General features: G+C 68.2%; 111 protein-coding genes and 3 tRNA genes (1 of these 114 cut by a window edge). 44 read left to right on the top strand and 70 right to left on the bottom strand.

What is annotated here, in order from left to right; translation table 11 throughout:
• Positions 1-803, top strand: partial view of a hypothetical protein gene (locus tag LMI96_RS10405; RefSeq protein WP_228361417.1) — the 3' portion only. Its footprint begins 334 nt before the window's first position; the window shows 803 of its 1,137 coding nt (coding positions 335-1,137); the start codon falls outside the window, past its left edge; it ends in the stop codon at positions 801-803.
• A gap of 156 nt (positions 804-959) precedes the next feature.
• A complete protein-coding gene (locus LMI96_RS10400) occupies positions 960-1,427 on the top strand; it encodes a hypothetical protein (RefSeq protein ID WP_223721994.1) in 468 nt (155 codons plus the stop codon).
• Between the two features lie 87 nt (positions 1,428-1,514).
• Here the strand turns inward: LMI96_RS10400 and LMI96_RS10395 are convergent, their stop codons facing one another.
• From LMI96_RS10395 to LMI96_RS10375, 5 genes are all read right to left on the bottom strand, one after another.
• Positions 1,515-3,188 (bottom strand): ABC transporter ATP-binding protein, encoded by a 1,674-nt coding sequence (locus LMI96_RS10395; RefSeq protein ID WP_223721995.1) that lies wholly within the window; start codon positions 3,186-3,188, stop codon positions 1,515-1,517.
• The gene (locus LMI96_RS10390) at positions 3,185-4,186 is read right to left on the bottom strand and encodes an ABC transporter permease (RefSeq protein ID WP_223721996.1); all 1,002 of its coding nucleotides are present in this window, start codon (positions 4,184-4,186) and stop codon (positions 3,185-3,187) included. The genes LMI96_RS10395 and LMI96_RS10390 overlap by 4 nt, the downstream gene beginning before the upstream one ends.
• Positions 4,186-5,259 carry an ABC transporter permease gene (locus LMI96_RS10385; protein ID WP_223721997.1) on the bottom strand — a complete coding sequence of 358 codons (1,074 nt, stop codon included), beginning with the start codon at positions 5,257-5,259 and terminating at the stop codon, positions 4,186-4,188. Before LMI96_RS10385 ends, LMI96_RS10390 begins: the two co-directional genes overlap by 1 nt.
• Positions 5,260-5,328: 69 nt before the next feature.
• Positions 5,329-6,960 (bottom strand): ABC transporter substrate-binding protein, encoded by a 1,632-nt coding sequence (locus LMI96_RS10380; RefSeq protein WP_228361416.1) that lies wholly within the window; start codon positions 6,958-6,960, stop codon positions 5,329-5,331.
• Between the two features lie 163 nt (positions 6,961-7,123).
• A complete protein-coding gene (locus LMI96_RS10375; RefSeq protein ID WP_223721999.1) occupies positions 7,124-7,462 on the bottom strand; it encodes a helix-turn-helix domain-containing protein in 339 nt (112 codons plus the stop codon).
• Between the two features lie 77 nt (positions 7,463-7,539).
• On the opposite strand from LMI96_RS10375, the gene LMI96_RS10370 reads away from it, so the two are divergent.
• On the top strand, positions 7,540-8,196 hold the full coding sequence (locus LMI96_RS10370; RefSeq protein ID WP_223722000.1) for an FMN-dependent NADH-azoreductase: 657 nt from the start codon (positions 7,540-7,542) through the stop codon (positions 8,194-8,196).
• A 337-nt stretch (positions 8,197-8,533) separates the two neighbouring features.
• On the opposite strand, the gene LMI96_RS10365 is transcribed toward LMI96_RS10370, so the two are convergent.
• Complete coding sequence (locus LMI96_RS10365) at positions 8,534-9,961, bottom strand: CCA tRNA nucleotidyltransferase (RefSeq protein ID WP_228361415.1); 1,428 nt, start codon at positions 9,959-9,961, stop codon at positions 8,534-8,536.
• Between the two features lie 10 nt (positions 9,962-9,971).
• Complete coding sequence (locus LMI96_RS10360) at positions 9,972-11,450, bottom strand: methyltransferase (protein ID WP_228361414.1); 1,479 nt, start codon at positions 11,448-11,450, stop codon at positions 9,972-9,974.
• A gap of 120 nt (positions 11,451-11,570) precedes the next feature.
• Between LMI96_RS10360 and LMI96_RS10355 the strand changes: the two genes are divergently transcribed.
• The 4 genes from LMI96_RS10355 (at position 11,571) to trxA (ending at position 16,821) form a co-directional block, all read left to right on the top strand.
• Positions 11,571-13,760: a DUF6049 family protein gene (locus LMI96_RS10355; protein WP_228361413.1), complete on the top strand. Its 2,190-nt coding sequence runs from the start codon at positions 11,571-11,573 to the stop codon at positions 13,758-13,760.
• Complete coding sequence (gene murJ, locus LMI96_RS10350; protein ID WP_228361412.1) at positions 13,757-15,358, top strand: murein biosynthesis integral membrane protein MurJ; 1,602 nt, start codon at positions 13,757-13,759, stop codon at positions 15,356-15,358. The genes LMI96_RS10355 and murJ overlap by 4 nt, the downstream gene beginning before the upstream one ends.
• A 99-nt stretch (positions 15,359-15,457) precedes the next feature.
• A complete protein-coding gene (gene trxB, locus LMI96_RS10345) occupies positions 15,458-16,435 on the top strand; it encodes a thioredoxin-disulfide reductase (RefSeq protein WP_223722539.1) in 978 nt (325 codons plus the stop codon).
• Between the two features lie 62 nt (positions 16,436-16,497).
• On the top strand, positions 16,498-16,821 hold the full coding sequence (gene trxA / locus LMI96_RS10340; RefSeq protein ID WP_223722005.1) for a thioredoxin: 324 nt from the start codon (positions 16,498-16,500) through the stop codon (positions 16,819-16,821).
• Positions 16,822-16,894: 73 nt separating this feature from the next.
• Here the strand turns inward: trxA and LMI96_RS10335 are convergent, their stop codons facing one another.
• The 9 genes from LMI96_RS10335 to rpmH form a co-directional block, all read right to left on the bottom strand.
• Entirely contained in the window at positions 16,895-17,236 is a 342-nt protein-coding gene (locus tag LMI96_RS10335) for a tryptophan synthase subunit alpha (protein ID WP_223722006.1), read from the bottom strand.
• A 52-nt stretch (positions 17,237-17,288) separates the two neighbouring features.
• Entirely contained in the window at positions 17,289-18,257 is a 969-nt protein-coding gene (locus tag LMI96_RS10330) for a ParB/RepB/Spo0J family partition protein (RefSeq protein WP_223722007.1), read from the bottom strand.
• Positions 18,257-19,210, bottom strand: coding sequence for a ParA family protein (locus LMI96_RS10325; protein WP_269216553.1), 954 nt, complete (start codon positions 19,208-19,210; stop codon positions 18,257-18,259). The genes LMI96_RS10330 and LMI96_RS10325 overlap by 1 nt, the downstream gene beginning before the upstream one ends.
• Before the next feature lie 90 nt (positions 19,211-19,300).
• Complete coding sequence (rsmG, locus tag LMI96_RS10320; RefSeq protein WP_223722008.1) at positions 19,301-19,927, bottom strand: 16S rRNA (guanine(527)-N(7))-methyltransferase RsmG; 627 nt, start codon at positions 19,925-19,927, stop codon at positions 19,301-19,303.
• 23 nt (positions 19,928-19,950) lie between these two features.
• Positions 19,951-20,451 carry a R3H domain-containing nucleic acid-binding protein gene (locus LMI96_RS10315; protein WP_223722009.1) on the bottom strand — a complete coding sequence of 167 codons (501 nt, stop codon included), beginning with the start codon at positions 20,449-20,451 and terminating at the stop codon, positions 19,951-19,953.
• Between the two features lie 18 nt (positions 20,452-20,469).
• Entirely contained in the window at positions 20,470-21,585 is a 1,116-nt protein-coding gene (yidC, locus tag LMI96_RS10310) for a membrane protein insertase YidC (RefSeq protein WP_223722010.1), read from the bottom strand.
• 5 nt (positions 21,586-21,590) lie between these two features.
• Positions 21,591-21,968, bottom strand: coding sequence for a membrane protein insertion efficiency factor YidD (gene yidD, locus LMI96_RS10305; RefSeq protein ID WP_223722011.1), 378 nt, complete (start codon positions 21,966-21,968; stop codon positions 21,591-21,593).
• Entirely contained in the window at positions 21,944-22,216 is a 273-nt protein-coding gene (gene rnpA / locus LMI96_RS10300) for a ribonuclease P protein component (protein ID WP_231341391.1), read from the bottom strand. Before rnpA ends, yidD begins: the two co-directional genes overlap by 25 nt.
• 71 nt (positions 22,217-22,287) lie before the next feature.
• Positions 22,288-22,425, bottom strand: coding sequence for a 50S ribosomal protein L34 (rpmH, locus tag LMI96_RS10295; protein ID WP_005054680.1), 138 nt, complete (start codon positions 22,423-22,425; stop codon positions 22,288-22,290).
• Between the two features lie 266 nt (positions 22,426-22,691).
• Here rpmH and dnaA point away from each other — a divergent pair, with 266 nt between their 5' ends.
• The 9 genes from dnaA to LMI96_RS10250 all read left to right on the top strand — a co-directional run bounded on the left by dnaA (position 22,692) and on the right by LMI96_RS10250 (position 32,809).
• Entirely contained in the window at positions 22,692-24,101 is a 1,410-nt protein-coding gene (gene dnaA, locus LMI96_RS10290) for a chromosomal replication initiator protein DnaA (protein WP_223722013.1), read from the top strand.
• Between the two features lie 450 nt (positions 24,102-24,551).
• Positions 24,552-25,700, top strand: coding sequence for a DNA polymerase III subunit beta (dnaN, locus tag LMI96_RS10285; RefSeq protein WP_223722014.1), 1,149 nt, complete (start codon positions 24,552-24,554; stop codon positions 25,698-25,700).
• A 46-nt stretch (positions 25,701-25,746) separates the two neighbouring features.
• Positions 25,747-26,907: a DNA replication/repair protein RecF gene (gene recF, locus LMI96_RS10280; RefSeq protein ID WP_223722015.1), complete on the top strand. Its 1,161-nt coding sequence runs from the start codon at positions 25,747-25,749 to the stop codon at positions 26,905-26,907.
• Positions 26,894-27,379 (top strand): DUF721 domain-containing protein, encoded by a 486-nt coding sequence (locus tag LMI96_RS10275; protein ID WP_223722016.1) that lies wholly within the window; start codon positions 26,894-26,896, stop codon positions 27,377-27,379. The genes recF and LMI96_RS10275 overlap by 14 nt, the downstream gene beginning before the upstream one ends.
• A gap of 121 nt (positions 27,380-27,500) precedes the next feature.
• A complete protein-coding gene (gene gyrB, locus LMI96_RS10270) occupies positions 27,501-29,534 on the top strand; it encodes a DNA topoisomerase (ATP-hydrolyzing) subunit B (RefSeq protein WP_228361411.1) in 2,034 nt (677 codons plus the stop codon).
• A gap of 91 nt (positions 29,535-29,625) precedes the next feature.
• On the top strand, positions 29,626-32,178 hold the full coding sequence (gyrA, locus tag LMI96_RS10265) for a DNA gyrase subunit A (protein ID WP_223722018.1): 2,553 nt from the start codon (positions 29,626-29,628) through the stop codon (positions 32,176-32,178).
• Positions 32,175-32,579, top strand: coding sequence for a DUF3566 domain-containing protein (locus tag LMI96_RS10260; protein WP_223722019.1), 405 nt, complete (start codon positions 32,175-32,177; stop codon positions 32,577-32,579). The genes gyrA and LMI96_RS10260 overlap by 4 nt, the downstream gene beginning before the upstream one ends.
• Before the next feature lie 71 nt (positions 32,580-32,650).
• A tRNA-Ile gene (locus LMI96_RS10255) sits at positions 32,651-32,727 on the top strand.
• A gap of 9 nt (positions 32,728-32,736) precedes the next feature.
• Positions 32,737-32,809, top strand: a tRNA-Ala gene (locus tag LMI96_RS10250).
• A gap of 118 nt (positions 32,810-32,927) precedes the next feature.
• Here LMI96_RS10250 and LMI96_RS10245 read toward each other — a convergent pair.
• The 3 genes from LMI96_RS10245 to LMI96_RS10235 are packed head-to-tail and all read right to left on the bottom strand — an operon-like array spanning position 32,928 to position 34,884.
• Positions 32,928-34,175: a hypothetical protein gene (locus tag LMI96_RS10245; RefSeq protein ID WP_223722020.1), complete on the bottom strand. Its 1,248-nt coding sequence runs from the start codon at positions 34,173-34,175 to the stop codon at positions 32,928-32,930.
• On the bottom strand, positions 34,172-34,492 hold the full coding sequence (locus tag LMI96_RS10240; protein WP_223722021.1) for a hypothetical protein: 321 nt from the start codon (positions 34,490-34,492) through the stop codon (positions 34,172-34,174). Before LMI96_RS10240 ends, LMI96_RS10245 begins: the two co-directional genes overlap by 4 nt.
• A 20-nt stretch (positions 34,493-34,512) precedes the next feature.
• The gene (locus tag LMI96_RS10235) at positions 34,513-34,884 is read right to left on the bottom strand and encodes a hypothetical protein (protein WP_223722022.1); all 372 of its coding nucleotides are present in this window, start codon (positions 34,882-34,884) and stop codon (positions 34,513-34,515) included.
• An 80-nt stretch (positions 34,885-34,964) separates the two neighbouring features.
• Here LMI96_RS10235 and LMI96_RS10230 point away from each other — a divergent pair, with 80 nt between their 5' ends.
• Positions 34,965-35,390 (top strand): NUDIX hydrolase, encoded by a 426-nt coding sequence (locus tag LMI96_RS10230; RefSeq protein ID WP_223722023.1) that lies wholly within the window; start codon positions 34,965-34,967, stop codon positions 35,388-35,390.
• Positions 35,391-35,408: 18 nt separating this feature from the next.
• Here LMI96_RS10230 and LMI96_RS10225 read toward each other — a convergent pair whose 3' ends face one another.
• A complete protein-coding gene (locus tag LMI96_RS10225) occupies positions 35,409-35,894 on the bottom strand; it encodes an aminoacyl-tRNA deacylase (RefSeq protein ID WP_223722024.1) in 486 nt (161 codons plus the stop codon).
• Entirely contained in the window at positions 35,891-36,472 is a 582-nt protein-coding gene (locus LMI96_RS10220) for a DNA helicase (RefSeq protein WP_223722025.1), read from the bottom strand. Before LMI96_RS10220 ends, LMI96_RS10225 begins: the two co-directional genes overlap by 4 nt.
• 98 nt (positions 36,473-36,570) lie before the next feature.
• On the opposite strand from LMI96_RS10220, the gene LMI96_RS10215 reads away from it, so the two are divergent.
• Complete coding sequence (locus LMI96_RS10215; RefSeq protein WP_228361410.1) at positions 36,571-37,128, top strand: peptidylprolyl isomerase; 558 nt, start codon at positions 36,571-36,573, stop codon at positions 37,126-37,128.
• Positions 37,129-37,141: 13 nt separating this feature from the next.
• A complete protein-coding gene (locus tag LMI96_RS10210; protein WP_228361409.1) occupies positions 37,142-38,017 on the top strand; it encodes a rhomboid family intramembrane serine protease in 876 nt (291 codons plus the stop codon).
• 67 nt (positions 38,018-38,084) lie between these two features.
• Here LMI96_RS10210 and LMI96_RS10205 read toward each other — a convergent pair whose 3' ends face one another.
• On the bottom strand, positions 38,085-38,321 hold the full coding sequence (locus tag LMI96_RS10205; protein ID WP_223722028.1) for a cell division protein CrgA: 237 nt from the start codon (positions 38,319-38,321) through the stop codon (positions 38,085-38,087).
• 81 nt (positions 38,322-38,402) lie between these two features.
• On the opposite strand from LMI96_RS10205, the gene LMI96_RS10200 reads away from it, so the two are divergent.
• From LMI96_RS10200 to LMI96_RS10190, 3 genes are read left to right on the top strand one after another with little or no spacing between them, the layout of a single operon-like run.
• Positions 38,403-39,212, top strand: coding sequence for a class E sortase (locus tag LMI96_RS10200; protein ID WP_223722029.1), 810 nt, complete (start codon positions 38,403-38,405; stop codon positions 39,210-39,212).
• Positions 39,212-39,367: a hypothetical protein gene (locus LMI96_RS10195; protein WP_223722030.1), complete on the top strand. Its 156-nt coding sequence runs from the start codon at positions 39,212-39,214 to the stop codon at positions 39,365-39,367. Before LMI96_RS10200 ends, LMI96_RS10195 begins: the two co-directional genes overlap by 1 nt.
• A complete protein-coding gene (locus tag LMI96_RS10190) occupies positions 39,364-40,041 on the top strand; it encodes a gamma-glutamyl-gamma-aminobutyrate hydrolase family protein (RefSeq protein WP_228361408.1) in 678 nt (225 codons plus the stop codon). Before LMI96_RS10195 ends, LMI96_RS10190 begins: the two co-directional genes overlap by 4 nt.
• Here the strand turns inward: LMI96_RS10190 and pknB are convergent.
• From pknB to LMI96_RS10155, 7 genes are all read right to left on the bottom strand, one after another.
• Complete coding sequence (gene pknB, locus LMI96_RS10185; RefSeq protein ID WP_228361407.1) at positions 40,022-41,728, bottom strand: Stk1 family PASTA domain-containing Ser/Thr kinase; 1,707 nt, start codon at positions 41,726-41,728, stop codon at positions 40,022-40,024. The genes LMI96_RS10190 and pknB overlap by 20 nt on opposite strands.
• Before the next feature lie 80 nt (positions 41,729-41,808).
• Complete coding sequence (locus LMI96_RS10180) at positions 41,809-43,584, bottom strand: protein kinase (RefSeq protein WP_228361406.1); 1,776 nt, start codon at positions 43,582-43,584, stop codon at positions 41,809-41,811.
• Complete coding sequence (locus LMI96_RS10175) at positions 43,581-45,038, bottom strand: penicillin-binding protein 2 (RefSeq protein ID WP_228361405.1); 1,458 nt, start codon at positions 45,036-45,038, stop codon at positions 43,581-43,583. The genes LMI96_RS10180 and LMI96_RS10175 overlap by 4 nt, the downstream gene beginning before the upstream one ends.
• A gap of 1 nt (position 45,039) precedes the next feature.
• Positions 45,040-46,425 (bottom strand): FtsW/RodA/SpoVE family cell cycle protein, encoded by a 1,386-nt coding sequence (locus LMI96_RS10170; protein WP_223722035.1) that lies wholly within the window; start codon positions 46,423-46,425, stop codon positions 45,040-45,042.
• Positions 46,422-47,657 carry a Stp1/IreP family PP2C-type Ser/Thr phosphatase gene (locus LMI96_RS10165; protein ID WP_223722036.1) on the bottom strand — a complete coding sequence of 412 codons (1,236 nt, stop codon included), beginning with the start codon at positions 47,655-47,657 and terminating at the stop codon, positions 46,422-46,424. The genes LMI96_RS10170 and LMI96_RS10165 overlap by 4 nt, the downstream gene beginning before the upstream one ends.
• Before the next feature lie 9 nt (positions 47,658-47,666).
• Positions 47,667-48,191 (bottom strand): FHA domain-containing protein, encoded by a 525-nt coding sequence (locus LMI96_RS10160; RefSeq protein WP_223722037.1) that lies wholly within the window; start codon positions 48,189-48,191, stop codon positions 47,667-47,669.
• Positions 48,188-48,940, bottom strand: a complete 753-nt coding sequence (locus tag LMI96_RS10155) for a DUF3662 and FHA domain-containing protein (protein WP_223722038.1) — start codon at positions 48,938-48,940, stop codon at positions 48,188-48,190. Before LMI96_RS10155 ends, LMI96_RS10160 begins: the two co-directional genes overlap by 4 nt.
• Before the next feature lie 175 nt (positions 48,941-49,115).
• Here LMI96_RS10155 and LMI96_RS10150 point away from each other — a divergent pair.
• Positions 49,116-49,198: transfer RNA gene (locus tag LMI96_RS10150), tRNA-Leu, on the top strand.
• Between the two features lie 330 nt (positions 49,199-49,528).
• On the opposite strand, the gene LMI96_RS10145 is transcribed toward LMI96_RS10150, so the two are convergent.
• Positions 49,529-49,786: a hypothetical protein gene (locus tag LMI96_RS10145; protein WP_223722039.1), complete on the bottom strand. Its 258-nt coding sequence runs from the start codon at positions 49,784-49,786 to the stop codon at positions 49,529-49,531.
• 496 nt (positions 49,787-50,282) lie between these two features.
• On the opposite strand from LMI96_RS10145, the gene LMI96_RS10140 reads away from it, so the two are divergent.
• Entirely contained in the window at positions 50,283-50,489 is a 207-nt protein-coding gene (locus LMI96_RS10140; protein WP_223722040.1) for a cold-shock protein, read from the top strand.
• 60 nt (positions 50,490-50,549) lie between these two features.
• On the opposite strand, the gene LMI96_RS10135 is transcribed toward LMI96_RS10140, so the two are convergent.
• The 10 genes from LMI96_RS10135 to LMI96_RS10090 form a co-directional block, all read right to left on the bottom strand.
• Entirely contained in the window at positions 50,550-51,224 is a 675-nt protein-coding gene (locus tag LMI96_RS10135) for an HAD hydrolase-like protein (protein WP_223722041.1), read from the bottom strand.
• 19 nt (positions 51,225-51,243) lie between these two features.
• Positions 51,244-51,936, bottom strand: coding sequence for an endonuclease NucS (nucS, locus tag LMI96_RS10130; protein WP_223722042.1), 693 nt, complete (start codon positions 51,934-51,936; stop codon positions 51,244-51,246).
• Between the two features lie 88 nt (positions 51,937-52,024).
• Positions 52,025-52,594, bottom strand: a complete 570-nt coding sequence (locus tag LMI96_RS10125; RefSeq protein WP_223722043.1) for an NADPH-dependent FMN reductase — start codon at positions 52,592-52,594, stop codon at positions 52,025-52,027.
• The gene (locus LMI96_RS10120; protein WP_223722044.1) at positions 52,591-54,078 is read right to left on the bottom strand and encodes an amidohydrolase family protein; all 1,488 of its coding nucleotides are present in this window, start codon (positions 54,076-54,078) and stop codon (positions 52,591-52,593) included. Before LMI96_RS10120 ends, LMI96_RS10125 begins: the two co-directional genes overlap by 4 nt.
• 56 nt (positions 54,079-54,134) lie before the next feature.
• Positions 54,135-54,509 (bottom strand): hypothetical protein, encoded by a 375-nt coding sequence (locus tag LMI96_RS10115; protein WP_223722045.1) that lies wholly within the window; start codon positions 54,507-54,509, stop codon positions 54,135-54,137.
• Positions 54,506-55,366 (bottom strand): hypothetical protein, encoded by an 861-nt coding sequence (locus tag LMI96_RS10110; protein WP_223722046.1) that lies wholly within the window; start codon positions 55,364-55,366, stop codon positions 54,506-54,508. Before LMI96_RS10110 ends, LMI96_RS10115 begins: the two co-directional genes overlap by 4 nt.
• A 2-nt stretch (positions 55,367-55,368) precedes the next feature.
• A complete protein-coding gene (locus tag LMI96_RS10105) occupies positions 55,369-56,193 on the bottom strand; it encodes a citryl-CoA lyase (protein WP_223722047.1) in 825 nt (274 codons plus the stop codon).
• Positions 56,190-57,356: a CaiB/BaiF CoA-transferase family protein gene (locus tag LMI96_RS10100; protein WP_223722048.1), complete on the bottom strand. Its 1,167-nt coding sequence runs from the start codon at positions 57,354-57,356 to the stop codon at positions 56,190-56,192. Before LMI96_RS10100 ends, LMI96_RS10105 begins: the two co-directional genes overlap by 4 nt.
• A 103-nt stretch (positions 57,357-57,459) precedes the next feature.
• A complete protein-coding gene (locus LMI96_RS10095; RefSeq protein ID WP_223722049.1) occupies positions 57,460-58,263 on the bottom strand; it encodes an IclR family transcriptional regulator C-terminal domain-containing protein in 804 nt (267 codons plus the stop codon).
• A 79-nt stretch (positions 58,264-58,342) separates the two neighbouring features.
• Positions 58,343-59,572, bottom strand: coding sequence for an MFS transporter (locus LMI96_RS10090; RefSeq protein ID WP_228361471.1), 1,230 nt, complete (start codon positions 59,570-59,572; stop codon positions 58,343-58,345).
• Between the two features lie 60 nt (positions 59,573-59,632).
• Between LMI96_RS10090 and LMI96_RS10085 the strand changes: the two genes are divergently transcribed.
• From LMI96_RS10085 to mnhG, 7 genes are all read left to right on the top strand, one after another.
• On the top strand, positions 59,633-60,706 hold the full coding sequence (locus LMI96_RS10085) for a LacI family DNA-binding transcriptional regulator (RefSeq protein WP_223722051.1): 1,074 nt from the start codon (positions 59,633-59,635) through the stop codon (positions 60,704-60,706).
• Positions 60,707-60,778: 72 nt separating this feature from the next.
• Positions 60,779-63,682, top strand: coding sequence for a Na+/H+ antiporter subunit A (locus tag LMI96_RS10080; RefSeq protein WP_223722052.1), 2,904 nt, complete (start codon positions 60,779-60,781; stop codon positions 63,680-63,682).
• Complete coding sequence (locus LMI96_RS10075) at positions 63,679-64,275, top strand: Na(+)/H(+) antiporter subunit C (RefSeq protein ID WP_223722053.1); 597 nt, start codon at positions 63,679-63,681, stop codon at positions 64,273-64,275. Before LMI96_RS10080 ends, LMI96_RS10075 begins: the two co-directional genes overlap by 4 nt.
• Positions 64,272-65,843 (top strand): Na+/H+ antiporter subunit D, encoded by a 1,572-nt coding sequence (locus LMI96_RS10070; protein ID WP_223722054.1) that lies wholly within the window; start codon positions 64,272-64,274, stop codon positions 65,841-65,843. The genes LMI96_RS10075 and LMI96_RS10070 overlap by 4 nt, the downstream gene beginning before the upstream one ends.
• Positions 65,840-66,400, top strand: coding sequence for a Na+/H+ antiporter subunit E (locus LMI96_RS10065; protein ID WP_223722055.1), 561 nt, complete (start codon positions 65,840-65,842; stop codon positions 66,398-66,400). The genes LMI96_RS10070 and LMI96_RS10065 overlap by 4 nt, the downstream gene beginning before the upstream one ends.
• A gap of 53 nt (positions 66,401-66,453) precedes the next feature.
• The gene (locus LMI96_RS10060; protein WP_263317573.1) at positions 66,454-66,666 is read left to right on the top strand and encodes a monovalent cation/H+ antiporter complex subunit F; all 213 of its coding nucleotides are present in this window, start codon (positions 66,454-66,456) and stop codon (positions 66,664-66,666) included.
• Positions 66,667-66,680: 14 nt separating this feature from the next.
• Entirely contained in the window at positions 66,681-67,079 is a 399-nt protein-coding gene (gene mnhG, locus LMI96_RS10055) for a monovalent cation/H(+) antiporter subunit G (protein WP_374197476.1), read from the top strand.
• 186 nt (positions 67,080-67,265) lie between these two features.
• Here mnhG and LMI96_RS10050 read toward each other — a convergent pair whose 3' ends face one another.
• On the bottom strand, positions 67,266-68,048 hold the full coding sequence (locus LMI96_RS10050; RefSeq protein WP_223722058.1) for a phospholipase: 783 nt from the start codon (positions 68,046-68,048) through the stop codon (positions 67,266-67,268).
• A gap of 269 nt (positions 68,049-68,317) precedes the next feature.
• Entirely contained in the window at positions 68,318-68,683 is a 366-nt protein-coding gene (locus LMI96_RS10045) for a helix-turn-helix domain-containing protein (protein WP_223722059.1), read from the bottom strand.
• Positions 68,684-68,777: 94 nt separating this feature from the next.
• Between LMI96_RS10045 and LMI96_RS10040 the strand changes: the two genes are divergently transcribed.
• Complete coding sequence (locus tag LMI96_RS10040) at positions 68,778-69,626, top strand: SDR family oxidoreductase (RefSeq protein ID WP_223722060.1); 849 nt, start codon at positions 68,778-68,780, stop codon at positions 69,624-69,626.
• Between the two features lie 197 nt (positions 69,627-69,823).
• Here the strand turns inward: LMI96_RS10040 and LMI96_RS10035 are convergent, their stop codons facing one another.
• The 8 genes from LMI96_RS10035 to LMI96_RS10000 all read right to left on the bottom strand — a co-directional run bounded on the left by LMI96_RS10035 (position 69,824) and on the right by LMI96_RS10000 (position 79,472).
• Complete coding sequence (locus tag LMI96_RS10035; protein ID WP_223722061.1) at positions 69,824-71,680, bottom strand: YhgE/Pip family protein; 1,857 nt, start codon at positions 71,678-71,680, stop codon at positions 69,824-69,826.
• Positions 71,677-72,450: a hypothetical protein gene (locus LMI96_RS10030; protein ID WP_228361404.1), complete on the bottom strand. Its 774-nt coding sequence runs from the start codon at positions 72,448-72,450 to the stop codon at positions 71,677-71,679. The genes LMI96_RS10035 and LMI96_RS10030 overlap by 4 nt, the downstream gene beginning before the upstream one ends.
• Positions 72,450-73,076: a TetR/AcrR family transcriptional regulator gene (locus LMI96_RS10025; protein ID WP_228361403.1), complete on the bottom strand. Its 627-nt coding sequence runs from the start codon at positions 73,074-73,076 to the stop codon at positions 72,450-72,452. Before LMI96_RS10025 ends, LMI96_RS10030 begins: the two co-directional genes overlap by 1 nt.
• 128 nt (positions 73,077-73,204) lie before the next feature.
• Positions 73,205-74,647: an argininosuccinate synthase gene (gene argG / locus LMI96_RS10020; RefSeq protein WP_223722064.1), complete on the bottom strand. Its 1,443-nt coding sequence runs from the start codon at positions 74,645-74,647 to the stop codon at positions 73,205-73,207.
• A 754-nt stretch (positions 74,648-75,401) separates the two neighbouring features.
• Entirely contained in the window at positions 75,402-76,202 is an 801-nt protein-coding gene (gene aqpZ / locus LMI96_RS10015) for an aquaporin Z (protein ID WP_228361402.1), read from the bottom strand.
• Between the two features lie 713 nt (positions 76,203-76,915).
• The gene (locus LMI96_RS10010; RefSeq protein ID WP_308015760.1) at positions 76,916-77,566 is read right to left on the bottom strand and encodes a peptidylprolyl isomerase; all 651 of its coding nucleotides are present in this window, start codon (positions 77,564-77,566) and stop codon (positions 76,916-76,918) included.
• Positions 77,567-77,764: 198 nt separating this feature from the next.
• Positions 77,765-78,430, bottom strand: a complete 666-nt coding sequence (locus LMI96_RS10005) for an SDR family oxidoreductase (protein ID WP_228361401.1) — start codon at positions 78,428-78,430, stop codon at positions 77,765-77,767.
• A 169-nt stretch (positions 78,431-78,599) separates the two neighbouring features.
• Complete coding sequence (locus tag LMI96_RS10000) at positions 78,600-79,472, bottom strand: EamA family transporter (RefSeq protein WP_228361400.1); 873 nt, start codon at positions 79,470-79,472, stop codon at positions 78,600-78,602.
• Between the two features lie 60 nt (positions 79,473-79,532).
• Between LMI96_RS10000 and LMI96_RS09995 the strand changes: the two genes are divergently transcribed.
• Complete coding sequence (locus LMI96_RS09995; protein WP_223722068.1) at positions 79,533-80,012, top strand: MarR family winged helix-turn-helix transcriptional regulator; 480 nt, start codon at positions 79,533-79,535, stop codon at positions 80,010-80,012.
• A 552-nt stretch (positions 80,013-80,564) separates the two neighbouring features.
• Here LMI96_RS09995 and LMI96_RS09990 read toward each other — a convergent pair.
• The 6 genes from LMI96_RS09990 to LMI96_RS09965 all read right to left on the bottom strand — a co-directional run bounded on the left by LMI96_RS09990 (position 80,565) and on the right by LMI96_RS09965 (position 86,544).
• Positions 80,565-81,350 carry an ABC transporter ATP-binding protein gene (locus tag LMI96_RS09990; protein WP_228361399.1) on the bottom strand — a complete coding sequence of 262 codons (786 nt, stop codon included), beginning with the start codon at positions 81,348-81,350 and terminating at the stop codon, positions 80,565-80,567.
• Positions 81,351-81,477: 127 nt separating this feature from the next.
• Positions 81,478-82,272, bottom strand: coding sequence for an ABC transporter ATP-binding protein (locus LMI96_RS09985; RefSeq protein ID WP_228361398.1), 795 nt, complete (start codon positions 82,270-82,272; stop codon positions 81,478-81,480).
• A complete protein-coding gene (locus LMI96_RS09980) occupies positions 82,269-83,273 on the bottom strand; it encodes an ABC transporter permease (RefSeq protein ID WP_228361397.1) in 1,005 nt (334 codons plus the stop codon). The genes LMI96_RS09985 and LMI96_RS09980 overlap by 4 nt, the downstream gene beginning before the upstream one ends.
• Positions 83,270-84,232: an ABC transporter permease gene (locus tag LMI96_RS09975; protein ID WP_228361470.1), complete on the bottom strand. Its 963-nt coding sequence runs from the start codon at positions 84,230-84,232 to the stop codon at positions 83,270-83,272. The genes LMI96_RS09980 and LMI96_RS09975 overlap by 4 nt, the downstream gene beginning before the upstream one ends.
• A gap of 64 nt (positions 84,233-84,296) precedes the next feature.
• Complete coding sequence (locus LMI96_RS09970; protein ID WP_228361396.1) at positions 84,297-85,799, bottom strand: ABC transporter substrate-binding protein; 1,503 nt, start codon at positions 85,797-85,799, stop codon at positions 84,297-84,299.
• A gap of 34 nt (positions 85,800-85,833) precedes the next feature.
• Positions 85,834-86,544, bottom strand: a complete 711-nt coding sequence (locus LMI96_RS09965; protein ID WP_223722074.1) for a DUF1684 domain-containing protein — start codon at positions 86,542-86,544, stop codon at positions 85,834-85,836.
• 159 nt (positions 86,545-86,703) lie between these two features.
• On the opposite strand from LMI96_RS09965, the gene LMI96_RS09960 reads away from it, so the two are divergent.
• Complete coding sequence (locus LMI96_RS09960) at positions 86,704-87,990, top strand: adenylosuccinate synthase (RefSeq protein ID WP_223722075.1); 1,287 nt, start codon at positions 86,704-86,706, stop codon at positions 87,988-87,990.
• Positions 87,990-89,297 (top strand): beta-propeller fold lactonase family protein, encoded by a 1,308-nt coding sequence (locus LMI96_RS09955; RefSeq protein ID WP_228361395.1) that lies wholly within the window; start codon positions 87,990-87,992, stop codon positions 89,295-89,297. The genes LMI96_RS09960 and LMI96_RS09955 overlap by 1 nt, the downstream gene beginning before the upstream one ends.
• A 31-nt stretch (positions 89,298-89,328) precedes the next feature.
• Here the strand turns inward: LMI96_RS09955 and LMI96_RS09950 are convergent, their stop codons facing one another.
• Positions 89,329-90,489, bottom strand: coding sequence for an AI-2E family transporter (locus tag LMI96_RS09950; RefSeq protein ID WP_228361394.1), 1,161 nt, complete (start codon positions 90,487-90,489; stop codon positions 89,329-89,331).
• A gap of 52 nt (positions 90,490-90,541) precedes the next feature.
• Here LMI96_RS09950 and LMI96_RS09945 point away from each other — a divergent pair, with 52 nt between their 5' ends.
• On the top strand, positions 90,542-90,871 hold the full coding sequence (locus tag LMI96_RS09945; protein WP_228361393.1) for a chorismate mutase: 330 nt from the start codon (positions 90,542-90,544) through the stop codon (positions 90,869-90,871).
• Positions 90,872-90,943: 72 nt separating this feature from the next.
• Here the strand turns inward: LMI96_RS09945 and LMI96_RS09940 are convergent, their stop codons facing one another.
• Genes LMI96_RS09940 through LMI96_RS09930 form a run of 3 tightly spaced genes read right to left on the bottom strand, consistent with a single transcriptional unit; the run spans position 90,944 to position 92,933 of the window.
• On the bottom strand, positions 90,944-91,639 hold the full coding sequence (locus tag LMI96_RS09940) for a hypothetical protein (protein ID WP_228361392.1): 696 nt from the start codon (positions 91,637-91,639) through the stop codon (positions 90,944-90,946).
• Positions 91,636-92,544: an ABC transporter ATP-binding protein gene (locus LMI96_RS09935; RefSeq protein WP_228361391.1), complete on the bottom strand. Its 909-nt coding sequence runs from the start codon at positions 92,542-92,544 to the stop codon at positions 91,636-91,638. The genes LMI96_RS09940 and LMI96_RS09935 overlap by 4 nt, the downstream gene beginning before the upstream one ends.
• Entirely contained in the window at positions 92,541-92,933 is a 393-nt protein-coding gene (locus tag LMI96_RS09930) for a GntR family transcriptional regulator (RefSeq protein ID WP_223722081.1), read from the bottom strand. The genes LMI96_RS09935 and LMI96_RS09930 overlap by 4 nt, the downstream gene beginning before the upstream one ends.
• Positions 92,934-93,365: 432 nt before the next feature.
• On the opposite strand from LMI96_RS09930, the gene LMI96_RS09925 reads away from it, so the two are divergent.
• Genes LMI96_RS09925 through LMI96_RS09915 form a run of 3 tightly spaced genes read left to right on the top strand, consistent with a single transcriptional unit; the run spans position 93,366 to position 96,540 of the window.
• Positions 93,366-94,682 carry a glycine betaine/L-proline ABC transporter ATP-binding protein gene (locus LMI96_RS09925; protein WP_228361390.1) on the top strand — a complete coding sequence of 439 codons (1,317 nt, stop codon included), beginning with the start codon at positions 93,366-93,368 and terminating at the stop codon, positions 94,680-94,682.
• A complete protein-coding gene (locus LMI96_RS09920; protein ID WP_228361389.1) occupies positions 94,679-95,638 on the top strand; it encodes a proline/glycine betaine ABC transporter permease in 960 nt (319 codons plus the stop codon). The genes LMI96_RS09925 and LMI96_RS09920 overlap by 4 nt, the downstream gene beginning before the upstream one ends.
• A gap of 11 nt (positions 95,639-95,649) precedes the next feature.
• Complete coding sequence (locus LMI96_RS09915) at positions 95,650-96,540, top strand: glycine betaine ABC transporter substrate-binding protein (RefSeq protein ID WP_228361388.1); 891 nt, start codon at positions 95,650-95,652, stop codon at positions 96,538-96,540.
• A gap of 81 nt (positions 96,541-96,621) precedes the next feature.
• On the opposite strand, the gene LMI96_RS09910 is transcribed toward LMI96_RS09915, so the two are convergent.
• The 8 genes from LMI96_RS09910 to LMI96_RS09875 all read right to left on the bottom strand — a co-directional run bounded on the left by LMI96_RS09910 (position 96,622) and on the right by LMI96_RS09875 (position 104,145).
• A complete protein-coding gene (locus tag LMI96_RS09910) occupies positions 96,622-97,353 on the bottom strand; it encodes a hypothetical protein (protein WP_228361387.1) in 732 nt (243 codons plus the stop codon).
• A 38-nt stretch (positions 97,354-97,391) separates the two neighbouring features.
• Entirely contained in the window at positions 97,392-98,270 is an 879-nt protein-coding gene (locus LMI96_RS09905; protein ID WP_228361386.1) for a hypothetical protein, read from the bottom strand.
• A gap of 21 nt (positions 98,271-98,291) precedes the next feature.
• Positions 98,292-98,456 carry a hypothetical protein gene (locus tag LMI96_RS09900; protein WP_223722087.1) on the bottom strand — a complete coding sequence of 55 codons (165 nt, stop codon included), beginning with the start codon at positions 98,454-98,456 and terminating at the stop codon, positions 98,292-98,294.
• A complete protein-coding gene (purL, locus tag LMI96_RS09895; RefSeq protein WP_228361385.1) occupies positions 98,453-100,801 on the bottom strand; it encodes a phosphoribosylformylglycinamidine synthase subunit PurL in 2,349 nt (782 codons plus the stop codon). The genes LMI96_RS09900 and purL overlap by 4 nt, the downstream gene beginning before the upstream one ends.
• Positions 100,802-101,189: 388 nt before the next feature.
• Positions 101,190-101,693, bottom strand: a complete 504-nt coding sequence (locus LMI96_RS09890; RefSeq protein ID WP_223722089.1) for a hypothetical protein — start codon at positions 101,691-101,693, stop codon at positions 101,190-101,192.
• Positions 101,690-102,496 (bottom strand): alpha/beta hydrolase, encoded by an 807-nt coding sequence (locus tag LMI96_RS09885; RefSeq protein WP_228361384.1) that lies wholly within the window; start codon positions 102,494-102,496, stop codon positions 101,690-101,692. The genes LMI96_RS09890 and LMI96_RS09885 overlap by 4 nt, the downstream gene beginning before the upstream one ends.
• A gap of 70 nt (positions 102,497-102,566) precedes the next feature.
• Entirely contained in the window at positions 102,567-102,902 is a 336-nt protein-coding gene (locus tag LMI96_RS09880) for a hypothetical protein (protein ID WP_223722091.1), read from the bottom strand.
• 1 nt (position 102,903) lies between these two features.
• Positions 102,904-104,145 (bottom strand): low temperature requirement protein A, encoded by a 1,242-nt coding sequence (locus tag LMI96_RS09875; RefSeq protein ID WP_223722092.1) that lies wholly within the window; start codon positions 104,143-104,145, stop codon positions 102,904-102,906.
• 303 nt (positions 104,146-104,448) lie between these two features.
• On the opposite strand from LMI96_RS09875, the gene LMI96_RS09870 reads away from it, so the two are divergent.
• The 4 genes from LMI96_RS09870 to LMI96_RS09855 all read left to right on the top strand — a co-directional run bounded on the left by LMI96_RS09870 (position 104,449) and on the right by LMI96_RS09855 (position 108,998).
• On the top strand, positions 104,449-107,316 hold the full coding sequence (locus LMI96_RS09870) for a BTAD domain-containing putative transcriptional regulator (RefSeq protein ID WP_228361383.1): 2,868 nt from the start codon (positions 104,449-104,451) through the stop codon (positions 107,314-107,316).
• Between the two features lie 81 nt (positions 107,317-107,397).
• Positions 107,398-107,655 (top strand): DUF4190 domain-containing protein, encoded by a 258-nt coding sequence (locus tag LMI96_RS09865; protein WP_228361382.1) that lies wholly within the window; start codon positions 107,398-107,400, stop codon positions 107,653-107,655.
• A 30-nt stretch (positions 107,656-107,685) separates the two neighbouring features.
• On the top strand, positions 107,686-108,009 hold the full coding sequence (locus LMI96_RS09860; RefSeq protein WP_228361381.1) for a DUF2834 domain-containing protein: 324 nt from the start codon (positions 107,686-107,688) through the stop codon (positions 108,007-108,009).
• Entirely contained in the window at positions 108,006-108,998 is a 993-nt protein-coding gene (locus tag LMI96_RS09855; protein WP_228361380.1) for a hypothetical protein, read from the top strand. The genes LMI96_RS09860 and LMI96_RS09855 overlap by 4 nt, the downstream gene beginning before the upstream one ends.
• 169 nt (positions 108,999-109,167) lie before the next feature.
• Here LMI96_RS09855 and LMI96_RS09850 read toward each other — a convergent pair whose 3' ends face one another.
• Both LMI96_RS09850 and LMI96_RS09845 read right to left on the bottom strand, forming a co-directional pair.
• On the bottom strand, positions 109,168-111,429 hold the full coding sequence (locus tag LMI96_RS09850; protein ID WP_228361379.1) for a hypothetical protein: 2,262 nt from the start codon (positions 111,427-111,429) through the stop codon (positions 109,168-109,170).
• A 98-nt stretch (positions 111,430-111,527) separates the two neighbouring features.
• Positions 111,528-111,878 (bottom strand): hypothetical protein, encoded by a 351-nt coding sequence (locus LMI96_RS09845; protein WP_228361378.1) that lies wholly within the window; start codon positions 111,876-111,878, stop codon positions 111,528-111,530.
• Positions 111,879-112,769: 891 nt separating this feature from the next.
• On the opposite strand from LMI96_RS09845, the gene LMI96_RS09840 reads away from it, so the two are divergent.
• On the top strand, positions 112,770-113,108 hold the full coding sequence (locus LMI96_RS09840) for a helix-turn-helix transcriptional regulator (RefSeq protein WP_223722099.1): 339 nt from the start codon (positions 112,770-112,772) through the stop codon (positions 113,106-113,108).
• Positions 113,109-113,110 lie beyond the last annotated feature (2 nt).

Here is a 113,110-nt window from a genome sequence, read left to right as displayed (position 1 = left end):
CGAACGGCATGTCGTACGCGGGCACCATCCCGAACCCGAAACTTCCCGGCATGATCTTCTCGCTCGGCTCGAGTCGTGAGGCCCGTGATGCCGTGCGCGGCGAGGTTCCCCGTTTCGTCGAGTTCGCGAACTACCGGTACACGACCGGGTCGGGCAAGAACCGCACGACGCATCGCTGGGGGTATGTCGCGATCAAGCTCGACGTGCCGCTGCCGCACATCGTGCTCGACGCGCTCGGCAACAACGGCCTCTTCGGGTCATCGAACCTGCCGACGAACTTCGACGCCGATCAACGCCTCAGCCTCGAGGGCGACTTCGACAGGTACTTCGCGCTGTCGTGCCCGGAAGGCTACGAACGCGATGCGCTCTACCTCTTCACCCCCGACATCATGGCGCGCTTCATCGACAACGCCGCCGCCCTCGACGTCGAGATCGTCGACGACTGGCTGTTCCTCTACGGAAAGCGGGACTTCTCCACGCTCGACGCCGCCACGTGGGCGTGGCTCTTCTCGGTCGTCGGCGCGCTCCTCGACAAGCTCACGCAGTGGTCACGCTGGCGTGACGACCACCTGGCCGCGGCGACGGATGCGACCCCGGATGCCGCCACCGCGGCGTCGGGATCGGTTGCCGCATCCGTGCCCTTCGACCCGCCCGCCGGGTCGCTCCGTCCGCCGCCCGGGGTCGCCGCCGGAGGCCGGCGGCTGAAGCGGAAGGTGCCGTGGTCGGCGATCGTTCTGCTCGTGATCGTCGGTCTGATGTGGGTGTTCTTCCAGAGCGGGATAATCGGGGCGCTCCTGCGTTAGACGCCAACGCGGCCCGACCCCGCCGCCGCGTCGACCGGGCTGCTACGGGTGAGAACACTCTCATGTCAATGGTGTCGGATGCATCCGCCCGCCCCCTCTAGCGTGGGTGGAGGGGGCGTGGATCGCGCCCGATTCACAGCTACCTAAGGAACGACCATGCGCAAACTCGCCACGATCGCTGTCTCCGCCATCGCTCTTCTCGCCCTCGCCGGTTGTGCCGGCGGCGGATCCTCCGACTCCGGCGGCGACGCGGCGGCCAGCGACCAGACCGTCGCCGAGGCGTGCGCCATCGCCAACGAGAAGCTCACCGCCGCGCAGGAGGGTCTCAACGAGTCGCTCACCGGCGTCTCCAGCGGCGACTACTCGGGCCTCACCGACGTCATCTCATCGTTCTCGGCCGGCTTCGACGAGGCGCTCGAAGAGATCACCAACGCCGAGGTCGAGGAGCCCCTGACCTCGATCGCCGCGGACTACAAGGAGATCGGTGCCGCACTCGAGCAGCTCGCCGAGGCGGGCAGCGACCCGGCCAAGATCGCCGAGCTGACCGATCTCTCCGACCAGATGACCGAGACCAGCAGCCGCCTGCAGGCGTCGTCGGCCGAGCTCCAGGAACTCTGCGCCTGAGCTGACTGCGGGGTCGAGCGCCCCGTGACGATGTGACGAAGGGCCCCGGTATCGAGGATTCCGGGGCCGTTCGTTCTGCGTCTCGACTCAGCGCGTGCGCTGCCATTCCGCCCGGCGCTCGGCCTGCAGCACCGGGTCGGGCACAGGCAGAGACGTGAGCAGCCGGCGGGTGTAGTCGTCGTGCGGATGCAGCAGCACCTGGGCCGTGGTGCCCTGCTCGCGGATCGTGCCCTCGCGGAGCACGATCACCCGGTCGGCGACCGCGTCGATGACCGCCAGGTCATGGCTGACGAACAGCGACGCGAACCCGAGATCACGCTGCAGATCGGCGAACAGCTCCAGCACCCGCGCCTGCACCGACACATCCAGCGCACTCGTAGGTTCGTCGGCGATCAGCAGCTTCGGATCGAGCGCGAGCGCACGCGCGAGCGACGCGCGCTGACGCTGACCGCCGCTCAACTCGTGCGGGTAGCGGTCACCGAACGCCGCCGGCAGCCGCACCGCATCCAGCAGCTCATCCACCCGGGCGCGTGCCGCACGCGCGCTCGAGGCGCGCTTGTGCACGATGAGCGGCTCGGCGATGCACTCGGCGATCGTCAGCAGCGGGTTGAAGCTCGTCGCCGGATCCTGGAACACGAACCCGACCTCGGGTCGGAGCGCCTTGAGCGCCGCCGGCTTCGCGCCGCGCATCTGCGTGCCGAGCACCTCGAGCGATCCCTCGACCACATCCGTGAGCCCGACGATCGCCCGACTGATCGTCGTCTTCCCCGATCCCGACTCTCCGACGAGGCCCACGACCTCACCCGGTCCGATCCAGAAGTCGACCCCGCGGACCGCCACAACACCCGTGCGCCCGAACCGACCCGGGTACGCGATGTGCATGTCGCGCGCCACGATGACGCTGTTCACCGGGGGTTCGGTCGGCGCGGGCGCGGCCGCATCCTGCACCGCGCTCTTGCCCCGACCGACGTGCGGCACGGCCGCGAGCAGTTCTCGCGTGTACGGCTCGCGCGGGGCGGCGAACAGTTCGCGCACGGGTGCCTGCTCGACGATCTCGCCCTTGTTCATCACAATCACCCGGTCGGCGAGGTCGGCGACCACGCCCATGTTGTGCGTGATCAGCACGATCGTCGCCCCGAACTCGTCGCGGCACGCCCGCAGCAACTCGAGGATCTCGGCCTGCACGGTCACATCGAGCGCGGTCGTCGGCTCGTCCGCGATGATGAGGCCCGCGTTCAGCACGAGCGCCATCGCGATCACGACGCGCTGCTTCTGCCCGCCCGAGAACTGGTGCGGGTAGTGGTCGACGCGCTGCTCCGGATCGGGGATCCCCACCTTGCGGAGGATCTCGACGGCCCGCTTCTTCGCCTCGGCCTTCGACAGCTTCTCGTGCGCGCGAAGACCCTGGGCGATCTGCCACCCCACCGTGAACACCGGGTTCAGCGCGGTCGACGGCTCCTGGAACACCATGGCGGCGTCGCGACCCCGCATCGTCCGGAGCTGCCCCGACGACGCGTGCACCACATCCGTCTCACCGCCATCCCGGCCCTGGATGACGATGGCCCCCGAGAGCGTCGCCGTCTCCGGCAGAAGCCCCAGCAGGGCATTCGCCGTCACGGTCTTGCCCGATCCGGATTCGCCGACGATCGCCAGCACCTCACGGGCGTGCGCCGCCAGCGAGATGCCGTCGACCGCGACGACGGGTTCGGCATCCGTGGCGAACGTGACGGTCAGCGCGTCGATGCGTGCGATGTCGGTCATGACTTTCCTCCCGCCCGGCGACGGGTCCGCAGCCGCGGGTCGCTCAGGTCGTTCAGGCTTTCGCCGACGAGGGTGATGCCGAGCACGACCAGCACGATCGCGATGCCGGGCGGCATGGCGGTCCACCAGATACCGCTCGTGACATCCGACACCGCGCGGTTCAGGTCGTACCCCCATTCCGCGGCCGCCGTCGCCTCGATGCCGAAGCCGAGGAACCCGAGACCGGCCAGCGTCAGCAGCGCTTCCGACGCGTTGAGGGTCACCACGACCGGCAGCGACCGCGTCGAGTTGCGGAGCACGTGACGCACCAGGATGCGGCCGATCGGTACCCCCGTGACTCGCGCCGACTCCACGAACGGCTCGGTCTTCACCCGCACGACCTCGGCGCGGATGACGCGGAAGTACTGCGGCACGAACACGACCGTGATCGCGATCGCGGAGGCGAGGATTCCACCCTCGAGCGTCGACTGGCCACGGCTGATGACGATCGACATGACGATCGCGAGCAGCAGCGAGGGGAACGAGTAGATCGCGTCGGCGAGAACCACGAGCAGCCGGTCGAGCCACCCGCCGAAGTAGCCGCCGACGAGCCCGAGGAACACACCGATGAAGATCGAGAACGCGATCGCGCAGATGATCGCGAGAAGCGCCGTCTGCGCGCCCCAGATCGTGCGTGAGAGCACATCGAACCCGCTGACGGTCGTGCCGAGCACGTTGGTCGCGTTCGGTGCCTGCAGTGTTCCGAAGTCGGTGCCGTCGACCGAACGCTGCGCGAACCCGTACGGCGCGATCCACTGCGCAAGGAGCGCGACCAGAACGAACAGCGTCGTCAGCACGACGCCGATCAGCAGCATCCCGCGCTGCAGACCGACGCTCCGACGCAGGTGCGAGAGCACCGGGATGCGGTCCGCGAGCGGCTTCTTGCGCGTGGTCACCGCGGCGAGCGCGGGCGCCGCATCCGGAATCCCGGACGGGCCGGAAGAGGTGTCCGGAGACATCAGTACCTCACTCGGGGGTCGATGAGGGCGGCCACGACATCGACGATGAAGTTCGTGATCGCCACGACGACGGCGATCATCACGACGATGCCCTGCACGGCGACGAAGTCGCGCGCCTTCAGGTACTCGGAGAGCATGAAGCCGATGCCGTTCCATTCGAAGGTGGTCTCGGTCAGCACGGCTCCCGCGAGCAGCATCGCGATCTGCAGGCCGATGACCGTGACGATCGGGATGAGCGCCGGGCGGTAGGCGTTCTTCGTGACGAGTCGGTACTCGCCGACGCCGCGCGAGCGCGCCGAGGTGACGTACTGCGCGCCGAGGGTGCCGATCACGTTCGTGCGCACGAGGCGCAGGAAGATGCCGGCGGTCAGGATGCCGAGGGCCAGCGCCGGCAGGATCGCGTGCAGCAGCACGTCGCCGACCGCCCCGGGGTCACCGATCCGGAAGGCGTCGATGAGGTAGATGCCGGTCGGATCATCGAGCGACTGCAGCTTGAGCTGCGTGCGCGTGCCCGCGCGGCCCGCGACCGGGAGGATGCCGAGGCCGACCGAGAAGATGAGCTTCAGCACCATCCCGAGGAAGAAGATCGGGGTGGCGTAGCCGAGGATCGCGGCGATCCGGAGTGCCGCATCCTGCCAGCGGTCGCGCTTGTACGCCGCGAGGAGTCCGAGCGGGATGCCGAGCACGAACGCGACGATCAGTGCGTAGAACGCCAGCTCGAGCGTCGCCGCGCCGTACTGCAGCAGGATGTCGACGACCGGGCGGCCGTCGGTCAGGGTGTTGCCGAAGTCACCGCGGAAGACGCCGCCGATGTACTCGAAGTACTGCACGTACAGCGGCCGGTCGTACCCGGCTTGCGCGATGCGCTCCGCGAGCTGGTCGGGGGGAAGTCTCCCGCCGAGAGCCGCCGTGATGGGGTCGCCCGTGACCCGCATCAGAAGGAAGACGACCGTCACCAGGATGAAGACGGTCGGAATGATGAGGATGAGTCGGATGAGGATGTAGCGCCACAATCCCCCGCGCTGCGGCGCGACGGGTTTTGCGACGGCGGCGGCGTCGACCGCTGTGACCATGGGGGGAACTTTCGTCGGACGACCGAGAGGGCCGGACGGTGCGAACACCGCCCGGCCCCGGGTCGTGGATTACTTGTGCAGCGGTGCGTAGCGGAACTTGAACGAACCGTCGAGGGTGGTGCCCTCCACGTCCGCGCCGACGACCGCGACCTGCGTGCCCTGCAGCAGCGGCAGCGTCGAGAGGTCTTCGGCCACGAGCTGCTGGATCTGTCCGATCTCATCGGCGCGGGTCGCCTCGTCGGTCTGCGACGCCTGCGTCGTGATGAGCTCCTGCACCTCGGCGTTCTCGTAGTGGTTCACGAGGAAGTTGTCTGCCGAGAAGAAGGGAGTCAGGTAGTTGTCGGCATCCGAGTAGTCCGGGAACCAACCCAGCTGGTACATCGGGTAGACGTCGGAGGTGCGGTCCTTGGAGTACTGCACCCACTCGGTCTGCGCGAGGTTGACGGTGAACAGGCCACCCTCCTCGAGCTGCGACTTCACCGCGGCGTACTCGTCACCCGACGAGGGGCCGTAGTGGTCGCCGTTGTACTGCAGGTTCAGCTGCACCGGCTCGGTGATGCCCGCGGCCTCGAGAGTCGACGCCGCCTTGTCGGCATCCGGACCGCCGTCGCCGTCGCCGTAGAGCTCCTTGAGCGGCTCGGTCGCGCCCGACAGGCCCTGCGGAACGAAGGAGTACAGGGGGGTGTAGGTGCCCTTATACACGTCTTCGGCGATGGCCTCTCGGTCGATCAGGTCGGCCATGGCCTGGCGGACGGCGAGGGACTTGGCCGCGTCGGCCTCGGCTGTTCCGGCGCCGAAGGGCATCGTGTCGAAGTTGAAGACGATGTAGCGCGTCTCGCCACCCGGGCCCTCGACGATCTTGACCGCATCGTCGCTCGAGAGGTCGTCGATGTCGGTGGCCGAGAGGCTGCGGAATGCGACATCGACCTCGCCGCTGGACACATCGAGCTTCAGGTTCGAGGCGTCGGTGTAGTAGCTGACCGTCACGCCGCCGTTCGCGGCCGCCGGCAGGGATCCGCCGTAGTCCGGGTTCGGTACGTAGGAGATGAGCTCGTTCGGGCTGTACGAGTCGATCACGTACTGGCCGGCGAACGCGTTCCCCGCCACGATGTCGTCGTCGGAGGTCACTGCGTCGGCGGAGAACACGTCCTCGTCGACGATCGGAGCCGCGGGGCTCGAGAGGATCTGCTCCCAGGTCTGGTCGTTGCCGTTCTTCAGCGTGAAGACGACGGTCGTGTCATCCGGTGCCGCAACGCTGTCGAGATTTCCGAGCAGCGACGACGGGCCGTTCTCATCGGCGATCGCGAGCTGGCGATCGAACGAGAACTTGACGTCGGATGCGGTCAACTCGTTGCCGTTGGCGAACGTGAGGCCGGGCTTGAGGGTGACGGTGTACTCCGTCGGCGACGTGAATTCGCCCGACTCGGCGATGTCGGGTGTGACGTCGGAGGTGCCGTAAGCGCTGTTGAAGAGGAACGGGTAGACCTGGTTCATCACGGCGAAGGAGCCGTTGTCGTACGAACCGGCCGGGTCGATCGAGGTGATCTTGTCGGTCGTGCCGATGATGAGCGGCTCATCCGACGAGCCGCCGGATGCGGAGTCGCCTCCGCCTCCCGCGCAGCCGGCCAGGAGGATCGCCGAGGCCCCGAGGGCTCCGACGGCGAGACCGAGACGGCCGCGCGTGCTGTGGTGCAGTGACATGTGTGAGTACCTTCGGTGTCCACGGTGATCGCCGCGCGAGAGCCGCGCGGCGCATGCCGTTCATCCTCACCCGTTCACAGCTTTCTCACAAGCAGTGCGGGCAGCCGTAACGAGACCGAAACCCGCGAGGGCCGAGACCGAGTGCCGCGGTGCGGCGCGCCGCTCAGTCGGCGGGCGTGAGGCTTCCGTCGGCCCATTCGCCGAGCTGACGCAGGAGCGGGATCAGCCGCTCGCCCGCGTCGGTGAGGTGGTAGCGGACGGAGACCGGGGGTCCGGCATCCACGATCCGCACGATGAGTCCGGCGTCGGCGAGCTCCGCGAGGCGGTCCGACAGCACGGCGTCGCTGATGCCGAGCACCGCGCGGCGGAGAGCGGCGAAGGAGGCGTCGTCGTCTTCGCCGAGGACCGCGAGGATCATGCCGTTCCAGCGTTTGCCGAGCACCGAGAACGCACGCGTGATCGCCGCGTCGCACTGCGGCAGTTCGTGTCGTCCCCCATCCATCCCCCCAGTCTACTCGTGCTACCTTTCCCAGAGTCGCTAATCTTTACATAGCGATTTCGATGATCGGAGAGTTCCCCATGACCCTGTTCCGTCTGGACGCCAGCATCCTGCCCGCCACCTCCGCCAGCCGCGCGCTCGGAGACATCGTCGAGAGCGAGTGGCTCGCCGAGTACCCCGACTCCCCGGTGGTCCGCCGGGATGCCGCGGCCGACCCCGTGCCCGCGACCTACTGGGCCGCGGCGGCCACCGCCGGCTTCACCCCCGAGGCCGATCGTTCCGAGCTGCAGCGTGCGGCGGTCGCCCACGCGAGCCACCTGGCCGACGAGCTCATCGACGCCGACGCCCTGCTCCTCACCGTTCCGCTCTACAACTACGGCGTCTCGCAGCACGTGAAGACCTGGTTCGACCTCGCGTACACCGACTCTCGCATCGACCCGCAGGGCACCGCGCTCCGCGGCAAGCCCGCCGTGCTGGTGACCGTTCTCGGCGGCAACTACGCCGAGGGCACCCCGAAGGCCGGCTGGGACCACTCGACCCAGTGGCTGCGTCGCGTGTTCGAAGACGTCTGGGGCCTCGACCTGCACGTGGTGGAGCGTCCGTTCACCCTCGTGGGCGTGAACCCCGCCCTCGACGCCTTCACGGACCTGGCCACCGAGCTGCGCGAAGAGGCCGAGCGCTCCGCCCGCGACGCGGGCCGCTCGATCGCCGCCGCGGTCGCCGCCACCCGGGTCTGATCCCCGGCGGGGGCTGAGCCAGGCCGGGTCGGGGTAGGGCCGAGGCGGTAGGGCCGAGTCGGCCCGAGCCCCCGCATCCGCTCGGCTCAGCCCGCATCCGCTCGGCTCGGCCCGCATCCGCTCGGCTCGGCTCAACCCGCATCCGCTCCGCTCTGCCCACTCCGAGTCGGCCTGAAGCGAGGAGATCTGCCGAACAGAGGACCAAAACCCCGGATGCGGTCCTCGCCCGGGCAGATCTCCTCGCTTCGGGCGCACACAGCGCCGCCGAACGCCACCCGGGAACGCATCGAACCTCAGCCCGGGCACACCCCCGGCCAGCGCGGGCACCACCGCGGCCTCAGCTGCGGGCGGCCCACCAGGCGCGCAGGCGCTGCTCGGCGGCATCCGGTCCGAGCACGCCCTCGTCGAGGCGCAGCTCCATCAAGAACCGGTACGCCTCGCCGACCTCGCGGCCGGGCGTGATCCCGAGGATCCGCTGGATGTCGTTCCCGTCCAGGTCGGGCCGGATCGCGTCGATCTCCTCCTGCTCGCGCAGAGTGTCGATGCGCGACTCGATGTCGTCGTACGCGCTCGCGAGCCGCGCGGCCTTCCGCTTGTTGCGGGTGGTCACGTCGGCGCGGGTCAGGATGTGGAGTCGATCGAGCTCCGGGCCGGCGTCGCGCACGTAGCGGCGCACGGCGGCATCCGTCCACGCACCCTCGGCGTAGCCGAAGAACCGCAGGTGCAGCTCGATCAGCCGGCTCACGCTCTCGATCGTCGCCGCGTCGAAGCGCAGGTCCTTCAGGCGCTTCCGCGCCATCCGTGACCCCTTCACATCGTGGTGGTGGAAGGTCACCCCACCGCCCGGCTCGAGCTTGCGGGTCGCCGGCTTGCCGATGTCGTGCAGCAGTGCCGCGAGGCGGAGCGCGACGTCCGGGGCTGCATCCGGATGCCGCACGCCCTCGAGCTCGATGGCCTGCCGGAGCACCGTCAGCGAGTGCTCGTAGACATCCTTGTGATGATGGTGCTCGTCGACCTCGAGGCGCAGCGCGGGAATCTCGGGCAGGAACTCCTCGATCAGCTCGGTTTCCACCAGCAGCCGCAGTCCACGCACCGGGTCGTCCGTCTGCAGGAGCCGCACGAGTTCGCCCTGGATGCGTTCCGGACTCACGATCCGCAGCGTCTCGCGCAGCTGCTCGATCGCCTTGACGGTCGCGGGGTCGACCTCGAACCCGAGTTGGGAGGAGAAGCGCGCGGCGCGCAGCATCCGGAGCGGATCGTCGCCGAAGCTGATGCGCGGGTCGGTCGGGGTGCGGAGCAGCCCGCGGAGCAGGTCCTCGACGCCGCCGTTCGGGTCGACGAGCGTCGGCCCGGGTACCCGCAGCGCCATGGCGTTCACCGTGAAGTCGCGTCGCACGAGGTCGTCCGCGAGGGTGTCGCCGAAGGCGACCGTCGGCTTGCGGGTGACGCCGTCGTAGCTGTCGGCGCGATAGGTCGTGATCTCGACCTGCTCGCCGGCGATCCGTGCGCCGATCGTGCCGAATGCGCGGCCGATGTCCCACTGCGCGGTGGAGATCGGCGTGACGATCCGCAGGATGTCGTCGGGCCGCGCATCCGTCGTGAAATCGAGGTCGTGGGTCGGTCGGCCGAGGATCGCATCGCGCACCGGACCGCCCACGATCGCCAGCTCGTGACCCGCGTCGGCGAACGCGCGTGCGACGGTCGACACGACCCGAGACTCCGCCAGCGCAGCGAGACGCGCCATCCCCTCGGCCATATTGAGCATGACTTCGAGCCTATCCGGCCGCCACGAGGAAGCCCGTGAACAGCAGCTCGCGCACCTGCGGCAACAGGTCGGCGCGCAGGTCCGCGGCATCGACCTCGAGCAGCTGGGCGATCGCGTCGATCAGTACGCCGACCGGCAGTTCGCCGTCGCACGCTCCGACCAGCGCCGCGAGGGACGGGTCGGCATCCACCGTGCGACCGAACGCCCCGCCCTGACGCAGCTCGATGACGCTCGGGGCGTCCGACCCGGGTACGTGATGGCGGGCCTCGGTCACATCGCCGGTCACCTGGAGAACGGATGCGGCGAGCGCCGCATCGTCGATCTCGCTCAGGGCGCCCGCTACGGTCAGCGCGCCGGCGACGTGCGCGCCGAGCCCGGTCGGGTCGACCTGCCGTCCGATGCGCTCGAACCGGTCGAGCCCGGGCGCGTTCTGCAGGATGACCCAGCCCATGCCGACGCCGTTGACATCGCGCGCGGCGAAGTCGTCGAGCCACGCGTCGAGCAGCGTCTCGTACTCGGGTGTTCCCGGCCGGGTGCCCCCGTCGCGCACCCAAAGCTGTGCGTAGCGGACCGGGTCGAGGTGCTCTCGTTCGATCACCCATGCACCGAGCCCGGTCGTCCAGGTGCGCACGCGGTCGAGGCCGTCCGCATCCGGTGCGTCCTCCCAGTTGCCGAGGAGCCGCACCGAACCGTCCGGCTCGAGGTGAGCGCGGGCACCGGTCACCACCTGCGCCATCAGGTCGTCGCCGCGCGCCCCGCCGTCGCGGTACTCGTAGTGGGGCACGGCATCGGTGCGCGGAGTGATGACGAACGGCGGATTCGAGGCGATCAGTGCGAATCGCTCGCCCGCCACCGGCTCGTAGAGGCTCCCGAGCCGCACCTCGATTCCGTCGAGTCCGTTCAGCGCGGCGTTCAGCCGCGTGAACCACAGCGCCCGCTCGGAGATGTCGGTCGCGACGACATCGAACCCCCGCCGCCGCAGATGCAGCGCGATGATCCCGCATCCGCAGCCGAGATCGAGGGCACGGCCGGTGCCCTCCGGGGGCAGCAGTGCCGCCAGCGTGCGCCCCGCGCCGCCGACGCCGAGCACGTGATCGGGCCGCAGCGGGAAGACGCCCGCCAGCTCATCGAGGTCGCTCGCGATCCAGCCGGCCTCGCCCGGTGCGAAGGCGTGCGGACGGATGGCGACGAGCGGCACGGCGCGTTCGCCCTCGACCCGCAGCACGCGGAGACCGACGGCCGCGTCGATGGTCGGGCGACCGAGGCTCGATGCCGCCGTGCCGAGGGGCACCGCATCCCCCAGCACGAACAGGCGCGCGAGCAGCGCGAGCGGATCGGTGGCGCCCCTCAGCGCGCGCCGCGCGGGGGTTCCGTCGCCCCGGTCGAGGGCGTCCGCGGCGGGTGCCCCCAGCCGAACGCGCAGCCCGTCATCGGTCAGACCCGCGTTCGCGAGGTCGGCAGCGAGCGTCCGGACGAGCGACTGATCCATGTGCTCTATTCAAACGGGTCGGGCAACGCACCGCGGATGCACACCCGATCCGAAGGGTCCGCCCCCGTAGAATCGCACTCGACCGTGCGGTCCTTTCATCGCACCGGACCCCTCTGACGCATGATCCCGACTTCGGCCCACGCGGGCATCACCGCGACGCGACGACGCTCGCGCATACTCTCGGCCCTGCTTGCCGTCCTCGTGCTGATCGGCATCGTCGTGGCCGCGCCGGCGCACGCGCAGACGACGCCGACCCCCTCGCCCACGGCGAGCGGCGAGGTCGAGTTCGCGGTCGCGCCGGCCAGCAACGGCGTGCTCACCTCCGGCGCTGCACTGACGGTGCAGTTCTCCGTGCAGAACGGCACCGCACTGCGAGTGCCGGCGGATGACGCCACCCTCCAGCTCGGAGATGCTCCACTCGGCGATCGCGCGGCTCTTGCGGCGTGGCTCGACGGCACCGCCACGGCCGATACGGGGCGCCAGGTCGGCGCCACCCGCATCGAAACCGTGATCGCGGGCGACACCGCGACCGGCAGCCTGCAGGTGCCCGCCGACGACGAGGCCCTCGTGGGGCGGCAGCCCGGTGTCTACCCGCTCCGGCTCGTGTTCGGCGGCCGGGAGGCCCGGTCGGTCATCGTGGTTCCCGGGTCGGCCGCGGCCCCCGTGGGCGTGATCGTGCCCGTCACCGCGGGTCCCCTCGAGCGCGGACTCCTCACCCGGGCGCAGCTCGAGACCCTCACCGGCACCGACGGCTCCCTGACCGCGATTCTGGATGCGGTCGAAGGAACCGCCGCGATCCTCGCGATCGATCCCGCCGTGCCCGCCGCCATCCGGGTGCTCGGCACGTCCGCCCCCGCGTCGGCGCAGGAGTGGCTCACGCGCCTCCTGCAGCTGCCGAACTCGCGGTTCGCCCTGCAGTTCGGCGACGCGGATGTGGCCACGCAGATCGATGCGGGGCTGGCGTCGCCGTGGCAACCGACCTCGCTGACCGCCTACGTCGACGCGAGCTCGGTGCCCGACCCGACGGCCACGCCCACGACGCCCGCCCCCGGCCAGACGGAGGGCGACGCCGACGCACCCGTGCTTCCCGATCTGGCGACGCTCCTCGACATCGGTAACCCGGCCGCCCCGAGGATCTACTGGCCCGTATCGGGCAGCGCCGGCCCGTCAGTCGTGTCGACGCTCGCCGCGAGCGTTCCCGGTGCCGTCACCGTGCTCGATTCCGCCGCCGTCACCCCCGCCGATTCGGGCGCATCGTCCGGCCGAGCCACGGCGGGCGACGCCGGGCTGCTCCTCACCGACCACGCCGTGTCGAGCACCCTCCTCTCGGCCTCGGTCGAAGGCGACGGGGCCACCCGACAGGCGCTGCTGGCCGCCGCATCCGCCGACCTCACGCTCGCGGCCGCCGCCTCCGGGGGTTCCGCGCTCCTGGTGACCGTCGACCGGGCGAACGACCGCACCCGTGCCGGCCTCCGGGGCGCGATCGACGCCGCGAGCGTCCCGGGCCTCACGGTCACCGGCCTCGACGGCATCCTCGGCGCCGAGGCGCGTGCCGTCACGGTCGCCGACGCTCCGAGCGATGCCGACCGTGTGTCCGCGATCGGTCCGCTGTCGGATGGCGCCGACCGCATCGCGCGGTTCGCCACCATCCTCGACGACCCGAACCTGCTCACCGGTCCCGAACGCGCCAGCATCCTGCAGCTGCTCGGGGCGGGATGGCAGAGCGGCGGCGCGGACTGGGCGACCGCCTACGCGAACCACCGCGCAGCGACCGAGGAGACCCTCGCCGCCGTCGGCATCCTGCCCTCGAGCCCTCTCAACCTGCTCACCGCCGGCACCGACCTGCGCTTCTGGGTGCACAACGACCTGCCTTACCCCGTGAACGTCGTCCTCGACGCCGATCCCAACGACCTCCGGCTCGAGATCGACCGCCAGACCGTGGTGCTCGCCGCGGCGTCCTCGAACACCCCGGTCGCCATCCCCGTGCGCGCGCGAATCGGAAACGGCGACGTGAAGATCGTGCTGAGCCTGCGCAGCCCGTCGTCCGAGCCGATCGGCTCCCCACAGACGGTCGATGTGAACGTTCGCGCCGACTGGGAGGCCTACGGCACCGCCATTCTGGCCACGCTCATCGTCGGCTTCCTCGTGCTCGGTGTCGTTCGCACGGTGCGCCGTAGACGTCGCGCGAGGGCGACCGGCACGGGCATCGACGCGACCGATGGTGCCGCGGATGCACCCGCGGCTGACGCGCCGGATGCGGTCACCGACGATGCCGCATCCGTCCCCGAGCCTCCGGAGGATCGATCGTGAGCGGACTCGGACGGGCGAGCGTGCTGCTCGGCGCGGGAACCATGGTCTCGCGGGTGAGCGGACTCATCCGCACGATCGTCCTGGTCGGGGTGATCGGGTCGATCGCCTCCCCCGCGGCCGACGCGTTCGCGCTGGCCAACCAGCTGCCGAACAACGTCTACGCGATCATCTCCGCGGGCGTTCTCACGGCGGTCATCGTGCCGCAGATCGTGCGCGAGAGCGCACGGTCGGACGGCGGACAGAGATTCATCTCCGCACTCTTCACGGCCGGAGTGGTCGTGCTTCTCGCGGTCACGGCGGTCGTCACGCTCGCCGCTCCGCTCCTGATCTCGCTCTACGCCGACAACTTCACCCCGGAACAGCAGGCCCTCGCGACGGCGTTCGCCTACTGGTGCCTGCCGCAGATCTTCTTCTACGGTCTGTACTCTCTGCTCGGCGAGACACTGAACGCCCGGCGCATCTTCGGCCCGTTCACCTGGGCACCGGTGGTCAATAATGTCGTGTCGATCGCGGGATTCCTCGCGATCGCCTTCGTGTTCGGCTCCGACCTCACCCGCGTCGACGACTGGACGCCCGGTATGGTCGCCCTCCTCGGCGGTACCGCCACGATCGGCATCGCTGTACAGGCGCTGATCCTGCTGATGTTCTGGCGGCGCACCGGGCTGCATCTCCGCCCCGACTTCCGGTGGCGGGGCCTCGGCTTCCGGAACATGGGCCGGCTCGCCGGCTGGACGGCAGCGATGGTCGTCGTCGGTCAGATCGCCGGCCTCGTGCAGACGCGCGTCGTCGCGGACGCGTCCGGCGTCGGGGCCTCCGTGGCCGCCACCGGCAACGCGTGGCTGATCTTCATGCTCCCGTACTCCGTCATCGTGCTCTCCATCGGCACCCCGTACTTCACGCAGATCAGCGAGCACGCGAGCGCGGGCCGCGACAGCGACGTGCGAACGGACGTGGCGCGCAGCATCCGCATCATCAGCCTGTTCATCGTCATCGCCGCAGCGGCCATCGCGGTCGCCGCGGTGCCGGCATCCCGCATCTTCACGAACAGCGAAGCGGATGCGGTGGCCGCCGCGCCCGTGCTCCTCGCCTATCTCGTGAGCCTGCTGCCGCTGTCGGTGCTGTTCATCGTGCAGCGCACGTTCTACGCCTACGACGACACCCGTACCCCGTTCGTCTTCACCGCCATCCAGGGCGTACTCGTGGTCGTCACGGCGGTCGTCGCCGGGTGGATCCTTCCGAACACCTGGCTCGCCGCGGGTGTCGCGCTCGGACAATCGCTCGCGATCACGGTGCAGGTGCTGCTGGCGACGTGGCTGCTCCGCCGCCAGCTCGGGCGCCTCGGCATCGCCTCGTGGATCACGGCGATCGTGCGATACGTCATCGCTGCCGTTCCCGCCGCGGCGGCCGGGTGGGGCGTGTATCTGCTGCTCGGCGGAGACGACGGGTGGACGACGACCGACAAGATCTTCGGCGCGTTGGGCACCGGCATCATCGGACTCACGAGTCTCGTCGCGTATTTCGCGGTGCTCGCCGCACTGCGCACGCCCGAGCTCGCCCCCGCGCTCGGGATGCTGCGCCGCATCCTGCCCGGTCGCTGAGGCGCCCGCATCCCCCCGCTCGCGGGAATGTCCCGCGGCTACCATGTGTTGACGACACCGAACGTCACGCAAGTCTCGATCCCCAAGGAGAACACGCACGTGCGCCAGCTCATCATCATCGGCTCCGGCCCGGCCGGATACACGGCCGCCATCTACGCCGCGCGTGCCAACCTGAAGCCTCTCGTGATCGCGAGTTCCGTCGAGGCGGGCGGTGAGCTCATGAACACCACCGAGGTGGAGAACTTCCCCGGGTTCCCGGAGGCCATTCAGGGCCCCGACCTGATGACCAAGATGCAGGAACAGGCCGAGAAGTTCGGTGCGGAGGTCGTCTACGACGACGTCACCTCGCTCGACCTCTCCGGAACCGTGAAGAAGGTCACCCTCGGCAGCGGACGGAGCGAAGAAGCCAGCGCGCTGATCTTCGCCACCGGTTCTGCGTACCGGAAGATCGGCATCGAGGGCGAAGAGCGCCTGTCGGGCCGCGGGGTGTCCTGGTGCGCCACGTGCGATGGCTTCTTCTTCCGCGAGCGCGAGATCGCCGTCGTCGGCGGTGGGGATTCCGCCATGGAGGAAGCCACCTTCCTCACCCGTTTCGCATCGAAGGTGCACGTCATCCACCGTCGCGATGAGCTGCGCGCGTCGAAGATCATGCAGGAGCGCGCGTTCGCGAACGAGAAGATCGAGTTCATCTGGAACAGTGCGGTCACCGACGTCCTCGGTGAGGATGCGGTCAACGGCCTCGAACTGACCTCGACCATCGACGGGTCCACCCGACAGCTGCCCGTGCAGGGCCTGTTCGTCGCGATCGGCAACGACCCGCGCACGCACCTGGTGCACGATCAGCTCGATCTCACCCCCGAGGGCACGATCTGGGTCGACGGCCGCTCCTCGCGGACGTCGGTGCCGGGTGTGTTCGCGGCCGGCGACGTCATCGACCCCACCTACCGCCAGGCGGTCACCGCGGCTGCCAGTGGCACCGTCGCGGCTCTCGACGCCGAGCACTTCCTCGCCGCACTCGACGAAGCGGGCGCTCCGGCGGCCGACGCCGACCAGATCGAGGGCCTGCCCGTCGTCTGACGGGAACATCGGACGCACGGTGTGCGTTCGCACGAGTAAGACTTTTATCCAAGGAGAAGACAATGACTGCGAAGGCGACGAGCTCGAACACGTGGGACCAGGACGTTCTCGAGGCCGAAGGCCCCGTTCTGGTCGACTTCTGGGCAGCCTGGTGCGGACCGTGTCGCATGGTCGCGCCGGTTCTCGATGAGATCCAGGCCGAGCACCCGGAGAAGATCACGGTTCTCAAGTTGAACGTCGACGAGAACCCCGATCTCGCGATGAAGTACCAGATCACCTCGATCCCGGCCATGAAGGTGTTCCAGGGCGGCGAAGTGAAGACGACGATCATCGGCGCCAAGCCGAAGTTCGCCCTCGAGAAGGACCTCGCGCCCTACATCGGCTGAGTTCCCCCGACGTGAGAAGGCCCGCAGCACTCGCTGCGGGCCTTCTTCGTGTTCGTTGTGCGACAACCGATGCTTAGGATGCTTCTCCACGAACCATCGGGTCCCATCGCCGAGACGTATTCGTGTCTCCGAGCAGGCGCCACACCGCCTCCGTGAGATCGGGGTAGTCCAGGGCGATCTGGCGGAGCACCCGATAGTGGCGGGCAGGACTCGGGCGACCCGACCCCGACTCCGCGATGTTGTCGGCGCGAAGGATGAACACGACCAATTCGTCGACCGATGGCAGATCCTCCATGAAATCCCACGGGTCTTCGCCGCCGCGCAGTCGCTCCTCCACGAGGACCGAGAGCTCATCCGCCGCCTCCGCGCGAAGCAGCTCGAGGCTGGCGCGGCGACGGAGGGACTCGGGATTCACCCCACAAGTTTATGCGGTGAATGCGCCGGACGGGCCCCCGCCCTCGCTTCGATCAGCGCGATCCGAGGGTGTCTTCGCCCAGTTCCGCGAGGATCCGGTTGAGATCCTGGATGGTGGCGAAATCGATCATGATCTGGCCTTTTCGCGCAGTGAGCGAGATCTTGACCCGGGTGTTCAACCGGTCTCCGAGGCGTTCCGCGACCTCGTCGAGGTGACCCCGTCGTGCCCCTGCCTTCGGCGCGGTCCGCGCGGACGAGACGCCCGTCTTCACGACCGCCTCGGCAGCGCGGACGGAGAGATCCTCGTTCACGATCTTGTCGGACAGCCGCTGCATCGCCTCGACATCGTCGAGCGCGAGAATGGCGCGGGCGTGGCCGGCGGTAAGCACACCCGCGGCGACGCGCTGCTGCACGGGCACCGGCAGACGGAGCAGGCGGATGGTGTTGGAGATCTGCGGGCGGGATCGTCCGATGCGGCCGGCGAGCTGCTCCTGCGTGATGCCGAAGTCTTCGAGAAGCTGCTGATAGGCGGATGCCTCTTCGAGTGGGTTCAGCTGTGAACGATGGAGGTTCTCCAGCAGAGCGTCACGCAGGAGATCTTCGTCCGCGGTCTCTCGGACGATCGCGGGCATGGTCTTCAGGCCAGCTTCGCGTGCGGCGCGCGTACGGCGCTCCCCCATGATGAGCTCGTAGGTGCCTTCGCCGGTGTCGCGGACGACGACCGGCTGAAGAACACCGAACTCCCGCACACTGTGTACCAGTTCGGCCAGGTCGTCGGCATCGAAGTGCGTGCGCGGCTGACGAGGGTTGGGGACGATGCTGTGGGGGTCGATCTGCACCAGACGCGCGCCCGGCACCTCGAGCAGCTGCGGCGCGGCCGCCTGCTGAGCGGCCTCGGCGGCCTGGGCCGCCGCCGATCCGGGCGCCCCGGGGAAGAAGACGTCCACCGGACGCGCCTCCGACGGCTCACTCGTCGGGATGAGTGCGCCGATGCCTCTTCCGAGACCGGTTCGCTTCGCCATCAGGATTCTCCTTCGATCGTCGGCTCGGCGGTGCCGGCCTGATTCTTCGTGCCGCGCGCCAGCAACTCCACCGCGGCTTCGCGGTAGGCGACGGCGCCCGCGGACTGGCCGTCGTAAGCGATGACGGTCTGTCCGAAGCTCGGGGCCTCGGAGACGCGCACGGAGCGCGGGATCACGGTGCGCATGACCTCTTCGGGAAAGTGCTCCCGCACTTCATCAGCGACCTGCTGCGCGAGTCGCGTGCGTCCGTCGTACATCGTCAGCAGGATCGTCGAGACGTGCAGGGGTGGATTCAGGTGCTTCTGGATCATCTGCACACTCCCGAGCAGCTGGCTCAGGCCCTCGAGCGCGTAATACTCGCACTGGATGGGGATGAGTACCTCGTTCGCGGCCGTGAAGGCGTTGATGGTCAGTAGTCCGAGCGAAGGCGGGCAGTCGATGATCACGACGTGCGGTGCTTCCGCGACGCTGGCGAGGTACTCGTCGAGAGACCGACGGAGCCGATGCTCGCGCGCGACCTGCGAAACCAGTTCGATCTCCGCGCCGGCGAGATGGATAGTACTCGGCGCGCAGGTGAGCAGAGGTGACTCGGGACTCGTCTGCACGATGTCGGCGAGGGGAAATTCATCGATGAGCACGTCGTACACGCTGGGAACGTCCGCCGTGTGCGGCACACCCAACGCGGTGGATGCGTTCCCCTGCGGGTCGAGGTCGATCACGAGCACGCGGGCACCCACACTCGCCAGCGCAGCGGCCAGATTCACGGCAGTCGTGGTCTTTCCCACTCCGCCCTTCTGGTTGGAGACCGTCAGCACCCGCGTGCGTGTGGGCAGTGCGACCTCGGTGGTCTCCAGCGCTCGGCGCCGGGCGCGGAGATCAGCGATCTCACGAGCGAGCGGGGTGTCGAGATCGAATGTCGTCACGGCGTCATCGGAATGTTTCACGTGAAACACTTGGCCTTTCGCATTCGGGGGGACCTGTCCACTTTAGCCGGGAGACCTGACACGACCCGATCAGATGTTTCACGTGAAACATCGACAATGTCAGCGACGGACGACCGCCCGGACCACGCGAGTCGGTTCGTCGAGAAGGTCCTTGCCGACCAGCTCGACGCGGACGTCAGCGAGGCGAAGGTGGCGGATCTGCTTCGCGGCCTTCTCGATCTCGGCGTCCGCGGAGACGCCCTTCATGAGGATGATCTCTCCACCGTTGCGCACGAGGGGCACGGTCAGTGGCAGCAGCGTACGAAGAGCGCTCACGGCGCGGGCCGTCACCGCATCCAGGGACGCACCTTCGGTCCAGTCCTCGGCACGACCGCGAACGACCTCGACGTTCGTCAGCCCGAGCTCATCGGCCTGCTCCTGCAGCCACGTCGTGCGTCGCTCCATCGGCTCGATGAGCACCCAGGTGACGTCGGGTCGCGCGATCGCCGCCACGAGTCCTGGCAGACCGGCACCGGATCCCACGTCGCCGACCCGGCCAGCGGAGAAAAGAGGCGCGATCACCGCGCTGTTCAGAATGTGGCGGGTCCACAGTCGAGGAACCTCGAGCGGACCGATAAGACCGCGGGTCTCACCCTCGGCTGCGAGATTGGCCGTGAACTGCCGGGCGAGATCGACGCGGTCACCGAAGATGGTCGCCGCAGATGCCGGCTCCTGCTCGAGGCTCATTGCCGATGTTTCACGTGAAACATTCACGCGCGACGCAGAACCGTGTGCCGGTCCGCACCGTCGCCGTACGACTCGGAAACGAGGCCGCGCTCGGCCGCGATGTCGTGCACCAGCTTTCGCTCGTAGCTCGACATGGCCGGAAGGGAGGCCTGCGAGGCGCCCTCATCCAGTCGATCTGCGGCGCGAGCCACCAGCGCGTCCAGCTGGCGGCGACGCGCATCCCGCGATCCGCTCACATCCAGGATCAAGCGGGAGAACCGACCCGTGCTGCTCTGAACCGCAAGGCGGGTGAGCTCCTGGAGCGCCGAAACCGTGTCGGGGTTAGCCAGGATCCGCAACGAGTCGTCGTCACCATCCGACTCGATGGACACGTAGGCACGCCCGTTGCGCACATCCATGGCCAAGTCGCCGTCGACGTCGACGATGTCGAGCAGGCCTTCCAGGAAGTCCGCCGCGGCGTCGCCCTCCTGCTCGAGCTGCTCGATCGACTCGGATTCGGGCGCGGTGTGCACAGTCTCAGTCATCTGCGGAGTCCTCGGGGATCAGGCGGACGGGGGAGTCGCGGGTGAATCGCCGGTACCCGCGCGCGGAGGCGTGGTGGTCGGCTTCGGACCCTGCTTCTTCGCGCGCTGCTTGCCCACGGGCTGCTGACGCTTCGGGGCAGCGGCGCGCTTGCGCTCTGCTTCCTCGAGAAGACGCGCCTGCTCGGCCTCGTACTTCTCCATCGTGATGACGCGACCCTTCGCGTCGAGCGCCTTGCCTCGACGCGCGAGTCGCTCTTCACGTGCCTTGGCTGCCTCGGACCCGGGGGTCGGCAGGTTACGGATGACGAGGAACTGCTGAACCATCGTCCACAGGTTGCTCACGAACCAGTACACGACGACGCCGAGCGGGAAGAACACACCGGAGAAGATGAAACCGAGCGGCAGGATGAAGAGCATGATGCGCTGCATCTGGTACGCCTGGCCGGTCTTGGCCTCGGGGGAGAGGTTCTTAGAGATGATCTGCAGCTGCGTGAAGAACTGCGACGAGATCATCAGCACCACGAGCACGATCAGGATGATGACCGTCGTCGTGCCGTCGGGCTTACCCCACGCCCCGACCAGAGTGTCGTGCAGAGACGCCACCCCGAACAGCCGAGCGTCGTAGAACTCCGAGGTCAGATCGGCGTTCAGGAGGCCGACGCCACCGATCCCCTGCGTGGCGTGCTTTGCGACGTCGTTGAGCACGCTGTACAGCGAGAAGAAGACCGGCATCTGCACCAGCAACGGCAGGCACCCCGAGATGGGGGTCGTCCCGTGCTTCTTATACAGGGCCATGGTTTCGCGGCTCATCGCCTCGCGGGAGAGCTGATCCTTCTTGCCGCGGTACTTCTCCTGAACTTTTCGCAGTTCAGGAGCGATTTCCATCATCTTTCGCTGGCTCTTGATCTGCTTCACGAACAGCGGGATCAGGGCGGCGCGGACGACGATGACGAGGCCGACGATCGACAGCACCCACGCGATACCGGAGTCCGGGGCGAGGCCCAGGAACGTCCAGACGGAGTGCCAGCCGACGAGAACGAGCTCCACGAGCCACTTCAGTGGCCAGAGGATCGTTCCGAGAAGATCGAATCCGCCGGACGACTGTTGCGCGGCAGAAGCAAGTACCAGATCCACGGGGATCAGTCCTTTCTGACAGGCACGACGAAACCGTGCCGGGTGAGAGCGTGCGAGAAGTGGGGGTGCGGCGAAGGGTCGTCGATGCCGCCCTCGGCCCACGGATGGCACCGCGCGATACGAGCAGCGGCCATCGCCGCGCCCTTGACTGCGCCGTGCTGCTGGACTGCACCGACCGCGTAGGCCGAACAGGAGGGGTAGTAGCGGCAGACGTCGCCGTACGTGTGGGAGATCGTGGCGCGATACCCGTGCAGAAGGGCGAGCGCGGCGTTCCGGGGAACGAGGGGGATGCTGGCGAGCCACCCGCCGGTCGGCAGATGCGCGGTCCCGACGGATGCGGCCGGCAGCGTCGACGTGCTCACGATGCGCTCCGGGCCAGGCATCTGTTCACGTGGGCGTCCAGCTCCTGGAAGCTCGCGTCGGCGGCCCCCGGAAGTGCACGCACGACAACGTCCGCGCCCCGACCGAGAGTCGGGAGCGCGGACGCGCAGATGGCCTTGAGTCGACGTCTGACCGTGTTGCGGACGACGGCGGAACCGACCTTCTTGCTCACGATGAAACCGAATCGTGCGGCTCGGTCCTCACCGGTCGCCACCACGTAGGTGACGGTGTGAGGCCCGGAACATCGCACGCCGCGACGGACGACAGCCTTGTACTCGGCGCCGTCGGTCAGTCGGTTCGGCCGCGAGAGCAACGCTCGGGTCAGGCCGAGAGCTCGGTGCGCCCCTTGGCGCGACGAGCCGAAAGGATCGAACGACCGGCGCGGGTGCGCATACGGGCGCGGAAGCCGTGCTTCTTGGCGCGGCGGCGGTTGTTGGGCTGGAACGTGCGCTTGCTCATGGAATCACTCCGGATGGGTTGTCACCGGAACGCTCTCACCGGGGACGGACGGGACTGCCTCGAGGGCATAAGTCAACCGACTAAGGCTACGTCGGCGGAGCCCAGAACTCAAACCGAACTCGGCAAGAGGGCATTATCCACAGCTTGGGGACAACTCCGACGACACGACACACCCCCGGAACTACAGTGGAGTTTGCTCTGCGACGCCACCGTAGCTAGCGTTGCTCCGGCACTTATCCACAGGGGCTGAAGCCGAGAAGGAGACCATGTCAGCGCAGGAGTCTCCCGACGTCCCCGTGTGGTCGGACGCACTACGCATCCTCTCGAAGGACGACCGCGTCTCGCCGCAGATGCACGGGTTCCTGGCCCTCGCGGTTCCGCAGGGGATCATGGCCGGCACCCTGTACCTCGACGTCCCGAACGACCTGACCGCCGCCCAGCTCAACAAGCGGCTAAGGTCGGTCATCCTCGAGGCTCTCGCCCAGGCATCCACCGGCGACGAGGTCAGCGCATTCCGCGTCGTCGTGAACCCCGAACTCATCGACGCCCACCTGTCTGCGCCCCTCGCCGTGCAGACGTCTCCGATCGAGACGGCGCCGGCGCCCGTAGAGGAACGTGTCGACATCGCCCCGAGCGGACGCGCCGACACGCGACTGAATCCCAAATACACCTTCGACCGCTTCGTCATCGGACAGTCGAACCGCTTCGCCCACGCCGCGGCGGTCGCCGTCGCAGAAGCACCGGCGAAGGCGTACAACCCGCTCTTCATCTACGGCGACTCCGGGCTCGGTAAGACGCACCTGTTACATGCGATCGGCGACTACGCGTTGACCATGTATCCGGGCATCAAGGTGCGTTACGTCTCCAGCGAAGAGTTCACGAACGACTTCATCAACTCGATCGCCAACAACCGCGGGTCGGCGTTCCAGGCCCGTTACCGCGATGTCGACATCCTGCTGATCGACGACATCCAGTTCCTGCAGGGTCGCGCCGAGACCCAGGAAGCCTTCTTCCACACCTTCAACACGCTGCACGATCACGACAAACAGGTCGTGATCACGAGCGATGTGCCCCCGAAGCACCTCACCGGCTTCGAAGATCGGATGCGGAGTCGCTTCGAGTGGGGCCTGATCACCGATGTGCAGGCGCCCGACCTCGAGACGCGCATCGCGATCCTTCGCAAGAAGGCCCAGAACGAGCGTCTCCAGATCCCCGACGAGGTGCTGGAGTACATCGCAACGGTCGTCTCGAGCAACATCCGCGAACTCGAGGGTGCGCTCATCCGCGTCTCCGCATTCGCGAGCTTGAACCGCTCGACCCTCGACATGTCCCTCGCGCAGCAGGTGCTCCGCGACATCATCGACCAGGACGACGCCAACGTCATCTCGCCGACCGACATCATCACCGCGACCGCCCAGTACTTCAAGCTCTCCGTCGACGACCTCTACGGGTCGAGCCGGTCGCAGGCGATTGCAACGGCACGCCAGATCGCGATGTATCTGTGCCGCGAGCGCACGAACCTGTCGCTGCCGAAGATCGGCCAACTGTTCGGCAACCGTGATCACACGACCGTCATGTACGCGTACAAGAAGATCAGCGACCTCATGAAAGAGCGTCGCTCGATCTACAACCAGGTCTCCGAGATCACCACCCAGCTGGGCCGCGTCGGTCGCTGAGCCCCTCGCCGTGCCTCGCGCGGATGCGGTCGACCTCGAACCGGGGGCCGTTCGGCGCGCCGTGACGGCCCGACTTGACAGCGCCCCGGGTCGTGCCGACAATCCGCTTTACACAGTGTGGAAAACCTGTGGATAACTGTGAGCCACGCCGCCCGGAATGTGAACTGCAGGTGGTCGACCTGTGGACAACGTTCGTGAGGGGGGTATCCGGTGAATGACACTTCGACAGCGGTTTCCTCAGGGATTCCACAACTCACACGCGTGTAGTTCCCGCTCGCCGACAGTCATCCACCGAGTTATCCACAGTTCCCACAGCTGTTAACAAGATGAATATCCCTTTCTCATTGAAAACCCTTCGATCACCTTTACAGCGGATCGATCGCCGGTCTTCGCGCCCCTCAACGGCGGCACTAGCATGGGAAGGCCCAGCCCGTCACCGAGGGAGCGTCCGTGAAGTTCCACGTCAATCGCGATGTATTCAGCGAAGCTGTGTCCTTCGTGGTCAAGCTCCTGCCCCAGCGGAACCCGCAGCCGATCCTGGCCGGTGTTCTGATCGAGGCATCGGCCGAGGGGCTTTCGCTCTCGGCCTTCGACTACGAGGCATCCGCCCGAACGACGATCGATGCCACGGTCGACGAACCCGGCACGATCCTGGTGCACGGCCGATTGCTCTCCGACATCGCGAGCCGCCTTCCGAACGCGCCGATTCAGATAACGGTCGACGATGACGGGATTCTGCTGACCTGCGGTTCCGCGCGATTCACTCTTGCGTCCATGCCGGTGCAGGAATATCCCGCGATTCCCGAGGTCAGCGGCGAGTCCGGCCTGGTTCCGGCCGATGACTTCGCCACCGCGATCGCTCAGGTCGCCTTCGCAGCGTCCCGAGATGACGTCACCCCGGTGCTCACGGGTGTTCAGCTCGAGGTCAGTGGCAACCAGCTCAGCCTCGTCGCCACCGACCGCTACCGCGTGGCGCTCCGCCAGATTCCGTGGGACGGCCCGGCCGTCGCCGAGGGCGAGACCACGACGGCCCTCGTGCCGGCGCGCACCCTGCAGGAGGTCGGAAAGACCTTCTCGCACGGCGAGAACATCTCGATCGCCTTCTCGGGGTCCGGAGATCGCGAGATCATCGCGTTCACCTCCGGCAACAAGACCGTCACCTCGCTGCTGATTAAGGGCAATTTCCCGCCCGTGCGCCGCTTGTTCCCCGAGCAGACCGACCACCACGCCGTGGTCAACACCGCCGAACTCGCCGAAGCCGTGCGTCGTGTGGCTCTCGTGCTCGACCGTTCCGCGCCATTGCGTTTCACGTTCGGCGCCGAGGGCGTGGCCATGGAGGCATCCGGCACCGAGCAGGCCCGCGCCTCTGAGTCGGTCGACTCGACGCTGACCGGCGAAGACGTCACGTTGGGCCTCAACCCGCAGTACCTGCTCGAGGCTCTGGCAGCCGTGCGCAGCGAGTTCACCCGCGTGACTTTCACGTCGAGCGACAACGCCAACAAGTTGAGCCCGATCCTCGTCACCCCCCAGACCTCGGTCGACAAGGGCGGCGAGGGCTCGTTCAAGTACCTGCTCCAGCCGAACCTGTTGCTCCGCTGATCGATCGGGCCAGGCCGGAGTCGGCGGCCCCGGGTAGTCTGACCCGGTGATCGTGGAGCAGCTGAGTCTTGTCGACTTCCGCAACTACGCACACGCTGAACTCGCTCTGGCGCCGGGTGCCAACCTGCTGGTCGGCCGCAACGGTCAAGGAAAGACGAACCTCGTCGAGGCCATCACCTACCTCGCGACTCTCGGGTCGCACCGGGTCTCGGCCGACGCCCCGCTCGTGCGTTCGGGGGCGGATGCGGCGATCGTTCGCACGCGACTCGCACACGGAGAGCGTCGTGTGATCCTCGAGATCCAGATCAACAAGCAGGGGTCGAACAAGGCGCGCGTCGGCGGCGCTCCGGTGCGCAGTTCCGAACTCCCCCGTTACGCGCAGGTCGTGCTCTTCGCTCCGGAAGACCTGCAGATCGTTCGTGGTGATCCCTCGGCCCGCCGCCGTTTCGCGGATCAGCTGCTCGTGCAGCGCGCCCCGCGCATGTCGGGGGTGCTCGGCGACTACGACCGGGTGCTCCGGCAACGCACCGCCCTGCTCAAATCGGCTCGCGCCCGCGGGCTCCGCGCCGAGGCGCTGCCGACCCTCGACGTGTGGGACGACAAGCTCATCGCGCTCGGTACCGAGATCATCGAGGCGCGGGCGCGCCTCGCTCGGGAACTGCATCCGCCGCTGGTCGAGGCGTACGCCGCCATCGCCGGCGCCGACCACTCCCCCGAGATCGAGTGGGCGACGTCCATCGCCGGTGCCGATCCCGAAGAAGACACGGCCGCGACGACCATTGTCGCGTCCGGTGACACGGCGGAGGCCTTCCGTGCCGCGCTGACGGCGAAGCGGTCGGCCGAGATCGAGCGCGGCGTCACGCTCGTCGGACCCCACCGCGACGATCTCGTGCTCCGCATCCGCTCGCTTCCGGTGAAGGGATACGCGTCGCACGGCGAATCGTGGTCGGTCGCGTTGGGCTTGCGCCTCGCCTCCGCGCAGCTTCTTCGCGCCGAGAGCTCGCTGGGCGACCCGATCGTGATCCTCGATGACGTGTTCGCCGAGCTCGACGCCGATCGGCGGATGCGCCTTGCGACGCTGGTCGGCGACTTCCAACAGGTGATCGTGACGGCGGCGGTCGAAGCAGACGTGCCGGCCGGTCTCCGCGGCCGCACCGTACGGATCGACGCCGGACAGATTCGGGAGGTCGACGATGACGGACGATGACATCCCCGAGACGATGGCGACCTACCTGCGGCTGCGTGGACTCGAACCGACGAGCCGGAAGGGTGCGCGGCGCAAGCGTCGCCTGCCGGGAGACGACAACGCACCCTTCACCCCCGGTCGCGATCCGCACGGACTCGGCGATGTGCTCGCGAAGTGGACCAAGCAGGCCGGCTGGGATCCGCTGCTCGCGCGAGAAGATCTCGTGCTGCAGTGGCGCGACGTCGCAGGAGATGAGACCGCTCAGCACACCCGGCCGGTGGGTCTGGATGCCGGTGTTCTCACGGTGCAGTGCGACTCCACGGCCTGGGCGCAGCAGCTTCGACTCATGCGCACGCACATCGTCACGCAGATCGCGCTGCGGTTCCCCGAAGCGGGGGTCGAGAACGTGCGCTTTGTCGGACCGGACGTCCCGTCCTGGAAATGGGGTCCCAGAGCCGTTCCAGGCCGGGGCCCTCGGGATACCTACGGATAACCCACGTACGGACGTACCTCTTCGCGTTTCGTGACGCTACACGGGCGTACACGCCCCGCGATCCGAGCCGACTTGATAGAATCAAGAGGCCCCCTCTACTGAACCGGAGCGCTCGACACATATGACGTCCCCTACACCCCCCAGCGTTTCCGACAGCGAAGCGAAAAAGCGCGAACAAAGCGGTGATGAGTACGGCGCCGACAACATTCAGGTGCTGGAGGGGCTCGAGGCGGTTCGCAAGCGCCCGGGCATGTACATCGGCTCGACCGGGCCGCGCGGACTCCATCACCTGGTCTACGAGATCGTCGACAACTCGGTCGATGAGGCCCTCGCCGGGTACTGCGACCGCATCGAGGTAACGATCCTCGCCGACGGTGCAGTGCGTGTCGTCGACAACGGCCGCGGCATCCCCGTCGACATCCACAAGGCCGAGGGAAAGTCGACCGTCGAGGTCGTGCTCACGGTTCTGCACGCCGGCGGCAAGTTCGGCGGCGGCGGATACGCGGTCTCGGGCGGACTGCACGGCGTCGGTTCCTCCGTTGTGAACGCGCTGTCCACGCGCCTCGATGTCGAGGTGCGTCGTCAGGGATCCGTCTGGCGTCAGTCGTACGCCGGGGGCGGCGTGCCGCAGGCACCGCTCGCGCAAGAAGAAGACAGCGTCGACACCGGCACGACGATCACGTTCTGGCCCGACCCGGAGATCTTCGAGTCGGTCGAGTTCGACTACGACACCCTCCGCACCCGCTTCCAGCAGATGGCGTTCCTGAACAAGGGCCTCGCGATCTCGCTGCGCGACGAGCGCACCGAGCACTCGGTCGATGACGAGGTCGACGGCCAGCGCGTGGCCACGCAGCCGCACGACGAGTTCCTCTACGAGCGGGGCCTCGTGGACTACGTCGAGTACCTGAACCGTGTGCGCAAGTCCGAGCCGGTCAACGACCAGATCATCGACTTCGAGACCGAAGACACCGAGCGCAAGATCGCGCTGGAGCTCGCGATGCAGTGGACGACGTCGTACACGGAGAACGTCTTCACCTACGCGAACACGATCAACACGCACGAGGGCGGTACGCACGAAGAGGGCTTCCGTGCCGCGCTGACCACGCTCGTGAACAAGTACGCGCGCGCGCAGAACATGCTCAAGGAGAAGGATGACAACCTCTCCGGCGACGATGTGCGCGAGGGGCTGACCGCGGTCATCTCGGTGAAGCTGTCGGAGCCGCAGTTCGAGGGCCAGACGAAGACCAAGCTCGGTAACACCGAGGCGAAGGCCTTCGTCCAGAAGGTCGTCGGCGATCAGCTCGGTGACTGGTTCGATCGCAACCCGCAGCAGGCGAAGAACATCGTCCGCAAGGCGATGGATGCGAACACCGCACGTCTCGCGGCCCGTAAAGCCCGCGAGACCGCGCGACGCAAGAGCGTCTTCGAGTCGGCATCCATGCCCGACAAGCTGAAGGACTGCACGAGCAAGGACGCGTCGATCAGTGAGATCTTCCTCGTCGAGGGTGACTCGGCCGGTGGCTCGGCGGTGCAGGGTCGCGACCCGCACACGCAGGCGATCCTGGCCCTTCGCGGCAAGATCCTGAACGTCGAGCGCGCACGCCTCGACCGTGCCCTCGGCAACAACGAGGTGCAGGCCATGATCCAGGCCTTCGGAACCGGCATCGGCGAGGACTTCTCGATCGAGAAGGCGCGCTATCACAAGATCGTCCTGATGGCGGATGCCGACGTCGACGGCCAGCACATCACGACGCTTCTGCTGACTCTCCTGTTCCGCTACATGCGCGGTCTCATCGAGGCCGGTTACGTCTACCTCGCGCAGCCGCCGCTGTACCGACTCAAGTGGTCGAACTCGCCCCACGAGTACGTCTACAGCGATGCCGAGCGCGACGCGCTGCTCGCCGCCGGTGTCGCGGGGAACAAGCGCATCCCGAAAGACAACGGCATCCAGCGTTACAAGGGTCTCGGTGAGATGAACGCGAAGGAGCTGTGGGAGACGACGATGAACCCCGCCACCCGCACGCTTCTGCAGGTCACGATCGACGATGCGGCCGCCGCGGACGAGATCTTCTCGACCCTGATGGGCGAGGACGTCGAGTCCCGTCGCACCTTCATCCAGCGCAACGCCAAGGACGTCCGCTTCCTCGACATCTGATACTTCGTCTCGGCGCTGTGCGCCTCGTTCAGCATCCGGTCCCTGAACGAGCGAAGCGAGACGAAGGGCCCACGGGAGAATAGACAGGTACATGACTGACGAAGAGCGCCCCAACGAGGCACCCGAGCACGACCACGGCAGGATCGACCAGGTCGACCTACAGTCGGAGATGCAGCGCAGCTACCTCGACTACGCGATGAGCGTCATCGTCGGACGCGCGCTGCCGCGCGTCGAAGACGGACTGAAGCCCGTTCACCGTCGCGTGATCTACGGCATGTACGACGGCGGATTCCGCCCCGACAAGTCGTTCTCGAAGTGCGCGCGCGTCGTCGGCGAGGTGATGGGTCAGTACCACCCGCACGGTGACTCGCCGATCTACGACGCCCTCGTGCGTCTCGTGCAGCCGTGGTCGCTGCGCTACCCGCTGGCCCTCGGTCAAGGAAACTTCGGTTCGCCGGGCAACCAGGGCGCCGCCGCCCCGCGGTACACCGAGACGAAGATGGCTCCGCTCGCGCTCGAGATGGTGCGCGACATCGAAGAGGACACCGTCGATTTCGTCGACAACTATGACGGTCAGACGCAGGAGCCGGTCGTTCTGCCGGCCCGATTCCCGAACCTGCTGGTCAACGGCTCGGTCGGCATCGCGGTCGGTATGGCCACCAACATCCCGCCGCACAACCTCCGCGAGGTGTCCGACGGTGTGCTGTGGGCCCTCGATCACCCCGAGGCCACGCACGAGGAGCTCCTCGAGGCCCTCATGCAGCGGATCAAGGGACCGGACTTTCCGACCTCCGCGCAGATCCTCGGTACCCGGGGAATCCAGGAGGCGTACCGCACGGGCCGCGGCTCGATCACGATGCGCGCCGTCGTCAACATCGAAGAGATCCAGGGCCGCACGTGCCTCGTGGTCACCGAGTTGCCGTACCAGGTGAACCCCGACAACGTGGCGGTGAAGATCCGCGATCTCGCCCGCGACGGCAAGATCACCGGAATCGCCGACATCCGCGACGAGTCGAGCGATCGCACGGGTCAGCGCCTGGTCGTCGTGCTCAAGCGCGACGCCGTCGCGAAGGTCGTGCTGAACAACCTGTACAAGCACACGCAGCTGCAAGACAACTTCGGCGCGAACATGCTCGCGATCGTCGACGGCGTGCCCCGCACGCTCTCGCTCGACGGGTTCGTGACGTACTGGATCGCTCACCAGATCGACGTCATCGTGCGCCGCACGGCGTACCGCCTGCGCAAAGCCGAAGAGCGCATGCACATCCTGCGCGGGTACCTCAAGGCGCTCGACGCGCTCGACGAGGTCATCGCGCTCATCCGCGCGTCGGCGACGGTCGACGACGCGCGCGGCGGACTGAAGAGACTGCTCGAGATCGATGACGTGCAGGCGGACGCGATCCTCGCGATGCAGCTGCGTCGCCTGGCGGCTCTCGAGCGCCAGAAGATCATCGACGAGGCCACCGAGCTTCAGACGCAGATCGCCGACTACCAGGACATCCTGCAGAGCCGCGAACGTCAGAATGCGATCGTCCGTGCCGAACTCACCGAGATCGTCGCGAAGTACGGCGACGAGCGGCGCACGCAGATCCTCTTCGGTTTCGACGGCGACATGTCGGTCGAAGACCTGATTCCCGAAGAGGAAATGGTCGTCACGATCACGCGCGCCGGGTACATCAAGCGCACCCGTAGCGACAACTACCGCTCGCAGCACCGCGGCGGCAAGGGCGTCAAGGGTGCGCAGCTGCGCGCGGACGACGTCGTGGAGCACTTCTTCGTCACGACCACGCACCACTGGTTGCTGTTCTTCACGACCAAGGGCCGCGTGTACCGCGCCAAGGCGTACGAGGTGCCGGAGGCCGGCCGCGACGCGAAGGGCCAGCACGTCGCGAACCTGCTCGCCCTGCAGCCGGACGAAGAGATCGCGCAGATCCTCGACATCCGCGACTACGCGGCTGCCTCCTATCTCGTGCTGGCCACTCGCGGCGGCCTCGTGAAGAAGACGCGCCTCACCGAGTACGACACGAACCGCCAGGGCGGCGTCATCGCGATCAAGCTGCGCGAGGACGACGAGCTCGTCAGTGCGCTGCTCGTCGACGAGACCGACGACATCCTGCTGGTCAGCCGTCACGGCATGTCGCTGCGCTTCACCGCCACCGATTCGTCGCTGCGCCCGATGGGCCGCTCGACCGAGGGCGTGAAGGGCATGTCGTTCCGCGACGTCGACAGCCTGCTGTCCGCATCCGTCGCAAGCCATGACGGCGACGTCTTCGTGGTGACCGAGGGCGGGTACGCGAAGCGCACAGATGTCGACCAGTACCGGGTGCAGAGCCGCGGCGGCCTGGGCATCAAGGTGGCCAAGTTGAACGACGATCGAGGGGTCCTCGCGGGCGCTCTGATCGTCGGTGACGACGACGAGGTCCTCGTGGTTCTTGCCAGCGGCAAGGTGGTACGCTCTGCCGTGGCCGAGGTGCCTGCCAAGGGTCGCGACACGATGGGTGTGGTCTTCGCTCGTCCCGACGACGATGACCGGATCATCGCGATCGCTCGGAACTCCGAGCGACGACTGGCCGCAGTCATCGACGAAGCCGCGGATGCAGCGGATGCGTCCTCCCCCGTCCCCGACGAAAGTACTGAGGCATGAGCACGGTAGCCGACAAGCTCGCCAAGAAATCGAGCAGCAAGACCAGCGCCAAGCAGGTTCGCCTTCGTCTCGTCTACGTCGACTTCTGGTCGGCCGTGAAGCTGTCGTTCCTCGCGGCGGTGTCGCTCGCGATCGTGACGGTGGTCTCGTTCTTCCTGGTCTACATGATCGTGCAGACCACGGGCCTGATCGGCAAGGCCGACGAGTTCTTCGCTTCGTTCTCCGACGGCTCGCTCTCGCTCAGCCAGTTCGTGGGCCTGCCCCAGGTGATGGCATTCGCGGCGGTCGTCGCGATCTTGAACCTGGTCGTCATCACCGTGCTCGGTGCGGTGGTGGCCGGCATCTACAACCTCGCGGTGAAGGTGACCGGCGGACTGCTCGTCGGGTTCACCTCGAACTGACCCGCGATTCGTGAAATCCCGTCGCGTCCGGTAAAGTCTTGGAGGTTGGCGGCGCGAGTCGGCAGCGATTCGGGGCTATAGCTCAGTTGGTTAGAGCGCTTCACTGATAATGAAGAGGTCCCAGGTTCAAATCCTGGTAGCCCCACCATCCAGCCCCGGGGCCTTAGCTCAGTTGGTAGAGCGCCTGCTTTGCAAGCAGGATGTCAGGAGTTCGAATCTCCTAGGCTCCACAGATGCGAGAAGGACCGGCCCGTCAGGGTCGGTCCTTCTCGCATTATTCGGGTTCTGTGATTGGAACCGTGAGCCTAGCGAACGGTCGATGGGCCCCCGCGCGTGTGGGTTGCGCGATCAGTCGGTCTCGTCGTCGTCAAAGGCTTCGAGCACGATTTCCAGGCGCGGGCGCCGCATACCGAGACCGCCGCTGCGCTGGCCGCCTTCGCGGGCGCCCGACATCGCTCCGGGCGGCATCATCATCCGGTTGCTCGCTCCGGCTCCGGACGCAGCACTGGCGGTCGTCGAGACCGCGGCCGCGGTCGCCATTCCGGTGATTCCGGACGTGTGCATACCGGTCCCCGCGACCGAACCCTGTCCGCCCAAGGCGGTGATCGAACCCCCGCCGCCGGCGTTGATGGACCCGGGCGTTCCCCCGGTGCCGGAGACGGTTCCTCCCGACATCGGGGCATCCGCGGTCAGATCCGCACCGATGCCGTCGATGCGGGTGACGCCGGACGGGCTGTAGTGCCAGGCATCCGCCGTCGAGTTCGCCCGAACCAGGTCGGCGTAGCCCGAGGCGCCGAGTCGCGTCGCGCCGGAGGCATCTGTGACCGTTCCGGCCGTGATCGACGCCGCCTGTGCGCTTCCGCCGAGGAGGGTCGACATCATCGCCCCCGTGTTGCCGAAGAGCGAACGGAGCTGGCCGACGAGCCCGGTGAGGGCCTTTACCGACTTCAGCACCTGCGTGAGTGGTCGCACGACCTTGTTCACGAGCTGGTTGACCTTGGTCACGACCCGCGCGATCGCGTACCCCATCCCCAGTCCCATGGAGGCGGCCACGACCGCCATCGCTTCGATCGCCACCGAGATCACCTGCGAGATCGCCTGCTTCACGATCCCCTGCATCCTCGTGACGAGCGTCGAGGCGCTGAGAAGACCGGTCGCCGCGGATTCCGCCCACTCGCCGGATGCGGCGAGGTGCCGCGAGGTGTCTTGCGCGAACCGGATGTACGTCGTCACCGTGTCGCCCGAAAGGCCCTCGAGATCGCGGAGTCGCGATGTGAGCACCGAGCCCGTCTCGCGCATCGTCGCGCCGGCGGACGTCCACTGCCGCGCGACCGACGCGACATTGGACTCGCTGCCGGCCAGCTGCTCGAGCCAGGTGCTGAGCGGCTTGATGTGGTTCATGACCCACCCGAGGCCGCAACTGGCGATCGTGCCGATCGGATCGCTGAGCGCCGCTCCGGCATTACCGAGCGTGTCGAGGAACGCGATCCCCCCGTCGAGCCAGTTGCCCTCGCGGACGGCGGACGACAGCGTGCGTCCGTCGTCGAGGAGCCGGCTGCCCGAGTACGGCGAGATGAAGGCGGCGCCGGTGCTCACAGGCCGAGTCCGTTCTCGAGGTCACGCAGTGTCGTCACGGTGTCGTCTTCGAACTGCTCCCACTGCGCCGCGGTGCCGCGGAGCTCCCCCGCCGTCCGCAGAAGCAGCGACTCGTCGGCGCCGAGAAGCCCGGATGCGGCCGCCGACATGGCCAGACTCGGCGGCACGAGGAACGCGCACAGGATGCCGAACGCACCGGACGCCAGGTCGCCGCCCTTCAGCACCGACAACGCGGATGTCACGTCGTTCGCCAGTGAATCCACGAACGCGGCGTGCTGGCGGAGCCGGTCGAAATCGAGGGCGATGTCTTCAGCCATGGAGGTCTCCTGATTGGTTTCTATGCGGTCGGGCCCGCAGAGCGGAGTTGGCGGGTGATCGGGTCGTCGGGTCCGAGAAGCTGCTCGACGGATTCGAGGGTCGCGCGACGGGAATCAGCTTCGGCCGCGCGGATGAGGCCCAGGATCTCGTGCGACAAGCGCTGGGCGCCTCGCCCCAGTGCGGGCTCCGAGATGCGCAGCGCCGTGACGCGCCCGGTCGAGTCGACCTCGAGCCGGATATCGCGACGCGGCGAAACGGCCTCGCCGCGTACCTGCGCGAGGGCTGCTTCGAACGCGGGCATCTTCGCGGCGCGCTCCTCACTGCGGCGGGCGTCGGCCTCGACCCGGGCGAGAACCTCATCGGGGTCCGCGTACACGTCATCAAAAGACACGTCGTCACCGTAAACCAGACCCGTGAACAGCGCGGAGAGTTATCCACAGGTCACACGGAGACGGTTATAGAGTCGCCCGCATGGATCTGCGCGTCGCGGCTTATGCGGTCATCACGGATGAGGATGACCGCATCCTGCTCGCCCACTGGATGGAGGGCCGCCACAGCGCCTGGACGCTCCCCGGCGGCGGCCTCGAAGCGGGCGAGGACCCCGAGCACGCGGCACGCCGCGAGATCCTGGAAGAGACCGGATACCGCGCGATGGTCGGACCGCTTCTCGGCATCCATTCGCGAGTGATCCCGGCGGGCCGGCGCATCGCCGAGTCCGAAGAGCCGTTGCACACGCTGCGGATCGTCTACCGGGGGCGGATCACCGGCGGCGAGCTCCGCGATGAGCTCGATGGATCGACCGACGAGGCACGGTGGTTCCCCGTGGCTGAGGTATCGGCGTTGCAGCGCGGAAAGCTCGTCGACATCGGCCTGCGGATGGCCGGGCTGCTCGACTGACCTCGCGGCGCGAGTGGTCTACGACGCGTCGGGAAGAGGCGCCGTGATGTCGGCAACCGTCGCCGACAGCGCAGCGATGAGCTCGTCTGCATCTGTGAACAGGCTGTACCCGTGGGCGCCCGCCCCCAGCGCGATGCGGCGACCCCGAATGCGCTCGTCCGCGAAAACAGGCCACGGATGCGTGCTCCCGAGCGGCACGATCGTGCCCCGCTCGTAGCCGGTCGCTGCCAGGGCGCGGTCCGCATCCGGCATGTGGAGCTTGTTCACCCCGACCACCGCGCGAAGCTTCGGCCACGAGATCGCCCGGTCACCGGGAACCAGGGCGAAAAGGTAGCTGCCGTCGCTTCTGCTGACGACCAGCGTCTTCACGATGTCGTCGGGCTCGAGGCCGAGAAGCGCCGCGGCTTCGGCGAGGCTGCCCGCTGCCGGGCGTTCGACGAGCTCGACGGAAAGACCGAGGGCGGATGCGGCCTGCCGCACCCGCCCCGTCGGATCTCCACTCACGCGTCAGGCGCGCGCAGCGGGTCGTCGGCGACCCAGAGCTCGTCGTCGGCGCGCAGCGTCTGCCAGGCGGCGTACAGCACGCCACCGGCGGCCACGACACCGAGGAGGATGGCGATGACGCCGCCCGCTCCGATGCCCTTCTTCTGCGGCTCGAGCGCCGACAGCTTGCCCGAGAGAGCCCGCGTCGCCTTCTTCGAGTACTTGGCGGCCTTCTTCTGGTACTTGGCCGTGTCGACCGAGATGCCCCGACCCGACGCGATGCGCGACCGCGTGTCGTTGGCGGCGTCCCACACCGACAGTGCGCCACCGACGAGCGCGCCGGCAGCCGGCACCACGTTCTCGGAGAGCACCTTGCGAGACACCTTCACGCCGCGGTCGACGTACGGAGCCGCGTAGCGGTCGTACCCGTCGTGCACGGCAGGCACGATCTGCTCGCGGTTGTAGTGGCCGATCTGTCGCCCGGCTTCGCGCGCGACGTCCGCGGCTTCACCGACGAGCACCTGCTGGGTTTCCCACACCTTCGTGGCGTGGTTCTGGAGCTTTCGAAGCTCCTTCTTCCGCTTGCGGCTGAGGCTCACGTGAGATCCCCCTATTCATGGGTTGTCGTCTGCTCATCCTGCCAGAGGAACCGGCCCGAGAAGGCGGGGCTTGCAGGGAACTCTGAGAGAATGTACCCATGGCCCAGCACACTGCCGTTGCAACGATCCACACCAACCACGGCGATATCGTCGTCAACCTGTTCGGCGATCACGCGCCGCGCACCGTCCAGAACTTCGTCGGACTCTCCGACGGGTCCCAGTCCTGGACCGACCCGGCCACCGGCAAGCCCGGTGAAGGAGCGCTCTACTCCGACGTCGTGTTCCACCGCATCATCCCGAACTTCATGATCCAGGGCGGCGACCCGCTCGGTCAGGGCACGGGCGGACCCGGCTACAACTTCAACGACGAGATCCACCCCGAGCTCACCTTCCAGCAGCCCTACATCCTCGCGATGGCGAACGCGGGTCTGCGCCGCAACGCGATCACGGGCAAGGCCGAGGGCACCAACGGTTCGCAGTTCTTCATCACGACCGACCCGACCCCGTGGCTGCAGGGCAAGCACTCGATTTTCGGCGAGGTCGCGGATGACGCGTCCCGCGCCGTCGTCGACGCGATCGCCGCGGTGCCGACCGGTGCCGGCGACCGCCCGGTCGAGCCCGTCGTCATCTCCACGATCGACATCGCCACGGTCTGATCACCCTTCATCCGTGACGAACCCCGGGTTCGCGGCGAACCGCGACAACTTCTGCTATCGGCATCCGGATCGGCAGAGCTTCGTGCTCTGCCAGCGCTGCCTGCGAACGATCTGCCCTGAGTGTCAGACGCAGGCGGCGGTCGGGGTCATCTGCCCCGAGTGCCTCGCGGAACAGCGTCGCGATCAGACGCCCGCGCAGAAGAAGGCGCAGCGCCGGTGGAGCCGCGGCTCGGGGTCCGTCGCCCTCTCAGGAGACAAGCCCGTCGTCACATACGCCATCATCGGCGTAACGGCGGCCATCTACGTTCTGCAGCTCCTCGTTCCGGGGTTGCAGAGTCTGCTCGCGTTCTACGCGGGCTCGCTCTATCCACAGCTCACCGGCGGACCCTTCGAGCCGTGGCGCTTGCTCACGGCGGCGCTCGTGCATTCGTCGTTCTGGCATTTCGGCCTGAACATGCTCGCGCTTCTCATGATCGGTCGGAGCCTCGAGCCCGCGCTCGGCCGCGCGCGCTTCTTCGCGCTCTACGTGATCGGAGCGCTCGGCGGCTCCGTCGCGGTCGCCCTCATCGCACCGAACCAGTTCGTAGTCGGGGCGTCGGGCGCGATCTTCGCTCTGTTCGGGGCTTTTGTCGTGGTAGCCCGGCATCTCGGCGCGGAGATCGGCGGCATCCTGATCGTGCTCGGGATCAACCTTGTGATCGGGTTCATCCCCGGAATGGGGATCTCCTGGCAGGCCCACGTCGGTGGGCTGATCACGGGCGCCGTGATCGGAATGATCTTCGCTCGTACCCGACAGCAGCGTCAGCGCGGACTGCAGATCGGCCTGCTCGTCGCGTGGACCGTCGTGCTGGTTCTGCTGCTGCTCGTGCCGCCGGTGCTGTACGGCTGAGTGGAGTTATCCACAGATTCATCCACACATGGGGATGAATCACACCGGTGTCATTCGGTCGGGCGGGTCAGCGCCAGCGCGTGGTCATCAGGAAGCCGACGAAGGCGATCCCGAAGCCGATGACGAGGTTCCACGCATCGATACCCGGGATCGGGAACTGCATTCCGCTCAGGTAGAACACCAGCACCCAGATGAGGCCGATGATCATCAGGCCGAGCATGATGGGTTTGAACCAGACGGGATTAGGTGCGGGCTCGCCGGACTGGGCGGGCGTGAGGTCCTCGTCGTTCTCCGGGCGTGCCATGAGGACATCTTAACCGGAGGGTCCCTATGGATCCGTGAACGCCCGGGGCTGATCGACATACGCGACGGTTAGAATCCCGGTGTGACCGACCAGCCAGCCGCGACCAGCCGCCGCGACCGCCGATCGACATCGCGCCGCCCGCGCCGCCGGGTGAGTGTGATCGGTGTCATCGGCGAACTGCTGATCACCGCGGGTGTCGTCGCTCTGCTCTACGTCTCGTGGCAGATGTGGATCGGAGACATCATCTACGGCGCCGAGCGGGCGGATGAAGCGCAGGCGCTGTCGCAGCAGTGGCAGCAGGAGTACGAGGAACAGGCCGCGGCATCCCCGGCGCCCACCGAGAGCTCCACGACAGAGCCCTCCTCGTCTGTGCCAACCGAGGTCGAACCGGTCGTGGCTCCGGAAGCCGCCGACGGAGAGACCTTCGGCACGATGTGGGTACCGCGATGGGGTCCGGACTACGCGATGAAGATCGCGGGAGGCACGTCCCGCGCTCGCACCCTCGACCCGATCGGCATCGGTCACTACCCGAGCACGCCCATGCCGGGAGCCGAGGGGAACGTCGCGCTCGCGGCGCACCGCACGACGTTCGGCAAACCGTTCAACCGGCTGGCGGATCTGCACGTCGGCGACGCGATCGTCATCGAGACGCAGGACGGCTGGTACACCTACCGCTTCCGGACGCTCGAATACGTCACGCCCGATCAGATCGAGGTGACCGCGCCCGTGCCGCAGCAGCCGGGGCTCGCCGCGAACGGCCGCTACCTGACCATGACGAGCTGCAGCCCCATGTATTCGCTCGCGGAGCGCATCATCGGCTACAGCGTGTTCGATTCCTTCACGCCGCGCTCGGCGGGCGCACCGGCATCTCTCACCGAGGCGGTCACCTGATGTACGCAGCGCTCTGGCGTGTTCTTCCCGGCCCGTGGTGGGTGCGGCTGTTCATCGTGCTGATTCTCGTCGCCGCGGTGCTCTACGGACTGTTCTTCTTCGTCTTCCCGTGGGCCGCCCCATTTCTCAACCCGCAAGAGGTCACCGTCGAGTGAGCGCGCCGGTGGCGCCGCATCCGATCCTCGTCGTCGACAACCACGACAGCTTCGTGCACACGTTGATCGGCTACTTCGAAGAGCTCGGTGCGACGTTGTCGGTGCGTGAAGCCGACGAGATCGATCCGGATGCGGCCGCGGCCGCCCTAAAGGGGTTCGCCGGTGTGGTGATCTCTCCCGGGCCGGGTGCCCCCGAGGACGCAGGCGCCTCGATTGCGGTGGTGCGGGCCGCAGCGGAGCGCGCGCTACCGCTTCTCGGTGTCTGCCTCGGCCACCAGGCGCTGGCCGTCGCCTACGGCGCGAGCGTGGCGCAGGCACCCGAACTCATGCACGGCATGACGTCGGCGGTGGAGCACGGCGGCACCGGGCTGTTCGCCGGCATCCCGTCGCCGTTCACGGGCGGGCGTTACCACTCGCTCTCGGTGCGCCCCGAGACGATCCCCGCCGATCTGGTCGTCACGGCGCGCACCGCCGAGGGCACGGTGATGGCGCTCGCGCATCGGACGCTGCCGCTCGTGGGCGTGCAGTTCCACCCCGAGAGCGTGCTGACCGAGCACGGATACCGCCTGTTGGGCGGCTGGCTCGAGTCGACCGGGCTGACGGATGCGGCGGCCCGTGGAGCGGAGATGTCTCCGCACCGGGGGCGCGCGGCGCTCAGCCCGAGCAGTGCGTGAGCGTGATCTCCGACTGGATCGGTACCTCGCCGGGCGCGAGCGACATGACCTTAACCGTGTTCGGGCTCGTCGCCGGGCACTCCGGGTCTTCTGCCTGAACGACGACGAGTCCGAGAGCTTCGATGTCGCGGGTGGCCGCGTCCAACGTGTAACCGGTGACGTCGTTCAGCACGACGCGTCCGCTCGCGACCCGCAGGTTGACGGTGGTGCCCACGGGAAGCTCGGTGCCCGCCGCGACTTCGCCGTCTGCCGTGAGTGCGGTCAAGACGATTCCGCCAGCGGTTTGCGGGTCGTTGACCGACGTGATGATGCCGACGGCGAGGCCGGAGCCGACCAGAGCATCCCGCGCGGCCTGCTCGTTGAGCCCGGTGACCGGTGGCAACGCCGCGGTCTCCCTCCCCGTCGAGACGTAGACCGTGACGGTTTGACCCGGCTGCACCGAGGTTCCTGACGCCGGGTCGGTGCGCACGACATTGCCCTCGGCGATCTGCTCGTCGGGGACAGCCTGGCGAACAGCGACGAGGTCGTCGCCTTCGAGTACGTCGACCGCGCGTTCGTACGTCATGGTCGACACGTCCGGCACGATCCGGGCACTGTCGGGCACGTTGTCGTTCGGTCGGATGGTGAGCACCCAGAAGAGCACGGAGATCAGGAGTACCGCGAGCACCGCGACGCCCGACCAGATCCACGCGACCGGCGGGCCCGCCTGCGTGCGGCGCATCGTCGTGTCGGTGGAGAGCTGGCGCAGCGATCGCGCCGTCTCGGCGGCCTGGCGGGGGTTCGCCCCGTACAGCTCGCTCGTCAGCGCGCCGACCTTGCGCTTGCTCGGCGCCCGTCCGGTGAGCCCCTCTTCGACCGCGGCACGGAACGTCGGTGCGTCCTGATACCGCTGGTACGGGTCCTTGGCGAGGGCGCGCAGCACCACGGCGTCGAGGCCGCGGGGGAGGTCGTCGACGATCTCGCTCGGCGGCGTCGGCGTCTCGCTGACGTGCTGGTACGCGACCGCGACCGGAGTCTCGCCGCGGAACGGCTGGCGCCCGGTCAGCATCTCGTACAGCACGACGCCGGTCGAGTAGAGGTCGGCGCGTGCGTCGACCGGCTCGCCCTTGGCCTGCTCGGGCGAGAAGTATGCGGCGGTGCCGAGGATCGTGGTGGTCTCGGCGACGGTGGAGGAGGAATCCGACACGGCGCGCGCGATACCGAAGTCCATGACCTTGACCTGGCCGGTCGGGGTCACCATCACGTTGCCGGGCTTGATGTCGCGGTGCACGACGCCGGCGCGGTGCGAGTACTCGAGAGCCTCGAGGATGCCATCGGTGTAGCGCACGGCATCCGCGGGAGACATGGGGCCCTCGGCGATGACGTCTTTCAGCAGTGCGCCGTGCACGAGTTCCATGACGATGAACGGAACCGGATGCACCGAGCCGTCGGGCGCGGTTTCGGTGCCCTCGCCGGCGTCGAAGACGCGGACGATCGCGGGATGCGCCATCCGCGACGCCGCCTGCGCCTCCAGACGGAAGCGAGTGCGGAACGCTGCATCTTCGGCGAGTTCGCCCTTCAGGATCTTGAGGGCCACCTCGCGGCCGAGGGTGACGTCGTACCCGCGGTACACGCTGGCCATGCCGCCGCGACCGATGAGCTCATCGACCCGGTACCGGCCCGCGAGCACAGGTGGTTCATCTGACACGGCGACTCCCTGGATGCAGCAACTATCAGCCTAACCGACCCGCCCTGGCGAAACCGTGGGCGGGTCGGTCAGGCGTGGCGTCAGGGGGCGACGGGCGCGGTGATGCCGTTGCCGGTGCCGGTGCTGGCACTCGGGCTCGGGCTGGCGGCGGCCTGCACCGTGGCCTGAGCCTGCGGCGACGCATCCGAGTCCCGCGTCGTTCCGTTACCCGAACCCGAGCAGGTGACCGTGTAGCTCACGATGAGGGCCTGGCTGGTGTTCGACCCGACCTCGAGCTCGATCGGGCGCTGGTTCGGTCCGGCTTGCGCGGTGGACTGCCCGGTGCTGGTGAAGATGCCGTTCACCGCCGTGAAGTTGTAGCTCACGACAGACCCGGTGCCCGAGGGGCAGGAGAACCCGTCCCAGTTGATCTGCACCGTCGAGCCCGGGCGCACCGTCTGCACGGTCGTTCCGTTCTCCTGGATGCGGGGCACGGTCGGTGCGCCGACGGCGGTCTGCTCGCCGTACACCGACAGGGTGACCGGGTCGCCCTTGGGGACGTTTCCGGACGGGTCGACCTCGTAGACGGTGCCCACCTGTTCGCTCGACGACGCCGGCGTACCGGTGTTGCACGTGACACTCGTGAGCCCGGCAGCCTCTGCGATCCCGCGCGCCTCGTCGCAGGTTCTGCCGACGAGTCCGAGCGTGCTGACATCGACGGTGGTGGCGCTCGGTGAGGGCGTTGCGCTCCGCGACGGGGTGGCTGCGGGCGTCGACTGGGACGTTGTCGGCGCGGGCTCCGCGCTCTGATTGCCGAACAGCGCCCAGACGGTGCCGACAAGCACGATCACGAGAAGAGCGATCAGCGCGATGAGCGGCCACGTCCAGGGGCTGCGCTTGCGCTTCTCGGGCTCGTCGGTCGTCGTCGAGTTGATCGACGTCCCGGCGGGCAGCATCTGCGTCGCGGCGGAGGTGTTGCCGACGCCGAGCAGCTGCGTCGCGTCGTCGCCGTTCAGCCCGGAGGCGACCGCGGGAACGGCAGCCGCGGCGGCGGCCACGTCACCGCGACGAAGGGCGCTGGCCGCACGGGCGACCGCGGCCGACGACGCGGGGCGCTCTTCGGGCTTCTTGGCGATCATCGCCATCACGAGGTTCTGCACCGGCTCGGCCACCGTCGGCGGCAAGGGCGGCGGCTGCTCGTTGATTTGCGCCATGGCGATCGCGACCTGCGATTCGCCCGTGAAGGGACGCTTTCCGGCGAGCGACTCGTACGCGACGATGCCCAGCGAGTAGGTATCGGTCGCGGGGGATGCGGAGTGACCCGACGCCTGTTCGGGCGAGAGGTACTGCACCGTTCCCATGACCTGCCCGGTCGCGGTGAGCGGAACCTGGTCGGCGATGCGGGCGATGCCGAAGTCCGTGATCTTGACGCGACCATCGGGCGTGATGAGCAGGTTTCCGGGCTTGATGTCGCGGTGCACGAGACCCGCGGCGTGCGCGGCCTGCAGAGCGGATGCGGTCTGCGCCACGATGTCGAGGGTCTTGTCGGTCGACAGCGACCCCTCGCGCTCGAGGATGGTCGAGAGGGCTTCGCCCGGAACGAGCTCCATGACGAGGAAGGCGGAGCCGTTCTCCTCACCGTAGTCGAAGACGCTCGCGATGCCCTCGTGGTTCACGAGAGCCGCGTGCCGGGCCTCCGCGCGGAAGCGCTCGAGGAACCCGGGGTCCCCCATGTACTCGTCCTTGAGGATCTTGATGGCGACGGTCCGGCCGATGACGTGGTCGGTCGCCTCCCACACCTCGCCCATGCCGCCGATGGCGACCCGAGAATCCAATTCATACCGGCCACCGAAAGTCGCACCCTGCGTCGGTCTCATCTGCCCAGCACCGCCTCCATGACCTGTTTTGCAATGGGAGCCGCGATGGAGCCACCGCTGCCCGACTGTCCTCGCCCGCCGCCGTCCTCGACGACGACCGCGACAGCGACCTGCGGATCGTCCGCGGGCGCGAACCCGGTGAACCAGAGCGAATACGGCTGTGTGTCACCGTTCTCCGCAGTACCGGTCTTACCCGCCACTTCTACTCCATCTATTCTTGCATTCGACGCCACGCCGGAACTGACGTTGGCCACCATCATGCGGTTGAGTTCTGCTGCCAGATCGGACTCGAGCGCCCGGCCGTACTCGGAATCCTCCGGTGCGCTCTGCACCGAGAGATCCGGTCCGATCACCTGATCGACCATGCGCGGGTTCATCACGACTCCGTCGTTGGCGATCCCGGCCGAGACCATCGCCATCTGCAGCGGTGTGGCGATGACCTGGCCCTGGCCGAAGCCGGTCAGGGCGGTCTGCGGTTCGTTGAGGCCCTCGGGGTAGCTCGACGCCGTCGAGGTGAGGGGCATGTCGAACGTGCTGTTGAACCCGTACTTCTCCGCCTCGGCGCGGATGGCCTCATCTCCGAGCTGCACGGCGAGTTCGGCCATCGGGATGTTGCAGCTGAGTCGCAGCGCGTCGGCGATCGTGACCGTCTCGCCGTCGCCGCAGGTGCCGCCGCCGGCGTTGCTGATCGACGTGCTCGTGCCGGGAAGGGTGTACGAGGCGACGTTCGGCATGGTCGAGTCGGGCGTGAACTGGCCCGACGCGAGGGCGGCCGACACGACCACGAGCTTGAAGGTCGATCCGGGCGGATTCAGGTTGCCGGCGATCGCGCGGTTCGACAGCGGATGCAGCGCATTGTTGTTGAGCTCGTCGTACGACGACTGCACCGCGTTCGTGTCGTGCGCCGCGAGCAGGTTCGTGTCGTAGCTCGGGCTCGTCACCATCGCGAGGATCCGGCCCGTGGACGGTTCGATCGCGACGACCGCGCCCTGCAGGTCGCCGAGGGCGTCGAAGGCCGCCTTCTGCACGTTCGCATCGAGCGAGAGCACGACGTTCGATCCCTGCGGCGATTGGCCGGTGAAGGTCTGCTCGATGCGACTGAAGAACTGGGCGCTGCCGGTGCCGCTGAGGTCCTGGTTCATCGCCTGCTCGATGCCGGTCGCCGATCCGAGTGCCGCGTTGATGTAACCGGTGACCGGAGCCCACATGGCCGCATCCGTGTACACGCGCTGCCAGCTGTAGACGTCGTTCGACGGTACCGAGGAGGCGATCGCGGTGCCGCTGGCGATGATCGAGCCGCGCTGCACCTCGTAGGAGTCGTACAGCGCGCGCTTGTTGTACCCGTTCTCGGCCAGCTCGCCGGCCTGCACGACCTGGATCCAGCTCGTCGAGCCGAAGAGCACGAGGAACATCGCGAGCATCACGAAGCTCAAGCGTCGGAGTTCTTTAGTCATGTCAGCCGATCACCACCCGGGGCTGGTTGCGGACCGCATCCGAGATCCGCAGGATCAACGCGACGATGATCCAGTTCGCCACGAGCGAGGATCCGCCGGCGGCGAGGAACGGGGTGGTCAGACCCGTGAGCGGGATCACCCGGGTCACGCCGCCGACCATGATGAACACCTGCAGCGCGATCGTGAACGACAGGCCGGTCGCGAGCAGCTTGCCGAAGTCGTCTTGACCGGCGACACCGACGCGCAAACCGCGGCTCGTGAACACCATGTACAGGCAGAGGATCGCGAAGACGCCGATCAGCCCGAGCTCTTCGCCGAGACTCGGGAAGATGTAGTCGCTCTGCGCGAGGGGCGTGAGCGACGGGCGTCCCTGGCCGAGGCCGGTGCCGAGCAGACCGCCGTGCGCGAGCCCGAACACACCCTGCACGAGCTGGAAACTGCCGCCGTCACGGTCGATGATCGCGGGGTTGAAGGCATCCAGCCAGTTGGCGAACCGCCAGCCGACGTACGTGAGCGCCTGGGATGCGGCCACCGCGCCGGCGACCGCCAGCCCGACGCCGAGGAGCACCCATCCGGTCTTGCCGGTCGCGACGTACAGCATCGCGACGAACATCCCGAAGATGAGGGTTCCGGTACCGAGGTCGCGCTGGAGCACGATGATGCCGAGCGACACGAGCCAGACGATCAGGATCGGGCCGAGGTCGCGCGCGCGGGGCCACGTGATGCCGAGGAAGCGGGTGCCGACCGACGTGAGGCTCTCGCGGGTGCGAACGAGGTACCCGGCGAAGAAGATCGCGAGGGCGATCTTTGCGAGCTCGCCCGGCTGGAACGAGAAGAACCCGAGCGACACCCAGACATCCGCGTTCTGGTTTGTGCCGAGACCCGGAACGAACGGCAGGAGCAGCAGGGCGATGCCGATGAAGCCCGAGACGTAGGTGTAGCGGAAGAGCACCCGGTAGTTGCGGAGGAACAGCACGACCGCGACGCCCGCGGCGATCGCGATGCCCGCCCAGGCCAGCTGGCGGGTGGATGCGGCATCCCACCCCACGCTGTCGATCTCGATGTCGATGCGGTAGATCATCGCGATGCCGAGCCCGGTCAGGATCGTCGCGATCGGCACGACGAACGGGTCGGCGTCGCGGGCCACGAAGCGCAGCACGATGTGCAGCGCGAGGGCGAGCGCGGCGAGCCCTCCGCAGAAGTACAGGAAGCTCGGGTCGATCGCGCCGAGCGCGCCGAGCTGCACGGCGGCGACGGCGGCGCCGTTCACGACGAACGCGAAGAGCAGCAGACCCAGTTCGCGGTTACGCTGCTTCTGCGGCATCCGGATGCGGCGAAGCGCCTTCATCACCGACGTGTCGGCGGAGACCTGAGGTTCGGCGGTCATCCGGCGTCCTCCGTCGGGGCGAGGCGCGCCACGATCTGCATGGCGTCGGAGAGGGAGCGCGCGGAGATGGTGCTCTCGACCTTCTCGCGATCGAAGTCGCTGAGGTTGGCGAGGGCGATGCCGGTGTCTTCGTAGGCGCTCGAGAGCGGGATGGGGCCGATGCTCTGCTGAACACCCTGGAAGATGACGACCGAATCGTCGTCGGCGCCGACGTAGTAACGGGTCTGCGTCCAGTTGTAGCCGATGAAGAGAGCGCCGGCGATGACGATGAGAACGAGGATGAACCCGACGAGCCATCCGGCACGGCGCCGGCGCGCGCGCCGGCGGTCCTCTTCGATGAGCTCCTCGAGGAACTCCGGTGCGGGTTCGAAGTGCGTGGGCTCGTTGGCCGCCTGGCGCCCGGGATGCAGCCAGGACGGGCGCCCGGGCCGGGCCGCGGGCACCTCGATGCCGGTCGGGTTCGAGGCGGAGCCGACGATCGCCGGGGTGCCGGAGAACACCGGATGCGCGCCGCCGATGTCGACGATGACGACCGTCACGTTGTCGGGGGCGCCGCCGTCGAGGGCCTGCTTCAGAAGCAGGTCGGCCGTGCGGGCCGGGGCCTGGCCGCTCGCGAGGGCCTTCTGGGTGTGCGCGTCGTCGACGACACCTGAGAGTCCGTCGGAGCACAGCAGCCAGCGGTCGCCCGGCCGCGTCGGCATGATGAACGTGTCGACCTCGGGGTCGGGGTCCATGTCGCCGAGCACGCGCATCAGCACCGATCGGCGCGGGTGGTAGCGGGCTTCTTCGAGGGTGATCCGACCGGAGTCGACGAGGCGCTGCACGAACGTGTGGTCGGTCGTGATCTGGGTGAGGGCGCCGTCGCGGAAGAGGTAGATGCGCGAGTCGCCGATGTGCGCGATCACCGCGTAGTCGTCGACCATGAGCAGGGCGCTGACCGTCGTGCCCATGCCGGAGAGTTCGGGGCGTACCTCGACCGTGTCGATGATGTCGGTCGCGGTCTCGGTGATCGCCTGCTGGAGGGCGTGTTCCGCATCCGTCGTCGTGTCGAAACCGTGGTCGAGTCGGGCGATGCGATTCACCGCGAGGCTCGACGCGACGTCACCGCCGGCGTGACCGCCCATGCCGTCGGCGACGACGAACAGGTTGGAGCCCGCGTACCCGGAGTCCTGGTTGTTCGAACGCACCTTGCCGGTGTGCGAGAGCGCCGCGCTCGACCCTTGGAAGACCATGTCTCGGGGTCAGCCCTGCAGCTCGAATGTCGTCGCGCCGACCTTGATGGGCGCGCCGATGATGACCGGAACGGGGTTCGCGACGCGCTCGCCGTTGTGCCAGGTGCCGTTGGTCGAGTCGAGGTCCTGGATCATCCACTGGTCGCCCCACAGCATGAGGCGCGCGTGGTGGCTCGACGTGTAGTCGTCGCGAACGACGAGCCCGGATTCGCTCGAGCGTCCGATCGTGAGCGGCTCGGTGCCGAGGGGAAGTTCCAGGCCGGTCTTCGGGCCGCTCGTGATGATGATCCGCGACACGGTCTCGGTCGTGGCCTTGCCACCCTTGGCGCGTGCGACGGGGGGCTTCGAGACGGCAGCGGTCGCGGCGGCCGGCGAGGAGACGGGCGCGGGAACGGATGCGGCGACGGCCTCCGGCATCTTGCGCACGCGCACGCCGAACAGATCGGCGCGGAGCGAATAGACGACCGCGAACACGAAGAACCAGAGCAGGACGAGGAACCCGATCTGGATCAGAAGGAGGGTCAGGGGACTCACGAGTGAGATTCTCCCCATTTTTCGGCCTCACCGAGGGAGAACGCCCGGGTCGCGTCATCGTGGCGCGACGGACGAGAGGGCCCGGAGGCCTGTGCGACGACCCGGAAGACGATGTCGGTGCGGCCGATCGTCACGGTCGCGTCGGGGGGGAGCGGGGCTTCGGAGACCTTCGAGCCGTTGAGCTTGGTGCCATTCGTGGATCCGAGGTCGCGCACCATGGCGCGCTCGCCGTCCCACAGGATCTCGACGTGCTTGCGGCTGGTTCCCGCATCCGAGATCGTGATGTCGGCGTCGCTGCCGCGACCGATGACGGTGCGCGCGGCAGTGAGCGGATGCCGTTTGCCCTCGACGTCGACGACCGCGGTCCAGCTCACCCGGCCGGCGGCGGTGGTCGATTCGACCCGCAGTTGCCCGGTGGACAGGCGCTCGTCGCGCGCCAGCGTGATCGAGAGAGCGCCGGCGAGCGAGTAGCCCTGCGCGCGGGCGTGCTTCTGCACCAGAGTGTCGAGCTCGTCGGTCAGCGTGCGGCCGATGGCGCGCATCTTCTCCGAGTCGGTCGGCGAGAGGTAGACCGTGAACGTGTTCGGCACGAGGATGCGCTCGCGGGAGACGATCGCGGCCTTCGTGTCGAGCTCGCTGCGGAGCGCCGACGCGATGTCGACGGGCTGGATGCCGCTGCGGAAGGTCTTGGCGAACGCACCATTAACGGCGCGTTCGAGACCTTTCTCGAAGCTGTCTAGTAGTCCCACACGACTCCTCAGGCAGGGCAGACGGGTCCAACCATCGTAGAGGCCCGGGGTGTGCTGCACATGGTGATGTGCTGCGAGCGGGGCGCCGACCCGGGTTTTCGCGGCCGATTCAGCCGCGATACATCCGCCGTGATACGCTCTGGAGGTTGAATTGGCGGTTCTCGGACCGTCATTCGCGCGAGTGGCGGAATGGTAGACGCGCTGGCTTCAGGTGCCAGTGCCCGCAAGGGCGTGGGGGTTCGAGTCCCCCCTCGCGCACAGGCAGGCCCTCTCGTTTTAGAGAGTCGACATGCCGAATGTGCGATACGAGCCGGTCGGAGCTGAGAAGCCCGACCGGCTTTCGCGTTCCCGGTGATACCCGCGGTGTCAGGGCACGTAGTTCCCGAAGTTCGGCTAAACCGGCCATGGTCGTCCCGGCGGCCAGCGCCTTGCCCTGATCCGACTGAGCCTCGGATTGCGCCATCCCGTACCAGACCCACGCGACGGCCAGGGTGGGATCGGACAGCACGCCCGCCACCCAGAACCCCACGCGGGGCAGTGCCGACCGCTTCGTGCGCACCGTGTCCGGTGCCGCAGCGGACACCAGGCTCAGACGGCGCCGACCGGGCGGGCCGACGTCTGCAGCGTGTAGTGCTTCGTGAGCTGCGGATAGACCCATGTTGTCTGGCAGCGCTTGTAGATGATGTAGCCGCTCGACGCGTAGCTGTTCATCCGTGCGACGCAGGTGTTGTAGTTGTCGAACTTGTACGAACGCGTCGCCGCGGCGTTCGCGGGTGTGGCGACGGAGAAGACCAGGACGAGGGCGGTGAGTGTGCTCGTGAGTGCAATACCGATGCGCTTGACCATGGGTGGGAACGTAACACCGGGCTGCCCGGGCTCGCCAGCGCCGCTGTCGGATGGGGAGAACCTGGGGATTCGGTATGCAGGGCCATCCCCGGCCGTCACCATACGAAGTGGCGGGTAAACTCGTCCGTGCCGCTCCCCACGATTCCCCCAATCGCGGAGCGTGCCGCCCCCTCCGCTCCCCCCAGCTGGAGGGGGCATCTCTTTGTGCACGTGACCACATCGCGGTGGATCTCGGTGTTCCGGTCGTAAACGCGTATCTTTCATACTCCTGAATCAGTAGAGTGAACTGTCGCGCTCAGCGCGGCATATCCGGGGGGATCCGTCGACGCCCGGGCCTGAGAGCTTTGCTCGGCCCGGGCGTCGTATGGTTAACGGCCCGAGTCGTGCATGCAACGTTTTCGTCACCTTCTGTCACCCTCTCGCAGGCGCGACAACACCCCGCTACGGTAAGCAGCACACCGGCGCACAGGGTGCCGGACAGCACAGAAGGCATTGCATGAGCACGCAGGGTACGGTCAAGTGGTTCAACTCGGAGAAGGGCTTCGGCTTCATCGCCCCGGATGAGGGCGGCGCCGACGTCTTCGCCCACTTCAGCGCGATCGAGGGCAACGGCTACCGGTCGCTGGAAGAGAACCAGCGGGTGGAGTTCGAGGTCGAGCAGGGTCCCAAGGGTTTGCAGGCAGCGAGCATTCGGGCTCTCTGATCTGCGAGAAGGGGCGGGATGCATCAGCATCCCGCCCCTTCTTCTCTGCGCAGACGCGGGTCAGTCGTCGACCAGCAGCAGCGTGCGCAGTTCGTCCACGGTGTCGACGGCGGCCTGCGCGCCCTCCGACTCGTGCGGCCAGCTGAATCCCCAGCGCACGAAGATGACGGGCACGCCCTGAGCGTTGCCGCCCTCGACATCGTGATGGCGGTCGCCGATCAACACCGGCCGTGACGTGTCGACGCCCGCGGCCTGCAGCCGCCGAAGCGCCTCGGCGACGATGTCGGCCTTCTTGGCGAGGGTCTTCTCGTCGAGCGTGGCGCCCGTGATCGTGGCGAGGTGCTCGGCGAGGCCGAAGTGCTCCATCAGCGCGACGACCTGAATCTCGGGCTTCGAGCTCGCGGTTCCCTGCGGAATACCGGCCGCCGCGATATCTGCGACGAGCTCGCCGACCCCGGGGTAGAGCTTCGCGCCGGTCGTGTAGCCGTCGGCGCGACCGAGCGTGCGGTAGAACGTGACCGCATCCATCGCACCCTCCGGCGTCATTCCGCCCTGCTCCTGGAAGGAGTCGTACAGCGGCGGACCGATCCAGTGCACGAGTTCCGGACGCGTCGGCGCGGGCTTGCCGAAGTGCTCGAGGGTGATCGACAGACGGCGCAGGATGCCGTCGGATGCGTCGACGAGCGTGCCGTCCACATCCCAGAGGATGCAGGAGAACGGGGAGCGGGCGGTCATGTCTCTACGCTAGCCGCGCTCAGAACAGGCGAGGAGCACCCGACTGGATGCCCTTCATGCCCTCGTAGTCGAGCGTCACGCAGCGGATGCCGCGGTCGGTCGCCAGAACGCGCGCCTGCGGCTTGATCTCTTGCGCGGCGAACACGCCCTTCACCGGCGCGAGATGAGGGTCTCGGCCGAGCAGCTCGAGATAGCGCGTCAGCTGCTCGACGCCGTCGATGTCACCGCGCCTCTTCACCTCGACGGCGATCGTGCCGCCGGCGGGATCGCGCAGCAGCAGATCGACCGGCCCGATCGCGGTGGGGAACTCGCGGCGAACGAGGGTCAGATCGTCGCCGATCACCTCGACCTGCTCGGCGAGCAGACGCTGCAGGTCGGCCTCGACGCCGTCCTTCTGGAGCCCGGGGTCGACACCGAGCTCATGCGAGGAATCGTGCAGAACCTCGTAGATCTTCACGACCAGGGCGTCACCCGTCTTGGCGTGCGTCACGCGCCACTGTTCGATGACGCCGACGCTCGCCGCATCCGGTTCGGGCTCCTCGAGAACCAGGCGGCACGGCGGGCTCATCCAGTTCAGCGGCGCGTGTTGGATGTCTCGGTGGAACGCCACCGTGCCGTCCGCCTTGATCATGATGAGACGGGTCGCGAGGGGGAGATGTGTGTTCAGTCGACCGGAGTAGTCGACGGAGCAGCGGGCAATGATGAGGCGCACGTACTCATTGTCTCAAGGCGCACGTTGTGTTGTCGTCGGCGGCGGTCAACCCATCACCGGCCGTCGCTGGCGCGACACGGCACCGCGTTTACGCGGGCCCGCGTGCACCCCGCAGAGCGACCAGCTCGTCGAGCAGGACTGCCAGCGCCCTGTCGTGCCGATCCGTTGCGGTGAACACGCCGTCGGCGACGTGCTCCGACACCCAGGCGATCTCGACGTTCGTGCTCAGGCACCGCATGCCGAGGTTCACCATGACAGGCTGCAGGGCGACGACCGCGCGAGTGCCGCCCGAAAGTCCGCCGTAGCTCACGACTCCTACGGGTTTCCCTGACCACTCCGCATGCAGGTAGTCGATGGCGTTCTTCAGCGGCGCCGAGAAGCTGTGGTTGTACTCGGGCATCACGAAGATCATCGCGTCGGCCGCCGCCACTTGTGCGCTCCATCGCTTTGCCGGTTCGCCGATGTAGTGCCCCAGCTTCGGATGGTGCGGCTCGTCGTGCAGCGGGAGCCGCAGTTCACGCAGGTCGACGAGATCGATGTCGAACGCCTCCGCCTCCGGATTCGGCGCGTGCGCTTGGGCCGCCGCGACCACCCAGTCGCCGACGGCGCGGCCCACCCGCGTCTCGCGGATGCTCGCGACGAGCACGAGGAGGCTCACAGCGCCACGTCTGCCCGCTCCGACTCCTTCTGATGAGTCGAGGCATCCTTGTACTCGGTGTACGTGTAGGGGTTGTCGAGCATCTTGGCCTCGGGGGCGTCGGGGTTCATGCCCTGCGTCCAGGCAGGTTCGCCGAGTTCACTCTGCAGGTAGTCGACGGTCGACTCGACGTCTCTCTTCACCGAGGCGAGGTCGTCGCCCAGTAGCCTGCCGTCGTACTTGGCGATCACGCCGTCGACCATCACCGTGTGCACGTCGCCACGGCCGGCTTGCAGCGCGATGTGCCCGTTCGGATTGAGGATCGGGTACATGGTCGGCGAGTGGTCGTTCTTGATGAGAACGATGTCGGCACGTTTGCCCACCTCGAGCGAACCGACCAGGTTCTGCATGCCGAGGCCCTCGGCCCCGCCCCGCGTCGCCCAGTCGACGACGTGCTCGGCGCGCAGATGCGAATGGGTGACGGTGTCGCCGTGCTCGTGGGCCTTGATGTGCTCCCATCCGCGATCCGCGCCGAGTGTCGACCGCATGGCCGAGAACAGGTCGCTCGAGAACCACACGCTGGTGTCGACCGACAGAGAGACCGGGATACCGTGCTGACGCAGGATCCACGACGGTGGATACCCCTGGCCGCAGCTCAGCTCGCTCTCCGTCGAGAGGGAGACCGATCCGCCGGTGGCGGCGATGCGCTGGTATGAGTCGTCGCTGAGCGTGGCGGCGTGCACGTAGACCGTCTCGGGTGCCATGAACCCGTTCTCGTGCATGAGTCGGACGCCGTCGTCGTTGGTCGCCCCCCAGACCCCGGCGTGGGTCGTGACGGGCAGCCCGAGCTCGCGGGCCGCCTCGAACGCCGCGCGCTCGGGAAACGCAGGGTCGCCGGTCACGTCGAACGCCAGCTGGAATCTCAGGTCGTCGGCGCCCGTGTTGTTCTTCGCGAGGAAGGCGAGGACGTCGGGGTCGGCGGACCACTCCCACGGGCCGGCAAAGATGTTGCCGTAGGCGAGCACGAATCGCCCGGTGGAGGCGCGGAGGGCGTCGAGGGCGGCCTCGCCATGGTCGATGGTGCGGAGTCCGTGCGACCAGTCGACGGTCGTCGTGACACCCGCATCGATCGCGTCGAGCGCCGACAGGCGGTTGCCCGCGTGCACGTCTTCGGGGCGGAAGCTCTTGCCGTGCTCGAGGTAGTACCAGACGAAGTACTGGGTGAGGGTCCAGTCGGCGCCGTACCCGCGCATGGCGGTCTGCCACATGTGCCGGTGGGTGTCGATCATGCCCGGCATCAGGATGCCGTCGGTCGCGTCGATCTCGAAGGTGCCGTCCGGCACGGCCAGCCGCTCGCCGATGGCTGCGACGCTGTTGCCGATGACGAGCACATCGGAGTTGTTCAGAACCCGTCGCCGATCGTCGACCGTCACGACCGTTCCGTTTCGGAAGACGACCGGCCTGCCGTCTGTGGGCGGCTCGGGGATCTTCGGGTTCTGCGACATGATTCGACTCCTTCGGCGATGTCTGTTCGGGACGCTGGATGGTGGTGCGGGAGGGCTCAGAGGGCGACCGTCGGGTAGTCCTTGCCGATCCAGTGGGCGAGCCTGACTGCGTACTCCCGCTGGAACGCCAGCGGACCGGACGCGGTCTCGTACTCGTCGTTGTAAAGGGCGATGAAGATCGTGAGCGTCAGGAAGAAGTGCGCGCCGAGCTCGAAGAGTCGCGTGTAGTCGTGCTCCACGAGCGCGCGGCGCTCCTCCTCGGTGAATGAGAGCCAGCTGGTCTTCTCGACTCGGTTCCCTGTGCCGAGCCACTGGCCGTACTCGGCCTCCCATCTCGTGACCAGGCCATCCGGATCGGCCTTGTATGCCGCCAGAAGCTCGGGGTCGCGGTCGACCTGGTACAGGAACTTGTTCACGTAGTACTTGCTCATCGCGGGTCACCGCCCGGGTACCAGGTCATGTACATCTCGCGGGTGTGGAAGAGGTCGAGCTCATCGACGTAGGAGGCGGGAATGGCGCCCGCGATGCCCATCATGAGAATGAGGTCCATGAAGCCGTGCGTGGCGTTGCCCGCGCCCGCCATCGACTCGTGCGTGACATTCTCGAGGATCGCGTCGATGTCGCCGGCGGCCAGCCAATCGATCGCCTTGCGGTCGAACTCGGGGTCGGGGCCGGTCTCGCCGAACTGCCTCGGTCCTCCGAGCTCGAGCGACAGGTGCCCGCTGCCGACGGCGGCGATGCGCAGGTCGCTGGGATACTCGTCGATGATGCTGCGGATGGCCCGGCCCAACTGCCAGAAACGCTTCGGGCTGGGCAGGGGCGGGGCGAAGATGTTCGTGTAGATCGGCACGACGGGCAGATCTGCGTCCGGCCGTGTCGTGATGATCGGGCAGATGATCGAGTGGTCGAGCTTCAGTTCGTGGCTGACGGAGAAGTCGAATCCCCGGTCGAGCAGGCCCTGCAGCATGTAGCCCGAGAGTTCCTCGTGGCCGTCGAGCACGTAGGGCGGGATGCCGAACTCACGTTCCTCGTTGTAGAAGATCGCGTCGTAGGTGGGCTGCTTGCCGATGAGGAAGGCGGGGTAGTTGTCGGAGAAGAACTGGTGGAAGTGGTCGGCTCCGACCATCACGAGGATGTCGGGCTTCGCGACGGTCAGCGTCTCGCGGTAGGCCTCGACCTTGCGCTTCCATTCGTCGGCCTGGGGCATCCGGCTTTCGGGCGGCGCGGTGGTGGCCTTGAGATAGAAGGGGTGGTGCGTGGTCGCTAGAACGGCGCTCAGTTCTGCCATCGTCAGGCTCCTTCGCCGGATGCGTCGGTTTCGCCCGATGCGGGGGCGGGTGGCACGTAGACCGCGTTCCGATCGACCGAATAGTAGACGTCGGGGCCGATCGGGCTGACCTGCTCCTCTCGGATGTGACCGAGCAACCCTGCCGTGCGGGCGAGCAGCGCGAAGCCGCGCAGCATCGTGACCGGCAGTCCGAGGTCTGCGAGGGCTGCGCCGGCGACTCCCGCGCCGTTCAGGGGCAGGTTCTTGCCGAGCACCTCGTGTTGCACCCGCCCGATGGCGGCGAACAGCCTCAGGTGCGGGCCCAGGGTGCCTTCCTTCGCGGCGATGCGCATGATCACGGGGGTGCGCGGATCGCCGTCCTTGTGCACCGGATGGCCGAGTCCGGGGATGCGCCGCTTTTCGGCCTTCGCGGACAGCAGTGCAGTGCGCGCCACCTGATCCCATTCGGCATCGCTGAAGGCCGCGGTGTCGCCAGTGAGGGACTGCACGATCGCGTCGAGGTAGAGGCCGGTGTCTTCGGTGACCCCCAGAAAGCGCGAGCCGCCGCCGAGCAGGCCGGCCGCGACGGCCCCCTGCAGCGAGTCCGGTGCGCTGTAATAGGTGAGCCGCGCGGCGATCGCGGTGGGCGTGAAGCCATGGTCCGCGAGCGACACGAGCACGGCTTCGAACACCCGACCCTCGGCCGCGGTCGGCGGTCTCTTGGCGACGAGCCAGAACGCAAGCTCGCCGAAAGTGACCTTGCCGAGAAGATCTGCGCTCAGATCCTGGCCCAGCAGTGAAATGCTCGACAGGTCGCTGGTTCCGATTCCGGTGGGGTAGTCGGTCATGATCTGAGCCAGTCCTTGATCTCGGTGTCGTCGGCGCCCAACGCGGGTGGGGCACTGCGGTAGGCGGGTGGAGTGAGTGAGAAGTCGATGGGATTTCTGATCATCGGCACTGCGCTCTCTCCCTCTCCCACGAGCACCACGGGATCGAGGCCGAGGCTCTCGGCGAGGGCCACGCCTCCGTCGATGGTGTTGATCGGCCCGCAGGCGACCCCCGCCCGGGTCAACGTCTCGAACCACTCGGCGACGGATGCGGTCGCCAGGGCCTCGAGGAGCAGGGGGCGCAGCGCCTCGCGGTTGCGGTTGCGCAGTTCGGTCTTCGCGAAGCGGTGGTCGTCGGCCAGTTCTGCGAGCCCCAATGCGGTGGCGAGCTTCACGAACTGGGCGTCGTTGGCGGCGACGATGACGATCTCACCGTCGGCCGCGGCGAGCGGTTCGTAGGGGAACAGACTCGGATGCGCGTTGCCCATGCGAAACGGAACCTGCCCGCCGGCGACGAAGGTTGAGCTGTGGTTGGCCATCGCCGAGAGCGCCGTCGACAGCAGATTCACCTCGACGTGCTGGCCCTCGCCCGTGTTGTTGCGGTGGTTCAGGGCGGCGAGGATGCCGATCGTGGCCTGCATCCCGGTCATGATGTCGAACACCGAGACGCCGCTGCGGTAGGCGGGTCCGTCGGATTCGCCGGTGAGGCTCATCAACCCGGATGCGGCCTGCACGATCAGGTCGTATCCCGGCAGCGACGCCCCGCCTTTCGAGCCGAATCCACTGATCGACGCGTAGATGACGGCGGGATTGAGAGCCGCGACGGAGTCGTAATCGAGCCCGAACTTGCTCAGGCCGCCGGGCCGGAAGTTCTCGATCACGATGTCGGCACGCGCGGCGAGCTCTTGCGCGAGTGCGCGGTCGGCGTGGTCGCCGAAGTCGAGCACCACATCACGCTTGTTGCGGTTGATGCCGAGGAAGTAGGTGGAGACACCGTCGCGCTCGGGTGGCACCCAGTCGCGGGTCTCGTCGCCCTTGGGACTCTCCACCTTGATGACGTTGGCGCCGAGGTCGGCCATCAGCTGCGTCGCATACGGGCCGGCGAGTACGCGGGAGAAGTCGGCGACCACGAGCCCCGCTAACGGGCCGGGTCGTGGGTTCGTGTGGGGGAATGGAGTCGTCATCGTCACCATATCTGCATTTGCGGACAAACGTCCGCCATGCGGACATGTGCTCAGTATGCGCCGCGAGGTGACGGTCGTCAATGGTGCAGGACGGACCTCCGGCTCACCGGCCGACGATCTCGCTGAACGGCCGACCCTCGAGCCTCGCCCAGTCAGCCGAGATGTGCGCAGCCGTCTCGAGAAGGGGGGCGAGGTGCCGCTCGATCAAGTCTGCTGTCGGCGTCTCTGCCGCATGCACCGTCACGTTGGCGGCTGCTCGAACCGTGCCCGATCCGTCGCGCACCGGGGCGGCGATGGAGCGCACGCCGGGCGCGAGCTCCTCGTCGGCCAGCGCCCAGCCGCGTTCGCGCACGAGGGACAGCTCACGGTCGAGGTCGGCGCGGTCTCGGGGTGCGATGACCACCCGCGACAGGCTGGGCTGGTCGAGGGCGAACTCGAGCGCATCCGGGGCCAGCCATGCCAGCAGCACCTTGCCCTGCGAGGTGACAACCGCGGGAAACCGAGTGCCGATCTCGACGCGCAGCGCAATGATCTTCGGCACCGCGACCCTGGCCGTGTAGACGATGTCACTGCCACTCAGTTGAGCCATCGACGACGACTCGCCGGTGAGGTGCACGAGGCCCTCGAGATGAGGCTTCGCCACCGTCCAGAGCCCCTGTGAGCTGACGAACGCGTAGCCCAGGTCGAGTACGCGGGGGGTGAGCTCGAATAGCGACGCGTCTTGGCGCACGTAGCCGAGCTCGATCAGGGTGGCGAGGAGCCGATGTGTCGTGGGCCGCGCGAGGTTCGTCTCGGCGGCGATCTCGGCCAGCGACATGCGGGGGCGGCCGTCGGAGAACGCTCCGATGATGTCGAAGCCGCGCGCGAGGGCTTCGACGAAGTTGGAGGATTCACTGCGGCCGGCCATGCGGTTCCTTTCGCGCGCTGTGCCGCCAGTATCGCTTACGCGGCGCGAGGCCCTTGTGGCCCGGGCGTCCCGGCCGCGCTCAGTGGCGCCCGGCCCCGACGTTCGCGCCGGGAAGGGGCTTCGCGGCACCCGAGGCGAAACCGGATGCGGCAACCAGCACGACGAGGATGAACAGCGTGTTCAGCAACCCGATGTGCTCGCTGACAAGGCCGAGGAGCGGGGGACCGGCGAGGAACGCGACGTAGCCGATCGTCGCCGCCGCGCTCACCCGGGCCGCGGCCCGGGCGGGATCGTCTCCGGCGGCCGACATACCGAGGGGGAACCCGAGCGACGCTCCGATTCCCCAGAGCGCCGCGCCCACGAAGACGAGCGGCAGGTTCGGCGCGAGGATGAAGAGGAGGAGCCCGGCGACCGCCGCGAGCGAGAGCACCCGGAGCACCAGAACCCGGCCGAATCGGTCGACCAGGGGCCCGCCGAACACGCGCACGACCGTCATGCTCACCGAGAAGACCGCGAGACCGAGCGCCCCGAGCTCCTGCTGGGCCTCGTGACCCTCCACGACGCCCAGCGCCAGCCAGTCGTTCGCGCCGCCCTCGGCGAACGACATGCCGAGCATGACCACACCGAGCGCGTAGGTGCGGGGCTCCCGCCACGCCGAAAGGGCGACGTCGATGCGTTCCCGCCAGCTCGAATGCGCAGGACTCTGCGCGGAGTCGCCGGTCTCGTTCCGCTTCGGCACGTTCGCGAAGCTGACGACAGCGACCAGGGCGAGCACGACGGCGATGACGCCCAGATGGGTGACCACGTTCCATCCGGCGCCGATGAAGACGACACCGAGCCCCGCACCCACGACCGTGCCGGCGCTGAAGAACGCGTGGAACAGGGGGAGGAGCGTGCGACTCGACTGCGCCTCGATCGCCGCGCCCTCGACGTTCATCATGACGTCAACGGATCCGTTGCCGAAGCCCCACAGCACGAGACCGGCGGTCACCAGCGGCACCGAGCCCGCCACATCCGTTCCCACACCGATCAACGCGATGCCGGTCGCGAAGACCAGGATGGCGCCGAGCATGCCGCCGCGTGCGCCGAACCTCGCCGTGATCAGCGACGAGAGCGAAAGCCCCACGATCGAGGCGATCCCGCCGATCAGGAGCATGATGCCGACCTGCACGTTGTCGATATCGAGGGTCTGCTTGATCGCGGGAACGCGCGACGCCCATGTCGCCACGCTCAGACCGCTCGCGAGGAAGATCGCGAAGATCGCCGTGCGCCATCGGACGAACTGGGAACGGGAGAGGACGAGTTCCATGTCGTCAGCGTACCGAATCGATTCGATGACCATGACCGCGTCGGTTACCATCGGAGCACCATGAACGCGCGTCGGGCAACGATCGCGGACGTCGCCCGGGTCGCCGGTGTCGCCGCCTCGACGGCGTCCGTCGTGTTCAGCGGCAAGACGCCGGTGTCGGAATCGACGCGGCAGCGCGTGCTCTCCGCCGCAGAAAACCTGGGGTACACCGGCCCCGACCCCCGGGCCGCATCGCTTCGACGCGGGCGCTCGGGCATCGTCGGCGTCGTCATGGGTGATCGCCTGCGCACCGCGTTCCGCGACCCGGTGACGACCGTCATGCTCGACGGCCTGGCCGAGGGAGTCGCCGCCCAGGGCGCGGGCCTGCTGCTGCTGCGCGAGGATGCCGAAGGCGGCGGTCCGAGCCTGCGGACGGCGCCCGCCGACGCCTTCGTGCTGGTCGGCTGCAACGGTCGCATGCGCGAGTCGCTCGACGCGATCCGCGGTCGCGGCATCCCGGTGGTCGTCATCGAGGGGGATGCGGGCGAGGGTGTGCCGCAGATCCTGCTCGACAACCGCGAGGCACAGGCCGAGATCGCCCGGCACGTGCGCGATCTCGGGCACGAGGACGTCGTGGTCGTCTCGCTCGCGGTGGCGGCCGCATCCGCACCCGGCTGGGTCGATCCGGACGCGCCGATCACCGTCGACGTCACGGCCGATCGCCTCCGGGGCGCGCGCGATGTGTTCCCGGATGCCCGGGTGTACTCCGCGAGCCGCAGCTCGATCGACGACGGCTACGCGGCCGCCGTCGCGGTACTCGCCACCCCCGGTGCGCGGCCGACGGCGATCCTCGCGCAGAGCGATCTGATCGCCGCGGGTGTCATTCGGGCGGTGCAGGATGCGGGACTCGTGGTGCCCGACGACATCAGCGTGACGGGGTTCGACGGGGTGTGGGTCGATGGGGTCGCGCCCCTCGAACTGACCACGATGGTGCAGCCGGCGGCCGACAAAGGACGGGCAGCCGGGGCCGCGATCTCGGCGATGCTCGCGGGCGAGCCGCCGGCCACCGTGCACCTGTCTTCTACGTTCCGCGCGGGTAATACCATCGGCGCCGTCAAGAATCCGACGGCGCCCGAGGGGCTCATCGCCCCGTAGAATGGCTGCAGACACCCCGATCGCCTGAGTCCTCCCGTCACTGCGGAGGCCGACGACCCCGAGGAGGCCGCAATGCTGGTGCTTCTCGCTGCGTTCGCCCTGGTGCCTCTTCTTCTTCCGCTGCTCGTTCGCCGCATCGGACCCCGCGCGTTCTACGTCGCCGCCGTCCTTCCGGCGATCGCGTTCGTCGACACGCTCTGGCGCACGCCCGATGTGCTCAGCGGCCGCATTCCGTTCGAGTCATACGACTGGATTCCTCGGCTCGGCATCGCTCTGTCGATGCGGATGGACCTGCTCGGCTGGGCGCTGACCCTCGTCGTCACCGGTGTCGGCGCGCTCGTCATGCTCTACTGCCGCTGGTACTTCCAGGGCAAGACGAACGGGCTCGCCCAGTTCTCGTCGGTGCTGCTCGCATTCGCCGGCGCGATGTACGGGCTCGTCCTCACCGACGACCTCGTCGTGCTCGTGATGTTCTGGGAGATCACGAGCATCCTGTCGTACCTGCTCATCGGCTACTACAACGCCCGCGGCGCGAGCCGGAGGGCTGCCCTCCAGGCGCTTCTGGTCACCACGCTCGGCGGACTCGTGATGCTGATCGGCGTCGTGCTGCTGGTCGTCGAGGCCGGCACCTCGAGCATGTCGGCGATCCTCGCAGCGGCCCCGACCGGCCCCGTCGTCAACGCGGCGCTCGTGCTGCTGCTCGTCGGCGCGCTCAGCAAGTCCGCGATCTTCCCGTTCCACTTCTGGCTCCCCGGCGCCATGGCCGCGCCGACCCCGGTCAGTGCGTATCTGCACGCCGCCGCGATGGTGAAGGCCGGCATCTACCTGATCGCCCGCTTCGCCCCCATCTACGCGATCGCCGAGCCGTGGCGCCCGATCGTCGTCTCGCTCGGTGTGTTCACGATGCTGCTCGGCGGCATCCAGGCGCTCCGCGAGAGCGACCTGAAGCGCATCCTGGCGTTCGGCACGGTCAGCCAGCTCGGCTTCCTGACGGTGGTGCTCGGCTTCGGCACTCGCGAGGCAGCGCTCGGCGGAATCGCGCTCCTGCTCAGCCACGCCCTCTTCAAGTCGGCGCTCTTCCTCGTCGTCGGCGTGATCGACCGGCAACTCTCGACACGTGACATCTCCGAGCTGTCGGGGGTGGGCAGACAAGCCCCGACGCTCGCCGTCGTGTCGATCATCGCGGTGTGTTCGATGGCCGGCGTCGCACCCACGATCGGTTTCGTCGCGAAGGAGTCGATCCTCGCGGCATTCCTCGACGACGGTTCGCCCTGGGCGCTCGTCGCGCTCATCGGCGTGCTGATCGGGTCGGCGCTCACGGCGGCCTACGGCATCCGGTTCGTCTGGGGTGCGTTCTGGACGAAGAAGGATGCGGATGGCGCGCCCCGGGCCCGCACCGAGTGGCCCGACCCGCCGGTCGGCTTCCTCGCCTCGCCCCTGATTCTCGCGGCGCTCACGCTCGGCGCAGGGCTCGCCGCCGGGCCGCTCGACACCGCGTTCTCGCTCTACGCCGACACGGCACCGGCCGCCGGCGAGTACACGACCCACCTGGCGCTCTGGCACGGCTGGGAGCCGGCGCTCTTCCTCTCGTTGGGAACGCTCGCGGCGGGGGCGCTGATCTTCTGGCTGGCGCTCCGCCTGAAGTTCGCGACGCACCGCCGTGTGCTGCCGTTCACGGCTCCCGACGCCTACAACGCCACGCTCCGCGGGATCGCGTGGCTGTCGGTGAAGGTCACCGGTTTCACCCAGCGCGGCTCGCTTCCCGTCTACGTCGGCACGATCTTCGTCGTCTTCGTCGCGGCGCAGGGAACCGCGCTGCTCGCCGGATCGGACTGGCGCGTCGCGCTCGAGATCTGGCAGTCGCCGACCCAGCTCTTCGTCGCCCCCGTGATGATCATCGCCGGCCTCATCGCCGTCCGTGCGCGAAAGCGCTACAGCGGAGTGGTGCTCGTGTCGGTGACCGGCCTCGGCATGGTCGTGCTCTTCGCCACGAGCGGTGCCCCCGACCTCGCGCTCACGCAGATCCTGGTCGAGACGGTCACGCTGGTCGCCTTCGCGCTCGTGCTGCGCCGCATCCCGGCCCGGATGGGTGACCACAACGCATCCGTCGCCCCCGTCGCCCGCGCGGTGCTGGCCGGCGCCGTCGGCCTCACGATGGCCTTCATCGCGCTCGTCGCGACGGGTGCGCGTCAGGCCCTGCCGATCTCGCTGCAGTTCCCCGAGCTGGCGTACGACCTCGGCCACGGCCGCAACGTCGTCAACGTCGCCCTCGTCGACCTGCGTGGCTGGGACACGATGGGCGAGCTCTCGGTGCTGATCCTCGCCGCGACGGGCGTCGCCTCGCTCGTGTTCGTGACGCACCGCGCCGACACGCTCTCGGATCTCACGAGTCCGCTCGACCGACTGCCGCGCCGTCGGCCGCTGCTCGAGACCGAAGACGGCCTGCGCCCGCAGAACTCCGGTGCCACCGGGCGCCGCGCGTGGCTCGTCGGGGGGCCTAAGGTGCGCGCCGAGGACCGATCGATCCTGCTCGAGGTCGTCGTGCGGATCCTGTTCCACACGATCATCATCGTGTCGCTGTACGTGCTGCTGGCGGGACACAACCTGCCCGGCGGCGGTTTCGCCGGGGGCCTCATCGCGGGCATGGCGCTCGTGATGCGTTACGTCGCCGGCGGACGCTACGAACTCGGCGCCGCCGCACCGACGGATGCGGGCCGCCTGCTCGGCGCCGGAATGCTGATCGCCGTGGGCACCGCCGTCGTGCCGCTGTTCTTCGGGGCCGCGCCGCTGACGAGCACGTTCTTCGAGCTCGACATCCCCGTGCTCGGCCACATCGAGTTCGTGACCTCGACGATCTTCGACATCGGTGTGTACCTCGTCGTGATCGGTCTCGTGCTCGACGTGCTCCGGAGCCTCGGTGCCGAGGTCGACCGCCAGACGCAGGAGCTGCGCGAGCGGACGGGGACGGTGCGATGAACGTCTCCCTTGTGCTCATCGTCATCATGGCGGTGCTCTTCTCCTGCGGCGTCTACGCCATGCTCGAGCGCAGCCTCACGCGCGTGCTCATCGGATTCATGCTGCTCGGCAACGCGGCCAACCTGCTGCTGCTGATCGTGATGGGGGCGCCGGGCCAGGCTCCCTTCTACAGCGAGGGCACCGACTCGAGCGAGTACTCCGACCCGCTGCCGCAGGCGCTCACGCTGACCGCGATCGTGATCACGTTCGCGGTGTCTGCCTTCCTCCTCGCGCTGATCTACCGCTCGTGGCAGCTCGGTCAGGCCGACACGGTCGAGGACGACGCCGTCGACGTGGCGCTGCGTGTGCGGACCGGCGACGACGACGAAGGAATGGACCAGGCGATCGACGACGAGGACGACGACGCGACGACCGACTTCGTGGATGCGGCGAGCACGCCCATCACCGTGCTCGGAAGCCGCGACGTGCCCGGGCTCCGCGACGACGCCCCCACGGATCGCGGCGACGCGCGCCGCACGCCACGCCCGGAGGGCGGGACCGACCTCGGCACCCTCGCCCCGCCGCCTTCCCCCACTGACGGAGACGACCGATGAGCGCCCTCGTCCCGCTGCTGGTGACGCTTCCGCTGATCGGCGCAGCCTTCACGCTCGTCTTCGGCCGCCGCCGCCGCATCCAGGTCGCCGTGTCGATCACCACGCTGACGACCGTCATGATCATCGCGGCCGTGCTGCTGGTGGTCGTCGACTCCGGTACGCCGCTCGCCGTCGCGGTCGGCGGATGGCCCATCCCCTTCGGCATCGTGCTCTACGTCGACCGGCTCGCTGCTCTTCTCGTGCTCGTCTCGAGCGTCGTGCTCCTGGCGGTGCTGCTCTTCTCCGTCGGGCAGGGCGCGGCGGATGGCGACGACGAGACCCCGGTCTCGATCTTCCACCCCTCGTACCTGATTCTGTCGGCCGGCATCTTCAACGCCTTCATCGCGGGCGACCTGTTCAACCTCTACGTCGGGTTCGAGATCCTGCTCGTGGCCTCCTACGTGTTGATCACGCTCGGTGGCACCGAATCTCGCATCCGCGCCGGTGTCGTCTACATCGTCGTCTCACTGGTGTCGTCGATCCTTTTCCTCGCGGCCATAGCCATGATCTACGGCGCGCTCGGCACGGTGAACATGGCCCAGATCGCCGAGCGGATGGTGGAGCTTCCGCAGGACGTGCAACTCGTGCTGCACCTCATGCTGCTGCTGGCATTCAGCATCAAGGCGGCCGTCTTCCCGCTGTCGTTCTGGCTGCCCGACTCGTACCCGACCGCTCCGGCACCGGTCACGGCGGTGTTCGCGGGCCTACTGACCAAGGTCGGCGTGTACGCCATGATCCGCACCGAGACGCAGCTGTTCGCCGACAGCAACGTGAACACTCTGCTGCTGATCGTCGCGCTCGCGACCATGATCGTCGGTGTGCTCGGCGCTGTTGCGCAGGCCGAGATGAAGCGCATCCTGTCGTTCACGCTCGTGAGCCACGTGGGTTACATGGTGTTCGGTCTCGCGATCGCGACGCCCGCGGCTATCGGGGCGACGATCTACTACATGGTCCACCACATCGTGGTGCAGACGACGCTGTTCCTCGCGGTCGGTCTGATCGAACGCCGCGCGGGCACCACGTCGATCCTGAAGCTGCGGGGTCTCATGAAAGCGGCGCCGGTGATCGCGGTGCTGTACTTCATTCCGGCCGTGAACCTCGGCGGGCTGCCGCCGTTCTCCGGCTTCATCGGCAAGTACGCGCTGTTCGACGCCGCCGCCGAGGTGGGCACGCCCCTCATGATCGTGCTGATCGTCGGCGGTATCGTCACCTCGCTGCTGACCCTGTACGCCCTGATGCGGTCGTGGAACCTCGGGTTCTGGCGCGAGGCAGGGCATGACGAGCCCGAGGTCGAGGCGCGCGTCGAGTACCTCGGCGACGCTCCCGCCGCCGGCATCCAGACCGAGCGCCGCGTCATCCCGCGCGTGATGACCGCCGCGACCGCTGGAATGGTCGCGGTGACGGTCGCGCTCACGATCTTCGCCGGACCGCTCTACGACTACTGCGCGCGCATCGGCGACGCCCTGCTGCAGCCCGTTCAGCTCGTGCAGGTCGATGACGGGGCCGCCATCACGGGAGCGGACTCGTGAGCCCGGCCGGCAAGAAGAGCCTGATCGCGCAGATCTGGCGGCAGCTGCCGTTCTTCATCTGGCTGATCGCCCTGTGGATGCTGCTCTGGGGCCAGTTCACCGTCGTGGCGTTCCTCACCGGGCTGATCGCCGCGATCCTCGTCACGCGGGTGTTCCGACTGCCGCCCGTGGAGCTGTCCGGCCGCGTGCACTTCGGGCACCTCTTCGTCTTCATCGCGACGTTCGTCGTCGCTTTGGTGCGCGGCTCGCTGCTCGTCGCGTGGCAGGTCGTGAATCCGCGGCGGTACCCGGGAACGGCGATCATCGCGGTTCCCCTCCGGATCGACGACGACCTGATCCTCGCCCACACCGCGGTGACCGCGTCGCTGATCCCCGGCTCGCTCATCATCGACATCGACCGCGATCAGCGCATCCTTTACCTGCACGTGATCGGCGTCGACTCCGACGACGACGTCGAGGCGCAGCGGCGGAGCGTGCAGCTCTGGGAGCGACGCATCGTCCGAGCTCTGGGTTCGCGCGCGCAGGTCGCCGCCATCCGGCAGGAGGAGAACGCGTGAGCGTCGTGCTGATCCTCATCTACGTCATCTTCGCGGTCGCCGCGATCCTCACGATGTGGCGCATCGTCCGCGGTCCGTCGATTCTCGACCGCGCCATCGCCTCCGACGTGCTGCTCACCGAGCTCATGTGCGTGCTCGGCGCGGAGATGGCCATCAACCAGCACACCCGCACTCTGCCGGTGCTGCTCATCATCGCCGCGGTCGGGGTGTTCGGGTCGATCTCGATCGCCCGTTTCGTGGCGCGACGCGACGGGACGAACCAATGAACCTCGTGGCGCGGATGGTGAGCACGCAGATCGTGACGGATGCCGCCGAGTCGACGTGGAACGCGATCTTCGACACCGTGTCGGTCGTGCTGATCCTGATCGGTGCGCTGCTCTGCCTTACCGCGGCGCTCGGCCTGCTGCGGTTCCACGACGTGCCCACGCGGCTGCACGCGGCCACGAAGCCGCAGGTGCTCGGCCTCATCCTGATCGCACTCGCGATCGCCCTGTCGGTCCGGTCGTGGGCCGCGATCGCGTTCCTCGTGCCGATCGTGCTCATCCAGCTCGCGACCGCGCCCCTCTCGGCGCACATGGTCGGACGCCAGTCGTACCGCAACGGCACGGTCGACGAAGCCGGACTGTACGTCGACGAGCTCGCGGAGTCGCGCGAGACACCCCCCGCATCCGGCGGCTGACCCGGGGGTTTTCGCTGCGGCATGGGTGCGTGCTGCTGGCCTGATGCTGTCGCGCGCTAGTTTCCTGCTCCCGCGCTTCAGATCTGTGGCGCGCGAGCAGGAAAGTGGCGCGCGGGCGGAGGGGTGGCAGCGAGACGGGGATACAAGACGGGGAAGCGACCGCGGGACGGCCCGGCCGCGAGCATCTCAGTACCAGTTCGTCGCTTGCGAGTGCGACCACGCGCCGCACGGCGTGCCGTAGGCGCGCGAGATGTAGTCGAGGCCCCACGAGATCTGCGTCGCCGCGACCGTCTGCCAGTCGCTGCCGGCGGAGGCCATCTTGGAGCCGGGGAGCGCCTGCGGGATTCCCGTCGCGCCGCTCGGGTTGTAGGCCTGGTAGTTCCAGCCGGACTCCTTCTGCCACAGCGAGTTCAGGCACTGGAACTGTCCGTCGCCCCAGCCGTAGCGGTCGGCGGCCATCTGTCGCGCGGTCGCGCGGGCGCCATCCGGGGTGTTGGCCTGCGCGAGCGCATCGGCGGCCTGCTGTGCCGCCTTGGCAGCCGCGGCGGCGGCACGCGCGGCGGCAGCGTCGTACGCGTTCCGCTCCTCGGCGACCGCGGCGGTCTCCGCGCGAAGCGCCGTGAGGGATGCGGTGGCGCCCGCGACGCTCAGCGATTGCGGATCCGCGAGGCGGTCGATGCGTCCCTGCAGATCGGTGACATCGACTTTGCCCGCGGCGGATGCCAGCGTCGTGCGCGCGATCGTGAGGAAGAACTGGGCGTCGAGGTCGACGGCGCGGGGGGCGGCCGCATCCGCATCCACCACCGGCTGCGGGGTCGCGCGGTCGGAGACGGAGAGAGCGGCGACACTCTTCGCCGCGGTCGGGACGGCGGCGGCCGCGGCCATCGGGACGGCGAGCGAAACGCCCAGCGCGACGGCGGCAGCGGTCACGGTGACGCGGATGAGGAAACGGCGAGAACGTACGGGCACGGGACTCCAGGGGTCGGGCTTCCCTGCCCGCGCCGCCGCACAAGGTGCGGGCGAGCCGGGCAGGCTGAACCCGAACGGGCACCACGAAAGCGGGTGCCTCGGGAGCCCGCGTGGGGGCTGCAGCCGGGTGTTCGGGGATGCGCGCCTCCCTCGGGACGGGAGGTGCGCGACTCGGACACGGTAGGCGGGCCACCTGGGCGAAGCGTCAGAAAACCCTGATCATCGCCCGAACGGGCGGCGTGGGCGACCGGCCGATCGGGCCGTGCTCGTCAGTCGGAGGCGACGATGTCGTCGGCGTTGTCGGCGATCCACTCGAGCAGCGGCAGCATCCGTTCCATGAGTTCGCGGCCGCGATCGGTGAGCCGGTACTCGACGTGCGGGGGCACGGACGGGAACGACTCGCGCGCCACGACCCCGTCGGCGACCAGAGTCCGCAGCGTCGAGGCGAGCATCTTCTCGCTGATGCCGTCGACCTCGCGGCGCAGCTCGCCCCACCGGCGTGTGCCCTCGGACAGCGCCGAGAGGATCAGGACGCCCCAGCGGCTCATCACGTGGTCGAGCACCGTGCGCGTGGGGCACGCGGCCGCAAAAGATCCCGGATGCTGCTGCTGGATTCCCGCATAACTGACCGCCATGTCAGTACCTTACCGAAAGGTGGGTACCCCGAGGGCGGAATGTATCGACTCGTCCGATCGCTGACCTGGACGTCACCGTCGAAAGGACACACTCATGACCATTCTCGTCACCGGAGCCAGCGGCCACCTCGGCCACCTCGTCGTCGAGCGTTTGCTCGCCCGCGGAGCCGCCGCATCCGACATCGTCGCCGGCGCCCGCACTCCCGCGAAGATCGCCGACCTCGCCGATCTCGGCGTGCGCGTCGTCGAACTCGACTACGACCGTCCCGACACCATCACCGCCGCTCTCGAGGGCGTCGACCGCGTGCTGCTCGTCTCGGGCTCCGAGGTCGGTAAGCGTGCGGCGCAGCACCAGGCCGTGATCGATGCCGCATCCGGCGTCGAGCAGTTCGTGTACACGAGCCTGTACCACGCGACCGAGAGCACGCTTCCGCTCGCCGGCGAGCACATTGAGACCGAGAAGGCGATCGCCGCGTCGGGCCTGCCGGCCGTGCTGCTGCGCAACAACTGGTACACCGAGAACTACGCCGCCGATGTGGCGCGCTCGGCCGAGAGCGGCGAGCTCGTCGCCAGCGTCGGCGACGGTCGCATCTCGAGCGCGAGCCGCGTGGACTTCGCGGACGCGGCCGCTGTCGTGCTGCTCGGCGAGGGGCACGTCGGACAGACCTACGAGCTCGCGGGTGACGTGGCGTGGACGTTCGACGAGCTCGCTGCCGCGGCTTCCGAAGTGACCGGCCGCGAGGTCGCCTACCGCCGCCTGAACACCGAGGCGCACGCGGCCCTTCTCGAGTCGTTCGGCCTCGACGCCGGCACCGTCGGCTTCGTCACCGCGCTCGACGCCGGCATCGCACAGGGCGGTCTCGAAGCCACCGAGCGCACTCTGTCGGAGCTCATCGGTCGCCCGACGACTCCCCTGGTCGAGGGCCTGCGCTCCTCGCTCTGACCCCCGGACTCGGCCCCGCGCGATGCGCTGAACCCGACAGACGACGCGCGCGGCCGGGCACAACGGCGGATGCGGATGGCGATACCCGATCGCCCCGCATCCGCCGTGGTGTTTCCGCGCCCGCGCCGCGCCGGCTCCCCCCGCGCCGCGCCGGGCGCGATGCCGCGCCGCTCCGCCCCGCGCCACGGGTCCTCGCCTCAGCCGATCAGGCTGGGCGCGAGGTCGCGGAGGGTGCGGTGGTGGGTCATCCGGGTGACGCCGATCGCGGCGAACGCCAGGGCGCCCAGCATCCACGCCATGAGCACGAAGATGTCGCCGCCGATGCGGCTGATATCGCCGCCGTACATGAGTTGGCGCATCGCGTCGACGACGAACCCCATCGGCAGCACGTGGTGGAGGTTTGTCAACGGCACGGGCAGCGTCTGCCAGGGGAAAGTGCCGCCGGCCGTCACGAGTTGCAGCACCATCAGAACCAGTCCGAGGAACTGACCGACCGACCCGAGCCAGACGTTCAGCGCGAGAATGATCGCCGCGTAGGTGAGAGAGGCGAGCACCATGATGCCGAGCGTCGCCAGCGGGTTCGCGAACGTGAAACCGAGCGTGACGGCGAGGATGCCGAACAGTGCGATCATCTGGACGCCGCCGAGGAGTCCCGGGGTCAGCCATCCGGCGAGCGTGATCCGGATGGGGGAGTGGAGTGCCGTGATCGCGCGACGCGAGATCGGCTTCACGATAAGGAACAGCGCGTAGATGCCGATCCATCCGGCCAGCGACGCGAAGAACGGGGCGAGCCCTGCGCCGTAGTCGGCGGCCGCCGCGACCTTGCTCGACTCGATCTGCACGGGGTCGGAGATCGTCGAGGCCTGGTCGGTGCGGAGCGTCTCGTCGGAGTCGGGGATCTGCGCCACCCCGTCCGTCAGGCCGTCGCGGAGGGTGCCCGCTCCGTCGTCGAGCTGGCTGAGCCCGGACGCCAGCGTGCCCGTGCCGTCGCGGAGCTGCGCGGCACCGGATGCGGCCGACTCGGCACCGCTCGCGACCTGGGCGGCGCCATCCGCCACCTGCGCGGCACCGGAGGCCACCTGCGCGGCACCCGACGCGAGCTGATCCACCCGCGCAACGGCTCCCTGCACGGTGCCGTTGGCGGACTGGATGCGGCTGGCGAGCGGGTCGAGGCGCGCGAGCACCGCGGCGATCTCGTCGGGAGTGAGTCCCTGCGCCGCCATCTCGTCGGACAACGCCGTGCGGATCTCGGGCAGCGCATCGGCCGCGGACTGCGCGGCCGCTCCCGCTCGATCCGCGTAGCCATCGAGGGTCGCCGTGCCGGCGGCCACCTGCTGCGCGCCGGAAGACACCTGCGCGGCGCCGGAAGACACCGATCCCGCGCCCGACGCGAGGGTCGCCGTCCCGTCGGCGAGCTGGGTTGCTCCCGCGCCGAGGGTGTTCGCGCCGTCGAGCGCGGTGTGCGTGCCGTCGGCGAGGGTGGCCGCGCCGTCGGCGGCGGTCACGAGATTGCCGCGGATGTCGGAGATCGCGGTCAGCAGCTGCAACGCCGCCTGATCGCCGACCAGTGTGGCGACGGAGGAGCGGATCTTCTCGATCGCCTGCGAGCCGATCGTCGAGGCGAGGTAGTTGTTCGCATCGTTCGTGGCGAGCGACAGGGTGGCCTGGCGCGGACTCGTGCCCGACGCCGACGCGAGCGCGTCGGAGAAGTCGGTGGGGATCGTGACCGTGAAGTCGACCGCACCGTGCGCGAGGGCATCGGCCGCACCGGATGCCGACATCCGCTGCCAGTCGAATGCGCCGTCCTCGACGAGCTTGTCGGCGACCTGGTCGCCGTAGTTCGTGACGGTGCCATCGGTGGCGGTCTCGCCCTCGTCGGCCACGACCAGCGCGACCGGAACCTGGTCGAGGCGACCGTATGGATCCTGGTTCGCCCACAGGTAGAGGCCGCCGTAGAGCACGGGCACACACATCAGCGCGATGAGGGCGATGACCGACATGCGGGTCGAGGTGAGCCGTCGCAGCTCGGCGACGATCATGGCGGGGATCTTCATCGCGCGTCTTCCGGGAGGTCGGGGGTGAGGGGGGATGCGGCGGGGTCCGTGGGCTCGGGCTCGCTCGCGTCTGCGGGGGTGGCGGCGGGGTCTGTGCCGGCGGAGTCCGCATCGTCGGCGTTTGTGTTCGTGACGGCGGGGTCGTCTTCGTCGGTGGGAGTGTCGTGGCTCGCGCGGTCTGCGCGTCCGTCGAGGACGGTGGCGGATGCTTCGCCCGCGATCACGAGCACCGCGAGCCCGCGCCCCGCGAACTCCTCGGCGAGCGACCACCACGAATGCGGGTCACCACCGTGACGGTCGGGGGACACCAGCACGATGCCCTCGACGCCGCGGCGGAGCACGGTGAGTTCGAGCAGCATCCGGAGCCGGTCACCCGGGGCGATATCGGCGATCGGCACCCGCGAGCGGCCGCCGAAGCCGTTCTCGTGCAGCCACGCGCTCGCCGCGAGCGGGCCGGCGGGGCGCCCGGCGAACATCAGCTCCTCGGAGATGACGGTGAAGACGGTGACGTTGGACGCCGGATCGGAGACCCCGGGCGCGTCGACGAGGGCGACGCGGCGGCGGATCGCACCCGCATCCGCGCGGCCGTCGATCGTGACGGTTCCGGTGTCGGGGTGCATGCGACCGCTGGCGATCAGCCCCAGGACCGTCGGCCGCTGTTCGGTCTCGGCCGTGACGAGTCGCGCCTCGGCGGTGCGATAGGTGAGCGAGGTCTCGGGGAGCGCCTCGCCGCGGCGCCCCTTGGAGACGCCGGTGGCCACGATCTGCATCAGACTCCCTCGGTCAGCAGCGACGGATGCGCCGACATCAGCGCGTCGGCTTCGCGCCACGACAGCCCGACGGTGCCGAGCACGGTGCGAACGGCGAGAGAGCTCGCTTCGCCGGACGACGCATCGAGGCGGGCGACGACCATGCGCGCGATCTCTTCGACCAGGCGCGCGAGGGTCGGTGCGGAGATGTCGGTGCGGAGCGTGCCCGCATCCTGCCCCTCCCGTACGAGGTGCACGAGGCGGCGGCGGAGCGGCGCGAGGGCGGCGGCGGTGTGCTCGACGTGGGCATCGTCCAGCGCGAGGGCGGCCGCAACCTGCACGTGGGACGCCTCGCTCCAGAGCCGCGCCGTGAGCTGGGCGAGGGCGAGGGGAACATCGTCGCCGACGTCGACCTGTTCGGCAATCGCGTTGAAGCGGTCGGCGCCCGTGCTGACAAGTTCGCGCACGAGCGCGTCGCGGTCGGTGAAGTGCCCGTACACGGCGCGGCGGGTGAGGCCCGCCGCGCGGGCGATCGCATCGAGCGACGCGTGCGGATCGCGCGCGAGAAGAGTCTGAGCGGCCTCGACGAGCGCGGCGCGGTTGAGCGTCGCGTCCCGGCGGGGGGCGCGTTCGGTGACGGTGGTCATCCGGCTAGTGTACGCCGAACTTGCACAGTCGTGTGCACTTTGTAGGGGTGCGGGGTGGGGTGGCGGCTGCGGCGTTCGTGCGGCGGCTGCGGGTGGGTGGCCTGGTCGCGCCGAGTGCCCCGCCGCGGTCAGTCGGTGCCGGAGTCGAACGCGGCGGCTTCGCTCGCCGCATCCGTCGCGCCGGCGAGACCCTCGCGGTCGGCGTCATACGGCGCCGCATGCTCGGTGATCTCGGCGCCTTCGCCACGTCGCAGCTGTCCGACGAGTGCGCCGGTCGCGCCGCCGATGAGGCCGAGCTCGGCGTACTGCTCGAGGCGGGTGCGCGAGTCGGCGATGTCGAGGTTGCGCATCGTGAGCTGTCCGATGCGGTCGACGGGACCGAATGCCGCGTCGCCCACGCGCTCCATGGAGAGCTTCTCGGGGCCGTACGACATGGTCGGTGCGGTCGTGTCGAGGATCGTGTAGTCCTCGCCGCGCCGCAGACGCAGCGTCACTTCACCCGTGATCGTGGAACCGACCCACTTCTGGATCGACTCGCGCAGCATGAGCGACTGCGGCTCGAGCCAGCGGCCCTCGTACATGAGGCGACCGAGGCGGCGGCCCTGCTCGTGGTACGTCGCGAGGGTGTCTTCGTTGAGGATCGCGTTGACGAGACGCTCGTACGCGATGAACAGCAGCGCGAGGCCCGGGGCCTCGTAGATGCCGCGGGACTTCGCCTCGATGATGCGGTTCTCGATCTGATCGCTCATGCCGAGTCCGTGGCGTCCGCCGATGCGGTTCGCCTCGAAGACCAGCTCGACCGGGTCGGTGAACTCGACGCCGTTGAGAGCGACCGGGCGGCCCGCCTCGAACCGCACCGACACGTCTTCGGTCTCGATCTCGACGGCCGGGTCCCAGAACCGCACACCCATGATCGGCTCGACGGTCTCGAGCGACACGTCGAGGTGCTCGAGGGTCTTCGCCTCGTGCGTCGCGCCCCAGATGTTCGCGTCGGTCGAGTAGGCCTTCTCCACGCTGTCGCGGTACGGGAAACCGTGCTCGACGAGCCACTCGCTCATCTCCTTGCGGCCGCCGAGTTCGGTGACGAAGTCCGCATCCAGCCACGGCTTGTAGATGCGCAGAGCCGGGTTCGCGAGCAGGCCGTAGCGGTAGAACCGCTCGATGTCGTTGCCCTTGTAGGTGGACCCGTCGCCCCAGATGTCGACGCCGTCCTCCTTCATCGCCCGCACGAGGAGCGTGCCGGTGACCGCGCGGCCGAGCGGCGTGGTGTTGAAGTAGGTGCGTCCGCCGGAACGGATGTGGAACGCGCCGCACGCGAGGGCGACGAAGCCCTCCTCGACGAGGGCGGTCTTGCAGTCGACCAGGCGCGAGACCTCGGCGCCGTACTGCGCGGCGCGGCCGGGGATCGCCTCGATGTCGTCTTCGTCGGGCTGACCCAGGTCGCCCGTGTAGGTGCAGGGCACGGCGCCCTTGTCGCGCATCCACGCAACGGCGACGGAGGTGTCGAGGCCTCCGGAGAACGCGATGCCGACGCGCTCGCCGACGGGAAGGGACTGCAGGACCTTGGACATGCCCTCAATCCTACTGAGGGCGCGGATGCGGGCTGCGCCGTCGGTGGGGTGCGGGGGTTGTGGGTGCGGGTCGGGGGTGTGGGGTGTGGGCCGGGGGGCTAGGCGGGTGGGTGCCCGCATCCGGTGCCCAGCTGCATCCGGCGCCGAGCTGCGGTGCCGAGAGGGATGCTGAGGCGAGGGCGGATGGTCGAGATGAGGGGGAATCGCGCCCGAAAGTCCTCATCTCGGGCAGAAGTCCTCATCTCGGGGCGGGGCGTGACTGGCGCGGGTGGATGCCTGCATCCGGTGCCGAGCTGCGGTGCCGAGCGGGCTCGGGCTGCCGAAGCGAGGGTGATTCGCGCCGGAATGCCCTCATCTCGGCCAGGTGTCCTCATCTCGGGGGCGGGGCGGGGCGTGAGGGACCGGGCGCTGCGACCTGGCGCTGCGACCTGGCGCGGGCGGCTGGCTGCATGCGGTGCCGAGCTGCGGTATCGAGGGCGGGCTGCCGAGGCGCGGGCGGATGGCCGAGATGAGGGGGAATCGCGCCCGAATGCCCTCGTCTCGGGCAGGTGTCCTCATCCCGGGGCGGGGTGTGATGGGGACCGGGCGCGGCGACCATGCGCGGTGGGAGCCTGCATCCGGCGCCGAGCTGCGGTGCTGAGCGGGCTCGGGCTGCCGAGATGAGGGGGAATCGCGCCCGAATGCCCTCGTCTCGGGCAGATGCCCTCATCTCGTGCTGCCCCATCCGGCCGATCGTGGCGAGGACGGATGCTGATCAGTCGCGGCCGTCGAACAGCAGTCGGTGCAGGAGGCCCGCGGCGAGACCGCCGACGATCGGGAACATGATGAACACCCAAAGCTGCCCGAAGGGTTCGGAGCCGCCGAAAACCGCGGCCGCGATCGACCGCGCGGGGTTCACCGACGTGTTGTCGATCGGGATCGAGATCAGGTGGATGAGGGTGAGTGTCAGGCCGATCACGAGCCCCGCGAATCCGGTGCCGCGGGTGCGGTGGGTGACACCCAGGATGATGAGGACGAACAGGGCGGTCAGCACGATCTCCGCGATGATCGCGGCGCCGATCCCGAATCCGCCCGGCGAGAGCTCGCCGTATCCGTTGCTGGCGAACCCGCCCTCGGTGGCCGCGCTCAACCAGGGAGCGTTGCCAGCCGCACCGATCGCGACGATCGTCGACGTCGCGAGCACGCCGCCGACCAGTTGGGAGGCGATGTAGCCGGGAGTCGTCGCCCACGAGATCCGGCCGGCCGCGGCGAGGCCGAGGGTGACGGCGGGGTTGAAGTGTCCGCCCGAGATCGGGCCCCACGCGTACGCCCCCGCGACAACGGTGAGTCCGAACGCCAGCGAGACCCCGACGAACCCGATCCCGAGGGACGTGCCGTTGGCGCTGGAGCCGAAGTCGGCGGCGAACAGGGCCGCCCCGACGCCACCGAGCACGAGGACGTACGTGCCGAGGAGCTCGGCGAGCCAGGTCGCGGTGCGCGTCGGCCCGGCCGCGGGAGGAGTGTGATCGAGCGCGGTCGCCGCGATCTTCGGTTCCGGATGCGGATCGGTGCTCATGGGACACTCCTTCGTTAGCCCAGGATGACGAAGGCTCCTGCCCACGAATCTCGTCGTGGTGAGCGAACGCCGTTGTTGGTCCGCACGCTATCGCCTGGTGTCGGTACGGTCCAGGACCGGCGCGTCGCGCGTCCGTGCGTGACGGCGCGATTCGGGGTGGCGTGGGGCGGGGGCGAGAGGCGGGTGGGTGGCTGGCTGGCGGTCGCGTGGCCGAGCCTCTGCTGTCAGATGAGGGCCATCAGCCGAGATGAGGATGAATCGTCCGCAAACCCCCTCGTCTCGACGGATGATCCTCGGCTCGAGCGCTCGGTGGCTCGTGGCTCGGTGGCTCGGGCGCTTGGTGGCTCGGAGCGGGCGGGCGCGGGTGCGCGGCATCAGGAGTGGCGGGAGGTTGGGGGGCAGTCGGGCGGCCGGGCCCCAGTGGCCAGACGAGGGCGATCAGCCGAGATGAGGATGAATCGTCCGTGAATCCCCTCGTCTCGACGGATGATCCCGCGCTCGGGCGCTCGGGCGCTCGGGCGGCTCGGTGGCTCGGGGCACGGGTCGGCGGCCCGGCGGGGACGACCGCGGATGTACCCGCGCGTGAATCCACGCCCGAGCGGCTGCGCCCGAGCGCGAACCTCGCCCGAGCGCAAACCCACTCCGCGCGCGAACCCGCGCCCCAGCGGTCGCGCCGAGCGCGAACCCGCGCCCCGAGCGCCAGCGCCGGGCTGTCAGCCGATGGTCACGCCGGTGATGGTGACGGGCGTCGCCGGCGGGCCGTCGGGCTCTCCGCCCTCGGCTCCCGCGGCCGCGATTTCTTGCACGACGGCGAGGCCGTCCGCATCCATCGTTCCGAAAACGGTGTACGACGGCGGCAACTGGCTGTCTTCGTACACGAGGAAGAACTGGGAGCCATTGGTGTTCGCGCCGGCGTTCGCCATCGCGACCGTGCCGGCCGGGTAGGTCTCGCTGCCGTCGAGCTCGTCGGCGAATCGGTATCCGGGTCCGCCCATTCCGGTCGCGCTCGGGTCGCCGCACTGCAGCACGTAGATGCCCTCGGTCGTGAGGCGGTGGCAGGTGGTGTCGCTGAAGTAGTCCTGGTTCGCGAGCGACACGAAGCTGCCGACGGTGCACGGGGTGCGGTCGGCGTCGAGCGTGAGGGGGATGTCGCCGGCGCTCGTCTGCAGCGTCGCCGACACCGTTCCGCTCTGCGCGGGTTCGGCCGGCGGCGCGTCGACGTCGCGGGCGGCCGTGCCGCCGGAGGTGTACTCGCAGGTGCCGGATGCGGCGGGCGCATCGGTCGCGGGAGCACTCGGCGCGCACGCGCTGAGAAGCACGAGGGCGAGCGCGGCAAAAGGAGCGGCAAGCAGACGGGAGCGCATGGAATCAGCGTAACGACCGGCACGGGGAGGGTCGACTCGCGGCCGATGCGCTGCGGCATCCGTACCCCCAGGGCGGATTCGCTCTGCCGGAGAAATCCGCCTGACAGGACGTATGCGGCGGAACCCTCCTGTGGGACAGAGTTCTCCTGAAGCGGGGCGCTCGGGACCACGCTCGCGGCCACCCTTGCTGCGCGACGGTCAGAAGCGCGCGGAGAACCCGCCGTCGGTGTGGAGGAGTTGCCCGGACACCCAGCGGCCCTCGTTCGAGACCAGGAACGACACGACCGCGGCGATGTCGCGCGGGGTACCGAGTCGCCCGAGGGGGTGAGCGGGGATGAGATGTTCGCGAAGGTCCCCGTCCATCCAGCCGGTGTCGATCGGGCCGGGGTTCACGGTGTTCGCCGAGATCCCCCGCGGGCCGAGCTCGCGTGCGGCCGAGATCACGATGCGATCGAGCGCCCCCTTGGAGGCGCCGTACGGCAGGTTGCCGGTGGTGTGATCGCTGGTGAATGCCACGATGGCGCCGCCATCCGCGGGAACCTGACGAGCGAAAGCGGCGATCAGTAGGAGGCTGGCGCGTGCGTTGACGGCGACGTGCGCGTCGAAGCTTGCCGCTGTCGTGTCGAGGATGCCGCTTTCCACATCGTGCGCGTGGCTGAGGATGAGCGCGGTCACCGGTCCGTGCTCGCGGTGCACGGCGTCGATGAGGTCATCCGGGCCGGTGGGCGTCGAAAGGTCGCACGGATAGTCGGCATCCGCGAGATCGCTCGTGAGGACGTGCCAGCCGTCGGCGCGAAGACGCGGAACGACACCCGCCGCGATGCTGTTGGCCCGGCCGGCGCCGGTGATCAGGGCGAGAGGCATACCGCGACCCTACCGAGGCGACGCGGGAGCTCGGATGCGGCGGCGGTGGCGCACCGCATCCGTTGGGCAGGAGATATCTCTTCCACAGGACCGATTCGGGGGATTTCCCCTGCCCGGCGGCGGATTTCTCCTGTGGGGGCGACATCTCCTGCAGCAGCGCGCCACCGGCTCACGGGACGCGCGCAGTGCGCCCCGAACTCGCGATGACCGCGCCGATGGAGATCAGGACGAGTGCGACGCCGGCGGCCTGGGTCCAGGTGAGGGTCTCGTACGCGAGGGTGACGCCGATGGCGAGCGCGACGAGTGGGCTGAGAAGGCCGAGGAACGCGGGGATGCGGGTGGGCAGCGCCGCGAGTCCGCGGAACCAGAGCAGGTAGGCGAGCGCGGTGCCGATCAACGTCAGATACAGGTACCCCGCGATGTTGACGGGTGTGGGGGCAACGCTCGGGAGGGGTTCGAACACCGCGGTCAGCGCCGCGAGGACGAGTCCGCCCGCCAACAGCTGCCACGCGGTGAGGGCCACGGCCGGCTGATCGACCGACCAACGTTTGGTGAGCACCACGCCCGCCGACATCGACACCGCGCCGAGGAGCGCGGCGGCGATTCCGATCGGGTCGAGCCCGGATGCGGACTGCAGCACGATCAGCGCCACGCCCGTGACTCCGCCCGCGCCCGCGGCGATCACCGCCCCGCTGAGTCGCTCGGCGAGCAGTCGCGACGCCAGCACGGCGACGAGCAGCGGTTGGATGCCGCCGACCACAGCCGCGACACCGCCGGGAAGCCGGTCTGCCGCGACGAAGAGGAGCGCGAAGAAGGCGCCGATGTTGAGCACCCCGAGGACCGCCGAGCGCAACCACCACTGGCCGCGGGGACGTCGGCGCGCAATCAGCAGCAGAACCAGGCCTGCCGGAAGAGCGCGAATCGTCGCCGTCAGCAGCGGGTGGCCGCCGATCAGGAAGGTAGTGGAGGTGAAGTACGTCGTTCCCCACAGCATCGGGGCGAGTGCGGTGGCCAGGATCACCGTGAGTCGATTGCTAAGCACTTAGCGAATATACCTCAGCGCTTAGCAATATGGCTCAGCGCTTAGCGATAGCGTGGAGGTATGGATCACGTCGACCGCATCCTGTCGCAGTGGAATGCCGAGAAGCCCGGTCTCGACGTGTCGCCGATGGCGGTCATCGGACGCTTAGCCCGCACGGCGGCGGTGGTGGAGAACAGGCTGGCGGCGACGTTCGATCGCCATGGGATCGACGCCGGCACCTTCGATGTGCTCGCCACGCTGCTCCGCCAGGGCCCTCCCTACGAGATCACCCCCGCCGCGCTTGCCGCCGAGAGCATGGTCACGTCGAGCGCGGTGGCCCAGAGGTTGAATCGCCTGGAGTCGCGGGGATTCATCGCGCGCGCGGCCAACCCCGATGACGGTCGCGGGAAGCTCGTCCGACTCACCGACGACGGCCGCCGCCTCGTCGATGAGGTGCTGCCCGAGCATCTCGCGGCGGAGGAAGAACTCCTCGCTGACCTTTCGCCCGACGACCGCGTGCGGCTCGCCGAGTTGCTCGCCCGGCTACTTCCCGGGGACTAGGCCTTACTGCGCGTGGGTGGGGGAGTTGCCTGCTCGGCTTCTGTCCGGGGGCCTCCGCGCACCGCATCCGCTCCGCAGGAGAAATCCCCCGGACAGGACGGATGCGGCGAGATTCTCCTGTGGGAGCGAGATCTCCTGCGTTCGCGGCGTCTTCCGCCGGGGTCGAGAGCCGACGCCGGCCCGCGCGGCGCGAGGGAGGCTGTCTGCGCGGCATTCCGCATCCGCGGCCCTGTCTGCTCGCAGCGCCCGGCGTCACCGTCGTCGAGACGAGCACGATCGGCCGAGCGGAGGGCATCTCGGGCGCGAAAGCCCTCATCTCGAGCGATCATCCTCATCTCAGCGATGCGGATGCGGATGCACGGGGCGGGATGCGGGATGCGGGATGCGCAGGCGCAGGGCGGATGCGGGATGCGGAAGCACGGTGGGTGCGGGAGGAGCACGCACGGAGCTGATGCGGGATGCGCACGCACGGGGCGGATGCGCACGCACGGGGCGGATGCGCAGGCACGGGTGCGGATGCCACCCCGGCACTCCCCGCGCCGCGCCGCCGGGTCAGCGCGGCAGGCGGGGTACCGCGGCGACGAGCGCGCGGGCGTAGTCCGTGTCGGGATGCGACAGGATGCGGCGGGTCGGACCCTGCTCCACCACGCGACCGCCCTGCAGCACGACCGTGTGGTCGCAGACGGCGGCGACGGCGCCGAGATCGTGCGAGACCATGACGAGGGCGAGACCCTGCTCACGGCGGAGGCGCGCGAGCAGGTCGATGACCTGCACCCGGGTGGTCACATCCAGCGCGCTGACCGGCTCGTCGGCCAGCAGCACGCGCGGCCGCGACACGATCGCGCGCGCGATCGCGATCCGCTGGCGCTGACCGCCGGAGAACTCGTGCGGATACCGCGTGAGCACGTCGGCGTCGAGACCGACCGAGGTCACCGCCTCGACCGCGCGCTCCCGCGCGTCGTCACCCCGGGCGAGGCCGAGCGACTGCAGCGGCTCGGTCACGATGCGGTCGATGCGCTGGCGCGGATCGAGCGAGGAATACGGGTCCTGGAACACCGGCTGCACGCTCGCGCGGAACCGGCGCATCAGCCGGCGATCCCGCCGATCGAGCGGCGCCCCGTCGAAGCGCACCTCACCGGCGCGCGGCGACGAGAGGCCCAGCATGAGCGCGAGAATCGTGGACTTGCCGGCACCCGACTCGCCCACGAGCCCCACGGCGTCGCCCTCGGAGACCGCAAGCGAGACGCCCTCGAGCACCGCCCGCGAGCCGTACGAGAATCCCGCCCCGCGCAGCTCCAGCACCGGCCCCGCACCCGTCCCCTCGCGAGCCTCGCTCATGACCCCACCTCTCCGCCCGGAGCGCGCCAGATTCCTGTTCCCGCGCCACCGATCGGAAGCGCGGGAGCAGAAAAGTGGCGCGCGGCACGTGTCACGGGCACGCTACGGCGGAGGGATCGAGGACGGCTCACGCGGCGCCCTCCGCATCCAGCGCCGAGTCGAGGGCCCGGGCGCTCGCGACGAGGGCGGTTGTGTACGGATGCTGCGGCGTCCGCAGTACCCGATCGACCGGGCCCTCCTCGACCACCGCACCGTGGCGCAGCACGACGATGCGCTCCGTCATGCGCGAGACGACCGCGAGGTCGTGGCTGATGAACAGCAGGGCCATGCCGCGCTCGGCGACGAGCCGCTCGAGCAGCGCGAGCACGCCGTCCTGCACCGTCACGTCGAGCGCGGTCGTCGGTTCGTCGGCGATCAGCAGCTTCGGCCGGGCGGCGAGGGCGATCGCGATCGCGACGCGCTGGCGCTGCCCACCCGAGAGCTCGTGCGGGTACGCGCGGGCGATGCGAGGATCCTCGAGCGCCACCTCCGCGAACGCGGCAGCGACGGCGTCTCGCAGCGCAGACCCCCGCAGTCCGAGGTGTCGCCGCAGCGGCTCGGCGACCTGGCGGCCGACGCGCATCAGCGGATCGAGCGCGGTCAACGGCTCCTGGAAGACGATCTGCGCGACGGGTCCGCGAAGCGGAAGCAGCGACTTCTCGGCCGCGCCGACCACCTCGTGCCCGTCGAGTTCGATGGACCCGGATGCGGTCAGCCCGCGCGCGAGCAGACCCGTCACCGCCAGCGACGTCACGGATTTGCCCGACCCGGACTCGCCGATGATGCCGACGCGCTCGCCGGCGGCCACCGCGAAGGAGACGTCGCGGACGAGCCGGGCCTCTCCCGCTCGCACCGAGAGTTCCAATACCTGCAGCAGAGTCATCGCGACCTCCGTCTCGTCGGGTCGGCGAATTCGCGCAGGCCGTCGGCGAGGAAGTTGACCCCGAGCACGAGGGCGACGATCGCGATGCCGGGCGCGATCGCGCCGACCGGCGCGACGAGCACCGTGCCCTGCGCCTCTTGCAGCATCCGTCCCCAGGAGGCGTTCGGCGGCGGGGCGCCGAGGCCGAGGTACGACAGGCTCGCCTCGGCGAGCACCGCGATACCGAACTGGAGAGCGAGGCTCACGAGCAGGGTGGGCGCGATGTTGGGCAGCACGTGGCGGACGATGAGGCCCGCGGTGCCCGTGCCGCTCGTGCGCGCGGCGGTCACGAACTGCTCCTGCAGCACGCGACGGGCGAGGATGCGGGTGAGCCGGGCGACGACGGCCGACATCGCGAGTCCGATCGCGAGGATCGCCGACCACAGCGAGGCACCCTGCACGGCGACGACGAGCATCGCCAGCAGCAGCACGGGGAACGCGATGACCACATCGAGCGCAGCCGACAGGGTGTCGTCGATCCAGGGCCGGGCGAAGGCGGCCGCGAGGCCGAGGAGCGTGCCGAGGACGGCCGCGAGCAGCACGGAACCGGCGCCGACGGCCAGAGCGATGCGCGCACCGACCATGAGCTGCGACAGCAGATCGCGGCCGAGCCGGTCGGTGCCGAGGAGGTGGGCCGGATTCGGGCTGTCCAGGCGGCCGCCGCTCGTGTCGGACAGCGGATACGGCAGCCAGACGAGCGAGACGAGCGCCACGAGCACCACGATGCCGGTGAGGATCAGCCCGATGACCAGCGTCGGGTGTCCGCCGCGACGGCGCCGCCCACCCGCATCGCGCCGCCCAACCGCATCCGGCCGCCCACCCGCACCCAGACCCGCATCCGGCCCCACACCCGCATCCACCCCAACCCCCAGCCCGACAGCGCCCGACACCGGAGCGCCCGACACCGGAGCGCCCGACACCGGAGCGCCCGACACCGGAGCGCCCGACTCGCCCGCGCTCATCGGTTCCCCGAGACGCTGGTGCGCAGGCGCGGGTCGACGAGGCGCTGCACGACGTCGGCGGCGAAACCGACGAGCAGCACGAACAGGGTGCTCACCACCAGCACGCCCTGGATGTTCGCGTAGTCGTGCTGCTGAATGCCCGTGAGCAGCATGCTGCCGAGGCCCGGCAGGGTGAAGACGCTCTCCACGACGACGGCTCCGAGCAGGGCGGTGGACAGCTCGATGCCGAGGATCGCGATGACCGGCACCGCGCCGTTTCGCACGCCGTGCCGGAGCAGTGCCTCCGGCAGAGCCGCACCGCCCGCGCGGGCCGTCCGCAGATAGTCGCTGCCGAGCACATCGAGTGTCGCCGAGCGCACGTAGCGGCTCAGCGACGCACTCATGACGATCGCGATCGTGATGACCGGCAGAGTGAGCGAGCGGAGGGCGTCGGCCGGGTCCTCCCAGTCGTCGCGCGGAAATCCTCCCGAGGGGAGGAGCCCGAGCTGCAGGGCGAAGATCCATACGAGGATGACGCCGACCCAGAACACCGGAACGGCGACGCCGAGCTGCGCGAAACCGCTCAACACGATGCCGTACCAGCGATCGGACTTCACGGCGGCGACGATGCCGACGGCGAGCGAGACGATGAGCGCGAGCGCGAAGGCGAGCAGGGTGAGCGGCAGGGTGACCACCAGGCGGGCCGCGATCTCGGCGCCGACGGGCCGCGAGCTGATGTACGAATCGCCCAGGTCGAAGCTCAGCAGCTGCCCCGCCCACGTCGCGAACTGCTGCAGCAGCGGCTGGTCGGAGCCGACCTGCGCGCGTGCCGCGGCGATCTGCTCGGGCGTTGCGTCGATCGACAGGAGCGCGTTCGCGGGATCCCCCGGAAGCAGCCTCAGGAGCACGAAGATGACCACCATGGCGACCACGAGCGACACCGCGAGGAACGCGAGCCGGCGGAGCAGGTAGGGGAGCATGGGATCCAGTGGGTTTACATGGCGGATGCCGGGAACGACCTGCGTTCCCGGCATCCGTCTGCTGTCAGGACTTGACGATGTCGTAAGCGAAGAACTGCGAGTTCAGTCCGTTCACCGGGTATCCGCTGACGTCGCTGGAGGCGACGACGATCTGCGGGTAAAGGTACAGCCACACGCTCGCTGCGTCCTGTGCGATCTGCTCGTTGACCTGACGCAGCAGAGTGGTCTGCTCATCCGTGGTCGTGGCCTGCTCGGCCTCGGACACCCACTGCTGCACGTCGGCGTTGTCGTAGCCCCAGTAGAAGTCGGGGTTTCCGTACCAGACCACGTCGCGGTCGTTCACGTGCTCCTGCAGGGTCGCGGTGAAGTCGCGGTCCTTGAAGACCTTCGTGTACCACTCGTCGGCGCTGATCGTGTTGATCTCGACCGTGATGCCGACCTCGGCCAGCTGCGACTGCAGGAACTCCGCGACGGCCGGATGCGGGTCGTAGCTCGGGGTGTCGAGCGTGAAGGTGAAGCCGTCCGGGTAGCCCGCCTCGGTCAGCTGCTGACGCGCCAGGTCGAGGTCGTACGGGTTCACGGAGGTGAGGTCCTCGTACCAGGGGTCGGTCGGGGGAACCATCGAGCCGATCAGGGTGCCGTAGTCGCCCCAGATCGAGGTGAGGAGCTTCTCGGTGTCGATCGCCGAGTAGACGGCCTTGCGCACCAGGGCGTTGTCGAACGGGGCGACGCGGTCGTTGAACGCGAGCAGCTCCTTGGTGGTCGACGTGCCCTCGCTCACGACGTAGTCGTCGCTGCCGTCGAACTGCGCGAGCGAATCCGGGCTCTGCACGCTCGTGATGAGGTCGATCTCGCCGGTGAGGAGCGCGTTGTCCTCCGCGGTCGCGTCGGTGAAGTACGTGAACACGACCTCGGCGTTCTTGGCCTGCTCGCCCCAGTAGTCGTCCCAGCGGGTGAGCGTCAGGGTGCTGCCCTGGCGCCACTCGTCGAGCGTGTACGGTCCGGTGCCGTCCTCGGTCTGCGTGAGGTCGCCGGCCTCGGAATTCACGATCCAGATGTAGCTGAGGTTGTAGAGGAACGAGATCGAGCGCTGCGACAGGGTGAACACGACGGTCTGGTCGTCGGGGGTCGCGATGTCGCTGATGACGCCGAAGCTCGACTTGCGCGCCGACTGGGAGTCTTCGGCCGTCACGGCCTCGACGCTCGCCTTCACGTCGGCCGACGTCAGTGCCTTGCCGGAGTGGAAGGTAACGTCGTCGCGCAGCGTGATCGTGTAGGTGAGACCGTCTTCGCTGGTCTCCTCGCTCGCGGCGAGCAGGGGCTCGACCTCGCCGTCATCCGTCAGCTTATAGAGGCCTTCGTAGACGTTGCCGTTGAACGCCTCGGTGACACCTTGGCCGCCGCCCTGGGTGTTGCTCAGGTTCTGGGGCTCGTACAGCGAGCCGATGGCGATCGTGGCGTCGGCACCGGCATCGCCGGCATCGGACGAACCGGAACCCGCGGCGCAGCCCGACAGCACGAGGGCTGCGGCGACTGCCGCGGACGCGGCTACGAGGGATCTCTTCATGAGGGGTACTCCAGGGTGCGGTGGATGCGGCGGGTCAGGCCGCGTAGATGTCGAAGCCGTCGTTGAACACGACGTTCTTCTCCCCGGCACGGATCGGCAACGGGAACCGATTCGAGACGGGAGGCAGGGGGCAGTTGTACTGCGCCGAGAACCCGCAGGGCGGGACGAAGGCGCGGTTGAAGTCGAGGATGACGGTGCCGGGCTCGTTCGGATCGGCATCCGCGGTGCGCTGCACGAACAGGAAGCGGCCCGACCCGTAGGTCTCGGTGCCGTTCGTCTCGTCGCCGAACACGAGGAGCAGGGTGCCGCCGTCGTCGAAGGCCGACAGCGAGTACTCCCGGCCGTCGAGAGTGAAGAGGATGTCTCCGGGAACGACGAGATCCCGCGTGCCGCCGTTGTCGCGGATGTGCTCGAAGGGCACGGTGCGGTCTCCGGCGACCGGCACGAACTGCGCCTCGATGACCCACGCGGGGTCGTACTCGTACACGTCGATGCGCTCGAACGCCCGGATCGCGGGGGAGTCGGCATCCCAGACGCGAAGGCCGTGCTCGGTCTCGCCGCTGTCGATCCCGGTGCGGCGCACGCGCGTCACCTGCGCGGATGCGGGCAGCCCGACGCGTGCGGCATCCAGGTCGGGAAGTTCCCCGGTCCAGCGGGTCTCCACGAGAGCGAGGTTGCCCGTGGGGGCGGCCACGGCGGCGAAGCGCTCGTTCCGCCAGCGGGCGTGATCGTCGGATGCGGGCATGGCTCATCCATTCTCGGAAAGGCGGGGGACGCGGACGAATTGTCCGTCACAGGACGCAATGCCCGGTCGGGCGAGGATATTCCGGATTCGCGCGGATCGGGGGCGTCGGGACGGCTCGATAGGATGGGGTGTACCGGTCGGCCAGAGCGAGGAGCTTCCATGCCAGGCATCGTGATCGTCGGAGTCCAGTGGGGCGACGAGGGCAAAGGCAAGGCCACCGACCTTCTCGGTGAGCGCACGGACTGGGTGGTGAAGTTCAACGGCGGCAACAACGCCGGCCACACCGTCGTCATCGGCGATGAGAAGTATGCGCTGCACCTGCTGCCCAGCGGCATCCTGTCTCCCGGTGTGAACGCCGTGATCGGCAACGGTGTCGTGATCGACCTCGAGGTGCTCTTCTACGAGCTCGAGGCTCTCACCGCCCGTGGCGTCGACACGTCGCGCCTGCGGGTGAGCGCGAACGCGCACGTCATCACGCAGTACCACCGCACGCTCGACAAGGTCACCGAACGCTTCCTCGGCAAGCGCCAGATCGGCACGACCGGTCGCGGCATCGGCCCGGCGTACGCCGACAAGATCAACCGCGTCGGCATCCGCATCCAAGACCTCTTCGACGAGAACATCCTGCGGCAGAAGGTCGAAGGCGCGCTCGATCAGAAGAACCACATGCTCGTGAAGGTCTTCAACCGGCGGGCGATCGCCGTCGACGAGATCGTCGAAGACCTGTTGTCGTACGCCGAGCGGCTGCGGCCGATGGTGTGCGACACCGGCCTGCTGCTGAACGACGCGCTGAACGCGGGCGATGTCGTCGTCTTCGAGGGCGGCCAGGCGACCATGCTCGACGTCGATCACGGCACGTACCCGTTCGTCACGTCGTCGTCGGCGACGGCGGGCGGGGCGGCGACCGGGTCGGGCGTCGGTCCGAACCGTCTCGATCGCATCGTCGGAATCGTGAAGGCGTACACGACCCGCGTGGGTTCGGGTCCGTTCCCGACCGAGCTGTTCGATGAGACCGGTGAGTGGCTGCGCTCGCGCGGCTTCGAGTTCGGCACGACGACCGGGCGGCCTCGCCGCGTCGGCTGGTACGACGCTCCGATCACCCGCTACGCGACCCGGGTCAACGGCATCACCGACCTCGTGCTGACCAAGCTCGACATCCTCACGGGACTCGACGAGATCCCCGTGTGCGTCGCGTACGACGTCGACGGTGTGCGGTTCGAGGAGGTTCCGGTCAACCAGACCGAGTTCCACCACGCCAAGCCGATCCTCGAGTACATGCCCGGATGGTCGCAAGACATCTCGGGTGCGCGCACCTTCGAGGACCTGCCGGTCGAAGCGCAGGAGTACGTGCTGGCTCTCGAGAAGATGAGCGGCACGCGCATCTCGGTCATCGGTGTCGGGGCCTCCCGCGACGCGGTGATCGTGCGCCACGATCTCGTCGACTGATGCGCCTCTGGATCGGAGGCTACGGCGCCGATCAGGGCGGCACGGCCGTCGGCATCGGAGAGTTGCTCGCGGGTGACGCGGATGCCGGATCCGCCGGTGGTGCGTTGGCGTTCGCGGGCACGGCCGCCGAGATCGGCGGGTCGCCGACGTGGCTGGCGGCGCACCCGTCGCTCGCTGTCGTCTACGCGGCACTCGAGGGCGCCGGCGCCGTGCAGGCGTTCCGCCGCACCGGAGATTCCTCGTTCGCCCGGCTCGGACCGGCCGTGCGGATCGGCGAGTCGGTCTGCCACGTCGCGGTCAGTCCCGATGCCACCTACCTCCTCGCCACCTGCTGGGGAGATGGGCGCGTCGTGCGCGTGGCGCTCGACGCCGTCGGTCGCCCCGGGGCGGCGACGATCGCCGCATCCGCCATCGACCCGTACGTGCCATCGGACCCGTTCGCCCCGCCGGTCGACCCGGGATCCACGGCGACGGATGGCGCGTTCGACCTGCCGGGCGGCGGGATCGACCTCGCGGACGCGGCACGCGCGCTCCGCGAGGCAGCGGGTCCGGAGTTCGCCCACCTCGTGCCCGACCTGTCGGCGCCGGAGGATTCGCTCGCCGCGCTCGGCCTTTCGGCGGGTGGGCTCGAGCTGCCGCGCCGCGCGTCCGGTGAGGGTGACGGGTCGGACGCGGCATCCGACACGAGATCTGTCGCGGCGCCGGAGCGGGTGTCGCGGGCGCACCAGTCCGTGTTCCTCGGGGGCGGCCTGATCGCGACGACCGACCTGGGCTTCGATCTCGTGCGGTTCTGGCGTTCGGGGGCGGACGGTCTGCGCCTGGTCGGCGTCGTGCGCCTTCCCCTCGGCAGTGGCCCCCGGCACATGGTCCGCCACCCGAGCGGGCACCTCTACGTGCTCACCGAGCTCTCCTGCGAGATCTTCGTGCTCGGGCCCGACCGCGCCGGAGCGTGGCGCGTTCTGGGAGGCACCCCGCTCTCGCCTGAGACCCGGGCGGGTGTCGATGCGGCGGCGGAGCTCGCCGCATCCACCGACGGGCAGTTCATCTACGCGAGCATTCGCGGGCTCGACACGATCGCGTCGGTGCGGGTGCGGGGTGCCGGCGACGACCTGGTGCCGGTCGCCCTGGCGGACGCGGGCGTCACGTGGCCGCGGCACCACCTCGTCGTGCGCGACACGCTGCTCGTCGCCGGCCAGCACTCGAATGATGTCGTCGCCCTGACCCTCGACATCCGGAACGGCGGGCTCTCGCGTCCGGTGCGGCGCACCGAAGCGCCGTCGCCGACCTGCCTGCTCCCCGCCCGCTGAGCGGCTCGCGTCAGGAGCGTCAGGCGCGGCGTCAGGCGTCGGGCGTCGCCTTCGCGTCCTGCCTCGGGATCACGACCTGCTTGAGCACCAGCAGAACGGATGCGGTCACCGGGATCGCGACGAGCGCGCCGAGGAGTCCGAGCAGCGTGCCGCCGACGAGCGCGCCGATGACCACGAGCGCGCCGGGAATGCTGATGGTGCGGTTCATGATGCGCGGGGTGAGAACGTATGCCTCGACCTGCATGTAGACGAGGTAGGCGATCGCGAAGATCAGCGCTCCGAACGGATCCGCGAAGAGCGCGATGACGGATGCGATGACCCACATCAGGACGGTGCCGACGAGCGGGATGAGCGTGATGCAGAACGTCACCACCGCCAGCAGGAGCGGGAACGGCAGCCCCAGCACGACGAACATCAGGAAGACGAACGTCGCGTTGCACAGCGCCAGGATCACCATGCCCATGAGGTATCCGCCGATCGAGTCGGTGATCTGCTCGGTCAGGTCGGCGACGCGCGACCGTCCGTGGGCGGGAACGAGTCGGTAGAACGAGCGCTTGATCGTCGGCAGCGATGCGAGGAAGTAGAGGCTCAGGACCAGGATGATGATGCCGCCCGAGATTCCGGACACGATCGTGACGCCGACCTGGAACACGCCGCCGCCGATGGCCGCGATGTGTCCGGGATCGACCAGGAACGTCTGCACCTGGCTGAGCAGGTCGTTGAAGACGTCGCCGAACTGGTTCTCGAGCCAGGCGTAGGTGTCGCCCTGCTGGAAGGTCGTGATCAGCCCGGGCACGTCGTTCGCGAACTGCACGATCTGCCGCACGACGGTCGGGATGATGAGCATGAGCACGGCCGCGAGAACGATCGCGAAGGCGGCGTAGACGATCACGATCGACCAGGTGCGCGACAGTCCTCGCCGCTCGAGGAGCCGCACCACCGGGTCGAGGCCGAGGGCCGCGAACATCGCGAACACGATGTAGATGATGACCGTGGACAGGTTCGAGAACGCGAACCCGAGGAGCAGAGCGACGAGCCCGCCCAGGGTGATGAAGAACCCGAGGGCGAACGGATGGTGCACCGCTCGCCGGCTCACTCCGGTCTCGCCCGACTGGGGGGCGCCGCTGTCGGCGGACGCGGCTCGGGCGCGGCGTCCGCGCGCGGGCCGGGGAACCTGCAAGGGGTCGGTCATGGTCATCACTCTAGGAGCACAGCGGCCGGTAGTCTCGTGGGCGGAGGACGCCATGACCGAGCCCATCGACCCGACCACGACCCTTCGTGATCTTCGCGCGAGTATCGACAACATCGATGCGGCGCTCACCTACCTGCTGGCCGAGCGGTTCCGTTGCACCAAACAGGTCGGCCGCCTCAAGGCGGAGCATGGGATGCCGGCGTCCGATCCCTCCCGCGAAGAGAACCAGATCGCCCGTCTCAAGCGTCTCGCAGAGGACGCCGATCTCGACCCCGCCTTCGCCGAGAAGTGGTTCAACTTCGTCGTCGCCGAGGTGATCCAGCACCACCGGATCGCGGCTGCGGGCACCGAGGGCACCGACGACGCTGCCCCCGCCGAGTAGCGCGACTCCCGAACGCACAGACAGCGATGGCCCGGATGCTGCACCCGGGCCATCGCTGTGTGCACGCGGTGCTCAGGGCACCGCGCGCCGCAGGATCGGGAAGGCGCCGACCGCCAGCAGGGCGGCGAGGCCGGCGAGCAGGAGCATGAGCCCACCGGCGCCGATCTGCACGAACCACTCGAAGACGGGCGCCCACGCATCCGCCCAGCCGACCAGCCAGAGTGCGGCGACAAGGAGCACGCCGAGGCCGATAAGCGACAGCGTCAGACCGAACGCCCCGAACCGCTTGTAGATGGTCGCCGCACCGAAGCCCACGACGAAGAACAGCATCGCGAGCACGAAGTAGAAGAGCCCGGCCAGCAGCGGTCCCGATTCCCAGAGCCACGGGATCGAGAAGAAGTAGCCGTTCATCCCCCACCCGTCGGTCAGGGTCTCGACGAAGCCGCCGAGAACGAAGATCACGGCGAGCAGCGCGGAGGTGAGCACCGCCGTGAGCAGCGACCCGAGGTAGAACTCCCGGCGCGTCACGCTCATGGCCTGCGAGAACGGGAAGGTGAGGGTCAGTGCCTGCACGCCGACCGCGAGGAAGTACCAGAGCGGGGCCTGGGCGCCGCCCCCGACCTTGGCGCCTTCCACGCCCGCCGTCTGCAGGATGCCGTAGATGGCGAGCGTGATGACGAAGGAGCCCGCGAGGATGATCAGCGGGATCCAGATGTACGTCTGCCGGTTGACGAGCTGCATCCGGACGACGTTGAACGTGCGGTTCATCGACGTGCTCCTTCCTGGTGCGCGGCCGCGGCATCGGCCGCGTGCTGCGTCGTGCGGACGATGAGTTGCTGGAGCGAGACCGGAGTGACGTCGAGGCCCTCGGCGGTGAGGCGCTCGCGGTCGCCCGGGGTGAGGGTCCCGAGCACGGTCACCGACGACACGCGTCCGAGCGCCTCCCGGTGGATCACCTCACGACCGGCGACGAACTCCTCCACGGTCGCCGTATCGCCGACGATAGTGGCGGCGCGGTCGCGGACCGCATCCGTCTCCTCATCCATCAGGATTCGGCCGCGGTCGACGACCAGCACGCGCTCGATGAGGTTCGCGACCTCGTCGATGAGGTGGCTGGAGAGAATGACCGTGCGCGGATGCTCCGCGTAGTCCTCGAGCAGCCGGTCGTAGAAGATCTGCCGGGCGACCGCGTCGAGACCGAGGTACGGCTCGTCGAAGAACGTCACTTCTGCGCGCGCGGCGAGGCCGATGATGACGCCCACGGCCGACAGCTGACCGCGCGAGAGCTTCTTGATGCGGGTCTTTATCGGCAGTTGGAAGTCCTGGATCAGTCGGTCGGCGAGCTCCTGGTTCCAGTTCGGGAAGAAGAGACGCGCCATCGCGAACGCGTGCTTCGGTAGGGCGTCATCCGGGTACTTCTGGCTCTCCCGGACGAAGCACATCCGTGACAGCACGCGGCTGTTCTCATACGGCTGCTCGCCGAAGATGCGGACGTCGCCCGAGGTGGCGAAGTTCTGCGCGGTGAGGATCGACATGATGGTGGTCTTGCCGGCACCGTTTCGGCCGAGCAGCCCGTAGATGGTGTCTTTCTCGATCGTGAAGCTCACGTCGTCGACGGCCACGGTGTCGCCGTAGCGCTTGGTGAGGCCGGTCACCTCGATCACGGAAGTCACAGCGTGTTCCCTTCGGTGGTGGACGAGTCGGCCGCGGACGCGCGGTCGGCGATGAGGCGGGCGAGATCGTCGGATCCCAGCCCGAGTTTGCGGGCTTCGGCGAGCAGCGGCTCGACGAAGCGATCGGCGAAGACCGTGCGGCGTTCGGCGAGCAGCAGGTCGCGCGCGCCGGGCGCCACGAACATGCCGACGCCGCGCCGCTTGTACAGGACGCCCTTGTCAACGAGCATGTTCACTCCTTTGGCCGCGGTGGCGGGATTGATTCGGTAGAACGCCGCGAGTTCGTTCGTGGATGGCGCTTGCGCCTCGATCGCGAGGCTCCCGTCGATGATCGAGTCCTCGACGTTCTCGGCGATCTGCAAGAAGAGCGGCTTGCCTTCTTCGATCACTGTGGTCCCCGTTCGTTGGTTCGTTACTCAGGTAACTAACCATGCAACGGGAGTCCGCCGGTTGTCAACACCCCGTCCGTGATCTGCGTCGGACTTCCCATCGATCCCTGATCAGGAGTCAGTTTGCGTCGATCCGTGCGCTTTGATATCACGGGCGCGATAGCGACTGGACGGCGGGAGTCAACGCGCACAGCCGACTTGCGGACATCTGCCAGGCGTGAAAAATTGGCTCCGGCCCGCTGCTGGGCCTACGACCAGTCCGCGATCGTCGCCCATCCGCCCGAGGATGCGAGTCGGCGAGCGTACGGTCGGCGGCCATGCCCGAGTCCGATGCTCGGCGCCAGCGCGAGCCACGCCTTCTGCGTGGCCGCCCGCGGTCGCCACCCGGGCGTAACCGATGCGGCCCTGCACCGGCTGCCGAGGTAATCCACAGTGACCATCGCGCACGCGATCGAAGCGAAGAATCTGTTCAAGGTCTTCGGGAAGAACCCGAAGCAGGTCGTCGACGGGCTGAACGCCGGTCGCAGCCGGGCCGAGCTTGCCGACCGAGGTACGGCCGCCGTCATCGACGCGAGCTTCACGGTCGATCCGGGCGAGATCTTCGTCATCATGGGGCTGTCCGGTTCCGGCAAGTCCACCATCATCCGGATGCTGAACGGCCTGCTGCCACCGACGTCCGGGGAGGTCCTGGTTCAGGGCCGGAGCGTCACCCACGCGTCTGCGGCGGAGCTGCGCCGCATCCGCCGCTCGTCCATCTCGATGGTGTTCCAGCACTTCGCGCTGCTGCCCCATCGCACGGTGCTCGACAACGCGGCCTACGCCCTCGAGATCCAGGGCGTCGGGCGCGACGAGCGCCGCGAGCGCGCGCGCGAGATCCTCGAAAAGGTCGGTCTCGGTGATCGCATCGACGCGATGCCCGACGAGCTGTCCGGCGGCATGCGCCAGCGCGTGGGCATCGCCCGCTCGCTGACCTCCGGCACCGAGATCATGCTGATGGACGAGGCGTTCTCGGCGCTCGACCCTCTCATCCGCCGCGAGATGCAGGAGCAGCTCATCGAGCTGCAGCAGGAGCTCGGGCGCACGATCGTCTTCATCACCCACGATCTCAACGAGGCGATGTTCCTCGGCGACCGCATCGCGGTCATGCGCGACGGACGCATCGTGCAGAACGGCACACCGGAGGAGATCCTCACCGACCCGGCAAACGACTACGTCGCGCAGTTCGTGCAGGACGTCGACCGTGCCCGCGTCCTGACCGCATCCTCCGTGATGGAGCCGCCGCAGGCGACCTCGCCCGTAACAGCCGGCATGCGCGGCGCGCTCCGCGTCATGCGCGACCAGCAGGTCGGCGCCGTGGCCGTGCTCGAGAACCGTCGCTACCTGGGTTCGGTCACCGACCGCGCCGTGATCCGTGCGGTCAAAGCGGGCGACACCGATCTCCGCGCCATCGTCCAGAACGTGCAGCCCGCGGTCCGCCCGGAGGATCCGCTGACGGATGTGGTGGAGCGCTCGGTCGAGAGCCCCGTGCCCGTGGCCGTCGTCGACGACCGTGACCGCTTGGTCGGCGTGATCCCGCGCGTCACGCTGCTCGCCGCGCTCGGGAACGTGCCCGCCGTGACGCGCGAGACCCCCATCATCCAGGTGCCCGCGACGGTGCCCGCGAGCGAGATCGTGCAGACCCTGCAGGTGGCCGAAGCGGGCGCATCCGCCGACCACGCGTCCGCCGCGACGAACGGAGCCCTGCGATGAGCGATCTCTTCCGTCTTCCCCTCGGCGACGTGGTCGAGGCCGCTGTCACCTGGATCATCGCGACCTTCGGGTGGCTTTTCGACGCCGCATCCGCCCTGCTCGGCACGATCTACGACTGGCTCGACGCGTCGCTCTCGTCGCCGCCGTTCTGGGCCGTGCTCATCGTGGTCGCCGCGTTCGCGTACTGGTCGAAGGGCCTGTGGCTCGCGATCGGCAGCGCCGTCGGACTCCTCGTCATCGTCTCGGTGGCGCAGTGGGAGAACGCGATGGACTCCCTCGCCCTCGTGATCCTCGCCGCGGTCGTGGCGATCGCGATCAGTGTTCCGCTCGGTATCTGGGCCGCGCGGAGCGACCGGGTCTCGGCCGTCATCCGCCCCGTGCTCGACTTCCTGCAGACGATGCCCGCGTTCGTCTACCTCATCCCCGCCATGCTGATCTTCGGCGTCGGACCCGTTCCCGGTATGGTCGCCACGATCATCTTCGCGATGGCGCCCGGAGTGCGCCTCACCGAGCTCGGCATCCGCGGAGTCGACGGCGAGATCATCGAAGCCGGACACGCTTTCGGTGCGACGCCCGGCCGCATCCTGCGCCAGATCCAGCTGCCGCTCGCCCTGCCGAGCATCATGGCCGGCGTCAACCAGGTCATCATGCTGAGCCTGTCGATGGTCGTCATCTCCGGCATGGTCGGCGCGGGCGGACTCGGGGGCCAGGTCGTGCAGAGCCTCAGCCGCATCGACATCGGACTCGGCGTCGAAGCGGGCCTGTCGGTCGTCATCCTCGCGATGATCCTCGACCGCGTGACCGCCGGGTTCGCCGCCCCGGGACGGAAGAAGCAGCTGGCCGCGGCCGGTACGACGAAGAAGGCGACGGACGCGGCGCCCCCGGCATCCGAGCCCTCCGACCGCGCCGCGGGCACCCCTGCACTGACCCGCAGGCCGGCGACGGCCAAGGCCTGAGAGGACACGACATGAATCTGCGAAGCAGTCGCACCATCGCCGCGGTCGTCGCGCTCGCCGGGAGCGGTGCGCTCCTGGTGGGTGGCGGGATCTCCGCCCTGCCCAGCGCCGACAGTAAGGGCGAGCTCACGATCGCGGTCTTCAACGGCTGGGACGAGGGGATCGCCGCGGCCGAGCTCTGGAAGCACGCGCTCGAGGAGAAGGACTACTCGGTCGAACTCGTCTACGCCGACCCCGCCGCTGTCTTCACGGGCGTCGCCGGCGGCCAGTACGACCTCGTGCTGAACGGCTGGCTGCCGATCACGCACGCGTCGTTCATGGAGACGTACGGCGACGACCTCGTCGACCTCGGTGCGTGGAACGACGAGGCGAAACTGACCATCGCGGTCAACGAGGACGCCCCGATCACCTCGCTCGACGAACTGGCGGCCAACGCCGACCTGTTCGGCAATCGCATCGTCGGCATCGAGGCGGGTGCCGGCCACACGCGCATCACGTCGGAGGATGTGATCCCCGGCTACGGCCTCGAGGGGATGGACTTCGTCACCTCGTCGACGCCGGCCATGCTCACCGAGCTGAAGTCGGCGACGGATGCGGGGCAGAACATCGCCGTGACGCTGTGGCGCCCGCACTGGGCCTACAACGCCTTCCCGGTGAAGGACCTCGAGGACCCGCAGGGACTGCTCGGCGACGCGGAGGGGCTGCACACGCTGACCTCGACGACCTTCGCCGACGAATTCCCCGAGGTGAACGCGTGGCTCTCGGACTTCCGGATGGACAACGACCTGCTCTACTCGCTGCAGGACGCGATGTTCAACCAGTACCGGGGCGACGACTACGGTCCGATCGTCGCCGACTGGATGGCCGAGAACCAGGAGTGGTCGGACGCGCTGACCGAGTGACGGGCGAGTGAATCCTCCGGACGTGCACGCGATGCCGTCGCCCGAGTGATGGGCGGCGGCATCCGTCGCTTCAGGGCACGATCAGGCCGACGGCGGAGTGGTGTTCGGTCGCGGCGGCGCGTCGATCTCCAACGCCACGCGTTGCTCGAGTACGTCGACGGCACCGTCGGAGAGCGAGATGAGCCCATCGAGCTCCTCGCGGACGCGCTTGTAGGCCAACTGACGCTCGGCGGGGGTCGCCGCCTGGTCGACGGCGACGGTCAGCAGTTGCTTGGCGACGTCGAGGCGTTTGCGCTCGGGCGCGGTGAACGACGAATCCTTGAGGCGGCGGGCATCCCGCTCCGCGACATCGAACGCGACCTCGTAGTCGGTGACCGCATCCTGGTACTCGCGGCGCTCGTCGGCCGTGAGGGTCGCGTCGGCCGACGCGGGGCGCAGGCGGTCGGCGACCTTCTTCGCCCGGAGGAACGCGGCGGTGAGCGGTTGGCGGCCGTCGCTCATCGCCGGGAAGTCGATGGTCTTCGCCACGTCGAGTTCGTACTCCAGCCAGCGCGAGGTGACCTCGTCGTGCGAGGCCATCGTGCGAGCGAGCCCAGCGCTCGGGGTCGCCGTCGGAACCGGCGGGAGGGCGGCCTGCGCTGCGGCCGCCACCTGGGCGGCTTTCAGCTCGCCCTTCGCCCGGATGATCTCGAGTCGGCGCTTGTGTCGGCGCCGTCCGGCCTGCTCGATGGCGCGCCCAGCGCCGCCGGCCACGCCCATGAGCGGGAAGACGAGCCACCAGTAGCTCCCGATGAACTGGAAAACATGCTCCACGGCTTCATCGTAGGTCCGCAGACCCCCGGCCTCGTCTGTCAGTGCTCCGCCGGCGGACGAGGCGACCGTCCCGGTACCGGCCATACCGGGCGCGGGCGGTCGGGTCGAGTGCCGGATGCGGGGCGCGGAGCGGAAGTCGGCTCCGCGGTGCCCCCGGTCGGGGGAGCGGATTCACCGGCGCCCGCCCGAGGTGTCGAGACGGTGTGGGGCGGGCGCGACTCGGCGCGTGCGTCGGGCGCGGCCGAGATCCGACGTGCCGACGTGCGCATCGCCGCATCCTCCGCCGCGGTGAAGGCGACCTCGAGGGCACGGATCGACTGCCGGTACGCGGCGAAGCGCTCGGCGCTGATGCGCGTGGATGCCGACGCCGGCCGCAGTTCATAGGTCTCGCGCTGCGCCTGCAGGAACGCCGCCGTCGCCGGATGCCGCGCATCGGTCATCTGCGGGAAGGCGATCGCCGTTTCGACATCCGTCTCGTACTCGAGCCACCGTGCGGTGATCGCATCGTGCTCCTGCATGAGTCGCTCGAGCGGCAGTGCGTCGGCGGTTCCGCTCAGCTGGGCGCGCTCGGCACGCACGCGGGTGCGGCTGGCCTTCAGCGCCAGAGCCGCGGCCTTCTGCTGCAGTTTCGCCTGCTGGAGCGCGCGGCGGGCCTCAGACACGCTCGGCACACCCGGCGCGGGAGCGGCGCGCTGCGCCTGCGCGGTGAAGACCTGCGCTTGCGCTGCGCGCGTCTGGGCGCGGGCCGACATCAGCGCACGCGCGGCGGCGCCCTCTTCGTGGCGGGCGGCGTCGAGAGCCAGCCGCCGCGCACGGCGTCGGCCGGTGGTCACGCCCGCGTAGCCGGCGGCGGCCAAGCCGACGGTCGTCGGGCCGGTCCACCACCAGGCGGCGAGGAACTCGAAGAGGGGCTCCACGCTGTCATGCTACGCGCGGGGTCACCCGAAGAGCAGGGCGATGACCGTCGAACCGCCACCGACGAGCACGAGAGCGACGATGACCGTCCACGCGACGATCTTCATCCGCATCCGACGCTTCTCGGTGTAGAGGTCGTATTCGCCGTCGCCTGGGTCGCCGGGCTGACCGCCGGTGCTGAGAGTCATGCGGGGAACTCGCTCACTGTCGGGCCGAAGACGGCGGGCAGGGTGGCCGCCGACGTTTCGCGCAGCTCGCTGAGTGAGACCGTGAACACGCCCTGCACCTCGAGGGCAGGCTCGTCGCCGTCGGCCGCCGAGTCGGTCACGCCGATGCGGAGCACCGGGTAGCCGCGGCCGTCGCAGAGGCCGCGGAACTTGACGTCCTCCTCGCGCGGGACGGTCACGAGCACGCGCCCGGTGGACTCGGAGAAGAGGGCGGATGCTGCATCCACCCCATCGCGCTCCGACAGCTCCGTCAGCCACACGCGGGCGCCCACGCCGAAGCGCATGACGCCCTCGGCGAGCGACTGGCCGAGGCCGCCCTCGGAGAGGTCGTGGGCGCTGGAGATGAGTCCCTGATCGGAGGCCGCGCGCAGCAGCTGGCCGAGTCGCTTCTCGGCGCCGAGGTCGACCGCCGGCGGGCGTCCGCCGAGGTGGTCGTGGATGACGTCGGCCCAGGCCGAGCCGCTCAGCTCGTTGGCGGTGACGCCGAGCAGGTAGATGTTCTCGCCCGAGTCCTGCCAGCCGCTGGGGATGCGGCGCGCGACGTCGTCGATGATGCCCAGCACGCCGACGACGGGCGTCGGGTGGATGGGGGTGTCGCCGGTCTGGTTGTAGAAGCTGACGTTGCCGCCGGTGACGGGGATGCTGAGTTCGAGGCATCCGTCCGACAGTCCTTCAACGGCCTGCGAGAACTGCCACATGACCTCGGGGTTCTCGGGGCTGCCGAAGTTCAGGCAGTCGGTCACCGCGGTCGGGGTGGCGCCGGTGACGGCGACGTTCCGGTAGGCCTCGGCGAGGGCGAGCTTCGCGCCCTGGTACGGGTCGAGCTGGCAGAACCGGCCGTTCGCATCGGTCGCGATCGCGAAGCCGAGCCCCGACGTCTCATCGACCCGGATCATGCCCGCGTCGTCGGGGAAGCTGAGGGCCGTGTTTCCGAGCACGTAGTAGTCGTACTGGTTCGTGATCCACGAGGTATCGGCGAGGTTCGGGCTGCCGAGCAGCTGCAGGAACTGCGTGCGGAGGGTGTCGCCGTCCGTTGGGCGGGGGAGCGCGGCGGCCGAGTTCTCGTTCAGTGCGTCGATCCACGACGGGTACGCGACGGGGCGCTCGTAGACCGGACCGTCGACCGCGACCGTCGAGGGGTCGACGTCGACGATCTGCTCGCCGTGCCAGAAGATCTGCAGGCGACCGTCACCGGTGACCTCGCCGAGCACGCTCGTCTCGACCTCCCACTTGCCGACGACGGCGAGGAACGCGTCGAGCTTCTCGGGCGCGACGATCGCCATCATCCGCTCCTGGGACTCCGACATCAGGATCTCTTCGGGCGTCAGAGTGGGGTCGCGCAGCAGCACCTTCTCGAGGTCGACGCGCATTCCGCTGCCGCCGTTCGCGGCGAGCTCGCTGGTGGCGCACGAGATGCCGGCGGCGCCGAGGTCCTGAATCGCCTCGACGAGTTCGTCGCGGTAGAGCTCGAGGCAGCACTCGATGAGCACCTTCTCGGCGAACGGGTCGCCGACCTGCACGGCCGGACGCTTGGTGGGGCCGCCGTCGGCGAAAGTGTCGGAGGCGAGGATCGACGCGCCGCCGATGCCGTCGCCACCGGTGCGGGCCCCGAACAGCACGACCTTGTTGCCGGGGCCCGTGGCATCCGCGAGCTTCAGGTCTTCGTGGCGGAGCACGCCGACCGCGAGGGCGTTCACCAGCGGGTTGCCCTGGTACACCGAGTCGAACACGGTCTCGCCGCCGATGTTGGGCAGGCCCAGGCAGTTGCCGTAGAAGGAAATGCCGCTCGTCACACCGTGCACGACGCGTGCCGTGTCGGGGTGATCGATCGCCCCGAAGCGCAGCTGGTCCATGATCGCGACCGGGCGCGCGCCCATCGAGATGATGTCGCGGACGATGCCGCCGACGCCCGTCGCGGCACCCTGGAAGGGTTCGATGTAGCTCGGGTGGTTGTGCGATTCGACCTTGAAGGTCACCGCCCAGCCCTCGCCCACGTCGACGACACCCGCGTTCTGGCCCATGCCGACCATGAGGCGTTCGCGCATCTCGTCGGTGACCTTCTGGCCGAACTGGCGCAGGTAGATCTTGCTCGACTTGTAGGAGCAGTGCTCGCTCCACATCACCGAGTACATCGCGAGCTCGCCGCTCGTGGGACGGCGACCGAGGATCTCGCGGATGCTGTCGTACTCGTCGGGCTTGAGGCCCAGGGCGCCGTACGGCTGCTCGCGCTCGGGAGTCGCGGTGGCGTTCTCGACGGTATCGGCGGCGGGGCGGGTGGGCGCCTCAGGGGAAGTGGGGGTGGTCACGCGGCTGAACTCCAAGGACGAGGGATGCCGGACGTGCCCAAGTCTAGTTGGGAGCCGCTCGCGCAGCCCGGCCCCGTTCCCGCCCCGTCCGTTTCGCGCGCTGGTGCCGCTGTCGGGCGCTCCCGGCAAGTGAAGCGGGAGAGGTGTCGGGAACGCGGCGAGATGACACTGAATGTCACGTCATCCGCCAGTTCTCGCCGAATCGGTGCAACCTTGTCGTGACACTTTCGGGAGCCATGCGGTCCCTGCATCGACGTCGCTCGCATCCCCCGGTAGGGCCGGACATTGGCTGAAATTCCCGCATTCTGGACATTTCTCGCCGCGCTTCGGAGTCACAGCAACCTGTGAGCTATTCGTGCAGCAGTCATTGATGAAGCGTGATCTGCGTCTAGATCGATGCCTTACTCCCGCGGGCGTACAGTTCGAGGTTGCGCGCATATCCGATGCATTCTTCGTCAACGTGTTTTTGGACCGCGCGGAAGGTTCCGATCATGCTGCCGACCGCGGCGAGTGGCGGGGGCATGCTCGTCTGGACGGAGCAGTGGAACTCGACGGCATCCGTTCCGGCAGGGACGACCCACATTTCCCATGTGATACCGACGTGCACGGGTGGGCCGTGAAGCATGTACATCGTGCTTGCCGGGGAGACCATCACGACCTTTGACGGCGTCGCCGACTTTTCGATGTAGTGCTGGACGAAGAGGTGACCGCCGATCGACTCGACGTTGATCATGCCCCGCGTATCGCCCCGCTCCCATGTGCCGAGGGCACGGTGCGCGATGGATGCTTCTGCATAGTCGGCGTCGGTCATCTGGAACAGCCACGTGGGCACATCGATCTCGTTGATCGAGATGTCGATACGAGTGCTCTGGGTGAAGGTGCGTACGTTCATGGTCTGGGCCCGTGTCCTTTCTGGTCGAGCCAGGCGAGAACGTCGGAGGCGACTTCCTGCCAGCCGGCGTCGATGGTGAGCGAATGTCCCTTGCCTTCGTACGTGTGGTACTCGGTCACTGAAGAGTCATTCTTCGCGTAGAGCTTCGCGACCGCGCGAGTCACGACTTCCGGGACGGTGTGGTCCTCGGTGCCCGAGGTCAGTAGGAGCGGCCCACGCAATGCCGTCTCTGTGTCGACGGTGGCGTGCGAGTTGCGGGTGAAGTTCGCGGTGGCATCTTCGAAGAGCGGTCGTCCAGGGCCGGGGATGGTCCATGCAGCGTGCAGCGCATTGGATTCTTCGTCGGTGATCGCGTTGCCGAAGGCGTACTTGAACTGCTTCTCGTCGAGGGCAACCGTTTTGGTCCGGTTGCCTGGACTGCGGAGCACGGGGAACCCGGACTTGAGCTGTGCGAACGGGATGACGTGGACGCCTTTGACGGGGGCGGGGTCGATGGCGACGGCCGCGGCGACGAGGTCGTTCGCCAGCAGCTCCTGTGCGATGAGGCCGCCAAATGAGTGGCCGACCACGATCGGTCTTTCGTCGAGCTTCTCGATGAGGTCCGCGTAGTGATTACAGATCTCCCAGATGCCTTGGTTGTTCAGACCGTCCGGGTTGGCGCGGGTTGCTTCGACGGTGTCCAGGTCGCCGGGCCAGCCTGGAGCCGATGTTGTGTACCCCTTCTGGGTGAACAGCTCTTGCCAGGGCTTCCAGGCGCTGGAGTGGATCCATAGTCCGTGGATGAATACGACGTGCGTTGTCATTGCTGCTCCTTGATCGTGTGCGAGTGAGATTGAGTTGTGGATCTTGATCGACCTCGTTGGGGTGGGAGGGTTACCGCGCGACCTTGACCACCCACTTGATGGCCAATCCGAGGGTGCTGATCGCGCAGATGCTCACCGCGAGTACCGCGACCGTGTTCGCCCGGAATCTGATGCCGTCAGTGCCACCGATGTAGGCGCCGAGCGGGATGGCCACGCCGCCACCGCCACCGCCGTCCCCGAACTGCGGGGAGTCTTGGATTCCTCCGAACCCGTAGGTGACAAAGGCGACCGGAACGAAGTCGATTCCGTTCAAGGTTTGTTTGTCTCCGTACGCGAGCGAGATCCCGCGTTGGTTGACCCCATCCGCCAGGTTGCCGGTGAGGTCACTCTTCGTCGTGTCCGTCATTTCAGGCCCTTCCGTTGGACGATTCGTGGTTGGCGCGGAGGGTGGCCAGCTGCCCGTCGAGGGTGCGCCATCCACCCGCTTCGTAAGCCACGATCAGGGTGACCGGAGACGCCAAGGTGATCAGGAGGCACCCCCAGAGTGGCCAGCCGGCAAAGGCGAGCAGGATCGCGAGGACCGGGAACACAAGCGCCGTCACCTGCAGGGATGTGGGGCGCGGGACGGCAGAAACAAGCCACCCGTGGAGGAGGCAGCGAGTGACCATGAACACGAACACCGGCCCGGCGACGGCGACGACCGCTACGAGCTCCGAGACGGGATGGCCCTCGTCGTAGACGTATCCGACGACATGCAGTCCAGCCCCCGTCGCGGCGATAGCGATGAACAAGATGACGTGCCCGTACGCCCAGGGGAGCACCTTGGTACGTCGCGCACTCAGAGCTGGCCCGTGCGGAACGAGGAAGTAGACCCACCACAGCGCGAGAGATGTTGCGATGCCTGCGGCGACGGCGGCCCCAGCATCAAAGCTCCACCCCTCCAATGCTGATATCTGCGTCGCGGACGAGAGGGTGCCGAAGATGGTCTCCCCGAGAGCGACGATGGTGAGAAGTGAGTACCGTTCCGCCAAGTGATGAGAGTTCCACGGGGTGACGCCACCCTCCGCGCGTCCCCTCCTCTCGGCAACGAGCGGAGCCAACGACTCCACCCCGATAAGAAGCGCCATCACCACCAGGGCCGGGCCGGCTGTGAGATGTACGACCGCGAGGATCACCCAGCCGACCTGTGTAGGGATCACGAACGCGGCGTAGGTGAGGGCGAGCTGCCGGTACCGCGGGTCGTGCCGAGCAGCTCGCAGCCACTGTGTGGCGACGGCGACACGGATGACGATGTAGCCGGCAACCATGACGCTGTTGTCGACGACCCCTCCGCTCTCGATTGACTCGAACAAGGGGGGAAGTCCGATTGCCAGGACAAGAACTCCGGCCATCTGCACCATCGTCAGCAGCCGGAACAGCCAGTCGTCGTTGTCGAACGCCGACGCGAACCAGGTGAAGTTCGTCCACGCCCACACGATCGTGGTCATCGCGAGGATGAAGGCGACGGTGGCGGTTCCGATGTGTCCACTCACGATGTCATCAGCGAGCTGGCTGGATGCCACCCCGAAAGCCGCAACGAAGGTGAGGTCGTAGAACAGTTCGAGTGGTGATGCCGTGCGGCCACTTCCCGCCGCATCCCGGCCTTGCATGGACCTCAGGCCATGTCTGTACTGCCCACCCTCAATGCTCACGCGAGGCCCTCGGTCGCGAAAAGCGAGCCAGCGGAACACGGCGGCGCTGTTCTCGCCCGCAGCGACGAAACTCCGCAGAACACCAGCTCGCGTTCATCTCGTCCCCTCTGGCCTTTGGGAGCGAAGCTATGACGCCCCACTGGATTTGCAGTGGAGCCGGAATGGAGCTTTGGTCCACACTGATGAGAGGCAACATTCCGACCGACGGGGCGAAGTGGTCGGGCCGCGCCGGACATACCCTCGGGCACCTCCGTCATCGACATGCGGGAGTTGAAACTTTTGAGCACCCGCGATGATCGTGCGCACGACGACGACCTGACGGCTGATCCACTCCGGCTGCAGGTTCTGGGGCCATTGCAGCTCTGGCGGGGTGGCACCGAGCTTGACGCGGGCCCGCCTCAGCAGGCGCATCTGCTCTCTGTCCTTCTTGCCCAGACCGGCCGCCCGACGAGCGCCGAGACCCTCATCGAGATCATCTGGGGAGGCGCTTCTCCGCAGAGCGCGCTGAACTCTCTACACAAATACGTCGGCGCGTTGCGTCATCTCCTCGAACCAGATATTCCGCCACGCCACAGCGGTTCCTACATCCAACGTCGAGGCAACGGGTACGTGTGGACGAGTAACGACGCGACATTGGACCTCAACAAGTTCCGGTCCCTACTCACCGCTACCCGCCTTGCGCTTGTCGAGCAGCATTCTGGCAAAGCCCTCGACCTGTATGTCGAGGGACTGAACCTCTGGCGCGGCCCAGTCGGTATCGGTCTGGATGGCGCGGCTGCATCTGCCAGCATGTTCGCGTCGCTGAATGCAGAGTTCACAGACACGGTCATTGCGGCCACTGCACTCGCGATCCGACTCGACGCGCCCGACCGGGTGATTCCCCACTTACATATGGCAGCGGCGATTGCACCTCTCCACGAGCCGGTCCAAGCGAGCTACATCACAGCGCTCGGCGCCGCCGAACAACGAGCCGAGGCCCTCGCAGTGTTTCAGACGGTCCGAACCCGTCTTGTCGAGGAACTCGGGATCGATCCGGGCCACGCTCTCGTTGCTGCGCACCGGCAAGTACTCGATCCACAACCAACCAATGGCACCGCGGGGCGCTCGAGCTCGGACCGATTGCCATCAACGCCGGAGGATCGACCCGTTGCAGCGGAACCGTCTCGAGTTGCCAGCTTCAGTGGGCGTGACGCTGAGCTGGCAGCCATTCGGTCTTTCGCCACCGCCGGAATCGAAAAGCAGCAGACGCCGACCGCGTTGCTGATTACTGGACCACCTGGTGTCGGCAAGACGACCACAACCCTGGAAGCACTCCACGGCATAAGTGGCTGGGAGTCGCGACTCTTCGCGAACCTTCATGGGTTCGATCCCTCCCCACTCAGCCCGCTGCAGGTCCTCCGCGCTCTCCTCGCCCAGGTGAACAGAGGAGAAGAGCCGCCCGGTTCTCTCGATGAGTCGATTGATGCCTGGCGTGCGGCAGTAGAAACGCCCCTGCTGGTCGTTCTCGACAATGCGTCGGCCGAAGCTCAGGTACGTCCGGTCCTGGCCGTCGACGGTCCAATCATGGTGATCATCACCTCTCGACGCGCACTGCCCGGTCTTGAGGTAACAGAACGGATTGAGTTGGGTCCGCTGGCCCGGAAGGAGAGCACCGAACTTCTCGCACGGCTCATCCCCGAAGCGCGCAGACCCGATGCGGATCTCTCGCTGTTGGCTGAGCTGTGCGGAGACCTGCCCCTCGCGCTACGTATCGCGGGCGCCCGGATGGCGTCGCGACCCGAGTGGTCGGTGAGCGACTTCATCCTCCGCCTAGCAGACGAGCGGAATCGGCTTCAGCAACTCGTCGCCGGCGATGTGGCCGTCAACACCGCATTCTCACTCTCCTACGACGCACTCCCACCCCATGGGCGGCGCCTCTTCCGGAGCCTGTCATTGCTCTACGGCCGCACATTCAGCGCGGCAATGGCCGCATCGATCGACAATCTCGACCCCGACGTCTGCCGAGACCACCTGGACACGCTCACCGATCTCGGGCTGCTCCAAAGCGTGAGCGGGGATCGGTACAGGCTGCACGACCTCCTCCGCGTGTACGCTGCCGATCGGTTCCGAGACGAGGCCTCAGCGGTCGAATCGCGCGATCAGCGGGCCCGCTTGAATCGATGGACCCTAACCAGTGCAGCACGAGCAGCGCGTTTGTTCCCCCCGGCTCACACATCTGTCCCCGTCGCCAGCTCAGCGAGTCGCGAAGAACTGCAACAAGCCAAAGACTGGTTGGTCACAGAATCGGATCACTGGTTTGGTGCGTTCAAGAACTCAGCTGAGCGCGGCGAGCACGAGCTCGTAGTAGACACAGCGATGGCGCTCACGCATATCTCGGCTGATTGGTGGCAATGGCCTGAATGGTTTGAGCTGCACTCGATCGGCGCCGCCTCCGCCCTGCACCTCAACGACATGGAGTCGCATGTCATCCAACTGCATGCCGCGTCGGCGGCGGCCGCGGACGACATCGGTCCTAGTGACAGTGAGCACGCTGCACGCCGGGCACTCGCGGCCGCCGAGGCGTGGGGCGATCCCTATTGGATCGCCTGCTGCAGGTACAGTCTCGCCGACTCGTACTACTTCGTCGCTGGCGACATCGAAGCCGCGCAAAGAGAAGCCAAACAAGCCGCAGCACAATACGAGGAACTCTCCGACTTCACCGGTCAGGTCGCTTCCCAAGCGCTGATCGTGGGATCCCTCACACGCACCGACATCACCGCAGGTGTCACCGTCGCCGAAAGGACGCTTGCACTCATCGACGGACTCGGGCCCCACCCGGAGCGCCACGCGCAACCCAACACCCTCAACAACTTCTTCAACGCCACCGCTCGCATCTTCATCGAGGTGCAGCGCTTCGACGAGGCCCTGGCGGTCGCCACACGAACGATGATGTTGCCCGACAACATCCTCGACCTCGGCGGGAACCACATCCGCGGCCTCCGGCACCGGGGTTTCGCGCTCCTCGGGTTGGAACGGTACGAAGAGGCCAGGGAAGCGTTTGAGACCGCACTGACGCAGGCGGGCTCCTACATGCCGGATTGGTGGGTCGCAGAGATCCAGGAAGGCTTGGACTCCATCCCGAATCCGTGAGCGGAATCCACCCCTCATCCACAAGTCATCCACTACGCCTCAGTAGCTTTCGTGCCAAGCACACCACGAGAGGGATGAGCCATGAACCGCACCATCGGCCCCAACGGGACCTACGCCGCCGCGACCGACTACCCGGGCAGGACGCTGGGCATCACTGCCTTCGTGCTGTCGTTCTTCCTACAGGTGATTGCCCTGATCCTCGGGATCATCGCGATCGTTCAAAGTCGCAGAGCCGGGGTGTCGAACAACCTGGCTATCGCTGCCGTTGTGATCAGCGCGGTCCTCATCGCTACCGGGGTGATCGTGTGGATCGCCGTCGTGGGCTCGCGACTCACGTGACATGACATCCCTGCTTCGAGGGAGTGCCTCGTGATCGTCTTCTACCTGGCGATCGCGGCGGTCGGCGTGATCGGCACCTGGTACTTCAACATCACCAGTTTCGCCAACGGTGAAGACTACTTCGCTGCATGGTTCGCGACCGCTGCCTCTTCGTCCGCGGCCACCGACGTACTCGTCGTCGCGGTGGCATCGTGCGTGTTCTTCGTCGTCGAGGGCCGCCGACTGGGCATGCGCAACACCTGGGTTCTCATCCCGCTCACGTTCCTGATCGCTCTCGCTTTCACATTCCCGCTCTTCCTCGCTTGGCGGCACCACACAATGAGACACACCGAAGTCGCGGCGGCGACGCCATGAGTTTCGTGATGAAGATCGGCCAGCTCGTGAGCGGCTCCTGGAGGGTCAGCACAGGACTAACGGTCCTCACCATCCTCAACGCCGTCGTGCTGCTCATCGCCATCCCGATGAGCGTCTGGGACCAAACACTGGTGGCCGGCGTGCCCGCCTGGACCAAGCCCATCAAGTTCTCGCTCGCATTCCTAGCGTTCGGGCCGACCATGCTCTGGATCTACGCCCGCGTGAAAGTCGGTCGAATCGGCAGGATCGCTTTGGAGCTCGTCGGCTGGTCCATGGTGCTCGAAATCGTGCTCATCACGATGCAAGCCGCCCGCGGGGTCATGTCGCACTTCAACTACTCAACCCCGTTCGACGGCGCGGTCTTTCGAGCGATGGCAGCGGGCACCGGCATCTTCGCCATCGCGGCGTTGATCGTCGGCGTCGTCCTCGCGCGACGACGGCTCGAAGGACTCATCGGGCTGGCCATCACCCTCTCGGTGCCGATCATGACCCTCGGTGCGATCCAAGGCGCCTCGATGACGCAGCCCAAACCGGGCCAGGCAGAAGCCGGTCGGCTCTTCGTCGGAGGCCACACAATCGGCGGCCCACAGGTGCAAGGACCGGGACTGCCGTTCCTCGGATGGTCCACAGTGCACGGCGACCTACGGGTGGCGCACTTCGTCGGGCTGCACGTCCTGCAAATCCTCCCCCTGGCCGCACTGCTACTCACCGTGCTCGCCGCGCGAGGCATCATCAAAACCTCCGAACGCCGGCTGCGGGGTGCCGTGTGGGCAGGCGGAGCCGCATACGTCGGTCTGATCCTGACCCTTTACTTCCAGGCCCTGCGAGGACAATCAGTGATCGCTCCCGACGTGATCACCGTGCTTATGGCCTGCCTCCTTGTTTGGGTACCCGTAGCGGTCGCATTCGGCCTCGTGCTCATACCCAGCCGTCGACGGCTACGGCGACCCCCGGGCGTGCGTGAACCGATCGGCGAGAGCAGCCCGTAATCCCACACGAGCTCGTTCGTACAAGTATCGCCGGAATCTGGGCATCGCATTTGAGACATTTGCACCCGCTGAAGCGGTCAGGAGAGACAACTGTCAGCGGAATTTACATTGGCCCTATCTGCCGGGGGCTCTCGAAACGGGGCGGTCGCGCTCGGCCTCAGTGAAACCCTCAGAACGAGTCGAGGCGGCTTGACCGTTCGTCCATCTCGGGGCTGCGCGGCAGCGACTCACTGTCATAGATAACGTGAGCCAGTTGCGCCGTGCGCTCGTCGAAGACGAACACCACGCCGCGGGGCACCTCGATCTGGTACTTCTTGTCCTCCAGGTAGGTGGTCGCCTTGTCGACGATGTCTTCTAGGTGCGCGCGAGGTGGGCGGGTGACCCAGATCAGCGCCCACGCGTCGGCCTTTGTGTTTCCTGCGTCGGAGAAGTAGCTGCGGCCGTTGCCGTCCCTGCGCCGGTTAGACAGCAGCATCCGCGGCACCCGAGCCCAGCCCTTCTGGGTGTCTGTGTCTCCACCCAGAAGGGTGGCCCCGACGCTTAGCCAGCCGTAGTCCCGCCGCGCGGTCAGTTCGCCGACCAGCTTGTCCATCGGGCGGGCGGTGCGATGCGGTTTCGGAGCGCGGGGAACGGTGGTGTCGATCTGCGCCTGGTGCCACGCATCCAACGGGGCGGTGCGGACCCCGACGAACACCGTCTGCTGCTCTGCACGGCGGCGCAAGTCATCCTCGTCGATTGCCGACGCGTACGGGAGCTCAGCCGCCATCGCGATCGGATCGGGGGCGACATACAGCCCCGCGTCAAGGAAGTAGAGGAACAGGTCGAGCTCGTCGATGGCGTGATAGTAGGTAGGCATCTCCGGATCGCGACGTCTGCGCAGGTATAGGAGGAAGTCTGCGGGTTGGTCGATGAGCTTGGCGATTAACTGCAGGTCGTGGATGGACACCACCCAGGGCACCCGGTTCTCGTCCAAGAGGCCGGCCTCCACCAGGGCGGTAGTGGCGGTGGCGACCTGAGTGAGATCTTCCAGGGTAAGCGCGACGGTGTGCACTTCCCGCACATGCGACAGGTCGAGCCAGGTGCCGTCCTTGAGTCGCAGGCCGCCATCCTCTGCGAGGCGTTGCTGCATTCGGCTGGCCTGGTCGGCGGCTTTGGCGATGAGGTCGGTGAGGTTGCGTCTTAGGCCGCGGGTGTCGCCGGCTCGGGCGGCCGGGGTGATGGCTACCGCTTTCGCTTCGACGATGACGGCAACATCGTCCAGCACGAACAGCATGTCTCCCTCGACTCGCTTCGTGTATTTCGTGGGCGGCAGGTTCGCCTCGGCGTCGGTCCCGGGGACGAAGTAGTCGAAGGCGAAGTGCGTGACGGTGCCGGGCAAGAGCCGCTCGAAGGCCGCTCTCCCGATTTCCTCCAACACGGTGCCCCGGCGCGCCTGATACGTCTCCCACACGGTTGTGCCCCGCATGGTCTGCTCCAGGTTCTCCCGGATCGCGGGCCGGATCAGGCCGTCGTGGATGAGGATGAACCGGTCATCCCTGGTGCGCAGGATGGGGTTCGTGCGGAGCGGGTTGTCGCCGGTCACGAACCGGTCAAGGAGCTGCCGTGGTGTGCTGTCGTCCCGGATGACGCTGAAGTGCTTCAAGACCGCGCCCGTCACATCGACCCCGCATCCGGCGAGCTTGTCGACCTCAGCTGCGGTGAACGCGACGAGGTCAGCCGTGGGTTGCCAGAACCGGTTGAAAGCCACGCGCTCCTCCGACGTCAACCCCAGTAGTCCCACGTCCGCCAGGAGCGCGGGGCGGGAGTGCGCTGTCTCCCCGAGCGCGACCCAGCGGTCGTTGGTCGCGGCCGACTGTGCCTGACTGAGCGCGGCGAGCACTTGAGCGGCGTCCTCCGCATCGAAGCCGACGGTCCCGCGGAGCAGGTTGGCGACTTCCTGGCTGTCGAAGAGGAGGTCGTGGGTGCGTTTGACCATGTCCGGGTAGGAGGTATTGCGGATCCACACTTCCCGTCGATGCACGGATGCCGCGATCCTCGCGAGCGGGTCATCCTGGGATTGGAGGGCTTGCATTGCCTGAGCCATGCGGATAACTGACCCTGCCGCTTCCGCCCAATCGTGCGCTTCGCGGTAGAGGCCGTTCATCACCTCTCTCCGGGAGGAACCGGGGTCCGGCCCAGTTGACGCGGTGAGCGCGAGCAGTGTGAGCAGCTCCGTCTTCGTCGGGCCGCCGTCGGTGTCGGGTTTCACCATCCCCTCGAACACCCACGGCAGGCACGCGACACGGGCGAGTTCGACGACACGTTCGGGTAGGTGGGAGGACAGTGCCCTGGTGAGTTCAGCAAGCTCGTTGTCGATGCGCATGCTCAGCATGCCGATGGGGTCGGCGGAGTCGTTTATCTCCGCGACCAGCCGGTCCAGCTTCATTTCCAAGGTGTCCCGTCCGCTGACCGCAGTCGGCGGCTTCGGGTGCGCTCGACGCTTCCTCATCCGACTCATGACGTCACTGAACCATGTCCCCACCGACGCTGTCACGGTGCCGTAGGGATCGCGAACGGGTCAGAGCACCGCTCGCTGCCCTGAATCTCGTACTCGTCGATGTACTCGCCCTCTGGGATCGGCCGGTAGCCGGTCACGCACACCTGCCACGTCTGGTCGGCGGTGAGGGTGAGGGGCTCGCCATTGGTCTCGAAACGGTGGACCGAGTCGGATGCGGGATTCAGTTCCCGTGAGGTCAACAACTGCTCCCCGTCCCGGTATCCCGCGTCCACGGTGAACGACTGCGGGTAGAGGGCGACGATGTTCACCACGTAGTGATCCAGTGTCGAGTCCTCCACAGGGTCCCATTCCGCCACCACGGCGTCACCCGCACCAGACCACACGATGGAGACCGGACTGCCCGGGGAGAGCTCGCGCGGCGACGGTGCTTGCGTCCCAGGGACCGTGCATGTTCCGGTCAGTCCGCAGAACGGGCGCCAGTCACCGATGCCCGTCCAACCGATGACAACGGCGACCAGCGCCCCGACTAGTGCCGCTGGCAGCCCCCAGCGCTTTGCCCAGCTGCTCCGGCGCGCTGACGAGCTCACCCTCACATTCTGGCCCTCCGCCGCAGGGGTCTGTGCTCATTCACCCCACGCATAGCGTGCTGTTGATGCTCGCGGCCCGTTGGCGTTCCGCGGGGCAATCCCCTCCGCCGTGCATGCGTCATGCCTGGTGGCTACTCGCCGAGTTGCGTCGGCGTCATCCGCGTTCGGCCTCTACCTCTGCGTAGTCCAGCCACAGGACTTCCCAGCGCTCTGCTTGAGACTCGCACCACACATGACTGCGTGTGCGCTCCCAGAAGTACAGCGCGCCGGTGAAGTAGTGACGGACGCCTTTCGAGGTGCGCACCGGCACAGGATCAATCGCAGCCCAGTCCCGTTCGCCGAGCTCTCTGCTGGTAACGGCATGCTGCGCTCGAGGCCGGCGCCGTTCTCATTTGCGCGGCACCCAGCGCGCCTCGGTGCCCGCAGAGCGGCGCCTGGTCGTGATCTGTTTCGCGATGTCGACCGGTCGCACCTGGATGCCTCCCTACGGGCTCGCGACGCTGCGTGCCTGGTGCTGATGCTCCCGCTGGAGAAGCACAGCGGGCGCAGCCGCATCGGCGTTTCGCTGCATCCAATGCAATGACAAACGGAATTAGTGCAACGTAAGGGTCCGCAAGTGCAACGAGAACGCGTCCCCGACAAGAGGGGTGTTGCGGGGCGGGCGGGGGAGCGCTAACGTACAACCAAATGGTTGTAGAACTCGAACTCAGCGACGACGCGGTGGACCGGATCTTCCGGGCACTCGCCGACCGCACGCGCCGCGACATCGTGCGGCGCACCATCGAGGCCGAGCAATCGGTCTCGGCCCTCGCCGCCGCCTACGACGTGTCGTTCGCCGCCGTGCAGAAGCACGTCGCGGTGCTCGAGGCGGCGGAGCTGGTGATCAAGCGCGCCGAAGGAAGGGAGCGCCTCGTGCGTGCCAATCCCGCCACCCTCGCCCGCGCCCGCCGGCTGCTCGCCGAGTACGAGCAGATGTGGCGCGCGCGGATCGACCGACTCGACGACCTGCTCGCCGAAGAACCCTGATC

Origin of the sequence: Microbacterium sp. cx-59 (assembly GCF_020805625.1) — a bacterium.
In the GTDB taxonomy this organism is placed as follows: Bacteria; Actinomycetota; Actinomycetes; order Actinomycetales; family Microbacteriaceae; genus Microbacterium.
The sequence above is the reverse complement of the archived record's forward strand: the minus strand, read 5'-3'. Positions and strand labels throughout refer to the sequence as shown.

Excerpts from the sequence above, each read along its gene's own strand:
- LMI96_RS10010 (WP_308015760.1), bottom strand. The coding sequence starts at position 77,566 with ATGCGCTCCCGTCTGCTTGCCGCTCCTTTTGCCGCGCTCGCCCTCGTG.
- LMI96_RS10100 (WP_223722048.1), bottom strand. The coding sequence starts at position 57,356 with ATGACGACTCCATTCCCCCACACGAACCCACGACCCGGCCCGTTAGCG.
- LMI96_RS10400 (WP_223721994.1), top strand. The coding sequence starts at position 960 with ATGCGCAAACTCGCCACGATCGCTGTCTCCGCCATCGCTCTTCTCGCC.
- LMI96_RS09920 (WP_228361389.1), top strand. The coding sequence starts at position 94,679 with ATGAGCGATCTCTTCCGTCTTCCCCTCGGCGACGTGGTCGAGGCCGCT.
- LMI96_RS10330 (WP_223722007.1), bottom strand. The coding sequence starts at position 18,257 with ATGGCGAAGCGAACCGGTCTCGGAAGAGGCATCGGCGCACTCATCCCG.
- rpmH (WP_005054680.1), bottom strand. The coding sequence starts at position 22,425 with ATGAGCAAGCGCACGTTCCAGCCCAACAACCGCCGCCGCGCCAAGAAG.
- LMI96_RS10005 (WP_228361401.1), bottom strand. The coding sequence starts at position 78,430 with ATGCCTCTCGCCCTGATCACCGGCGCCGGCCGGGCCAACAGCATCGCG.
- LMI96_RS10385 (WP_223721997.1), bottom strand. The coding sequence starts at position 5,259 with ATGGTCACAGCGGTCGACGCCGCCGCCGTCGCAAAACCCGTCGCGCCG.
- LMI96_RS10045 (WP_223722059.1), bottom strand. The coding sequence starts at position 68,683 with ATGGCGGTCAGTTATGCGGGAATCCAGCAGCAGCATCCGGGATCTTTT.
- LMI96_RS10075 (WP_223722053.1), top strand. The coding sequence starts at position 63,679 with ATGAACGTCTCCCTTGTGCTCATCGTCATCATGGCGGTGCTCTTCTCC.
- mnhG (WP_374197476.1), top strand. The coding sequence starts at position 66,681 with ATGGTGAGCACGCAGATCGTGACGGATGCCGCCGAGTCGACGTGGAAC.
- LMI96_RS10095 (WP_223722049.1), bottom strand. The coding sequence starts at position 58,263 with ATGGCCGGCCGCAGTGAATCCTCCAACTTCGTCGAAGCCCTCGCGCGC.
- LMI96_RS09960 (WP_223722075.1), top strand. The coding sequence starts at position 86,704 with ATGCCAGGCATCGTGATCGTCGGAGTCCAGTGGGGCGACGAGGGCAAA.
- LMI96_RS09980 (WP_228361397.1), bottom strand. The coding sequence starts at position 83,273 with ATGAGCGCGGGCGAGTCGGGCGCTCCGGTGTCGGGCGCTCCGGTGTCG.
- LMI96_RS10170 (WP_223722035.1), bottom strand. The coding sequence starts at position 46,425 with ATGACCGCCGAACCTCAGGTCTCCGCCGACACGTCGGTGATGAAGGCG.
- LMI96_RS10365 (WP_228361415.1), bottom strand. The coding sequence starts at position 9,961 with ATGCTCAATATGGCCGAGGGGATGGCGCGTCTCGCTGCGCTGGCGGAG.
- LMI96_RS10145 (WP_223722039.1), bottom strand. The coding sequence starts at position 49,786 with ATGGTCAAGCGCATCGGTATTGCACTCACGAGCACACTCACCGCCCTC.
- LMI96_RS10080 (WP_223722052.1), top strand. The coding sequence starts at position 60,779 with ATGCTGGTGCTTCTCGCTGCGTTCGCCCTGGTGCCTCTTCTTCTTCCG.
- LMI96_RS10240 (WP_223722021.1), bottom strand. The coding sequence starts at position 34,492 with ATGGCTGAAGACATCGCCCTCGATTTCGACCGGCTCCGCCAGCACGCC.
- LMI96_RS10110 (WP_223722046.1), bottom strand. The coding sequence starts at position 55,366 with ATGGCAGAACTGAGCGCCGTTCTAGCGACCACGCACCACCCCTTCTAT.
- LMI96_RS09990 (WP_228361399.1), bottom strand. The coding sequence starts at position 81,350 with ATGAGCGAGGCTCGCGAGGGGACGGGTGCGGGGCCGGTGCTGGAGCTG.
- LMI96_RS09880 (WP_223722091.1), bottom strand. The coding sequence starts at position 102,902 with ATGACGGACACGACGAAGAGTGACCTCACCGGCAACCTGGCGGATGGG.
- LMI96_RS09950 (WP_228361394.1), bottom strand. The coding sequence starts at position 90,489 with ATGACCGACCCCTTGCAGGTTCCCCGGCCCGCGCGCGGACGCCGCGCC.
- LMI96_RS10115 (WP_223722045.1), bottom strand. The coding sequence starts at position 54,509 with ATGAGCAAGTACTACGTGAACAAGTTCCTGTACCAGGTCGACCGCGAC.
- LMI96_RS10395 (WP_223721995.1), bottom strand. The coding sequence starts at position 3,188 with ATGACCGACATCGCACGCATCGACGCGCTGACCGTCACGTTCGCCACG.
- rsmG (WP_223722008.1), bottom strand. The coding sequence starts at position 19,927 with ATGAGCCTCGAGCAGGAGCCGGCATCTGCGGCGACCATCTTCGGTGAC.
- gyrB (WP_228361411.1), top strand. The coding sequence starts at position 27,501 with ATGACGTCCCCTACACCCCCCAGCGTTTCCGACAGCGAAGCGAAAAAG.
- LMI96_RS10040 (WP_223722060.1), top strand. The coding sequence starts at position 68,778 with ATGACCATTCTCGTCACCGGAGCCAGCGGCCACCTCGGCCACCTCGTC.
- LMI96_RS09870 (WP_228361383.1), top strand. The coding sequence starts at position 104,449 with ATGCGGGAGTTGAAACTTTTGAGCACCCGCGATGATCGTGCGCACGAC.
- LMI96_RS10135 (WP_223722041.1), bottom strand. The coding sequence starts at position 51,224 with ATGACCGCCCGCTCCCCGTTCTCCTGCATCCTCTGGGATGTGGACGGC.
- argG (WP_223722064.1), bottom strand. The coding sequence starts at position 74,647 with ATGTCCAAGGTCCTGCAGTCCCTTCCCGTCGGCGAGCGCGTCGGCATC.
- LMI96_RS10070 (WP_223722054.1), top strand. The coding sequence starts at position 64,272 with ATGAGCGCCCTCGTCCCGCTGCTGGTGACGCTTCCGCTGATCGGCGCA.
- LMI96_RS10035 (WP_223722061.1), bottom strand. The coding sequence starts at position 71,680 with ATGAAGATCCCCGCCATGATCGTCGCCGAGCTGCGACGGCTCACCTCG.
- LMI96_RS10390 (WP_223721996.1), bottom strand. The coding sequence starts at position 4,186 with ATGTCTCCGGACACCTCTTCCGGCCCGTCCGGGATTCCGGATGCGGCG.
- LMI96_RS09940 (WP_228361392.1), bottom strand. The coding sequence starts at position 91,639 with ATGAACCGCACGTTCAACGTCGTCCGGATGCAGCTCGTCAACCGGCAG.
- LMI96_RS09885 (WP_228361384.1), bottom strand. The coding sequence starts at position 102,496 with ATGACAACGCACGTCGTATTCATCCACGGACTATGGATCCACTCCAGC.
- LMI96_RS09890 (WP_223722089.1), bottom strand. The coding sequence starts at position 101,693 with ATGAACGTACGCACCTTCACCCAGAGCACTCGTATCGACATCTCGATC.
- LMI96_RS10120 (WP_223722044.1), bottom strand. The coding sequence starts at position 54,078 with ATGTCGCAGAACCCGAAGATCCCCGAGCCGCCCACAGACGGCAGGCCG.
- LMI96_RS10175 (WP_228361405.1), bottom strand. The coding sequence starts at position 45,038 with ATGACTAAAGAACTCCGACGCTTGAGCTTCGTGATGCTCGCGATGTTC.
- LMI96_RS09865 (WP_228361382.1), top strand. The coding sequence starts at position 107,398 with ATGAACCGCACCATCGGCCCCAACGGGACCTACGCCGCCGCGACCGAC.
- LMI96_RS09855 (WP_228361380.1), top strand. The coding sequence starts at position 108,006 with ATGAGTTTCGTGATGAAGATCGGCCAGCTCGTGAGCGGCTCCTGGAGG.
- dnaA (WP_223722013.1), top strand. The coding sequence starts at position 22,692 with ATGTCAGCGCAGGAGTCTCCCGACGTCCCCGTGTGGTCGGACGCACTA.
- LMI96_RS10370 (WP_223722000.1), top strand. The coding sequence starts at position 7,540 with ATGACCCTGTTCCGTCTGGACGCCAGCATCCTGCCCGCCACCTCCGCC.
- gyrA (WP_223722018.1), top strand. The coding sequence starts at position 29,626 with ATGACTGACGAAGAGCGCCCCAACGAGGCACCCGAGCACGACCACGGC.
- LMI96_RS10165 (WP_223722036.1), bottom strand. The coding sequence starts at position 47,657 with ATGGTCTTCCAAGGGTCGAGCGCGGCGCTCTCGCACACCGGCAAGGTG.
- LMI96_RS10375 (WP_223721999.1), bottom strand. The coding sequence starts at position 7,462 with ATGGATGGGGGACGACACGAACTGCCGCAGTGCGACGCGGCGATCACG.
- LMI96_RS10380 (WP_228361416.1), bottom strand. The coding sequence starts at position 6,960 with ATGTCACTGCACCACAGCACGCGCGGCCGTCTCGGTCTCGCCGTCGGA.
- LMI96_RS10025 (WP_228361403.1), bottom strand. The coding sequence starts at position 73,076 with ATGACCACCGTCACCGAACGCGCCCCCCGCCGGGACGCGACGCTCAAC.
- LMI96_RS10085 (WP_223722051.1), top strand. The coding sequence starts at position 59,633 with ATGAACGCGCGTCGGGCAACGATCGCGGACGTCGCCCGGGTCGCCGGT.
- LMI96_RS09975 (WP_228361470.1), bottom strand. The coding sequence starts at position 84,232 with ATGCTCCCCTACCTGCTCCGCCGGCTCGCGTTCCTCGCGGTGTCGCTC.
- LMI96_RS10215 (WP_228361410.1), top strand. The coding sequence starts at position 36,571 with ATGGCCCAGCACACTGCCGTTGCAACGATCCACACCAACCACGGCGAT.
- LMI96_RS10205 (WP_223722028.1), bottom strand. The coding sequence starts at position 38,321 with ATGGCACGCCCGGAGAACGACGAGGACCTCACGCCCGCCCAGTCCGGC.
- LMI96_RS10195 (WP_223722030.1), top strand. The coding sequence starts at position 39,212 with ATGTACGCAGCGCTCTGGCGTGTTCTTCCCGGCCCGTGGTGGGTGCGG.
- LMI96_RS10230 (WP_223722023.1), top strand. The coding sequence starts at position 34,965 with ATGGATCTGCGCGTCGCGGCTTATGCGGTCATCACGGATGAGGATGAC.
- trxA (WP_223722005.1), top strand. The coding sequence starts at position 16,498 with ATGACTGCGAAGGCGACGAGCTCGAACACGTGGGACCAGGACGTTCTC.
- aqpZ (WP_228361402.1), bottom strand. The coding sequence starts at position 76,202 with ATGAGCACCGATCCGCATCCGGAACCGAAGATCGCGGCGACCGCGCTC.
- yidD (WP_223722011.1), bottom strand. The coding sequence starts at position 21,968 with ATGCCTGGCCCGGAGCGCATCGTGAGCACGTCGACGCTGCCGGCCGCA.
- LMI96_RS09955 (WP_228361395.1), top strand. The coding sequence starts at position 87,990 with ATGCGCCTCTGGATCGGAGGCTACGGCGCCGATCAGGGCGGCACGGCC.
- LMI96_RS09840 (WP_223722099.1), top strand. The coding sequence starts at position 112,770 with ATGGTTGTAGAACTCGAACTCAGCGACGACGCGGTGGACCGGATCTTC.
- LMI96_RS10140 (WP_223722040.1), top strand. The coding sequence starts at position 50,283 with ATGAGCACGCAGGGTACGGTCAAGTGGTTCAACTCGGAGAAGGGCTTC.
- LMI96_RS10260 (WP_223722019.1), top strand. The coding sequence starts at position 32,175 with ATGAGCACGGTAGCCGACAAGCTCGCCAAGAAATCGAGCAGCAAGACC.
- LMI96_RS10105 (WP_223722047.1), bottom strand. The coding sequence starts at position 56,193 with ATGACCGACTACCCCACCGGAATCGGAACCAGCGACCTGTCGAGCATT.
- LMI96_RS09995 (WP_223722068.1), top strand. The coding sequence starts at position 79,533 with ATGGATCACGTCGACCGCATCCTGTCGCAGTGGAATGCCGAGAAGCCC.
- LMI96_RS10060 (WP_263317573.1), top strand. The coding sequence starts at position 66,454 with ATGTGGCGCATCGTCCGCGGTCCGTCGATTCTCGACCGCGCCATCGCC.
- LMI96_RS09875 (WP_223722092.1), bottom strand. The coding sequence starts at position 104,145 with ATGCAAGGCCGGGATGCGGCGGGAAGTGGCCGCACGGCATCACCACTC.
- LMI96_RS10090 (WP_228361471.1), bottom strand. The coding sequence starts at position 59,572 with ATGGAACTCGTCCTCTCCCGTTCCCAGTTCGTCCGATGGCGCACGGCG.
- LMI96_RS09945 (WP_228361393.1), top strand. The coding sequence starts at position 90,542 with ATGACCGAGCCCATCGACCCGACCACGACCCTTCGTGATCTTCGCGCG.
- LMI96_RS09900 (WP_223722087.1), bottom strand. The coding sequence starts at position 98,456 with ATGACTCTCAGCACCGGCGGTCAGCCCGGCGACCCAGGCGACGGCGAA.
- LMI96_RS10030 (WP_228361404.1), bottom strand. The coding sequence starts at position 72,450 with ATGCAGATCGTGGCCACCGGCGTCTCCAAGGGGCGCCGCGGCGAGGCG.
- LMI96_RS10180 (WP_228361406.1), bottom strand. The coding sequence starts at position 43,584 with ATGAGACCGACGCAGGGTGCGACTTTCGGTGGCCGGTATGAATTGGAT.
- LMI96_RS10360 (WP_228361414.1), bottom strand. The coding sequence starts at position 11,450 with ATGGATCAGTCGCTCGTCCGGACGCTCGCTGCCGACCTCGCGAACGCG.
- LMI96_RS09970 (WP_228361396.1), bottom strand. The coding sequence starts at position 85,799 with ATGAAGAGATCCCTCGTAGCCGCGTCCGCGGCAGTCGCCGCAGCCCTC.
- LMI96_RS09965 (WP_223722074.1), bottom strand. The coding sequence starts at position 86,544 with ATGCCCGCATCCGACGATCACGCCCGCTGGCGGAACGAGCGCTTCGCC.
- LMI96_RS10275 (WP_223722016.1), top strand. The coding sequence starts at position 26,894 with ATGACGGACGATGACATCCCCGAGACGATGGCGACCTACCTGCGGCTG.
- LMI96_RS09915 (WP_228361388.1), top strand. The coding sequence starts at position 95,650 with ATGAATCTGCGAAGCAGTCGCACCATCGCCGCGGTCGTCGCGCTCGCC.
- LMI96_RS10315 (WP_223722009.1), bottom strand. The coding sequence starts at position 20,451 with ATGACTGAGACTGTGCACACCGCGCCCGAATCCGAGTCGATCGAGCAG.
- LMI96_RS10355 (WP_228361413.1), top strand. The coding sequence starts at position 11,571 with ATGATCCCGACTTCGGCCCACGCGGGCATCACCGCGACGCGACGACGC.
- LMI96_RS09985 (WP_228361398.1), bottom strand. The coding sequence starts at position 82,272 with ATGACTCTGCTGCAGGTATTGGAACTCTCGGTGCGAGCGGGAGAGGCC.